This is a genomic window from Nonomuraea sp. NPDC026600 (genome assembly GCF_040638335.1).
Lineage (GTDB): Bacteria > Actinomycetota > Actinomycetes > Streptosporangiales > Streptosporangiaceae > Nonomuraea.
Map to the genome: position 1 here is coordinate 1 of NZ_JBEZYD010000050.1, position 86,390 is coordinate 86,390.

The 86,390-nt window shown below is 68.0% G+C and carries 94 protein-coding genes; 63 read left to right on the plus strand and 31 right to left on the minus strand.

Annotated features, from left to right (window positions below; all coding sequences use genetic code 11):
- The first annotated feature begins 98 nt into the window (after positions 1-98).
- Positions 99-398, plus strand: a complete 300-nt coding sequence (locus AB0F17_RS58315) for a hypothetical protein (protein ID WP_358043494.1) — start codon at positions 99-101, stop codon at positions 396-398.
- A gap of 135 nt (positions 399-533) precedes the next feature.
- On the opposite strand, the gene AB0F17_RS58320 is transcribed toward AB0F17_RS58315, so the two are convergent.
- On the minus strand, positions 534-1,340 hold the full coding sequence (locus tag AB0F17_RS58320; protein WP_358043497.1) for a hypothetical protein: 807 nt from the start codon (positions 1,338-1,340) through the stop codon (positions 534-536).
- 749 nt (positions 1,341-2,089) lie between these two features.
- On the minus strand, positions 2,090-2,779 hold the full coding sequence (locus tag AB0F17_RS58325) for a sulfite exporter TauE/SafE family protein (protein ID WP_358043500.1): 690 nt from the start codon (positions 2,777-2,779) through the stop codon (positions 2,090-2,092).
- Between the two features lie 136 nt (positions 2,780-2,915).
- On the opposite strand from AB0F17_RS58325, the gene AB0F17_RS58330 reads away from it, so the two are divergent.
- Together AB0F17_RS58330 and AB0F17_RS58335 are read left to right on the plus strand one after the other, a co-directional pair.
- Positions 2,916-3,236 (plus strand): hypothetical protein, encoded by a 321-nt coding sequence (locus tag AB0F17_RS58330; protein WP_358043503.1) that lies wholly within the window; start codon positions 2,916-2,918, stop codon positions 3,234-3,236.
- On the plus strand, positions 3,217-3,549 hold the full coding sequence (locus AB0F17_RS58335) for a type II toxin-antitoxin system PemK/MazF family toxin (protein WP_358043506.1): 333 nt from the start codon (positions 3,217-3,219) through the stop codon (positions 3,547-3,549). The genes AB0F17_RS58330 and AB0F17_RS58335 overlap by 20 nt, the downstream gene beginning before the upstream one ends.
- A gap of 87 nt (positions 3,550-3,636) precedes the next feature.
- On the opposite strand, the gene AB0F17_RS58340 is transcribed toward AB0F17_RS58335, so the two are convergent.
- Positions 3,637-4,251, minus strand: a complete 615-nt coding sequence (locus tag AB0F17_RS58340) for a TetR/AcrR family transcriptional regulator C-terminal domain-containing protein (RefSeq protein WP_358043509.1) — start codon at positions 4,249-4,251, stop codon at positions 3,637-3,639.
- Here AB0F17_RS58340 and AB0F17_RS58345 point away from each other — a divergent pair.
- The gene (locus AB0F17_RS58345) at positions 4,199-5,134 is read left to right on the plus strand and encodes an ATP-binding cassette domain-containing protein (RefSeq protein ID WP_358043512.1); all 936 of its coding nucleotides are present in this window, start codon (positions 4,199-4,201) and stop codon (positions 5,132-5,134) included. The genes AB0F17_RS58340 and AB0F17_RS58345 overlap by 53 nt on opposite strands.
- Before the next feature lie 29 nt (positions 5,135-5,163).
- The gene (locus AB0F17_RS58350) at positions 5,164-6,000 is read left to right on the plus strand and encodes an ABC transporter permease (RefSeq protein ID WP_358043515.1); all 837 of its coding nucleotides are present in this window, start codon (positions 5,164-5,166) and stop codon (positions 5,998-6,000) included.
- 216 nt (positions 6,001-6,216) lie between these two features.
- On the opposite strand, the gene acnA is transcribed toward AB0F17_RS58350, so the two are convergent.
- Together acnA and AB0F17_RS58360 are read right to left on the minus strand one after the other, a co-directional pair.
- Positions 6,217-8,961 (minus strand): aconitate hydratase AcnA, encoded by a 2,745-nt coding sequence (gene acnA / locus AB0F17_RS58355; protein WP_358043517.1) that lies wholly within the window; start codon positions 8,959-8,961, stop codon positions 6,217-6,219.
- A gap of 145 nt (positions 8,962-9,106) precedes the next feature.
- Positions 9,107-9,835, minus strand: coding sequence for a metal-dependent hydrolase (locus AB0F17_RS58360; RefSeq protein WP_358043520.1), 729 nt, complete (start codon positions 9,833-9,835; stop codon positions 9,107-9,109).
- Between the two features lie 329 nt (positions 9,836-10,164).
- Here AB0F17_RS58360 and AB0F17_RS58365 point away from each other — a divergent pair, with 329 nt between their 5' ends.
- The 5 genes from AB0F17_RS58365 to AB0F17_RS58385 all read left to right on the plus strand — a co-directional run bounded on the left by AB0F17_RS58365 (position 10,165) and on the right by AB0F17_RS58385 (position 14,990).
- Positions 10,165-10,881: a PadR family transcriptional regulator gene (locus tag AB0F17_RS58365; RefSeq protein WP_358043523.1), complete on the plus strand. Its 717-nt coding sequence runs from the start codon at positions 10,165-10,167 to the stop codon at positions 10,879-10,881.
- A gap of 4 nt (positions 10,882-10,885) precedes the next feature.
- Positions 10,886-11,422: a DUF1707 domain-containing protein gene (locus AB0F17_RS58370; RefSeq protein ID WP_358043526.1), complete on the plus strand. Its 537-nt coding sequence runs from the start codon at positions 10,886-10,888 to the stop codon at positions 11,420-11,422.
- Between the two features lie 81 nt (positions 11,423-11,503).
- Positions 11,504-12,391 (plus strand): alpha/beta hydrolase, encoded by an 888-nt coding sequence (locus AB0F17_RS58375; protein ID WP_358043529.1) that lies wholly within the window; start codon positions 11,504-11,506, stop codon positions 12,389-12,391.
- The gene (locus AB0F17_RS58380) at positions 12,388-13,731 is read left to right on the plus strand and encodes an MFS transporter (protein ID WP_358043532.1); all 1,344 of its coding nucleotides are present in this window, start codon (positions 12,388-12,390) and stop codon (positions 13,729-13,731) included. The genes AB0F17_RS58375 and AB0F17_RS58380 overlap by 4 nt, the downstream gene beginning before the upstream one ends.
- Positions 13,732-13,859: 128 nt before the next feature.
- A complete protein-coding gene (locus tag AB0F17_RS58385; protein ID WP_358043534.1) occupies positions 13,860-14,990 on the plus strand; it encodes a hypothetical protein in 1,131 nt (376 codons plus the stop codon).
- Between the two features lie 16 nt (positions 14,991-15,006).
- On the opposite strand, the gene AB0F17_RS58390 is transcribed toward AB0F17_RS58385, so the two are convergent.
- From AB0F17_RS58390 to AB0F17_RS58410, 5 genes are all read right to left on the minus strand, one after another.
- A complete protein-coding gene (locus tag AB0F17_RS58390) occupies positions 15,007-15,885 on the minus strand; it encodes a hypothetical protein (RefSeq protein ID WP_358043537.1) in 879 nt (292 codons plus the stop codon).
- Between the two features lie 9 nt (positions 15,886-15,894).
- The gene (locus AB0F17_RS58395) at positions 15,895-16,161 is read right to left on the minus strand and encodes a hypothetical protein (protein WP_358043540.1); all 267 of its coding nucleotides are present in this window, start codon (positions 16,159-16,161) and stop codon (positions 15,895-15,897) included.
- A 174-nt stretch (positions 16,162-16,335) separates the two neighbouring features.
- Positions 16,336-16,911 carry a hypothetical protein gene (locus AB0F17_RS58400; protein WP_358043543.1) on the minus strand — a complete coding sequence of 192 codons (576 nt, stop codon included), beginning with the start codon at positions 16,909-16,911 and terminating at the stop codon, positions 16,336-16,338.
- Positions 16,912-18,720: 1,809 nt separating this feature from the next.
- Complete coding sequence (locus tag AB0F17_RS58405; RefSeq protein ID WP_358043545.1) at positions 18,721-24,420, minus strand: LamG-like jellyroll fold domain-containing protein; 5,700 nt, start codon at positions 24,418-24,420, stop codon at positions 18,721-18,723.
- Positions 24,421-25,030: 610 nt separating this feature from the next.
- Complete coding sequence (locus tag AB0F17_RS58410) at positions 25,031-25,495, minus strand: DUF1801 domain-containing protein (protein ID WP_358043548.1); 465 nt, start codon at positions 25,493-25,495, stop codon at positions 25,031-25,033.
- A gap of 163 nt (positions 25,496-25,658) precedes the next feature.
- Here AB0F17_RS58410 and AB0F17_RS58415 point away from each other — a divergent pair, with 163 nt between their 5' ends.
- Positions 25,659-26,270, plus strand: coding sequence for a TetR/AcrR family transcriptional regulator (locus AB0F17_RS58415; protein ID WP_358043551.1), 612 nt, complete (start codon positions 25,659-25,661; stop codon positions 26,268-26,270).
- 65 nt (positions 26,271-26,335) lie between these two features.
- Here the strand turns inward: AB0F17_RS58415 and AB0F17_RS58420 are convergent, their stop codons facing one another.
- The 7 genes from AB0F17_RS58420 to mug all read right to left on the minus strand — a co-directional run bounded on the left by AB0F17_RS58420 (position 26,336) and on the right by mug (position 39,001).
- Complete coding sequence (locus AB0F17_RS58420) at positions 26,336-28,699, minus strand: arylsulfatase (protein ID WP_358043554.1); 2,364 nt, start codon at positions 28,697-28,699, stop codon at positions 26,336-26,338.
- A 135-nt stretch (positions 28,700-28,834) separates the two neighbouring features.
- Positions 28,835-29,683, minus strand: coding sequence for a serine protease (locus AB0F17_RS58425; protein ID WP_358043557.1), 849 nt, complete (start codon positions 29,681-29,683; stop codon positions 28,835-28,837).
- 149 nt (positions 29,684-29,832) lie between these two features.
- Positions 29,833-30,645 (minus strand): SAM-dependent methyltransferase, encoded by an 813-nt coding sequence (locus tag AB0F17_RS58430; protein ID WP_358043560.1) that lies wholly within the window; start codon positions 30,643-30,645, stop codon positions 29,833-29,835.
- Between the two features lie 18 nt (positions 30,646-30,663).
- Positions 30,664-31,107 carry an acyl-CoA thioesterase gene (locus tag AB0F17_RS58435; RefSeq protein WP_358043563.1) on the minus strand — a complete coding sequence of 148 codons (444 nt, stop codon included), beginning with the start codon at positions 31,105-31,107 and terminating at the stop codon, positions 30,664-30,666.
- The gene (locus AB0F17_RS58440) at positions 31,104-37,082 is read right to left on the minus strand and encodes a type I polyketide synthase (protein WP_358043565.1); all 5,979 of its coding nucleotides are present in this window, start codon (positions 37,080-37,082) and stop codon (positions 31,104-31,106) included. Before AB0F17_RS58440 ends, AB0F17_RS58435 begins: the two co-directional genes overlap by 4 nt.
- Before the next feature lie 21 nt (positions 37,083-37,103).
- Entirely contained in the window at positions 37,104-38,348 is a 1,245-nt protein-coding gene (locus AB0F17_RS58445) for an NAD(P)/FAD-dependent oxidoreductase (RefSeq protein WP_358043568.1), read from the minus strand.
- Positions 38,349-38,494: 146 nt separating this feature from the next.
- Positions 38,495-39,001, minus strand: a complete 507-nt coding sequence (mug, locus tag AB0F17_RS58450) for a G/U mismatch-specific DNA glycosylase (protein WP_358043571.1) — start codon at positions 38,999-39,001, stop codon at positions 38,495-38,497.
- A 68-nt stretch (positions 39,002-39,069) separates the two neighbouring features.
- Here mug and AB0F17_RS58455 point away from each other — a divergent pair, with 68 nt between their 5' ends.
- Genes AB0F17_RS58455 through AB0F17_RS58465 form a run of 3 tightly spaced genes read left to right on the plus strand, consistent with a single transcriptional unit; the run spans position 39,070 to position 40,672 of the window.
- Positions 39,070-39,450 carry a YbaB/EbfC family nucleoid-associated protein gene (locus AB0F17_RS58455; RefSeq protein ID WP_358043574.1) on the plus strand — a complete coding sequence of 127 codons (381 nt, stop codon included), beginning with the start codon at positions 39,070-39,072 and terminating at the stop codon, positions 39,448-39,450.
- A gap of 5 nt (positions 39,451-39,455) precedes the next feature.
- Positions 39,456-39,770 carry a hypothetical protein gene (locus AB0F17_RS58460; protein WP_358043577.1) on the plus strand — a complete coding sequence of 105 codons (315 nt, stop codon included), beginning with the start codon at positions 39,456-39,458 and terminating at the stop codon, positions 39,768-39,770.
- Between the two features lie 5 nt (positions 39,771-39,775).
- A complete protein-coding gene (locus tag AB0F17_RS58465; RefSeq protein ID WP_358043580.1) occupies positions 39,776-40,672 on the plus strand; it encodes a hypothetical protein in 897 nt (298 codons plus the stop codon).
- Positions 40,673-40,724: 52 nt separating this feature from the next.
- Here AB0F17_RS58465 and AB0F17_RS58470 read toward each other — a convergent pair whose 3' ends face one another.
- The 4 genes from AB0F17_RS58470 to AB0F17_RS58485 form a co-directional block, all read right to left on the minus strand.
- Positions 40,725-42,113, minus strand: a complete 1,389-nt coding sequence (locus AB0F17_RS58470) for a sugar porter family MFS transporter (protein WP_358043582.1) — start codon at positions 42,111-42,113, stop codon at positions 40,725-40,727.
- Between the two features lie 69 nt (positions 42,114-42,182).
- Positions 42,183-44,672, minus strand: coding sequence for a polynucleotide kinase-phosphatase (locus tag AB0F17_RS58475; RefSeq protein WP_358043585.1), 2,490 nt, complete (start codon positions 44,670-44,672; stop codon positions 42,183-42,185).
- On the minus strand, positions 44,669-46,120 hold the full coding sequence (locus AB0F17_RS58480; protein WP_358043588.1) for a 3' terminal RNA ribose 2'-O-methyltransferase Hen1: 1,452 nt from the start codon (positions 46,118-46,120) through the stop codon (positions 44,669-44,671). The genes AB0F17_RS58475 and AB0F17_RS58480 overlap by 4 nt, the downstream gene beginning before the upstream one ends.
- A 45-nt stretch (positions 46,121-46,165) precedes the next feature.
- On the minus strand, positions 46,166-47,080 hold the full coding sequence (locus tag AB0F17_RS58485; RefSeq protein WP_358043591.1) for an LLM class F420-dependent oxidoreductase: 915 nt from the start codon (positions 47,078-47,080) through the stop codon (positions 46,166-46,168).
- Between the two features lie 135 nt (positions 47,081-47,215).
- On the opposite strand from AB0F17_RS58485, the gene AB0F17_RS58490 reads away from it, so the two are divergent.
- From AB0F17_RS58490 to AB0F17_RS58510, 5 genes are all read left to right on the plus strand, one after another.
- Positions 47,216-48,334: a histidine kinase gene (locus AB0F17_RS58490; protein WP_358043594.1), complete on the plus strand. Its 1,119-nt coding sequence runs from the start codon at positions 47,216-47,218 to the stop codon at positions 48,332-48,334.
- Positions 48,331-49,524 carry a histidine kinase gene (locus AB0F17_RS58495; RefSeq protein WP_358043597.1) on the plus strand — a complete coding sequence of 398 codons (1,194 nt, stop codon included), beginning with the start codon at positions 48,331-48,333 and terminating at the stop codon, positions 49,522-49,524. The genes AB0F17_RS58490 and AB0F17_RS58495 overlap by 4 nt, the downstream gene beginning before the upstream one ends.
- On the plus strand, positions 49,521-50,147 hold the full coding sequence (locus AB0F17_RS58500) for a response regulator transcription factor (protein ID WP_358043600.1): 627 nt from the start codon (positions 49,521-49,523) through the stop codon (positions 50,145-50,147). Before AB0F17_RS58495 ends, AB0F17_RS58500 begins: the two co-directional genes overlap by 4 nt.
- Before the next feature lie 40 nt (positions 50,148-50,187).
- Positions 50,188-50,700, plus strand: coding sequence for a ricin-type beta-trefoil lectin domain protein (locus AB0F17_RS58505; protein WP_358043603.1), 513 nt, complete (start codon positions 50,188-50,190; stop codon positions 50,698-50,700).
- 81 nt (positions 50,701-50,781) lie between these two features.
- Complete coding sequence (locus AB0F17_RS58510) at positions 50,782-51,450, plus strand: hypothetical protein (RefSeq protein WP_358043606.1); 669 nt, start codon at positions 50,782-50,784, stop codon at positions 51,448-51,450.
- Positions 51,451-51,512: 62 nt separating this feature from the next.
- Here AB0F17_RS58510 and AB0F17_RS58515 read toward each other — a convergent pair whose 3' ends face one another.
- The 5 genes from AB0F17_RS58515 to AB0F17_RS58535 form a co-directional block, all read right to left on the minus strand.
- A complete protein-coding gene (locus AB0F17_RS58515; protein WP_358043609.1) occupies positions 51,513-51,749 on the minus strand; it encodes a hypothetical protein in 237 nt (78 codons plus the stop codon).
- 47 nt (positions 51,750-51,796) lie between these two features.
- Positions 51,797-51,988 (minus strand): hypothetical protein, encoded by a 192-nt coding sequence (locus tag AB0F17_RS58520; RefSeq protein ID WP_358043612.1) that lies wholly within the window; start codon positions 51,986-51,988, stop codon positions 51,797-51,799.
- A gap of 250 nt (positions 51,989-52,238) precedes the next feature.
- Positions 52,239-52,895, minus strand: a complete 657-nt coding sequence (locus AB0F17_RS58525) for a transposase (protein ID WP_358043615.1) — start codon at positions 52,893-52,895, stop codon at positions 52,239-52,241.
- A complete protein-coding gene (locus AB0F17_RS58530; protein ID WP_358043618.1) occupies positions 52,883-53,398 on the minus strand; it encodes a hypothetical protein in 516 nt (171 codons plus the stop codon). The genes AB0F17_RS58525 and AB0F17_RS58530 overlap by 13 nt, the downstream gene beginning before the upstream one ends.
- Positions 53,399-53,775: 377 nt before the next feature.
- A complete protein-coding gene (locus tag AB0F17_RS58535) occupies positions 53,776-54,282 on the minus strand; it encodes a hemerythrin domain-containing protein (protein ID WP_358043621.1) in 507 nt (168 codons plus the stop codon).
- A gap of 47 nt (positions 54,283-54,329) precedes the next feature.
- On the opposite strand from AB0F17_RS58535, the gene AB0F17_RS58540 reads away from it, so the two are divergent.
- Positions 54,330-54,851 (plus strand): hypothetical protein, encoded by a 522-nt coding sequence (locus tag AB0F17_RS58540; protein ID WP_358043624.1) that lies wholly within the window; start codon positions 54,330-54,332, stop codon positions 54,849-54,851.
- Positions 54,852-55,058: 207 nt separating this feature from the next.
- On the opposite strand, the gene AB0F17_RS58545 is transcribed toward AB0F17_RS58540, so the two are convergent.
- The 3 genes from AB0F17_RS58545 to AB0F17_RS58555 form a co-directional block, all read right to left on the minus strand.
- Positions 55,059-56,207, minus strand: coding sequence for a tyrosine-type recombinase/integrase (locus AB0F17_RS58545; RefSeq protein WP_358043627.1), 1,149 nt, complete (start codon positions 56,205-56,207; stop codon positions 55,059-55,061).
- A 102-nt stretch (positions 56,208-56,309) separates the two neighbouring features.
- Positions 56,310-56,735: a hypothetical protein gene (locus AB0F17_RS58550; RefSeq protein WP_358043630.1), complete on the minus strand. Its 426-nt coding sequence runs from the start codon at positions 56,733-56,735 to the stop codon at positions 56,310-56,312.
- A 132-nt stretch (positions 56,736-56,867) separates the two neighbouring features.
- Positions 56,868-57,320: a hypothetical protein gene (locus AB0F17_RS58555; protein WP_358043633.1), complete on the minus strand. Its 453-nt coding sequence runs from the start codon at positions 57,318-57,320 to the stop codon at positions 56,868-56,870.
- Positions 57,321-57,576: 256 nt separating this feature from the next.
- Between AB0F17_RS58555 and AB0F17_RS58560 the strand changes: the two genes are divergently transcribed.
- The 28 genes from AB0F17_RS58560 (at position 57,577) to AB0F17_RS58695 (ending at position 72,718) form a co-directional block, all read left to right on the plus strand.
- Positions 57,577-58,017: a helix-turn-helix domain-containing protein gene (locus tag AB0F17_RS58560; RefSeq protein WP_358043636.1), complete on the plus strand. Its 441-nt coding sequence runs from the start codon at positions 57,577-57,579 to the stop codon at positions 58,015-58,017.
- Positions 58,018-58,095: 78 nt separating this feature from the next.
- Positions 58,096-58,563 carry a hypothetical protein gene (locus tag AB0F17_RS58565; protein ID WP_358043639.1) on the plus strand — a complete coding sequence of 156 codons (468 nt, stop codon included), beginning with the start codon at positions 58,096-58,098 and terminating at the stop codon, positions 58,561-58,563.
- On the plus strand, positions 58,560-59,195 hold the full coding sequence (locus AB0F17_RS58570; protein WP_358043642.1) for a phiSA1p31-related protein: 636 nt from the start codon (positions 58,560-58,562) through the stop codon (positions 59,193-59,195). The genes AB0F17_RS58565 and AB0F17_RS58570 overlap by 4 nt, the downstream gene beginning before the upstream one ends.
- Entirely contained in the window at positions 59,195-59,722 is a 528-nt protein-coding gene (locus AB0F17_RS58575; RefSeq protein WP_358043645.1) for a hypothetical protein, read from the plus strand. Before AB0F17_RS58570 ends, AB0F17_RS58575 begins: the two co-directional genes overlap by 1 nt.
- A complete protein-coding gene (locus AB0F17_RS58580) occupies positions 59,719-59,925 on the plus strand; it encodes a hypothetical protein (protein ID WP_358043648.1) in 207 nt (68 codons plus the stop codon). The genes AB0F17_RS58575 and AB0F17_RS58580 overlap by 4 nt, the downstream gene beginning before the upstream one ends.
- Before the next feature lie 2 nt (positions 59,926-59,927).
- Positions 59,928-60,932 carry a YqaJ viral recombinase family protein gene (locus AB0F17_RS58585; RefSeq protein WP_358043764.1) on the plus strand — a complete coding sequence of 335 codons (1,005 nt, stop codon included), beginning with the start codon at positions 59,928-59,930 and terminating at the stop codon, positions 60,930-60,932.
- A complete protein-coding gene (locus AB0F17_RS58590) occupies positions 60,929-61,714 on the plus strand; it encodes an ERF family protein (protein WP_358043651.1) in 786 nt (261 codons plus the stop codon). Before AB0F17_RS58585 ends, AB0F17_RS58590 begins: the two co-directional genes overlap by 4 nt.
- Positions 61,711-62,076 (plus strand): hypothetical protein, encoded by a 366-nt coding sequence (locus AB0F17_RS58595; RefSeq protein ID WP_358043654.1) that lies wholly within the window; start codon positions 61,711-61,713, stop codon positions 62,074-62,076. The genes AB0F17_RS58590 and AB0F17_RS58595 overlap by 4 nt, the downstream gene beginning before the upstream one ends.
- A complete protein-coding gene (locus AB0F17_RS58600; protein WP_358043657.1) occupies positions 62,073-62,807 on the plus strand; it encodes an exonuclease domain-containing protein in 735 nt (244 codons plus the stop codon). Before AB0F17_RS58595 ends, AB0F17_RS58600 begins: the two co-directional genes overlap by 4 nt.
- A complete protein-coding gene (locus AB0F17_RS58605; protein WP_358043660.1) occupies positions 62,804-63,166 on the plus strand; it encodes a hypothetical protein in 363 nt (120 codons plus the stop codon). The genes AB0F17_RS58600 and AB0F17_RS58605 overlap by 4 nt, the downstream gene beginning before the upstream one ends.
- Complete coding sequence (locus AB0F17_RS58610) at positions 63,163-63,303, plus strand: hypothetical protein (RefSeq protein ID WP_358043663.1); 141 nt, start codon at positions 63,163-63,165, stop codon at positions 63,301-63,303. The genes AB0F17_RS58605 and AB0F17_RS58610 overlap by 4 nt, the downstream gene beginning before the upstream one ends.
- Positions 63,303-63,743, plus strand: a complete 441-nt coding sequence (locus AB0F17_RS58615) for a hypothetical protein (RefSeq protein WP_358043666.1) — start codon at positions 63,303-63,305, stop codon at positions 63,741-63,743. Before AB0F17_RS58610 ends, AB0F17_RS58615 begins: the two co-directional genes overlap by 1 nt.
- Positions 63,740-64,024, plus strand: coding sequence for a hypothetical protein (locus tag AB0F17_RS58620; RefSeq protein WP_358043669.1), 285 nt, complete (start codon positions 63,740-63,742; stop codon positions 64,022-64,024). Before AB0F17_RS58615 ends, AB0F17_RS58620 begins: the two co-directional genes overlap by 4 nt.
- A gap of 34 nt (positions 64,025-64,058) precedes the next feature.
- Positions 64,059-64,433, plus strand: a complete 375-nt coding sequence (locus AB0F17_RS58625) for a hypothetical protein (protein WP_358043672.1) — start codon at positions 64,059-64,061, stop codon at positions 64,431-64,433.
- Entirely contained in the window at positions 64,430-65,263 is an 834-nt protein-coding gene (locus AB0F17_RS58630; protein ID WP_358043675.1) for a DUF2303 family protein, read from the plus strand. Before AB0F17_RS58625 ends, AB0F17_RS58630 begins: the two co-directional genes overlap by 4 nt.
- Complete coding sequence (locus AB0F17_RS58635; protein ID WP_358043678.1) at positions 65,260-65,487, plus strand: hypothetical protein; 228 nt, start codon at positions 65,260-65,262, stop codon at positions 65,485-65,487. Before AB0F17_RS58630 ends, AB0F17_RS58635 begins: the two co-directional genes overlap by 4 nt.
- Positions 65,487-65,810: a hypothetical protein gene (locus tag AB0F17_RS58640; protein WP_358043681.1), complete on the plus strand. Its 324-nt coding sequence runs from the start codon at positions 65,487-65,489 to the stop codon at positions 65,808-65,810. The genes AB0F17_RS58635 and AB0F17_RS58640 overlap by 1 nt, the downstream gene beginning before the upstream one ends.
- Positions 65,807-66,145 (plus strand): hypothetical protein, encoded by a 339-nt coding sequence (locus AB0F17_RS58645; protein WP_358043684.1) that lies wholly within the window; start codon positions 65,807-65,809, stop codon positions 66,143-66,145. The genes AB0F17_RS58640 and AB0F17_RS58645 overlap by 4 nt, the downstream gene beginning before the upstream one ends.
- Positions 66,146-66,324: 179 nt before the next feature.
- Positions 66,325-67,725, plus strand: a complete 1,401-nt coding sequence (locus tag AB0F17_RS58650) for an AAA family ATPase (protein ID WP_358043687.1) — start codon at positions 66,325-66,327, stop codon at positions 67,723-67,725.
- Between the two features lie 530 nt (positions 67,726-68,255).
- Positions 68,256-68,474 carry a hypothetical protein gene (locus AB0F17_RS58655; protein WP_358043689.1) on the plus strand — a complete coding sequence of 73 codons (219 nt, stop codon included), beginning with the start codon at positions 68,256-68,258 and terminating at the stop codon, positions 68,472-68,474.
- A complete protein-coding gene (locus AB0F17_RS58660; RefSeq protein WP_358043692.1) occupies positions 68,471-68,821 on the plus strand; it encodes a helix-turn-helix domain-containing protein in 351 nt (116 codons plus the stop codon). The genes AB0F17_RS58655 and AB0F17_RS58660 overlap by 4 nt, the downstream gene beginning before the upstream one ends.
- Positions 68,818-69,030, plus strand: a complete 213-nt coding sequence (locus AB0F17_RS58665; protein WP_358043695.1) for a hypothetical protein — start codon at positions 68,818-68,820, stop codon at positions 69,028-69,030. The genes AB0F17_RS58660 and AB0F17_RS58665 overlap by 4 nt, the downstream gene beginning before the upstream one ends.
- Positions 69,027-69,251 carry a hypothetical protein gene (locus AB0F17_RS58670; protein WP_358043698.1) on the plus strand — a complete coding sequence of 75 codons (225 nt, stop codon included), beginning with the start codon at positions 69,027-69,029 and terminating at the stop codon, positions 69,249-69,251. Before AB0F17_RS58665 ends, AB0F17_RS58670 begins: the two co-directional genes overlap by 4 nt.
- The gene (locus AB0F17_RS58675) at positions 69,248-69,982 is read left to right on the plus strand and encodes a hypothetical protein (RefSeq protein WP_358043701.1); all 735 of its coding nucleotides are present in this window, start codon (positions 69,248-69,250) and stop codon (positions 69,980-69,982) included. The genes AB0F17_RS58670 and AB0F17_RS58675 overlap by 4 nt, the downstream gene beginning before the upstream one ends.
- On the plus strand, positions 69,979-70,638 hold the full coding sequence (locus AB0F17_RS58680) for a hypothetical protein (protein ID WP_358043704.1): 660 nt from the start codon (positions 69,979-69,981) through the stop codon (positions 70,636-70,638). The genes AB0F17_RS58675 and AB0F17_RS58680 overlap by 4 nt, the downstream gene beginning before the upstream one ends.
- A 93-nt stretch (positions 70,639-70,731) precedes the next feature.
- A complete protein-coding gene (locus AB0F17_RS58685; RefSeq protein ID WP_358043707.1) occupies positions 70,732-70,974 on the plus strand; it encodes a hypothetical protein in 243 nt (80 codons plus the stop codon).
- 2 nt (positions 70,975-70,976) lie between these two features.
- Positions 70,977-71,447, plus strand: coding sequence for a helix-turn-helix domain-containing protein (locus AB0F17_RS58690; RefSeq protein ID WP_358043710.1), 471 nt, complete (start codon positions 70,977-70,979; stop codon positions 71,445-71,447).
- Positions 71,444-72,718: a PBSX family phage terminase large subunit gene (locus tag AB0F17_RS58695; protein ID WP_358043713.1), complete on the plus strand. Its 1,275-nt coding sequence runs from the start codon at positions 71,444-71,446 to the stop codon at positions 72,716-72,718. Before AB0F17_RS58690 ends, AB0F17_RS58695 begins: the two co-directional genes overlap by 4 nt.
- 72 nt (positions 72,719-72,790) lie before the next feature.
- On the opposite strand, the gene AB0F17_RS58700 is transcribed toward AB0F17_RS58695, so the two are convergent.
- The gene (locus AB0F17_RS58700) at positions 72,791-73,222 is read right to left on the minus strand and encodes a hypothetical protein (RefSeq protein ID WP_358043716.1); all 432 of its coding nucleotides are present in this window, start codon (positions 73,220-73,222) and stop codon (positions 72,791-72,793) included.
- Positions 73,223-73,373: 151 nt separating this feature from the next.
- On the opposite strand from AB0F17_RS58700, the gene AB0F17_RS58705 reads away from it, so the two are divergent.
- The 3 genes from AB0F17_RS58705 to AB0F17_RS58715 are packed head-to-tail and all read left to right on the plus strand — an operon-like array spanning position 73,374 to position 77,143.
- Positions 73,374-74,981, plus strand: coding sequence for a hypothetical protein (locus tag AB0F17_RS58705; protein WP_358043719.1), 1,608 nt, complete (start codon positions 73,374-73,376; stop codon positions 74,979-74,981).
- Between the two features lie 18 nt (positions 74,982-74,999).
- Entirely contained in the window at positions 75,000-76,952 is a 1,953-nt protein-coding gene (locus AB0F17_RS58710) for a phage minor capsid protein (RefSeq protein WP_358043722.1), read from the plus strand.
- The gene (locus AB0F17_RS58715) at positions 76,949-77,143 is read left to right on the plus strand and encodes a hypothetical protein (RefSeq protein ID WP_358043725.1); all 195 of its coding nucleotides are present in this window, start codon (positions 76,949-76,951) and stop codon (positions 77,141-77,143) included. Before AB0F17_RS58710 ends, AB0F17_RS58715 begins: the two co-directional genes overlap by 4 nt.
- On the opposite strand, the gene AB0F17_RS58720 is transcribed toward AB0F17_RS58715, so the two are convergent.
- Positions 77,140-77,631, minus strand: a complete 492-nt coding sequence (locus tag AB0F17_RS58720; RefSeq protein ID WP_358043728.1) for a DUF732 domain-containing protein — start codon at positions 77,629-77,631, stop codon at positions 77,140-77,142. The two genes, AB0F17_RS58715 and AB0F17_RS58720, sit on opposite strands and share 4 nt — an antisense overlap.
- A 141-nt stretch (positions 77,632-77,772) precedes the next feature.
- Between AB0F17_RS58720 and AB0F17_RS58725 the strand changes: the two genes are divergently transcribed.
- From AB0F17_RS58725 to AB0F17_RS58780, 12 genes are all read left to right on the plus strand, one after another.
- Positions 77,773-78,417 (plus strand): hypothetical protein, encoded by a 645-nt coding sequence (locus AB0F17_RS58725; protein ID WP_358043731.1) that lies wholly within the window; start codon positions 77,773-77,775, stop codon positions 78,415-78,417.
- Between the two features lie 16 nt (positions 78,418-78,433).
- Positions 78,434-79,654 (plus strand): DUF5309 family protein, encoded by a 1,221-nt coding sequence (locus tag AB0F17_RS58730; protein WP_358043734.1) that lies wholly within the window; start codon positions 78,434-78,436, stop codon positions 79,652-79,654.
- Positions 79,654-79,974: a hypothetical protein gene (locus AB0F17_RS58735; RefSeq protein WP_358043736.1), complete on the plus strand. Its 321-nt coding sequence runs from the start codon at positions 79,654-79,656 to the stop codon at positions 79,972-79,974. Before AB0F17_RS58730 ends, AB0F17_RS58735 begins: the two co-directional genes overlap by 1 nt.
- Before the next feature lie 3 nt (positions 79,975-79,977).
- The gene (locus AB0F17_RS58740) at positions 79,978-80,334 is read left to right on the plus strand and encodes a hypothetical protein (RefSeq protein WP_358043738.1); all 357 of its coding nucleotides are present in this window, start codon (positions 79,978-79,980) and stop codon (positions 80,332-80,334) included.
- Positions 80,335-80,415: 81 nt separating this feature from the next.
- The gene (locus AB0F17_RS58745) at positions 80,416-80,817 is read left to right on the plus strand and encodes a hypothetical protein (RefSeq protein ID WP_358043741.1); all 402 of its coding nucleotides are present in this window, start codon (positions 80,416-80,418) and stop codon (positions 80,815-80,817) included.
- Positions 80,808-81,134 (plus strand): hypothetical protein, encoded by a 327-nt coding sequence (locus AB0F17_RS58750; RefSeq protein WP_358043744.1) that lies wholly within the window; start codon positions 80,808-80,810, stop codon positions 81,132-81,134. The genes AB0F17_RS58745 and AB0F17_RS58750 overlap by 10 nt, the downstream gene beginning before the upstream one ends.
- A 13-nt stretch (positions 81,135-81,147) precedes the next feature.
- Positions 81,148-81,522, plus strand: a complete 375-nt coding sequence (locus tag AB0F17_RS58755) for a hypothetical protein (protein ID WP_358043747.1) — start codon at positions 81,148-81,150, stop codon at positions 81,520-81,522.
- Complete coding sequence (locus AB0F17_RS58760; protein ID WP_358043749.1) at positions 81,519-81,953, plus strand: minor capsid protein; 435 nt, start codon at positions 81,519-81,521, stop codon at positions 81,951-81,953. Before AB0F17_RS58755 ends, AB0F17_RS58760 begins: the two co-directional genes overlap by 4 nt.
- A 15-nt stretch (positions 81,954-81,968) precedes the next feature.
- A complete protein-coding gene (locus AB0F17_RS58765; protein WP_358043752.1) occupies positions 81,969-82,439 on the plus strand; it encodes a hypothetical protein in 471 nt (156 codons plus the stop codon).
- Positions 82,440-82,460: 21 nt separating this feature from the next.
- Positions 82,461-82,961 carry a hypothetical protein gene (locus tag AB0F17_RS58770; protein ID WP_358043755.1) on the plus strand — a complete coding sequence of 167 codons (501 nt, stop codon included), beginning with the start codon at positions 82,461-82,463 and terminating at the stop codon, positions 82,959-82,961.
- A 26-nt stretch (positions 82,962-82,987) separates the two neighbouring features.
- A complete protein-coding gene (locus tag AB0F17_RS58775) occupies positions 82,988-83,158 on the plus strand; it encodes a hypothetical protein (protein WP_358043758.1) in 171 nt (56 codons plus the stop codon).
- 23 nt (positions 83,159-83,181) lie between these two features.
- Positions 83,182-86,307 (plus strand): phage tail tape measure protein, encoded by a 3,126-nt coding sequence (locus AB0F17_RS58780; protein WP_358043761.1) that lies wholly within the window; start codon positions 83,182-83,184, stop codon positions 86,305-86,307.
- The last annotated feature ends 83 nt before the right edge of the window (positions 86,308-86,390 follow it).

An 86,390-nucleotide genomic window follows, 5' to 3' on the forward strand; every position in this document is an offset into this window, starting at 1 on the left:
CTCCAAGATCACCACCCTGCAGACACAGCGGACACGCCGTTCAACTCTGCACGTTTACCTGTACCTGGCTCTGCACTGGAACCCGTACGCCGACAGGCGTGCTCATCGACGACCGGCGCCCCTCCTTCGAGGCCTGGCTGGAGCGCAAGCTCGACGGCCTGGCCGACGGCATCCTCGCTGAGACCGAGCACTGGCCACGAACCCCGCACCAGGAAGGCCCGCGCACCGCAGCGCACAAGCCGGACATCGTCTGGTCTCACATGAACAACGACCAGCCCACCCTTCTGGCCTGGTCACAGCGCTATGACCACCTGCGCGAGATCACCCGTGACGACGTTCTGGCCGCCCTCGATGACCTGACCGGCTCTGCAGTTCGGGGCCCCTTGTCCAGGTCGTAGGCGTCCGAGGCCTGCGGGATGAACCTGCCGCACAGGCAACGTTGCCACCTGACACCGAACTGCGGAACCTACAGCACCGGCGGGAGCAGGTGCCGGGAGGGCGTCCGCCGATTTCGGACGCCCTCCCGGTTCGTGTCAGCCGTCGTTGACGATGACCTCGTGGAGGGACCGTGCCGGTCCTGACATGCCGTTTCCGGCCCACCGCGCAACGTAGAAGTAGCGACCGCTGGTGGCCGGCATGTCGGTGAAGGTGAAGGTGCCGTCATCGCTGACGGGGACCGGCGACAGCATGGTGCTCGTGGAGCTGTCGCCGATTTGCACGGTGCGCTGCACCGTGAGGGTGCTGCCCGGCGGGGGCGGATTGCCGCCCGTTTCCACTACGCCGCTGAAGTGCATCTCCGTGCCGGTGGTGCCGAGTGCCGGTCCGGTCATGGTGAGGGAAGAGCGGTGTCTGACCGTCACGACCGCCACCGTGCTGCTTGCGCGAGCGGTGTCGTCACCGGCCCAGGCGACGGTATAGATCACCTCGCCGACACCGGGTGGCTGGTCGCTGATGATGAGGGTGCCGTCGGGCGCCGTGGTCACGCCGTCGAGCGCCTCGTCGGTTCCGCCGGGGAGGCGGCGGGTCACCGTGAGCGGCTGCGCGCCGAGAGCCGAGCCGTCGGCCCGGGTGAGCCGCCCGAAGATGACGACCTCCATGCCCGTCAGCACCCGCGGCGAAGTCGTCAGTGTCAGCACCGACGCCGGGAGCGCGATGTCAGAGGACAGTCCCAGGGTCACGCCGAGGTCGGTCGTGGTTTCCGCGGCCGAGGCCGCGGGGGAGGGCGTGGCGGCTTGGGATGGGGCGGCGAGCAGACCGGTCGTAACGATCACGGCAAGGCCTAGGGCGGCTAATCGGCGGATGAGCAAGGACGAGGCGAGGCGTGGACGCTGCTGCTGCACGTGCATCTCCTTCGAGAGGGAACGGGGTTGCTGTTCTTTCTCCGAGCTGGTGTGGGAACGCTGTTCCGGGTTGCGCGCGCCGACTCAGGTGACGACGCGCCTGACTCCGGCGTCTGGCTGAGGTTGGCGCGCATGGCGTTCGTCTCATCCGGCCCGGCGCGCCAATCCGGGTGGAACGCCGGTCAAGCACCGGTCAAAGCGCTGGTCGAGGGTGGATCATGGCGATCTTATCCGTCGGGCGCGTCCTCGTGATCAATAAGGGGCGCCACCTGTGATGAGGCTCCTGTCCCTACTCCATCGAGGTGGCGTGCCAGCCGTTCGTGGCACCCGATATGGCGCGTGGTCATGCAATGAAAGTCCGCTCCAAGTGCAGGTCACGGGTGGCGGGTGGCGGCGACGAGCAGATTGGGCCGCCGGTGCTCTGGTATGCGACCACCCGGAACGGGAGCAGCACTCTTCATCCGTGGCTTGTGGGATAGGCCTGACAGCTCCTCTTCCGTACAGCTCAAGGTCAGCCCGTACCCCGACCCCACCGCGAACTTCAGGGACTTCGCGGTCAACGCCTTCTGCGGGAACGCACCAACCGACAATTGCCGCCGAGCCTTCCCGGCCGGGAAGGCTCTGGCACCGGCGTTCGGTCAGGCTCTGACGGTCAGCCGATCAGGGCCTGACGCTCGGCTGACCAGGGACGGATGACCGCTCGGCTGATCAGGGACGGATGACATAGAGGCGCGGACGGACCGGGTGGCTCAACCGGCCAGGCTCTGGCCGATGAGGGCGACGGCCGAGACCGCAGCCACCACCAGGACCGCCACCCGCACCTTGCCGCCGTCGAGATAACGCCGCAGCGGCCCCGACACCAGGAATCCGAGCACCATCGGCACGATCAGCACCGCCCCCGTGGCCGCCGCCCGCCCGGAGAACTCCCCCACGAAAGCCAGCAGAGCGATCGACTGAGCGGCACTGAGGAAGAAGAACATCGCCAGCGTCGCCCTGATCTGCGGCCCCTTGGCGTTCTGGTAGACCAGCGCGATCGGCGGCCCGCCGACGCCGGTCGCGGTGCCGGTGATGCCCGAGACGAACCCGGCCGCCGCGACCGTCACGGCGTTACGCGGCACACTGACCGCCCACGCCGTGAGCGCCACCGCGGCGAGCACCATGACCCCCACGAAGACGCCTCGTGTGTAGACAGATATGTAGACCACGATGACTGCACCGATGACCCCGCCAGGCACTCGCCCCAGCACCCCGAAAGCCACCCCGCGCCAGTCCACCTTCCGCCACTCCACGGCCAGCGTGAACAGCGGCAACGTCATGTTGACCACCTGAATGGCGGCGGGCATCAGGGAGTGGTCGAGCATGGTGAGCACGGGCGCGGCCACCAGCCCCAACCCGAACCCCACGCTGCCCTGAACGATCGCCCCAACGAAGACCGCCATACCGCCAACAATCAGGACTAATGCCATCTGAGTCATAGAGAAGAGTCAACCATCATCACTTTTAGTTATCGTTCCAGCCCTTTACGTGACCATGAACATGTAGATTCCTCTTAGACGCCGACGTAGCCTTCGGAGTGTGCGCATGAAGCAAAAAGCAACGACGATGCGCGTCAGCGTCGCAACAAGAGATCGCATCGCCCGAATCGCCCGACAGGAGGGCCGGAGCATGACCGAAGTCCTTGTCGACGCCATCCACGACTACGAGCAGAAAGTGTTCTGGGAGAGGCTCAACGAGCAGATCGAGCGGACCCAGAAGAAAGATCCCGAGTCATGGGCCGACTACCTCGCCGAACGAGAGCTTGTCCTGGGCCCGCCATCACGCTCGCGCCGGATCGCGCCGGAGTGGGAGGGGCTGATCACGTTCCCCGAGGAGACAGATGAAGATAACCCAGGGTGAGATCTGGTTCGCCGACTTCGGCGAACCAGCCGGCCGCGAGCAGGGCTACCCCCGCCCCGCCTTGATTCTCAGCAATGACAGTCTCAACCACTCGCGACTGGGGCTGGTTTTCGCGGTTCCGCTGACGACGCGAGAACGCGGCTATCTCACGCATGTCCGGATCGCCCATAAAGGAACAGGTCTGGCCAAGACCAGTTGGGCGATGGTGGAGCAGCTTCGCGCCATCTCGCCGGAACGGTTCGACTTCTACGTCGGCACAGTGCCGGACGAGGTGCTCGCCGACGCCGTTAACGTGCTCACGCGGATGATCTGACCGGCGCCGCCCGGCGAAGTGAAAGTTCGCCGGGCGGCCGCCATCCACATGGTGTCAGATCCCGCGGTCGACAGTCGCCGACCCGCCTCAATTGGCGGCGTGCCCGCTCGGCAGCCTCAGCCGCATGCCGTCCAAGAGGAGTGCCAGCCCCGCCTCGAACGATTCCTCGCCCTGCGGGTCGCCGGCCGCCGCCAGGGCCGCCATCAGCCGCGGGTAGCGTGCCTGAAACTCCGCCATATCGGGCATCGACTCGTCCACGCCCCTCCGCGTCCGGTCGGCCTGCTCCTCCAGGACGAACCCGGCCACGTACCCGCTCACCGCGAACAGCCCCCGCGCCGCGTCCACCCCCGTGAACCCCGCCCGCTCCAGCGCCTCCACCGCCCGCTCCACCAGGGCGAACATCTCAGGCGACGGCCTCGTCCCCGCCGCCAGCCTGGCCCCGTCTCGGCGGGAGTTGAGCATCGCGCGGTCCCTGCGGGCGTTGTCGGCCACCCACTCCCGCCACAACCCCGGGTCCGTCAGCACGGGCCGCCCCTCGTGCTCCACCGCCATGGCCGCGGCCATCGCGTCGAGCAACTGCTGCTTGTTCTTGAAGTGCCAGTACAGCGCCGGGGCCTGCACGCCGAGCTCCGCCGCCAGCCGCCGCAGCGTGAGGCCGTCGAGCCCCACCTCGTCGAGCAGCCGGAGTGCGCTCGCGGGCATCGACTTATCCGTCCCGGCGGGCACGGTCTGCGGGCTGCTCGGGCCCAACGGAGCAGGCAAGACCACCGCCGTACGCATCCTCACCACCCTGCTCCGCCCCGACTCCGGCCACGCCGAGGTGGCCGGGCTGGACGTGGTACGGGACGCGGAGCGGCTGCGCTTCATGGTCGGGCTCGCCGGGCAGCACGCGGCGGTCGACGAACTGCTCACCGGGCGGCGCAACCTGGAGATGTTCGGCCGCCTGTACCACCTGCCCAAGGCGACGGCCCGGCGCAGGGCGGAGGAACTGCTGGAGCGGTTCGACCTGGCCGAGGCCGCGAACCGGCCGGTCAAGACGTACTCGGGCGGCATGCGGCGGCGTCTCGACGTGGCCGCCAGCCTGATCGTCTCGCCGCCCGTCCTGTTCATGGACGAGCCCACGACCGGGCTCGACCCGCGCAGCCGCCTCGGGCTGTGGGAGCTGCTGCGCGACCTGGTCGGCGAAGGGACCACGCTGCTGCTCACCACCCAGTACCTGGACGAGGCCGATCGTCTCGCCGACCAGATCGTGGTGCTCGACCAGGGGCGGGTCGCCGCCGCCGGCTCGCCCGCCGAGTTGAAGCGGCGGATCGGCGGCGACCGGGTGCAGGTCGTCTTCCGCGAATCCACCGACGTCCCCAAGGGCCTCGACCTGGTACGACGTGCGGGCGGTCGCCGGGTGGCGGGTGGTGATCCGCAGGTGGTGGTCGTGGATGGGCGGCAGGTGACGGTGGCGGTCGAGCATGGGGCTCAGTCGCTCATCCACATAGCCGGCGCGCTGGACGCGGCCATGATCCCGGTCGAAGACCTGTCCCTCCGCCGGCCCACCCTCGACGAGGTGTTCCTCCACCTGACCGCGACCTGACCTGGCCGAATCTTCCGAGGTGACTCCCCATGGCCGTGCTCCACGTACCCGCTCCACCGAAGACGCTCGGCGAGCGCCTCCGCTGGACGATCTCCGACTCCCTGACCATCGCTCGCCGTACCTACTCCAGGATGAGGGCACAACCAGCGGAAATAGCCGGATTCCTGGTGTTCCCCGTGATCATGACCGGCCTGTTCGGCTACGTCTTCGGCAGCGCGATCACCCTCCCCGGCGGGGGCGATTACCGCAGCTACCTGATGCCCGGCATCTTCATGCAGGTCATGGCGATGACCGCGACCGCGGCGGCCACGGCGGTCGGCGAGGACATGGAACGCGGCATCATCGACAGGTTCCGCGCCCAGCCGATCGCCCGCAGCGCCGTGCTCATCGGGCGCAGCGTCGCCGACCTGTCCCTGCACCTGCTGTCGCTGGCCTCGATGGTGACGGCGGCCGTGCTGCTGGCCGGGTGGCGGGCACACGGCACGTTCGGGCAGACGGCGGCGGCGTTCGGCCTGCTGGCCCTGTTCGGCTTCGCCATGATCTGGGTCGGTACGTACATCGGGCTGTTCGTCAAGAGCGGCACTCAGGCGGACGCGGCGACGTTCGGGTGGCTGTTCCCGATGACGTTCCTGGCCAACACGTTCGTGCCGACGGAGGGGCTTCCCGCGTGGCTCAAGCCGATCGCCGACTGGAACCCGATGAGCGCCATGGTCGCCGCCGCGCGCCAGTTGTTCGGCAACCCGACGTCGCACTCCTCCGCCTGGCCGCTCCAGCACCCGATCACGGCCGGCGTCCTCTGGTCGGTGGCGATTCTGGTGATCTTCGTGCCCCTCGCCGTCCAGCGCTACCGCTCCGCCTCCCGCTGACAGCGAAGAGCCGCCCCGCACGTGTGGTGCTGGGCGGCTCTTCAGGGTCGGGTGGTTCACCCCCGATATGGGCGCGTGAGGTCGCGCCCGCCCGGCCGCGGGAAGGGCGGCACGGGATCCCGGCAGCCTCCGCCCGGCTGGTGGCCGAGACGGAAGCGCGGGAGGACTCAGAACCCTCGCGAGAGCACCCTCATGAGAGAACCCTCGCGAGAGAGCTCACGACTTCGCGAGGAGCGAGCGCAGGACGTACTGCATGATGCCCCCGTGCCGGTAGTAGTCGGCCTCGCCAGGCGTGTCGATGCGGACCACCGCGTCGAACTCCACCTCGCCCGCCTTGACGTGCACGGTCCCGGGGATGCCGCCCTTGTTGAGCTCCTCCACCCCGGTGATCTCGAACGTCTCCTCGCCGGTCAGCCCCAGCGAGGCGGCCGAGGCGCCCTCCGGGTACTGCAGCGGCAGCACGCCCATGCCGATCAGGTTGGAGCGGTGGATGCGCTCGTACGACTCCGCGATGACGGCGCGGACGCCGAGGAGCGCGGTGCCCTTGGCCGCCCAGTCGCGCGACGAGCCCGAGCCGTACTCCTTGCCCGCCAGCACCACCAGCGGCGTCCCGGCCGAGGCGTAGTTGACCGAGGCGTCGTAGATGAACGACACCGGCCCGTCGGCCTGGGTGAAGTCGCGGGTGTAGCCGCCCTCGGTGCCGGGTGCGATCTGGTTGCGCAGCCGGATGTTGGCGAACGTACCCCTGATCATCACCTCGTGGTTGCCGCGCCGCGAGCCGTAGGAGTTGAAGTCCTTGACCGCGACCTCGTGAGCCTGCAGGTATTGGGCTGCGGGCGTGCCGGCCTTGATGGAGCCGGCCGGTGAGATGTGGTCGGTGGTGACCGAGTCGCCCACCTTCACCAGCACGCGGGCACCGGAGATGTCGGTGACGGGGTCGGGGGTCGAGGGCATGCCCTCGAAGTAGGGAGCCTTGCGGACGTACGTCGAGGAAGGGTCCCACTCGAAGGTGTCGCCCGTGGGGATCGGCAGCGACGTCCAGTGGTCGTCGCCCTTGAACACGTCGGCGTAGTCCCGCTCGAACATGTCGCGCCCGATCGAGGAGTGGACCACGGCCGCGATCTCCTCGGGCGACGGCCAGATGTCGCGCAGGTAGACCGGCGAACCGTCGGCGCCGAGGCCGAGCGGCTCGGTGTCGAGGTCGAGATCCAGGGTCCCGGCCAGCGCGTACGCCACGACGAGCGGTGGCGAGGCCAGGTAGTTCATCTTGACGTCGGGGTTGATCCGGCCCTCGAAGTTGCGGTTGCCGGACAGCACGGCCGTGACGGCGAGGTCGTTGGCCTGGATCGCGTCGGAGATCTCCGGCTGGAGCGGCCCGGAGTTGCCGATGCAGGTGGTGCAGCCGTAGCCGACGAGGTTGAAGCCGATCTTGTCGAGGTACGGCTGGAGCCCCGAACGCTCGAAGTAGCCGGTGACGACCTGCGAGCCGGGCGCCAGGGAGGTCTTGACCCACGGCTTGCGGGTCAGCCCCTTCTCGACGGCGTTGCGGGCCAGCAGGGCCGCGCCGAGCATGACGTACGGGTTGGAGGTGTTGGTGCACGAGGTGATCGCGGCGATGGAGACGATGCCGTGGTCGATCTCGAACGAGGTGCCGTCCTCCAGCGTCACCGCGACCGTCTTGTGCGGGCGGGTGCCGTTGGCGCGGGAGTTGGAGGCGGGCGCGTCGGAGGCGGGGAAGCTCTCCTCCACGGCCTCGTCGACGCCGTCGCCGTCGAAGTCGGTGACGTAGTTGCGTACGTCGCGGCGCCAGGTGTCCTTGGCGGCCGACAGGGCGATGCGGTCCTGCGGGCGCTTCGGGCCGGCGATGGACGGGACGATGGTGCCGAGGTCGAGCTCGATGTACTCGGAGAACACCGGCTCGGGCGCCGAGGAGTCGAGCCAGAGGCCCTGGGCCTTGGCGTACGCCTCGACGAGCGCGATCTGCTCCTCGGAGCGGCCGGTCAGGCGCAGGTAGTCGACCGTCTGGCCGTCGATCGGGAAGATCGCGCAGGTGGAGCCGAACTCGGGGCTCATGTTGCCGATCGTGGCCCGGTCGGCCAGCGGCACGGAGGAGACGCCGTCGCCGTAGAACTCGACGAACTTGCCGACCACACCGTGCTTGCGCAGGATCTCGGTGACCGTCAGCACCAGGTCGGTGGCCGTGGCGCCGGCGGGCAGCTTGCCGTTGAGCTTGAAGCCGACCACGCGCGGGATCAGCATGGAGATCGGCTGGCCGAGCATCGCGGCCTCCGCCTCGATGCCGCCGACGCCCCAGCCGAGGACGCCGATGCCGTTCTCCATCGTGGTGTGGGAGTCGGTGCCGACGCAGGTGTCGGGGTAGGCCTTGCCGTCGCGGACCATGACCACGCGGGCCAGGTGCTCGATGTTGACCTGGTGGACGATGCCGGTGCCGGGCGGGACGACCTTGAACTCGTCGAAGGCGGTCTGGCCCCAGCGCAGGAACTGGTAGCGCTCGTGGTTGCGCTCGTACTCGCGCTCGACGTTGCGCTGGAAGGCGTCGGGGTGACCGAAGTAGTCGACGATGACCGAGTGGTCGATCACCATCTCGGCGGGGGCCAGCGGGTTGATGCGGGCCGGGTCGCCGCCCAGGTCTCGTACGGCCTCACGCATGGTGGCCAGGTCGACGACACAGGGCACGCCGGTGAAGTCCTGCATGATGACACGCGCCGGAGTGAACTGGATCTCCACACTCGGCGCCGCCTTGGGGTCCCAGGTGCCCAGCGCGCGGATGTGGTCGGCCGTGATGTTCGCGCCGTCCTCGGTGCGGAGGAGGTTCTCCAGCAGGACCTTCAGGCTGAACGGGAGGCGGGCAGCGCCCTCGACGGCGTCCAGCCGGAAAATCTCGTATGACGCGTCGCCGACGCGTAGCGTGTCACGGCTGCCGAAGCTGTTCGCGGACACGGTGATTCGCCTCCTCCATAGACATTTGCTCAGTTGAATCCTGCCGCACCCCGGGAGCAGTAAGAACGTTAGGTGAACCTAACCCGCGGGACGTGCGGCGGATGTCTTGATATCAAGATATCTCGGAAAGTATCTCGACATCAAGTTAAACTGGCGCCAACCGCCAGAACAGCAGGCCGATGATGGCGACGGACAGCACGGGAGCCAGGATCTTCTGCTCGAACGTCTGCCCGGTCTTGATCCCGATCTTCCACGGCAGCACGAACCGGACCGACAACGGCCACAGCACCGGGCAGCCCCGCTCCGTCATGCAGTCACCCGTGACGTGTATGAGGCAGCCGATGGCCACAGCCATGCCCAGCCAGGCGTAGCCGACCCCTTGTGACAGGAAGACGGCGTAGAGCCCGGCGGTCAGGCCGACGTTGATCATCGCCGAGCCGAGCTTGTTGCCCGGGATGCCGATGCCGATCGCCCGCAGCGCCAGCCCGATGAGCAGCACGACCATGATGTCGCGGCCGATCGGATAGGTGTTGGCCAGGAAGTGCGCCCCTAACCCGAGCGCCACCGCGAACACCAGCGAATGCGTCGCCCCCCGGTGCCCGCCGCTCACCCAGTTGACGGCCTTGCTCAGCGCCCAGGTGACCGGCCCGAACGTCTGCGCGATCGTCGCGCTCGGGTGGTCCAGGTCGGGCAGCATGGCCGCGCCCGCACAGACGATGGCTCCGGCGATGAACTCGGCCGGAGTGAGGGCGTTGGCCATGATCCCGGTCTCGATGTACCTGGACGATTCGGTCAACATCGGAAGCGCGGCGAGCCCGGGCGCGAGTCCAAGCCAGGCGATGGCCCCGGTCATCGCATGCGAATGCCCCATCATGATCAAAACTGTACGGCAAAGCCGTTCTTTACGCGCGGGGACCCGCCAGCGCGCTCCTCGGGCCGATCGTCGCCTCGCGACTTTGCCAACCCCATACCGGGCGACTTTCCCGGAAATGCAGACGAGGTCGTCTCCTGCGGCGACAGCACCCCCCAGCCCTGCCGACGCGGAACGACCTCGTCTGCTCTGAACAACGGTGCTCTCCCGTCTCGTGTTCCCGGATTCCGCAACTTTTTCGTGATGTGTCTCACTCTGGGACACCGCTTGCGAACGACATATTGGCGATATATCTTTGAAGCATCGAGAACATTCGTTAGAAGGAGTTTCACATGACTTCCGCACAAGCAGCAGGCAGGTCGTGGCCCGAGCCACGAGAGTTCAGGCGTGCCGCCCGCGAAGCGCTCAAGGCCGTGGCCGAGGCGTGGGAACAGGGCGGACACCATCACCACCACCGCGGCCCGCACGAAGAGCGGCCGCGCGGCCGGGGGCGCAGCTTCCCGCCCGAGTTCGGGCGCGGCCCCTGGGGTCCGTGGGGTCCCGGCGGCTCGTTCGGGCACCGCGGCGGCTGGGGCGGCCGGGGTGGCCGGAAGGCCAAGCGGGGCGACGTACGCGCCGCGATCCTGGCACTTCTGTCCGAGCAGCCGCGCAACGGCTACCAGATCATCCAGGAGATCGCCGAGCGCAGCGAAGGCGGCTGGAAGCCCAGCCCCGGCGCCGTCTACCCGGCGCTCCAGCAGCTCACCGACGAGGGGCTGGTCGTCGCCGAGGAGAACGAGGGCCGCAAGACCTTCCGCCTCACCGAGACCGGCCTCGCCTACATCGAGGCGCACGCCGACGAGGTCCGCGCGCCGTGGGACGAGATGCGTCCCGACATCGACGACAACACGGCGGACCTTTGGGACATCTCACGCCAGTCGACATTCGCGATGATGCAGATTTTGCAGACCGGAAGCGACGCACAAATCCGCGAAGCGCGTAAGACTCTGGTAGAGACCCGGCGCAAGCTCTACCAGATTCTGGCCGACGGCGACCCGGGCGAGGAGTGACGGCATGACCGGCGCCACACTGGAAGGCCGGTTCGGGGAGAGCGAGGAACCGGTCATGGACCCCAACGATCTCCGCATCGGCGACGCCGAGCGCGAACAGACGATGGCCGACCTGCGCGAGCACTTCGCGCAGGGACGCCTTGACCGCGAGGAGCTGGACCAGCGCCTCGACCGGACACTGGGCGCGCGCACCGCGCGCGAACTCGAGCAGGTCACCGCCGACCTCCCCGGGCAGCGGCGGCAGTACGACTACCGCGAGCCGCAGAACGGCTTCCCGCCTGAGGCGTTCGACAAGGACGCCTGGCGGGCGGCGATGAAGGCGCACCGGCACCAGATGCACGCGATGCGTCACGGGCAGCGCGACATGCGCCGGGGGTGGGGACGGCCGCACCGCGGGCCGGGGCCGTTCCTGCCGATTGTGTTCGGGTTGCTGATCGTGGGGCTCATCTTCGGCGGGTTCGGCATCCTGAAGGTGCTGTTCTTCGTGTGGATCGGGGCGATGGTGTTCAGCATGATCCACCGCCGCTCGCACCGCCGCTGACCCCCTTAGGCCGATTTAAGGGCATATATAGGTCCGATCGCCGCCGTCGGTCGGGGGCCGACGGTCGGCAGAATTCGGGCCATGTTTCAGCACCCGAACGGCCGTCATCACGAGATCCGCGGCCACCGCCTCTGGGTGGAGCAGGACGGCGTGGGCGGCGACCCGGTCGTTCTGCTGGCCGGGCTGGGCCCCGCCGGCTCGCACGTGGTCTTCCATCCGCACTTCGACGCGCTGGCCGCCGACCATCGGGTGATCTACGTCGACCTGCACGGCCGTGGCCGTTCCGACCGCCCGGCCGACCTGGGCGAGATCACCTTCGCGGGCGACGTGGCCGACGTGGCCGCCCTGCTCACCGAGCTCGGCCCCGCGCACCTGTACGGCTTCTCCTACGGCGGCCTGATCGCCCAGGCCATCGCCCTGGACCACCCGCATCTCGTCACGACCCTCACCCTGGCCAACACCCTGCACAGCCCGGAGATGTGGCAGCTCAACCACGCCAACATCAACCGTGAGCTGGCCACCCAACTGCCCGAGACGTGGGAGCGCATCCAGGCGCTGCGGCGCTCCGGTCTGCGTTCGACCGATGAGCCCGTGCGGGCGGAGTTCGCCGCGGCGGCACCGCTGATCAGGTTCTACGATCCCGCCAACGCCGCCCTCCTGGCCTCTGAGCCGGGCGCGCGGAACGAAGCGCTTTATCCGCTCTTCTGTGGCGATGACGTCGATTTCGTGATCGGTGGTCAGGTGCCGGTTATTCCGGACTTCCGACCGCGGCTGACGGAGATCGCCGTCCCGCTGATGGTGCTGGCCGGGCGGTATGACCGGGCCCTGTATCCGGCGTTGCAGCTCGACTTCCAGCGGTTCGCCCCGCGGGCGCGCTTCGAGATGCTGGAGCGCAGCGGCTCCTTCGGCCACGTCGAGGAGCCTGGGACCGTACTGGGTCTGCTGCGCGACTTCTGGCGGTCGGTATGAGCGTCGTGACCTCCGGCGCCACGACATCGCCGCCGGAGCGGGCGGCCGGGCGGGACTTCGGGCTGCTGTGGGCGGGGCAGTCGCTGTCGCTGTTCGGGGATCAGTTCATGACGCTGGCGTTGCCGCTGCTGGCGGTGACCGTCCTGGGCGCTTCCCCGGCGCAGGCCGCGTTGCTGCCGTTCGCCCTGTTCGTACCGTTCCTGCCGCTGGGCCTGCCCGCCGGGGCCATCGTCGATCGGCTGCCCCGCCGTACCGTCATGCTGGTCTGTGACGGTGTGCAGGTGCTGGCGTTCGGCGCGATCTGGGTGCTGGCGGTCGCCGGTGGGCTGACGTTCCCGCTGCTGTTCGCGCTGATCTTGGTGAGTGGGTGTGCGGTGGTGTTCTTCCAGGTCGCGTACACCTCCTACCTGCCCAGCCTGTACGACGAGGCGGACGCGCTGCATCGCGGCAACACGCGGCTGGCCTTGTCGGAGTCGGCCGCCAAGGCGCTGGGCCCGATGGCGGCCGGGCCGGTCATCGCGGCGCTGGGGCTGGTCGGCGCGGTCGCGGCCAACATGGCCAGCTTCGCCGCCTCACTCGCTTCCCTGGCGTTGATCCGCCACCGCGAGTCGGGCACCGCTGCCTTGGGCGTCGCACACGAGCCAGACGCCGCGCACACACCGGGCACCGCAACCCCGCGCGTCACCCGCGAGCCAGGCTGGATGCGGCGCGACATCGCCGAGGGCCTGCGGTTCGCGCTCCGGCATCCGATGCTCCGTCCCGTCCTGGCGTGCGGCACGACGTACGTCCTGTTCCTGTCCATGGTCGAGACGAGCCTGGTGCTCTACTGCCGCAACATCCTCGGCCTGTCCCCCGGCTGGATCGGCGTGGTGATCGGCGCCGCTGCAGCGGGCTACCCGATCGGCAACCTCCTGTCGGCCCGGCTGATCCGCCGACTCGGCTCGCCGCGCACGCTCGTACTGGCCGCCTCGGTGTCCGTCCTGGGCATCGTCGCCATGCCCGCGCTCGGCTCCCTCGGCGGCCCGACCGGTGCGATCGGGCTGGTCGCGGGCAGCATCATCCACTGCGTCGGCGAGGGCGCCTTCAGCCCCACCTCCATCACGATGCGCCAGGTCCTCACCCCGGCGGCCCTGCTGGGCCGGGTCGGGTCGGTGCAGCGGTTCCTCCTGTGGGGAGCCATCGCGCTCGGCAGCCTGCTGGCCGCTGGGGCGACCGCTCTGGGCGGGCTCGCCGTGGCGGTGTGGATCGGCGCGCTGGGCACCGTACTGTGCCTGCCTGCCCTGCTCCAGCGCGGCATCCGCGCGGCGATGACGTCTCGCGCGGACCCGGCTCACCCGTGACCGCGTCGCTGAATTCACGGCCTCAGGCGTTCGACAAGACGTCAGCAGAGAGTCAAACAACGGTCGGTAAAGATGTCCCGCGTCCGCTTATGGTGTCGATCATCACTGATCCTCCGGAAAGGTAACGCATGCGGGTCGCTCACGTACTGTTCGCGGCGCTGACGGCGTCGGTCCTGCTCGCCCTCCCAGCCCACGCGGCCGACCGGCCCTCGCGACTACCGACGGAGGTGTACGGCGGAGCCTGGCCGGCCGGTCACGTCCAGGGGATCGCCATCGACCAGAAGAAGGGGTTCATGTACTTCTCCTTCACCAACCTCCTGGTCAAGACCGACCTCGCCGGCAAGCCGGTCGGCTCCGTCACCGGCTTCACCGGCCACCTGGGCGACCTGGACTTCAACAGCCGCGACGGCCGCGTCTACGGCTCGCTGGAGTACAAGGCCGCCAAGTCGTTCTACATCGCCATCTTCGACGTGGACCGCATCACCAGCCTCGACATGAACGCCGAGACCTCCGACGTGGTGACGGCCGTGTACCTCAAGGACGTGGTGGACGACTACAGCGCCGACATGAACGGCGACGGCGTCTTCGACGGCGACACCGCCAAGACCGCAGACCACCGCTACGGCTGCAGCGGCATCGACGGCGTCGCCTTCGGCCCCGCGTTCGGCAAGCGGGGCGGCGCCGACAAGCTGACGGTCGCGTACGGCATCTACGCCAACGTCGACCGCCAGGACAACGACTACCAGGTCATCCTGCAGTACGACATCAAGCAGTGGCGCAAGTACGAGCGCCCGCTCACCCAGACCGCCCCGCACACCTCGGGTCCTGACAAGTCCGACGGCAAGTACTTCGTCCGCACCGGCAACACCACGTACGGCGTGCAGAACCTGGAGTATGACGGCTTCACTGGCAACTGGTTCATGGCCGCCTATAAGGGCATCAAGCCAACCTTCCCGAACTACTCGTTCTTCATGATCGACGGCTCCAAGCGTCCCGTTCAGGGGCCTATTGAGGGCCAGCCGCAGCCGGAGCAGGGGGCGACGCTGTCTCTCGTCCGGCGCGGTCTGCACGATGCCGCTTCGGACGTGTGGGGGTGGGAGTTCGGCGGGCAGTACGGTCTGGCGTCTCTTGACGACGGGCGCTATTACGTGTCCCAGCAGGGGACGGTCGTGGAGGACGGCGTGACCAAGCAGACGGCCCACGCCCAGCTTCACCGCTGGACGGGTCAGGCTCCGGCGCCGTTCGAGCGAGTCCAGTAGTCGCGGGCCGGCCCTGTCACTCTCCGACGGACAACTGATCGTTCTTCGGCCACAGGGCCGGCTTGCACTTACTGAAGTCGGAGTCTTTGCAGTACTTTTGTGAGTTCACCAGGTACATGGTCTTGACGTGGCTTTTCTTCAGCAGTTGGCGGAGAAGGGCGGGGTTCGCATCCGGTACTACATATCCGTGGACGCGTCCCGCCTGGGAAGCCTTGACGAGCCGGTCGCGGCTCAACCCGAACTGCTGCAACGAGGCATCGTCCTCAGGCCCGAGCGAGTCGGCCCAGGATTGGAAATCGTAAGTCACCTGATCGCTGGCGCCCCCGCAGTTCGCGCAGAACCAGGTCTCGAAGTAATCCCAGTAGATGGGCGGGCCACCCTCAGCCGACGAGAAGAGCGCATTGTTGAGGCTCAGATACCCTCGACTTCGGATGCCTTCCGCGGTCAACGGCTTTTCCAATTCGACGACCACCGTCACGGCGCTGCCCCGCCCCGCCTCCTTCAACCGCTCGCCAACAGCCTTCTTCGCCGGCTTGTCCCCATCGGGCGGGCCGACGCGCCGGAGCGCCCTGGTCAAGGCAGGGGCTCCCTGTAGATCGGGGCTCGAATAGGAGATGCGGCCGGATGCCTTGTCCTGACGTATGACGAGCGTCGTCTTGGGGAGCGTGGAATACCAGTTCGGCTCTAGTTCCAACTGGATGGCCATCTCGCCCGCCGACCGGGGCATCACATAATCGCCTCGCCTTATCGTGTACTCAGGGTGAGTCACTCGAAAGGCGTTGGCCGTCACGTACCCGAACCGGTCGATGTCTGTGTACCTATAGGCATGAGGCTGCGCCACACTGCAGCCTGTCAACAGGACCGAACACAACCCCAGAACGGCCACCTTGATCACGGCGCCACCCTACCGGCGATCGATGAGCGCGCATGCCACAGCGGCGATCATCATCCCGATACCCACATAGACCATCATCATGAGGCCATCTGGTCGGAGTTGTTCGAGAGCCTGGAGGGTGCCGCCTGCCCCTAAAAGAGCGAGGCAGAGCAAGATGCCACCGGAAGCGATGAACGCCGCGCTTGCCGCGACCGGCACTGACCGGAATTTCCGCACGCGTAAGAGGGTGACCGCCCACGGAAGCAGGACGAGCAAGATCAGAAGTGGCAACGTCATCACCTGAGCCCAATGAGAAGGTAAGCCGCTGAGCATAGCTTGCAGTAGCCATCATGGACATGTCCTGGTTTTCGGGCACGAGCAGATCTCCGACAACCTCACAGCGCCTACGTTCGCTGACCGATGTGGCGCAAGGCAGCGGAATCTATCTCCAGCTCTCTACTGCCGCGATCCTTATCGTGCGTACCTCAGGATTCTCCAATACTTCGGCCAGCCTGTTTTGGGGTATCCGTAGGTCAGGAATCCGTAGACGCGACCTTCATCGGCCGCCCGGCGCAGTGTATCAATATCAAGGTTGAGACGTTTGAGGTTTGGCGCGTCCAGCCAACGTAAGCGCGACACCCATTGGCGGTAAAGTTGAAGCGGCGGAGTCGCCTCACACTTTTCCGCATAAATGGCGCATGGGCGCCAGTATATGGGCGAGTTCGCCTGAGCTTTCCAACCAGAAAGGAAAGGATACACCGCGTCCGAGCCGATGCTCGAAACCTGGACAACGCTATTTAGCTTACTTTCCACTAGCGGCTCAGAGAGCTCCACCACTGCCGTGACCCACGCATCGTCCGACAGCTTTGCGATCTCACGCCGCGCCTCTGCTTTAGCATGCTTGTCTTCTCCACGTCCACCGCCAAAAGAGGACAGCAGCTCATTTAGTTTTGCCTTTGGCAAAGATGGCGAAGAAACGATGCCGAGTACATTTACCCCTATGGCTCCAAGGACTGTCCGGCCTTTGTCCGAATGGGCGTAACTCAAAAGCCACTATATGCACATCAGTGATGAACGGCCCAACGTCAGTCTCACGATTAAATGCGATTCGATATTCGGGATGTGTCATCTGAAATGCGTTGCCATAAATTTCCCGCAAGCGCTCAGTACGATCGCTGAATAGGTGGATACCTTCAAGCACACCACCCACGACTGCAAGCGAAACTAGAACAGCGAGCCGAAACCGTCGCCGCCGCCATATGGGCTCCATCAAGACTTAACCTCTCACTTGCCTGAAGACAGGATAAATGGTGGGGGTTGAGGCACCCGCCCCAACTCCCAGCAGGGGCAACACGGAGGCGACCATATACGTGTAGGAGAACCGCAAGGCGGTGGACGGCCAGGACGGCCTCTACGGCTGCGTCGGATCGTCAGGACGGCGGGGCGCCGCCGCATGAGGCGCCCCACACGTCAGTCGCACAGTTGCCCGTCGCCGGGCCATGAGTATTCAACGGGTTCGTCGCAATGGCTGGCGACGCGCACGATGTACATGGTCTTGACATAGTCCTGCTTCAGGAGCTGGCGAAGAAGACCGAGATTCTCCGCATGCTGAATGTAGGCATGAATCCTCCCAGCCCGTACCGTGTCTTTCAAGGAGGTATGGCCAGGCATGGCCCCTTAGCTGCTAGCCTCCCCTGGTCCTGGTTGCTCCCATCGGCGACGTTTCGCAGGGGCCCAGGGGGCGCGGCGATGCTGCCGAGCACCAGAATGGCCGGCCTAGCGAAGGCCGGTATCACGAAAGAAACAGGAGCAGCCACTCCTCCCGAACTACAGTACAGGGGAGGAATATTGAAGAGTGTCACATATAAGCCATTTGCCGTAAAGAGGATCCGGCAACCAGGAGCGTAATTCGCGTAGCAACCAGAAAGAATTGAGCAGGCTTCCTCATAGGCGCCATGCACTTTCCCCTTCATTTTCGGGTGGTTGTATATGCGCCTAGTAGGGCCCGGCACCACCTGACATAGGAGGGATGCGCGCTCAGGGGAGCACGGTGAATAGTATTGCCCACTTGGCGCCACGCGGTGCCCGAATCGTGAGTTCCCGAACTTTTGGTGGCTTTCGTGGATAATTATCAATTGTATAAATGGTATGGCCAGCTTTGCATGGACGCACCAGGTGCGGGCCAGCGCCGTTTACTGTCTCGACCACCAACTCCCCTTCTGGCCCTACGCAATCCACAGCGACTGTGTAGTAAGTGCCGAGTTTTACCTTTGTGGGCCAGTAAGCCTGTTCTCCCTTCTCGTCGGTGTGATAGAGAACAACCTTTCCCTTGGCTATTTTTCTCAGGTCCATTAGAGGCCGCATTGCGTGGGGGGAGGGACTGGCCGAAGAAAGCGGAGGAGAGGGTTTCGCGGTGTTGGGCGGATCTTGGTCCGCCCGACCCTGTGCCGAGCAACCCGACAGGAGCGTTATAGCCAAGACAACGATAGCTAGCCTGCGCATCAGTCTCCGTATCTCAATATCAGATGGTAGTTACGTCGATGACCCGCATAGGACGGCCAAAGTCATCTCGGGCATGAAGATCCTATGGCCTGATGCAGAGGACCTCCAGAAGGCGTGGCAAGTGCATCGATAGGACCTTCGTGGTCGCTTGTGAGATCCCTCGGAGCTACCTGGAGCCGCGATCAGGGCCAGACGCGCTTGAAGCACTGTACCGAGCAGCTCGTTAAGCTACAGCCTAAGTGTCTAAATCGAGACAAAGCCATAACATGGGTGCGGCCGGGCCGCGTCATCGCCCGGCCCGGCCGCACCCTACCCAAATGCTCTATTGAGGTTGCCTGTCATCATGGTCGAGCCTCACCGGTTCAACCACTTACTCTTAAGGGTAAAGATGCGCTGGTCATCATCCCCCTTGAAGGCTTTGATGTTGAAGGAGCCGGCGGAGATTAGCCGGAACTTCTCAAGCTCACAAGCCGTTGTCCCTGCACTCAAACACTCTCCCAGCACGGCGTTGCGATAGGAGATTATTCTCGTCCGGAAGGCCCGCTTCCACGGTTCTCCATTGGCAGGAATCGGTGCGACGTTGCCGCCAGGATCGCCTGTATTGCTGCTGGGTGAGGGACAGTCTTTGGTCCTCATCTGAGAGTAGACGGTAGAGAAGGAGCCGCTCATTTCTACGCTGGCCCAGTCTATCGGGAACCCTGCTCCAAGCGACGTACCTAACTCGATGCCGTGCTGCCACTGCGACAGCTTTTGCCTGAAGCATGGCGACGCGGCGACATCAACCGACGAAAGTTGGATGAGCTTGGCATTCCTCTTTCTCTCATCAGTACTGCGTACCTTGACGCCCCGGATCACCTTGCTCGGATCACGGAAGGCATTGCTGGTCCAGACGACAGCGGATACCGCAACTTTGTTGATCGTCCACGTCGCTCCGTCGTTGTCACCACACCGGTTCCATTTGGCCAGTCCGGTGACCTGAAACTTCATCCCGGCCCGTATATCCATCTCGTCTTGAAACGAGACAAGACCAGGAAGCAGTGGCGGCTCCGTCGAGTCGCAGCCGGCAGCCACGGTAGCCGAACGGATTTGGCCCGAGACGGTGTTGTTGTCCCATTGGACTTCTTGCTTGAGCAGCGCGATCTCATCGGTTTCACCCATGAAATCTGACGAGCTTTCTTCCACTTCGATCGGAGCCTGGATGATCGTGAGACCGCCGCACCGGTCGAAGACGAATATGTCGATGATGGGATCGCTGGGCTCGACCACGCCGCTTGTTCTGCGGACCGACTTCGTGGTCCCAGCCGACGCGCCCGGCTCAGAGAGCTCCCAGGTTCGCTTGACGGTCGCGGTCACCCACACCCTGCCGTCGGCTGCCTCTCGAGGGACCACATTCTCCACCATGACTGTGGAGTTACTGCGGGTGGTGCCCTCGGCATCCAGTAGCTTCTTCTCCGCGACCAGCTCGTTGTTCAGCAACGAGATCATCGCTGTGATCGAGGCCTCTGGAGTTACGCCTGGAGCCTGCCACACCGTGGCCGCGCGGCCCTCAAGCACCGCGTCTTGCGCCTGATAGAAGTGCTTGATGCGATCGGCGTAGCTCTGCGTGCTAGCTGTCGCCGCCTTGGCGATGCCGGCCGGTCCCGGCGTTGCCTCCAGGACGCAGGTTGATTCGTCCGAAGGCGGCGGCGCCGCCTTCGGCGTAACCGTTGCCGACTCCCATGCGCTGGTGCCATACGGCGTCTTCGCTCTGACCTTGACAGTGTACGTGGTGCCATTGCTCAGACCGTCGATTGCTACCCACGGTTCGGTAACTGTCAAGGTTCTAACGGTCGCATCACCTCCAGCAACCTCGACGTCGTACCCTGCTATTCCGGCGGTGCTGCCGGTACTCGTAGGAATTCCCCAGCTGGCGATCGCGCCACTGTCGCCAGACTGCGTCGTGAGATTTTCGACGGCGTCAGGGGCCTCCGGCGGGACATAGGTCACGACGATCGAGCTTGACGAAGTCGAGTCCGCTGCACCGAAGGTCACGATCTCCTCGCGGTTGGAGGTGAGCATCAGCCACTGATGTGCGCTATCTGCGACATCCGCTTTGGGAGCGTGCATCGGCAGCGTATAGATAGCCCTGGTGTCGATGTCCCTTGTCAGGTCGGAACTCTTCGTGGCAGAGGTTACTGCGCTCTTGAGTGGCACAGCTGTGACCACTGTGTCGCTGGGGCAGGATCCTGAAGCACATGTGGGTGTGCCCAGATTGAGAAGGGCTTGTGTGATGGCAGAACCACCTGGCAACTCGCCATACTTGACGTTGATCACTAGCGCGGTTTTATCCGCGCCGGTGCCGCCGAATTGCAGGCTAGCTGTGTCCTCTACGGAGCAGGGCCCGCCAGCGCAAGCGGTTGGATCGATCTTGACCGTCTTCAGGACGAAATTGTCCCGCCCCAGCGTGACTTGAGTCTCGCTGCTGGGCGCATCGGTCACCTCGCCCTCTGCCGCTTCAATTGCGAACGAAACTGGCGCTGTCTTGGGCGTGCAGACTTCCTCGATGCCTGAACCGTCTGATGTTGTGGCGCTGGTTGTCATCTTCGGCGCGATGGCCGGGGTTGTGGTGCCACCGAGGGGGGTGTTCATGTCGGTGGCGATTTCGGTGACGGTTTGCGCGCGGTTGTAAACGCGCACTTCGTCGATGACGCCCTTGAAGTAGTCGCCGTAAGCGGTGTTGCCGCCGATGTGGAAGGCGCCGCCGTCGTCGAGCAGATCGCCCGTTACGGGGCTTTGGCCTACCTGGCTGCCGTTGAGGTACAGCCGGGCCGTGCTGCCGTCGTAGGTGACGGCGAGGTGGCTCCAGGTGTTGACCGGCAGCGATCCACTTCCTGAGACCGATCCGAAATTGTCCTCGGTGGCCAGCAGACCCGTAGGCGTGGAACCGCCGTTGGCGGCGTACAGGCCGTAGCCGAGCTCGTCGATCGTCGCATTGTCCTTGCCCATGACAGTGCGATAGCTATCGACGGCGCTGGGCTTTACCCAGGCCGACAGAGTCAGGGCGTTGGTCATCTTCAGCGAGGGCGAGTGGTAGACGGTTACCCAGCTGGAGGTGCCGTTGAAGGACAGCGCCTTGCCGTACTTGCCGGCCACCCAGGAGGTGCTGGCAGCGGTGCCGTTGTTGGTGCCCGTCTTGTCGGCGACGGCGGTTCCGGTGCCTTCCTCCATTCCGTAGGCGGCAACCAAGCCACTCGGCGATGGGGTCGGTGTAGGTGTTGGGGTGGGCGTCGGAGTGGGCGTAGGTGTAGGCGTGGGGTCGGTGCCGGGATCAGTGGACAGCGGACTGGTGGCGCAGGCGTTCATTTGCCATTTGTAGGTGCGGCCAGGCTGGACGGTGTTGGCGGGAACCTGGAAGGAGGCCCGCTCCCCGCCGTTGACCGTACGAGTGCCGATTGGCGCAGATCCCACCGGTGCGCCGGTGTTGTCATACAGGTAGTACTTGGCCATGACCGGTCCGCCAGAGGGCCGGTTGACCATGCCGGACAGGATCGGCTGGGCCGGGTCTGCCATGCCGGTCTCGGTGTCGGAGGGCAGCATGGGTGCGTCGGAGGTGATGCGATAGGCCGGGCTCTCGTTGCATGAGGGCGGAACAACGCCGACGCGGCAGGCCTTGACCACGAACTTGAAGCTAGCAGGGTTATCGAGGGTGAAGACCTTGTCCAGCACCTGGCCGGACAGGATGCCGTTGTGCGTGGTGGTGGTCGGCACGCCGACCATGGTGCGGATATCAGCGGCGCTCAGCACCCGGTGGTAGACGTGGATGTCGTCAAGGGCGCCCTCCAACTTGCCGTCGCCTTCGAGGATCAGGCCGCGACCGATCTGGAATTTGCCCCGGGCGTTCCAGTCGACGGTGTGGTCGCCTTCAGCGGACAGTTCGCCGTCCACGTACATGCGGACCTTGTGTGCGCTGGCGTCGTACTGGACGGCCAGATGCGTCCACTGGCCGATCTTCGCCAGGTTCTTGGACTGGATGACGCGCTCATGGATCACGTTGGGGATGTCCTGGGTGACCATGGACATCAGCCAGCGCTGATCGTATTCGGGAGCGTCGGAGGTGGCGTAGGCCAAGGTGAAGCCGGGCCAGTTGACGCCCATCTGCGACATCACGGCTTGGTCGGCCGTGCTGCTGTCCAGGCGTACCCAGGCTGCGGCGGTGAAGCTCTGGTTGGTGTTGAGCACCGGCGCGGTGGTGCTGGCTTGCGCGCCGCCGGTCAGCTTGACGGCCTGTCCGAGTTGGCCGGGGACTCGGCTGTAGCTGCCACTCAGGGTGGCGTTCAGGTTTGTGCCTGAGGAGTCGGTGGCGGTGGCGCCGGAGGTCTCGTCAAACTTGTAGTAGGCCGCCTCACCTGTGGGCAGCTGCGGGGCCGGCGGAGCCATGGTGGAGTCGTTGACCGTCACCGTGTAGTCGAGGTTCGTCGCCTCGGGCACCCTCGAGTTGTAGGACACCTTGACGTTGGTGCTGCGGGCGATGGCGTCGTTGCCGTTCATCGAGTCGATCGACTCGGCGCTCACCGTGGGGATCTCGGGCGGTAGGACCCAGTCCACGCTCAGTTTCGGAGGCGTGCCGCCGGTGAACAACTGCGGCCAGAACGCGAAGTCCTCACCGAAGTTCTGCGCGACAGGGCTCTCCGAGGTCAGCTTGAGCATCAGACCGTAGTTCGGTGTGCCCGAGGCCCACAATCCGGCCATGGCGGTGAGGTCCCAGCTCCACACCGCTCCGGTCGTGTCCGGCAGCGAACACGGATCGATGGAGGCGCGTCCCTCGCCAGTGCTGGCCGGCTGGTTGCCCCAGAAGGTGTCGTTGGCCACCCATGCCGCGGTGATGCGCTGCGCGGCGATCCCCTGGAACTCGCTGCAATTGATGACGTCCTGACGCAACTGCAGCTGCATCGTGGCCTTGACCACGTGCCGCCCGGCGATCGAGGCCGTGTCGAACGCCATCATCGTCCGGCCGATGCGTTCCTTGAAGACCGGCGTACAGCCGGTGCCTGAGCACTCCTTCCAGTTCGACCGGCTCACAACTCCGGGCGAGCGTTGATCGCTAGGCGATCGGACTCCCACCTCCTGGGTCACGCCCAGCGTTGTTGTGGGATCCACCGTCACTGGGTACTGGGTGGCCGGGTCGGCCAGCCACGCGGTGTCCGGCTTGAGCACCAGTACGGTGGAGCTGTCCTTGCCCTCGACCGTGGTCTCGATCTTCGCCTGACGGCCAGGATGCTCAGCACTTGGCTTGTCCGCCGCCGCGTCCCACATCAGCGGCGCCGGAGCCGACGCCACCTGCTTGCCCTTGGGGGCCGACAGCGAAAGGCCACCGGACTTGGACGTCTTGAGGTCCAGCCCACGCGCCTGCACCGGAATGCGGAACTCCAGCGCTCCGGCCGGCCGTTCGCGTAACACGATGTCGTGCCGGAATCCGGTCGGCAGGGCGGTCACCACCAGGTCAGCCGACGGTCCGGCCGCTCCGACGTACGTGGCCACGTTGCCCTTGATCTGAGGGTGTGGCAACGCCGTCGGCCAGGACAGCTCGAACGAACGGTCCCTGCCCAGCTTCATGGTCGCGAAAGGTCGCGTGCCACCGGCCGAGAGGCGCACGCCGCCCTTGGCCCGCTTGGGCCGCAGCACTCCGTTCTGCTCGACCAGGGAGGTGTCGATCCACGCCCACGAACCGTCACCCTGCTTGAGCTGAGCCGGACCGGAATACGACTCCGTCGCCAGATGCCCGTCCGGGTAGGCCCACGTACGCGATGTCTCGGTGAAGGCGGACTCAACGGGGATCGTCTGGTTGCTCTGCTTCGCCTCCTGGAGCGCGGAGCGCAGAGATGCGTCCGGATCATCCGGGCGAGGGAAAATGGTCTTCGTCGAGCCGGGAGCGCTCCCAACCGGCTCGGGGTCAGCCATGGCCGACGTCACCGTTCCCGCAACCAGCAGCGATGCTGCCACCGTGAGCACCGTCGCCAGAGCGATTTGCCGGGACGGTTTCCCGCTCAACCTCGTTGTACGTCGCAATTCGTTCACTAACACCCTCAATCAGGCGTGAGTTGACATGACACAAGATCAATATCCTCACCTGATCAAGCCGACAAGGGTGAGATAGATCACTCAAAATTCGAACACATTATCTGTAACACCTGGAGCTCCAGCTCGATGGGGTGCGTCCGATAAGAGCAAGATCCAGCCCTGACGAGCGACAACGTCATCAGCCCCCAACGCCCTTGGCACGCCAACAGGATGGTTTCGGCCTCACGCATAGAGCGTCGCCCGCAGGGCCTGATCTTTATATTTGCCTTACAGCACTAACGCCCAACCGATCGTCCGATCCCGGCTATAGCGCGACGCAAGAGTGGCAAGATGATCAGCTATCAGCCGGAGCGGTGGCCCGGAGATGCGACCAGTCCGGCCACGTCGAGGGTGACGGATTCGATGGAAGCCAAAGTGGAAGAGGCGGCCATGGTCACTTCTGCGCTGTAGTCGTGGGTCACGACCGACCCAGTGTGGTGCCGGCCTTGAACGCTGTGATCACAGCCTCTCCCGGCCAGGGCGCGGTCAGCCTCCGTGCTGACCGCGGAAGCCACCACGGATAATCGAGCCGTTAATTAACGCACCAGCCATAAGGCCAGTGGGCGCCTCAGCTCGCCGCCTGCTTCACGAGCTCGCCGATCCGCGCCTCCACCTCGGCCGTCACCTCGGTCAGGGCGAAACCGGCCGCCCACATCGTGCCTTCGTCCAGCTTCGCCTGGTCGCTGAACCCGAGCGTCGCGTAGCGCGCCTTGAACTTCTCCGCGCTCTGGAAGAAGCAGACGATCTTGCCGTCCAGGGCGTAGGAGGGCATCCCATACCAGAGTTTCGGCGTCAGGACCGGGGCGCTGGCCGCGATGACGGCATGGACGCGCTCGGCCATGATCCGGTCCGAGTCCTGCATCTCGGCGATCTTGGTGAGCACCTCCCGCTCCGCCTCCGCCGCCTTCTCCGCCGCCTTCCCGCCGCGCGAGTCGCGACGTGCGGCCGTCTTCAGCTCCTGGGCGTGGTCCTTCATCGCGGCCCGCTCCTCGGCCGTGAATCCCTCGTGCTTGCTGCTTTCGGTGCTGCTCATGGCAGATCTCCCTCTGTGGGTCTGATGTGGCGCAATCTTGGGCGCGTGGGTGGCGACATGCCGTCACACCACCTATCGGCACGCATCGTGCCGATCGAGAGCTAATCCTGCACGTAGCTCCCGCCGCTGTCAACGGCACGCCACGTGCCGATAGAGTGGGATCATGACCGACACGCCTGCCACGCCACGGCGCCGGGGCGCCGCGCGCACGGAAGAACTGCTGCGAGTAACCCTCGATCTGGCCGCGGAGGTCGGTTACGCGGGCCTGAGCATCGAGGCGGTCGCCAGACGGGCCGGGGTCGGGAAGCACACGATCTACCGGCGCTGGCCGTCCATGGCGGCGCTGCTGCTCGACGCGCTCAGCCGCGTCTGGGCCAGCGACCTGGACTACCGCGACACCGGGGACGTCCGCGCGGATCTGCGCGAACAGTTCCTGCGCTCAGGCCTCGCCCTTTCCAGCCCGCCGATCGGCCCCGTCTACCGCGCGGTCATCGCCGAGGCGCAGGCCGATTCCACGCTGCGGACGACCTTGTACGAACGATTCCTGATCACCGTCGAGCAGAGCACCCTCGACCGGATCACCCGCGCCCAGCGCACCGGCGAACTGGTCGCGGAAGCGAACCTGGAATTCCCCGCCGAGGTGCTGTGCGGCGCTCTGTACTACCGCAGCCTGCTGTCAACCCGCCCCATCGACGAGAACGCGGTCGACGGACTGCTGGACATGTTCATGGCCGCCTACGGAACATCAACTCGAACCTCGCAGCACCGCTTGTGAGGCGTGGAACCAGCACCCCGCCCCGCCAAGTCCCAGAAGCGTCCCGGCCGACCGTCCGATCACGGCTATTGCCTTGCCATCATCCGGTGGTGGCGGTGCTCGGGGTTTTCCAGATGGCTCTGGTCATCATCCCCGATGTCAATGCGCACGTAATCGATCGTCCCGGTGAAGGCGCTGTCGGTCTTCCCGTATTCCGCACTCACCGGCGAGGCGGTGTCAACCCCGACATCGAGCGTCTCATCAGCGGAGAAAAGATACGGGATGGTCTCGTCGATGCGTCCCTCGGCGACCCTGACACCGTCCACCGTGAGCAGCCCGTTCCCACCCTTGCCGACGCCACCTCCGTCATAAAGGAAGGCGAAGCAGACAGTGTGCCGTCCCGGGGCGAGCGGCTCGGGTGCCCGGACGTAGGAGGAGTGCCGGCCGAAGTAGTTGTAGCAGTACGCCGGCCGCCCCCGGTTCACATACAGGGCCCAGCCGCCGAACCGGCCGCCCTGCACGACGATCACGCCGTGACAGCCGCCCTCCGGCACGTCGATCTCCGCGGTGATCGAGTGGGATTTGTTCTTCACGTTGGGCACGGTGTTCTCCTGCAACTGCCTCATCCCGGCGTACAACGTCATCGACGTACGGCCGGCGAGCAGGTCCGGGCGGCCGGCGATGTCGGGGTCGGCGCGCTCGACGGCGCGGTCGTCCAGGGGGAACACCTGATACTTGGCGGCCTCGATGAGGAACTGCTCCTTGAGCCGGGCCAGCTTGTCCGGCTGCTGCCGGGCCAGGTCGCGGGCCTGTGTCCAGTCGGTGGAGGTGTCGTAGAGTTCCCAGACGTCCTCGGCGAAGGGCGGCATCTCCTGCGCCCCGGTCTCCCACGGAATGCGGTGGCGGGTCACCGCGGTCCAGCCGAAGTGGTAGATGCCGCGGTTGCCGAACATCTCGAAGTACTGGGTCGTGTGCCGCTCGTCCGCCCGCGGGTCGTCGAAGCTGTATTTCATGCTGACGCCCTCGATCGGCCGCTGCGCGACGCCGTCGACGGAGTACGGCTCGGGCAGCCCGGTGATCTCGAGGACCGTCGGCACGACGTCGATGACATGGTGCCATTGGTGGCGGATCCCGCCCTTTTCCCGGATGCCGCCCGGCCAGTGCGTGATCAGGCCGTTGCGGGTGCCGCCGTAGTGGGAGGCCACCTGCTTGGTCCATTGGTACGGGGTGTCCATGGCCAGCGCCCAGCCGACCGGGTAGTGCGGGTAGGACTCCGTGCCGCCGAGCCCGTCGAGCCCGGCCAGGACGTCCTCGATGGTCTCCTTCATCCCGTTGAGCGCGAACAGCTCGTTGGTCGTGCCGTCGAGCCCGCCCTCGGCGGAGGCGCCGTTGTCGCCGAGCACGTACAGGATGAGCGTGTCCTCAAGCGCGCCCATCTCTTCCAGCGCGTCCACCAGCCTGCCCACCTGGTGGTCGGTGTGGGTGGCGAAGGCGGCGTAGTTCTCCATGAGAGCGGTGGCCACCCGCCGCTGCTGCTCGGTGAGCTGGTTCCAGTGCGGCACTCCGGCCGGCCATGGCGCCAGTTCCGCCTCCGGCGGCACGACGCCGAGCTCCTTCTGCCGGGCGAGCGTCCGCTCCCGCTGAACGTCCCAGCCATGGTCGAACCGGCCCCGGTACGGCTCGCGCCACTCCGGTGCCACGTGATGCGGGGCGTGCGTAGCGCCGAAGGACAGGTAGGCGAAGAACGGCTTGTCCGGGGTCAGCGCCCGCTGGGCCCGTACCCAGGCGATCGTCTGATCGACGAGGTCCTCCGACAGGTGATAGCCCTCCTCGAGGGTACGGGGCGGCCGCACCGGCAGCGTGCCGTCGAACAGGGTCGGCTCCCACTGGTTCGTCTCGCCGCCCAGGAAGCCGTAGAACTTCTCGAAACCGTCGCCGACCGGCCACCGGTCGAACGGCCCCGACGGGCTGGTCTCCCACACGGGCGTCTGGTGCATCTTGCCGAACGCGGCGGTGCCGTACCCGTTGTACTTCAGGATGTGCGCCAGGGTCGCGGCGCTGTTGGGCCGGATGCCGTTGTAGCCCGGTGCGGCGGTCGCGAGTTCGGTGATGGCGCCCATGCCGACCGAGTGGTGGTTACGGCCGGTGAGCAGCGCCTGCCTGGTCGGGGAGCACAGCGCCGTGGTGTGGAAGCGGCTGTACTTCAGCCCTTGGGCGGCCAGCCGCTCGGCCGCGGGCATCCGGCACGGACCGCCGAAGGCCGAGGACGCGCCGAACCCCATGTCATCGATCAGCACGATGAGCACGTTGGGCGGATTGCCCGGCGGGCGCAGCGGCCGCATCTTGTCGAACGCGGGAACCTGGTCGCGGACGTCCTGGGCGGTGAAGGCCGGCTGAGCGACATCAGGGATGGGCAGGTTCCTGCGCCACGCGTCTGTAGTGCCGCTCATCGCGTTCTCCAGTCCGTGCGATCGGCGAAGTTCGCCGCGAACTGTCCCCCTCCCCGACCCGGGAGTCCGCACGCGAGGGGTGGACGAATATTGCCCGTCCCCCGTGACGCTTTTGACCCCGCACGAAGGTGCAGGTCAGACCTGTTCTCCGATGGTGCGGGTGATCCAGGAGCGGTAGTGGGTCACGTCGGTCCAGATGCCGACTCCCGGCCCGCCGCTCGGGTTGGTGGAGCAGCCCGCTCCCCCGCCCATACGGCTGTCCACGTCGTCGCCGTCGCGTGAGGTGGCTCCGATCAGCTCCCAGCGGCCGGCGATGCTGCGGATCTGCGGGCCACCGGAGTCGCCGTGGCAGGCGCTGGCCGCACGCCCGGCGCGGTCACCGGTGCACAGTTCGGTGCCGTGGTCGAGACCCTCGCAACGGCCGGCGGGTACGCGGACGGTGTCGAGCTCCTGCAACTGCCGGGGACCGTTCCCGCATCTGGTCTCGTTCTCGCAGGTCATGCCCCAGCCGATGACGCGGCTCAGGTCGCCGACCCGGCCGGGGGCGTCGGCGATGCGGATGGGCTGGAGGTCTACTCGCCGGTCCAACTGAACCAGCAGAAGGTCGCCCTCGCGCTGCCCGCGCGCGTGGAGCCCGGCCCAGTCGGGATGGGTGATGACCCGCTTGACACTGGCGAGAACTCCGCCCTTGTCGCGGCTGAGGGAGCCGATCCGTACCCGGGTCTTGCCGGGTTTCATGAGCGCCTTGCAGTGGGCGGCGGTGACGACCCAGTCCGCGGCGATGAGGGCGCCGCCGCAGTGGTGGTCGGGCTCTTCCTGCAGCCGGAAGGACACCATGAACGAGTAGGGTGCCGTCGCGTCCCTGCCCCCGATGATGGCGGTGCGGTTCACGCTCGCAGCGGCCGTGGCGGTGGTGATCAGTGCGAGCGCGAAGGCCATGAGGGTGGCCAGCACCGCTGATCGCCTGCCTGTTGCCTTGAACACAGGTCTCCTATGAGCTGAGGGGCGGCTGAGGAGACACCTTGAACGCTGCGAACTCAACGCGATAGCAGCCGCACTGGGGGTGGAAAACGGCTGGTCAGAGGCACCAGCCGCACTCCCAGGCTACCCGCGCGTTTCCGATGGACTCGACGTCAGCCCTTGTCGGCGATGAAGAGGAAGTTCCGGGGGAAGCCCATGACGTCCCGGGGCAACGGCGGGTTCCACGGCCACCGGTCGTAGGAGGCGCCCTCCTCGCCGGGAGTCTTCAGCTCGCTGACCCGCCAGCCGCAGCCGGACAGGAACTCCTCGGGCTCGTCGGTGCCGAACAGCCACGGGCAGCCGTCCTCGGTCAGCCTGCGCAGTCCCTCCCGCGAGAACTCGCTGATCATCGACTGGTGGCTGAGCAGATCCCCGGCGAGCACGCTTCCCGGAGCGGAGATCTCCGCGACCCGTCGCAGCAGCAGGCGGGCGTCGGGCTCCGGGATGTAGAACAGCAGCCCCTCGACCACCCACAGGGTCGGCGCCGACGGATCCCAGCCGGCCTCCCGCAGTGCCTCCGGCCAGGCGCCGGTGAGGTCGGCGCCGACGGGCCGCCGGACGCAGCCGTGCCGGGCGCCGAGTTCGGCGAGCCTCTTGTCCTTGTCGTCCAGCAGGTCGGCCTGGTCGATCTCGTAGAGCACGGTCTCCGGGGGCCAGGCCAGCCGCACCGAGCGCGTGTCCAGGCCTGCCGCCAGCAGGACGACCTGCCTGAGGTCGGAGCGTACGGAGATCACGTCGTCCAGGTATCGGGTCCGGATGGCGATGAACTCGCCCACGCCCGGGTTGTCGTAGCGGGCGAAGAGGGTCGCGCCCTCCTCTCCGGCGAGCTCCTCGGCCAGGTCGTCGGTGAAGATCGCGTCATCGCGCCGCGACTCCTTCGCCCTGGCGGCCGCGGTCCAGCGGGCGGTGTCGGAAACAGCGTGCATGGTCATTCCCTTCGGTGATCAACGGCGAGGACTGCGCACCTGTTCGAGCAGGCGCCGCATCTGTTCCGGGATCCGCGCCGGGACCAGGTGGCCGTTCTCGTCGGGACGTACGCAGGCGATCCGCTGCTCTCCGGTGGCGACCAGCTCCTCTCCGCCGCCCGGGAGCTGACGCCAGTACTCGTACGTCATCACCGACTGGGTCTGGCCCAGCTCTCCCTGACGCATTCTGATGATCACCTCGTCGAAGACCGCCAGTTCCCGCAGGTAGTCGCAGTGGCAGCTCACGGTCAGCAGGCGCACCCCGTCGGCGAAACCGGCCACCACGCCGGGGACGAAGTCGCGCAGGAACATCTCCCGGGCGCGGCCCTGCCAGCGGATGTAGTTGACGTAGTTGACGTTGCCGAGCAGGTCGGTGTCCTCGATGCCCACGACGTGCCGGTATTCGTACGCGTCGCCGGTCACCGGAGCTCACTGGCCTTGCCGGCGTTCGGGTCGGTGGCGGCCAGGATCGCGAGGACGACGGGGGCGGCCACACCACGCAGCCTGGTGGACATCGTCAGGATCCGGTGGTCGCCGGCGACGAGCCCCACCCAGCCGCCTTCCCGCGCCGAGTCGAACGTGACGGCGGCGTCGACGGGCCGGCCCGCCTTCACCAGGCACTCGGCGGCCGTCCAGACCCGGGTGGCCGCGGTGTCGAAGTCCTCCTCCGCCTCGTCCGCGACGGCCTCGGCCAGCGCGAGCCGTTCGGCGCCGAGCAGCGTCGACCAGGTCTGCCTGGTCCTGGGCGTGACCGTCTCCAGATCGCACCCCGCGGTGGTCGTCGCCATGGTTACGCCGGCCGCGTGCGCGATCGACACGGTCTCGCCGCTCACCACCTCCGGCTTGCCGTCCGGGCGCCAGACGACCTCGGCGTCGGCGCCGAACAACCGCTGGACCGCCAGCCTGCTGGCCTGCCGCCGCTCCAGCCCGTCGCCGTCGGCGTCGAACAGGACGCGGCCCGCCAGGTTCTGCTCGATGAGCACATGCTCCAGGTAGGAGCCCAGCAGCATGGGAACCCACTCGCGGGGCACCTCGTACTTGCTGACCAGCTGCGTACGGAAGCCCTGCCAGGTCTCGATGACGCCGCCGTCGCGGTCGGTGACTTCGATGTCCCAGCATTTGTCGTCGAAGCGGTGCCGGATATAGACGTCGGTCGCCTGCTCGCCGGTCGACGGGCCCGGCACGATGCGTTCCACTCCCGAGGGGATGGCCAGCACGGTCGGCCCGCAGGTCTGCATCGGCTGCATGTAGGCGTCCCGGGCGGCCGGGTCGCCGAGCAGCAGCCGGGAGGGGAGATACCGCCCGAACCAGGAGGAGCCCGTGCCGGCCAGGAGCCGGCCCGTGACGTGCTGGGCGCCGGTTCGGTGGATACTCTCGACGAGCTTGAACCTCGGGCCGTGGAAGAGCATCGGCCCGTAGAGGTCCGTCGCGGGGTCGAACGCCAGCGGCGGCAGCGCCACCTCGTCGGGCCGGGTGAGCCCGAGTGTCTCCGGTTTGGCGCCGGAGGAGTAATCGCAGACCGCCCGGAAGTGGTCGATCTGGAATTTGGTCGCACTCGTACGGACCGCGGTGGTGACCCTGCCCGGCCCGGTACGCAGCGCCGCCACGCGCACCGTCACCGGCGCGTCCTCGGGAACGACGATGGCCCGGAGGAACTCCACGTCCTCGAGGACCGGCACGGCCTCGGTGCCGAGCAGCCCGGCCGCGGCCTGAGCCATGATCTCCATGCCCACCGTGCCCGGGAGGACGGCCCCTTCCCCACCGCCGAAGACGTGCTCGGCGAGGTAGGGATCGCTGGCCCAGCTGACCTCGGAGTCGGCGACGAGCTCGATGCCCGGGTACGAGACGCGCGGCTGCTCCAGGAACCGGAGCAGCGGCAGATCGTCACTCCCCTCGCGGCCGGCGCCGAAAGCCACCTCGCGGCCGGCGCGGAAGGTCACCGTCGGCATGTCGCCGAAGCGGCCGGTGACCACGGTGACGACGGGCGCGCCGGGGTCGGCGATCAGCTCGCGGAGCATGGCCACGCCCTGGTCGGGGGTGATGGTGGTGACGCCCACGCGGGCGAGGTTCTCCACCGAGCCGAGCCGCTCGCCCATGCCGACGCCCGACCACAGCGACCATTCCACGGCCCTGCATCGGCAGTGCGGCAGCTCGTGCGCGAGCCGTTCGACGAGGTCGCTCTGCCACTCGTTGGCGATCGCGTAGTGGGCCTCGCCCCGCAGCCCGGCCCGTCCGGTGATGCTGCCGAACGTGACGAGCAGCCGCAGGGCGCCGGTGTCGACGGCGGCAAGTACCGCTTCGAGCCCCGCGACCTTGGGGTCGATCGTGCCGGCGTAGTCGTCGTCGGTGAGCTCCCCGAGCAGCTTGGGCACGTTGCCGCCGGCTCCGTGGAGGACGCCGGTGACCTTGCCGAGGTCCCCTTCGATCGCGGCGACCGCTTCGGCCATCCTCGCCCGGTCGGTGACGTCGGCGCGCAGGTAGCGGGCGGTCACCCCGGCGCTCGCCATCCGTGCCAGGTTGGCGGCCAGTTCGCCGTCCGCCGCCGGATCGGACCGGCCCAGCAGGGCCAGCCGCGTGCCCGTCTCCTTGGCCAGGCTCAACGCGCACTCGGCCGTGATGCCCTTGCCACCGCCCGTGACGAGCAGCACATCGTCCGGACCGAGCGGAAGACCCGAGCCGAGCGAAACGTCCGGGCCGAGCGGGAGCGTGGCGCCGTTGAGTTCCACCGGCACCAGCACGGGCTCTGTCCGGGTGCCGTCGGTGTCGTAGCGGACCTCCTTGAAGCGGTCGGTCGCGGTGACCTCCGCAGTGATCCGCGCGGGCGCCTCGGCCGTGGCGAGCGGGAGGGTCACCACAGTGGTGGCGACCCAGGGCGCTTCCAGGTGCAGGCTCTTGGCGAAGCCGGCCCCGCCGGGATCCTCCTGGACGATCACGCAGCGGGTCACCTCCTTGCCCGCGAGCACCGCGTCGGCGGCGGCGCGCAGCACCGCCAGCCGCTCGGCCCGCGACCCCGACCCCGACCGCAACCGCAACCGCGACCCCGACCCGGACCCGGACCCGGACTCCGACCGCGACCCCGACTCCGACCGCGACTCCGACCCGGACTCCGACCCGGAACCCGACTCCAAAGGGAGGACGACCAGGACGCCGGTGCCGGTTTCCGCCTCGGCGAGCGCGGTGCGCACGGCTTCGGCGGCCGGATGGTCGCCGACGACCTGCCAGGTGCCCGAGCTGCGCGGCGCCGTACGACTCGGCGAGGTGCCCGGCCGCCACTCGACGCCGAAGCCGTGCACCCAGGGCGCGATGCCGGGCGGCACGATGCGGGCCGCCGCCGTCTCGGCGTCCTCGGCCGGCGCCTCGCCCGTCGCGACGAGCTGCTCCAGCGTCTCGGCGACCTGGCCCAGGGTCGCGGTGGCGTACCCGGTGGGCGCGGCGGGCTCGGACAGCCCGAGACGGCGCATGGACTCGCCGACGATCTCGCCCACCACGATCGAGCTGAGGTGCAGGTCGTCCAGGAACTTGCTGTCCGCCTGCACCGCGTCCAACGGGAACTCGGCGTGCTCGGCGACCAGCCGGCGCAGCAGGAGCAGCGGGTCGCCGGCGGGCTCGTCCGCGGACGGGGACCCCTCGGACGAGGATGCGGTCGCGGGGGCGGCGGCGCCGACCAGCAGGGCGGAGTCGATCTCCGGGACGACCTCGCACAGGTTGGTGATGAAGGTCGGGGTGGCGGCCGGGTCGAAGAGGCGGGTGAAGCGATCCTCGAACAGCTCGCCGACCGTGACACCGGCGCCGACGGCGAACGCGGCGCCCAGCGTCTGCAGGATGCCGGTCAGCGAGTCGTCGTCCGTCCGCGTGGCGACGGCGGGGACCTCGACGATGTCGCCCGCCAACTGGGTCAGCACCTGGCCCGGCCCTACCTCGATGAGCAGGTCGGCGTCCTTCGCCGCCGCCGTGAGCGCCTCGATGAAGCGGACCGGTGCGGTGATCTGCTCGCGCAGCAGGTCGAGGGGCTCGCCGACGACCGGTGCGCCGGTCACGGTCGAGATGACGTGCCGACGGACGGGCTCCGGCCGCTCTTCGGCCAGCCTGCTCGCGAAGACGTCGGCGGCCGGAGCGACCAGCCGCGAGTGGAAGGCGTGCGAGACGGGGAGCCTGACCGCCGACAGGCCCTGGCGGGTCGCCCGTTCGACGACCCGGGTCACCGCCTCGGCGGGTCCCGAGACCACGGTTTGGCGCGGTGAGTTCAGGCCGGCGACGACCACCGGATCGTCGTCGCCGAGCAGCGCGGCCACGGTGTCGTGGTCGGCGGTGATGCTCGCCATCGCGCCGCCGCTCTCCGACAGCTCGCTCATCGCCCGTCCCCGGGCGGCGGCGATCCGCAGCGCCGTGGCCTCGTCGAAGGATCCGGCCCAGTGCAGCGCGACGAGTTCGCCGAGGCTGTGGCCGACCGCGGCCCCGGCCTCGACGCCCAGCTCGGAGAGCACCCGCAGCCCGGCCACCGAGGCGGTGACGATGCGTGGCTGGGCGACGGCGGTCTCGACCTGGTCGCCGCCGGTGGGCAGGGCCGCCGTCTCGTACAGTTCGTCGACCGAGTCGAAGCGGCGGCGCAGCGCGCCCCCGTCGGAGCGGGTGCCGGAGCCCTGTCCGGGGAACATCAGCACGATGCGCGGCAGCTCGCCGAGCGCGCCGAGGAAGACCCCGGCCGCGCTGTCGAGGTGGCGTTCCGTGCCCTGTCCGGCCAGCTCGGCGACCTGCCGCAGCCGCTCGGCGAGCGAGGCGGGCGTGCCGGCGACCACCGCGGCGCGTCTCGGCCTGCGGCCGATCTTCCGGGCCAGGTACGCGGCCAGGTCGGGCAGCTCGGACCGGGACATGCCCACCGCGACCCCGGCGAGGCGCTCGGCCTCCTGCCGGAGGTCGTCCAGTGAGTCGGCGTCCAGGCAGAACAGTTCCACGTCCTGGGGGGAGTTCATGAGCGTCCGGGTCCGCCCGTCCAGGCGGGGGCGTCTGCGGCGCGGTGACTCGATCACCACATGCGTGTTGATGCCGCCGAAGCCCATGGCGCTGACGCCCGCGCGGAGCGGTGCGTCCTGCGGCCACGCTTCGGCCTTGCGGAGGGTGCGCAGGGCTGGGGCGTCACCAGAAATGATCTTGTGGGGTCGTTCGCAGCCGGTGGTCGGCGGCAGCACCCCGCTGTTGACCGCCATGACCGCCTTGATCAGGCCGGCCATCCCGGCGGCCGCCTTGGTGTGGCCGATGTTGGCCTTGATCGAGCCGATGACCGCGGGCGGCGCGGCCGGCGCGGCCGCCCTTCGCGCCTCGGAGATCGTCTCCAGCTCCGCGGCGTCGCCCACGGCGGTGCCGGTGCCGTGCCCTTCGAAGTACGGCACCTCCTCGATGCCGAACCCGGCGCGCTCGTAGGCGCGGTCCAGGCAGAGCCGCTGGCCGTCGGACTCCGGCCGGGTGATCCCGCCCGCGCCGTCCGAGGAGACTCCCCAGCCGGCGATGAGGGCGTGGATGCGGTGGCCACGGGAGATGGCGTCCTGCTCGCGCATCAGCACGACCATCCCGGAGCCCTCACCCGGCCAGAACCCGGCGGACCGCTGGTCGTAGACGCGCATCTCGTCGGCGGCGAGCGCGCCGGCCCTGGAGAAGCCGATCAGTTCGTTCGGGTCGATGCTGATGTCCACCCCGCCGGCGACCGCGACGTCGAGGTCGCCGGAGACCAGCGCGTTGCAGGAGGTGGTGAGCGCCAGCAGCGAGGAGGCGCAGGCGCCGTCGACGGCGTAGCCGCCGCCGTTGAGGTCGAAGTGGTTGCAGATGCGCCCGGCGATCGTGTTGGACAGGCCGCCGGCCAGGTAGTCGCCGTCGGGCACGGGGAACGGCGCCTTGTACTCGTGCTCCATCCGGCCGAGCAGCTCGGTGAGCTGCTCGGTGTCCAGCGTGCCCTCCAGGGCGTTGGCGACGATGCGGCGTACGTACGGCCAGCGCAGCCTGATCCCGGCCGCGCGCTGGCCCTCGCCGGTGAGGGAGTTGCCGATGACCACGCCGGTGGTCTCGTGCGGCGCGCCCTTGCCGTCGGGGAAGCCGGCGTCGGCGAGCGCCTCGGCGGCCACCTCCAGCGCGAGCCAGTGCACCATGTCGGTGTTGCGGAAGGTCGTGCCCGCCACCTTGAAGCGCAGCCGGTCGAACGCCCAGTCGCGTAACAGCGCCGCCTCGGTCGTGTAGAAGTGGTCGGGCGCCGAACGGTCCGCGGACCAGTAGTCGGACAGCCGGATGCGCTCGGGCGGCAGCCGGCGGAACGACCTGCGGCCGGCCAGCGCGTTGTCCCACAGCTCACCGGCTGTGGAGGCGTCGGGAAAACGGCATGCCATACCGACCACGGCGATACGAGAAGTCACGGAGTGTCCTTCACATCTGATTTACACGGCCGACCCGTTGCGGAGACGGTGGAATGCGTTGACCCGCGCCGCGCGCAGCAGCGAGCCCGGTGACGCGAACTGCTTGACGTCGATGAGCCGGGAGGCGAAGGAGTAATAATGCCGGGCCGCTTCGGCGTCGCGGGCCGCCGCGGAAAGCAGCAGCCGCTCGAAGCCATTGAACGGCCGTACGGCCGAATAGTCCTCCATCAGCTTGTGATGGCTGTCCAGTGCCGCACGGTGCGCTTTTCCGTATTCCGCCAGACCCGGCAGCACGTCGTGCTGGTTCGCCACGGCGCCGCCGACCGCGTCCACCAGCCACTGCGCCGACTGGAACGCCCAGCCGCAGCCGACTCCCCACAGCGGATCGGTGGCCAGCGCCGCGTCACCGACGAGAGCGAGTCCCGGACCGTACGGCTTGCGGTAGACGTTGGGCAGGTCGAGCGTTCCGATGATCTTGGAGACGCGTTCGCCCTCGTCGATGCGGGGAGCGTCGGGCAGGGCGCGGACGAACCGTTCGAAGCTGCCTTCGAGATCGCCGCGGAAGGCCGACGTGTGCTGTTCCTTGTTCGGCGAGCAGGCGATCACGGTGACGCCGTCGTCGTTGGGGAAGGCGAAGGCGGTGTCGGGGTCGAGGAACCACACCCGGCTCGGCGCGTCTTCCGGCAGGCCACGGTACTGGGCGAAGAAGCCCAGCCGGTTGTTGGCGCTCAGCCTGACGGGAAGCCCGCTGAGGGCGCCCACGGTCGAGTTGCGGCCGTCCGCGCCGACGACCAGTCGCGCCGTCAGCCGGGTCTCCACGCCGTTCGCGGTGACGCGGACTCCGGTGCGGCGGCCGTCCTCCTCCAGGAGGCCGTTGACGTTCTGGCCGAGCCGGAGGTCGACTCCCGGGGTCTCGGCGGCGAGCCGCCTGAGCAAGGGGTCCAGGGTCTGGCGCCGGACATTGACGCCGTGCGGAAGCGGGTCTTCGCCGGGCGCGGACCGCGGCGCGATCCAGCCCCATTTCGTCCACAGGTGGGTGACGTGCCCGTGCGCCCCTGCCTCTTCGAGCAAGGACAGCAGGCCCAGCGTCTTCATGACCGGCAGGCAACTCGGTTGCAGCGTGTGGGTGCACAACACCTTGTACGCGTCCATACCGGAATGCTTTTCCAAGAGGGCGACGCGAGCGCCGATATTCGCGAAGAGTATTGCACTGGCACATCCGGCAATGCTCGCGCCCACTATGACGACGTCATAGTCATCTGTCATTCGACATTTCCCTACGAGGCTACGGCCGAAGGCCACTCCGCAAAACCTGAAGTGGTTGAACCGTAAACGGGGATTGAGTAGATCCTTTAGAGGTTACCCGATAGTAGGGATCGAGATCTGAGCCCGTCAAGAGTCCCGGCGGAGCTTCATTCCGACCGCTCAGTATGCTCGCGCAAGCGCCTCAGCTCACCGGCGATGCCGGCCAGGGTCCAGTGGGCGTTCAGGCCGCTCGGGTTCGGCAGCACCCACACCGGCACCCCGCCCACCGCCTCCCCCTGGAGCCCGACGGCCGCCTTGGGCCGGGCGAAGGCCGTACGGTAGGCCGACACCCCCAGCACGGCCAGCACCCGAGGCCGCACCGAAGCCACCAGCCCGGCCAGCCGAGCCCCACCCTCGACCAGCTCCGCACGCGACAGCTCCGACGCCTTGGCACTGGGCCGGGCCACCACGTTGGTGATGCCCAGCCCGTACGACGGCAAGAGGTGCTGTTCGGCGGGCGCGAGCAGCCGAGGCGTGAACCCGGACAGATGCAGCGCGGGCCAGAACCGGTTCCCCGGCCGGGCGAAGTGGTGGCCGGTGGCCTCCGACATCAACCCGGGATTGATGCCGCAGAGCAACACCCGGAGCGAGGGGCCGAGCACGTCGTCAATCACTCGTCGGACGCTAACCCATCTCCTCAAGCTTGCGCCCTTGGCTCCGGTATCGTCCTAGAAAGTCGATCATGCCCGAATGGATGAGTTCGGAGGTATCACGTGACCGTTTCCAGCGGCGTAACAACGTGAACGTCGTCGGTGAGGCCGCAGGCGGGCAAGTAAGTGCGGATGTCGGCGCTGATGGCCTGCTGACGGCGCTTCGCCTTGACCCCCGGGCGCTGCGATTGGGTTCGCGGGAGCTGGCCGGGCAGATCGTCGTCGCCGTACGGGCGGCGCAGCGGGCCCACCTCGATCGGATGGGCGAGAGCAGCGAGGAGCCGGTCGCGCTGGGAGAGCACGAACAGACCCTTGCTCGGCGGCTGGACGAGCTGGAGGTCCAAGCCTCTCGCGACTTCGACCGGTTGACCTCGGCGCTCGATGAGACGCTTCGCCGGTTAGAAGGAAGGTGAACGGGATGACACCCGATTACGTGAATATCGATGCCGGCGGCCGACACTCTTCCGGGCGCTCCTTCAGAAGACTGGCGGATGAGTACGCGGATTTCGCCACCGGATTGCGCGGCGAATGGGGAGATGAGGCGCCGTTGCCGTATGAGGAGTTCTCTGGCCCCTATCGCGAGTTGAGGCGCACCCTGCTGGACGCATGCGACCGGCTCGACGGGCACCTGCGCCACACCGGCAACGGTCAGGTCACCATGGCCGGGGTCAACGTTGAGGCAGAGCACATCAACACGACGAACGTCACGCCAACGGGCCAGGCTCGAGCATGAGCCTGATGAGCGAGCCGGCGGTGGTCGCCGGTCTCAGCATCCTCGGCATCCCTCCGCTGCCCGACACCGGCCTGCTCGACCAGCACATCAGCGAGATGGACCGGGCCGCCGCCTATCACAGGCGGCTGGTCCAGGACGGCGGGCACGCCTACCGGCTGGCGGGCACGAACGAGGGGCCGGCCACCGACGCGCTGCACGCCTACATGACCAGCCGCGATGGCGCCGGACCCCAGGCGGCTGACCTCGCCGACCGCCTCACCACGGCCGCCGGCAACCTGCGCATCTCCAAAGGCATCATCGAGTGGGCCGAGGGTCTGCTCGCGAGCGTGGCGGTCGCCGCCGGGATCGCCATCGCCTTCGCCCCTCAGCTTCTCCCTCGCCTCGCGGCCATGGGCACGCGGTTCATCGCCATGCTCCGCAACGCCCTGAGCCGCGCCGGACGCATCTTCACGAGCCTGTTAAAGACCCGGCAGGCTCGCAGGATCGACGCTGTGGCCGACCGCCTCCATGACGCCTGGCGCACTCCCCGCCGGTTGCCCGGAGGAGGCTACGAACCGCGGGTCAAGACGACAACAGACCAGGCATGGATCAAAAGGCGCGGCACCGATGAGGTCGACATCGCCAATACCCGATACAAGGACCTGCCGGCCGACTGGCAGAAGGAGAACAAGGAGTCGGCGACCGTGGCGGTCCGATTGGTGGATGACGCGCGCAAGCACGGAGCCGATCTCAAGGGCGAGAAATTCATGGAATCCGCCAGCGAGAGCGTGCACGACGCCTGGCTTCGGCGCAACGGTGAGTGGGCCCCGCCCGAGCAGAAACTGCCGTATCACCAGCTGTCGCAGGCCGAGAAGGAGAAAGACCGGGTGGTGGTGCGCGAAGCGCTCGCGAAGGAGGACTGATCCGACATCAGCCCAGGGTTGCCAGGGGTCGTCGTCAATCACTCATCGGACGCTAACCCATGTCCTCAAGCTTGCGGCCCTTGGTCTCCTTGACGAACTTGGCGACGAACAGGAACGACAGCAGGGCGAAGAAGGCGTACCCGGCGTACGTCAGCGGCAGGTTCCACTTCGACAGGGCCGGGAACGACACCGTGATCGCCCAGTTCGCGATCCACTGCGCCGAGGCGGCCACCCCCAGGGCGGCGGCCCGGATCCGGTTGGGGAACATCTCCCCCAGCAGAACCCAGACCACGACACCCCACGACAGGGCGAAGAACAGTACGAACACGTTGGCCGCGATCAGCGCGATGGGCCCCTGCGGGGGCGGCAGGCTGAGCCCGCGGGCGTAGGAGAACGCCCAGGCGGCCGTGGCCAGCGAGATGGCCATGCCCGCCGAGCCGATGAGCAGCAGCGGCTTGCGCCCGATCTTGTCGACCAGCGAGATCGCGATGAACGTGCCGATGATGTTGATGACCGAGCTGGAGAAGCTGATCAGCAGCGAGTTGCTCTGCGTGATGCCCACCGACTGCCAGAGAACCGACGAGTAGTAGAAGATCACGTTGATGCCGACGAACTGCTGAAAGACCGACAGAGCGATGCCGATCCAGACGATCGGCAGCAGCCCGAAGGCGGGCCCGCGCAGCTCCTTGATCGAGGTCCGTTGCTCGCTCCTGAGGACCTGCTTGATCTCCGCCACCCGGGCGTCCAGGTCCACGTGCTCACCCTCGACCTCGGCCAGCACCGTACGGGCCTGCCTGACCCGGCCGACCGCGATCAGGTATCGGGGCGACTCGGGGATGGTCGAGGCGAACAGCAGATAGAGCAGGGCCGGCACGACGCACGCGCCCAGCATCCACTGCCAGGCCTGCAGTCCCCAGAGCTGGTTGTTGACGTCGCCCCCGGCCAGCCGGACGAAGGCGTAGTTGACCAGTTGCGAGAACGCGATGCCCAGCACGATCGCGAGCTGCTGGAACGAGCCGAGCCGCCCCCGGTAGGCGGGCGGCGACACCTCGGCGATGTAGGCCGGGCCGAGCACCGAGGCCATCCCGATCGCGATGCCCGCCAGCACCCGCCAGAGGGCCAGGTCCCAGAGGGCGAACGGCAGCATCTGCCCGATCGAGCTGGCGGAGAACAGGATGGCCGCCACCTGCATCGTCCTGGTACGTCCCCACCAGTCGGCCAGCCGCCCCGCGATCCAGGCGCCGACGGCGGAGCCGAGCAGCGCGATGGCCACCACGACCCCGATCTCCACCGGGCCGACTCGGAAGTACTTCTGGATCCCGACGACAGCGCCGTTGATCACGGCGCTGTCGTAGCCGAACAGGAACCCGCCGATGGCCGCCGCCGCCGTGATGAAAACGACGTGACCAAGGTTCTCCTGGTGGCCATGCTGAGTAGCCATTGCGGACTCCCTCCCCGGAAAGGGGATTTACCCGCCGTCACTTCACGTACAGCCACGATTACTCAAAAACTACAGGCGCGGGTCCACCGGCTCGGACTCCAGGGCGAGCACCGCGAAGACCGGCTCGTGCACCCGCCAGCCCGCGTCGCCGTCGGCCAGGCGCGACAGGGCCTCCAGGCCGAGCGCGTACTCGCGCAGCGCCATGGACCGCTTCTTGCCGAGGAAGCGCCTGCGCAGCAGGTCGAGCGACTCGGTGTAGTCGGGGCCGTAGATGATCCGCAGGTATTCGCGCCCGCGTACCTTGACCCCAGGCTGGACCCGGCCTGCCACGTACTGGGCGGGTTTGACCACCATGCCCTCGCCACCGGCCGCCGTCAGCGAGGACCACCAGTCCACCGCCCCGGCCCGCGACTCCGGCGAGTCGAGCGAGACGAAGACATGCCTGGTGGGGGCGATCAGCGGCGAGTCGAGCAGGGCGAGCTTCGCCAGGTGCCAGGCGTGCGGCTCCAGCGCCGTGGCCCGGCCTTCGCAGGCCAGGATCTGGAACGGCGCCACGCGTACCCCGTCCAGGCCGTCAACCGGCCAGCAGTAACGCGCATAGGCGTCGCGGAACAGGGCAGCGTTGCCGGTGCGGCGTCGAGTGCGGGCGAGCACCCCGCCCACATCCAGCCCGCGCCCGGCGGCCGCCTCCAGAGCCGACACCGCCTCAGGCAGCGCCGCCCGCGCCGCCGCGCCGACAGAGGCGTACTGGCTCCTGATCAGCTCGCCCGCCTTGGCCGACCAGGGCAGCAGCTCGCAGTCGAGCGCCACCCAGTCGGAGCCGAGCTCGGCCCAGAGCGGCTCGCACGCCTCCCGCAGCCGGTCCACCAGCGGCGCCATGTCGTCGAAGAACGGGCGCCCGGTACGCGTGTAGACCGCGCCCGCGGAGCCGTCGGTGACGCCGAAGCGCGCCGCGGCCACCTCGGGGGTCCTGGCGAGCACGGCGACGGCCCGCGACCCCATGTGCTTCTCCTCGCACACGACCTCACTCACCCCGGCGGCGGCGAACTCCTCGAACGCCTCGTGCGGGTGCTCCAGGTAGCCGTCGAGCTCGGACGTCTCCGGCGGGGCCATGGTCGGCGGGAGGTAGACCAGCCAGCGCGGGTCCACCGCGAACCGGCTCATGATCTCCAGAGCCGCGGCCGCGTTCTCCTCCATCACCTTGACCCGGGTGCCGAACCGGGTCTCGACGTGCCTGGTGCCCTGGACGTCGCCGATGTCGAGCATGCCCGGGTCGCGAGCGAACTCGCCGCCGAGCGGCTTGACCGACGCGTACCAGATCTGCTCGGCGGGGACGGAGACCAGCTCGCGTTCCGGGTAGCGCAGGGCGGTCATCGTGCCGCCGAACACGCAGCCGGTGTCGAGGCAGATCGTGTTGTTGATCCACTCGGGCTTGATCGTGGGCGTGTGGCCGTAGACGACCATGGCCCGGCCGCGGTACTCCTCGGCCCACGGGTAGCGGACCGGCAGGCCGTACTCGTCGGTCTCGCCGGTCGTGTCGCCGTACAGGGCGAAGGCGCGGACCCGGCCCGACGCGCGGCCGTGGTAGGCCTCCTTGAGCCCGGCGTGCGCGACGACGAGCCGGCCGCCGTCGAGCCGGTAGTGGCTGATCAGGCCCTCCATGAACGTCCGGGCCCCCTCGACGAACTCGGGCGGCTCGGCGGCGAACTGGTCGAGCGACTCCTTGAGGCCGTGGGCGACCGTGACCTTGCGGCCGTTCAGCGCGCGCACCAGCTTCGCCTCGTGGTTACCCGAGACGCAGATCGCGGTGCCGGCCGCGACCATGCCCATGACCAGGCGGAGCACGCCGGGCGAGTCGGGGCCGCGGTCGACCAGGTCGCCGACGAACACCGCCGTACGACCGGCGGGGTGCTGGGCCGTCACCGCCTTGCCGTCGGCGCGCTCGATCTCCCAGCCCAGGGTGCCCAGCAGGGTCTCCAGCTCGGAGCGGCAGCCGTGGATGTCGCCGATGACGTCGAACGGGCCGGTCAGCTCGCGCTTGTCGGTCCACGCCTTCTCGTAGGAGAGCTCGGCGTTCTCGATGGCGTCCAGGCCGCGCAGCACGTGCACCTTCCTGAAGCCGTCGCGGGAGATCTTGCCCAGCGAGCGGCGCAGGTCCTTGCGCTGGCGGATGACCACACCGGGCCCGAAGTCGCGATTGGGGCGGCCGGCGTTGCGCTCGATCGCCACCTCCTCGGGGGTGTCGAGCACGATCGCGTCGGCCAGCACGTCGTGCTTCTTGGCCAGCTCGATGAGGCTCCGGCGGGCGGCGTACTGCACGTTCGTGGCGTCGACCACGGTGAACAGCCCTCGGGCCAGGCGTACGCCGACGATGTGGTGGAGCAGGTCGAAGGCGGCGGGGGTGGCCGACTGGTCGTTCTCGTCGTCGGCGACCAGACCGCGGCAGAAGTCGGACGAGATCACCTGGGTCGGCATGAAGTGCTTGGCGGCGAACGTCGACTTCCCGCTGCCCGACACGCCGACGAGCACCACGAGAGACAGCTCGGGGACGCTGATCATCGGGTGAACACTCCCATCTGGGTGGGCGGCCCGACCTCGGGGTCGTCGTCGCCGACCGGCTTGAAGGTGACCTGGTAGCCGTAATTGTCGGCCACCCGCGAGGCCCACGCGCCGAACTCGGCGCGGGTCCACTCGAAGCGGTGGTCACGATGGCGCAGCCCGGTCAGGAACTCGTAGCGGGGGTTGTACTCGATGTTCGGGGTGGTCACGAGCACGTGCTGCGGGCGGGCGTGGCCGAACACGACGCGTTCGAGCGCCGCCAGCCGCGGCGGGTCGACATGCTCGATCACCTCCATGAGCACGGCCGCGTCATAGCCGGACAGCCGCTTGTCGGTGTAGGTCAGCGCGCCCTGGAACAGCGTCAGCCTGGCCCGCTTGCTGTCGGGCATCCGGTCCAGCCTGAGCTTGCGCGCGGCGATGGTGAGCGCCATCGCCGAGACGTCCATCCCGGCGACCCTGGCGAACCTGGGCCTGGCCAGCATCGCGCCGACCAGCTCGCCCTGCCCGCAGCCGAGGTCGATCACGCTCGTCGCGCCGATCTCCTCCAGGGTCTCCAGTACGGCCTCGCGCCGCCTGACGTTCAACGCTTTCGGCTTGACCTCCGGCACGTCGCCCTGGGCCTCGGCCTCGGCGGCGGCCGCCTCGTCGGCCGCCGTCTCCCCCGCCGCCGCGTCCTCGTCGACCGCGGGCTCCAACTGCTCCTCGGTCTCGTCGCCCAGCTCGGCCAGCCTGGCCAGCGCCGTCCGGGCCAGCGCCCAGCGGCGGCCCAGGTAGCGCCGCATGATCAGGCCGCGCTCCGGGTGCCCGTACAGCCAGCCCTCACCGGCTCTGACCAGTTTGTCCACCTCGTCGGGCGCGATCCAGTAGTGCTTGCCGTCGTCGAGCACGGGCAGCAGCACGTACAGGTGGTTGAGCGCGTCGGCCAGCCGTACGGTCCCGGTGAGCGTCAGCCGGACGTAACGCGAGTCACCCCACTCGGGAAACCCCTCGTCCAGGGGTACGGCCAGCGCCTCGACGGCCCAACCGAGCGGCTCGAACAGCCGGGCCGCCAGCTCGGGCCCGCCGCGGCAGGGCAGCGCCGGCAGCCCGATCACCAGCGGCATCGGCCGGCCCGGCAGGTCCGGCCGGGCCTTGCACCGGCCGGCCCGCGCGGTCCGGAAGACGTCGCCCAGGGCCACGGCCAGCAGCGAGGAGGCGGCGTAGGGCCGGTCGTTGACGTACTGGGACAGGCTGAAGTCGGGCGAGTTCTTGCCGCGTGACCGGACCAGCGCGATCGGGTCGACGTCGAGCAGCAGCGCGGCCGTGCAGCGCCCCTCGCCCGACTCCGGGTAGAAGACCGTGGCCGTACCGAACGACTGACCGAACTCCTGCACCCGATCTGGATGCTTGTGCAGGAGAAAGCCCAGATCGGTGGCAGGTGTGGCGGTGGTCGAAATGGTCAGCAGCACTGGGCAAGTGTGCCGCAGTCCGGCTGAGGGGCGCCAACGGATATGTCAGACGTGCGGCAGCACCTCGGCCGCGATCAGCTCCAGGTGTTCGAGGTCGGACAGGTCCATGACCTGGAGGTAGAAGCGCTCGGCACCGAGCTCGCCGAACCGGCCGATCTTGTCGAGCACCTCCGCCGGAGTTCCGGCGAGACCGCCCTCCCGCAGCGTGGTCAGGTCCTGGCCGATGGCGGCCGCGCGCCGTTCGAGCTCGGCCTGGTCACGGCCGACGCAGACGGTCTGCGCCGCCGACAGGATCACGGTACGGCCGGTCTCCGCCGTCGCCTCCCGCACCCGGTCATAGGCCGCGCCCGTCTCGGACAGGGTCCTGAACGGCACGTTGTACTCGTCGGCGAAGGCGGCCACCAGCCGGGGCGTGCGCTTGGCGCCGGTGCCGCCGATGATGATCGGCGGGTGCGGGCGCTGGACCGGCTTGGGCAGTGCGGGCGAGTCGACGAGACGGTAGTAGCTGCCCTCGAACGAGTAGGACTTCTCCGCCGTCCAGAGCCCCTGGATGATCTCCAGCTGCTCCTCGAACCGGCCGAACCGCTCGCTCACCGGCGGGAACGGGATGCCGTACGCGGTGTGCTCCTGGTCGAGCCAGCCGGTGCCGATGCCCAGCTCGACCCGGCCGCCGCTCATCTGGTCCACCTGCGCGACGCTGATGGCCAGCGGCCCCGGCAGCCGGAACGTGGCCGGGCTCACCAGCGTGCCCAGCCTGATCCGGGAGGTCTCCCTGGCCAGCGCGGCCAGCGTGAGCCAGGCGTCGGTCGAACCGGGGCCCGGGTCGCCCGCCCCGATGCGCAGGTAATGGTCGGACCGGAAGAACGCGTCGAAGCCCAGCCGTTCCGTGGCCTGGGCGACGGCGAGCAGGTCATCGTAGGTGGCACCCTGCTGGGGCTCGGTGAAGATCCGCAACTTCATAAGGCCATTATCTGCTCACGTACCACCACACATGGGACAACACCTGGAGAATGCCCCCCGGCCACACCGCGCCGCCCCCACGACGGCCATAGGATTTCGTGAGCGACGTGGCTTTATCGGCGATGGAGGGGTGAGATGGCGACCCGTCCGGAGACGGCGAAGAAGATCCTCCTCTACTGGATGGACGCCTCGGTCGCCCTCATGGCCGTCCTTCTGTCGATGCAGATCATCGCCTCGGTCAACGAGCGGCGGATCTCCGTACCGCACGCGGTGGCCGCCGGGACCTGCCTGCTGGCCTCGCTGGCGTTCGGCCTCCTCGTCCTGCGGGACGCCTTCGACGACCGGCCGCGTCCCGTGGCGAAGCTGGCCGCGGGCGGGCTGTTCGCGGCCGGCGCGCTGGCGCTCATACCGCCCTCCACCACCGACGGGTCGTGGGGCATGGCCGGGATCATCTGGCTCTCGTTCCTCGCCCTCTACCTCCCGCTCCGGGCGACGGCCTGCGTGGGCGCCGCGCTGGTCGCGCTGACCACCGTCCACCTGTCGGCGGTCACCGCCCAGCCGTGGCCGGTCGTCCTGATCACCATGACGCTGTCCGCCGTGCTGCTGCCCGCCACCATGAAGCTCTGGCGCTGGCTCTGGTGGACGATCAGGGAGGCGTACGACGGCCGGGAGGCCAAGGCCACACTGGCCGTGTCGCATGAGCGGCTGCGCTTCGCCCGCGACCTGCACGACCTGCTCGGCCACAGTTTGTCCGTCATCACGCTGAAGAGCGAACTGGCCGCCAAGCTGGCCACTATCGACGAGGGCAAGGCCGCGGCCGAGATGGCCGAGGTACGCCGCCTGGCCGCGGAGTCGCTCGCCGAGGTGCAGGTGGCCGTGGACGGCTACCGGCTGCTCGACCTGGACACGGAGCTCGCCGGGGTTCGCGTGGCGCTGGAGGCGGCGGGCGCTCGGTGCGTCATCGAGGCCAGAGCGGACGACCTGTCCCCCGCCGCCCGTACCCTGCTCGCCTGGGCGGTGCGCGAGGGGGCCACCAACGTGCTCAAGCACAGTACGGCCACGCGCTGCGCGATCGTCATCGACGGTGGCGTCCTGGAGATGCGCAACGACGGCGTGCCCGCGACCGGGGGGATGGACGGGGCCGGGAGTGGCCTGCGCGGGCTGGCCGAGCGCATGGCGGCCGCCGGCGGCTCGTTCTCGGCGGCGCCCACGCCGGCGGGCGAGTTCCTGCTGCGGGCGGCGGTGCCCGCATGAGGACAGCCCAGGTGCGCGGCCTTGCACGCGGCGCCGACCGGCTGCGCGGGCTATCGCGCGGCGCCGGCTGGTTGCGCGGGTTATCGCACGGCCCCGGTCGGCTGCGGCGGGCGAGCCGGCTCGACAAGGTGCGCTGGCTGATCGTCTTCAGCACCGACATCGCCAACCTGCTCGCCCTGCTCGGGCTCTTGGAGCTGGCTGTCCGGTGGCAGGAGGGCTTCCCCGGGGCGTTCGCGATGGCGGCGGCCGTCCTGCTCCTCGTCCTGCTCGGGCTGGCCACCCGCCCGTTCAGGATCGCCGTCAGGGGCGGGCGGCGGCCGACCGGGATCCTGGCGGTCGCCGGGGTGATCACGCTGTTCCTGACCGTCTTGCTGCTGATCTGGGCCATCCCTGTGTGGCTGGGGATGCTCGCCCCGTACGTCCGCAGGCGCACCACGCTCCTCCTGGCCATCGGGTCGATCGTCGTCATCAACGCGTACATCACGCTGGCCACCGGGTTCCTGATCGAGATCTTCCTGCTCCAGACCGTCTTCACCGGCCTCGTGACCGGCGGCATACTGGCGAACCTGTGGCTGTGGCGCGTGGCCAAGGACGCCCACGAGGGCCAGGAGGCCAGGGCCATGCTCGCGGTGTCGGAGGAACGGCTGCGCTTCGCCCGCGACCTGAACGACCTGCTCGGCCAGAGCCTGGCCGACATCTCGGCCGGGGCCGGGGCCGCCTCGCGGACACTGCGCGAGGATCCCCCGGCGGCCGCGGACGCGATGTTCGAGGTACGCGACCTGGCCAGGCAGACGCTGCGCGAGGTGCGCTCCACCGTACAGAGCTATCGGGCCCTGGACCTCGACGAGGTCCTCGCCAGCGTGCGGGCGGTCCTGGAGGCGGCGGACGTACGGTGCGCTGTCCGCGCGGACACCGCCGCGCTGACCGCCGAGACCCGCACGCTGCTGGCCACCGTGGTCCGCGAAGGCGCGACCAACGTGCTCAAGCACAGCAAGGCCGGGCATTGCACGATCACGATCGAGGATGGGGTGCTGGAGATGTCCAACGACGGGGTCGAGGGGCCGGTGAACGATCACGCGCCGGACGGGCTCGGCGGCCTGTCGCAGCGGGTCAGCGCCGCGGGCGGCACGCTGTCCGCGGCCCGCACGGGCGACGGCGCGTACCTGCTGCGGGCGGCGGTGCCGGCATGACGACGCACGTACCTGCTCCTGCGGGGACGACCCGCGTCCTGCTGGCCGATGACGAGCACCTGGTCCGCGGCGCCATCGCGGCCCTGCTCGACCTGGAGGCGGGCATCGAGGTGATCGCCCAGGTCGGCCGCGGCGACGAGGTGCTGGCCGCCGTCGTCGAACACCGCCCCGACGTGGCCGTGCTCGACATCGAGATGCCCGGCATGGACGGGCTGAGCGCGGCGGAGCAGATCAGCTCCCTGTGCAAGATCGTCATCCTGACCAGCCTGGGACGGCCCGGCTACCTGCGCCGGGCGATGGCGGCGGGAGTGAGCGGCTTCCTCGGCAAGGACGCCTCGGCCGAGGAACTGGCCATGGCCATCCGCAAGGTCCAGTCGGGCGGCCGCTACCTGGACGCCGAACTGGCCGCGGCGGCGATGGCCGCCGGAGACAGCCCCTTGACCGGCCGCGAACGGGACGCTCTACGGCTGGCCGGCGACGGCGCGACGATCGCCCGGATCGCGGCCGAGCTCCACCTCACGGAGGGAACCGTGCGCAACTACCTGTCCAGCGCGATGACCAAGCTGAACGCCCAGAACCGGCTCGAAGCCATCCGCACGGCGCAGCGCATGGGGTGGCTCTGAAGATCGTTCGCCGCTCGCGGTCTGGATAGCATGCCGACCCATGACAAGACGGGCAAAGATCGCAAAGGTGGCCCTCGCGGCAACCGTCCTGGCCACCCTGACACCGACCGCGCCCGCGCTGGCGAACAGTGGGTACGTGATCAAGAACGTCTCCACCCTCATGTGCCTCACCATCGGCGGCGACAGCTCACCTCGGCGGATGGGCAACATCGCGCGGACCTGGGAATGCCAGCCCGGCCTCCAGGGCTACTTATGGAATCGCACGGCCCGCTCCCAACTCGCCAGCGCCGACTTTCGGGGCAAGCTGTGCATCGGTGCGCCCAAAGGCCCGCTCGTGCTCGTACGCCGCTGCGGGTCCGATCTCAAGCATCAGCGGTTCACCTTCACCACCATCAAGACCAACTTCGGCGACCGGTTGCTGATCAAGTGGAAGGGCCTGTCACCGGCGACCTGCCTGAACAGCAACGACAAGGGTCAGGTCTTCGGCTCGCGCTGCGATCCGGGCAACACGAACCAGAACTGGACCTGGGGCCCTCGGGCTCGTGTCGGCTAGGCGATCGGTCGTGACGGCTCCCCTGGGCCGGCGCGTACAGGTCTCAGAGACCCGGTAACACCCAGCTCGGAGGATCACATGATGTCGGATGGTGTGCAGGCGGCCGGCGCCTCGCTGGACTACTACCTGATCTTCGCCACGCCGGACGACAGAGACCGTGGGGCGCCGCCTCTGGGGATCCTGGTCGAGGAGTTCGTGCTCTGCGACGACCACACCGCGGCCGGTATCGACAGTGTCGAATGGTCGTCGGCGACCGGTGCCTGGGGTGATTCGTCCGCGACGAGCCGCGACATCCGTACCGACGCCCTGCTGCGTTCGCGGGTCATCGCGGTGAGCCGTCACGACGCGGGCGACGCCTACCAGGCGTGCGGCGGGGGCGAGCCGCCGCCAGAGACGGAGATTCGCACCTTGTTCCGCGAACGCCAGCCGTTGCCGGCCGCCGCCCCACTGGACCTGGGCGCGACGGGATCGCGCTTCTACCGCGTCCTGTTCGCCGGGGAGCTCGGCGGAGGCGGCCTGGCGAACGTGCGGTCGGCCCTGAGGCTGGAGCCGATCGACGACCCCCTGGCTCGCGTGATCGGCGCGGCGACGGCGACCGCTGCGGATCACACCTTCACCTGGGAGTTGCGGCGGATCGGGCCGGGGATCGCCTGGTGCCTCGACATGACGGTACGTCTGGGAACCGGCCCGGAGTCCGCCATCGGGGCGCTGCTTCACCACCACCGGCAGGCGATCCGCGGGAGGGCCTGATTCCCGTCACGATCGAACGCTTCAGATAGAAGCGGCCTACTTGATGGCTGTCAGGTCGATGATCACCTGCTTGCCATCGAGGTGGTAGGCGAGCAGATACCGGGTGTCGAAGTCGATGCGGGGGTGTCATTCATATAGGCGGCGGCATTGTTGTTGCGCCTCTTGAGAAGGATGCCGTGGTCGCCCTTCCGCCCGGTCGGCAGATCATAGAGGACCAGGCGCGCCTCGTCGTCGCCGATCGCCCGTCTCAGGACCACGAGCCGGTCGAGGGCAGGGGCGGGATTGAGGATCCAATCCATGCCGCTGGGCAGGGCGCGAACGCGGGAGCCGTCGCGGTGGCGCACGTTCAGGCCGGACAGGCACCAGGTGCGTAGGACCGCCACAAGGGCATGTCTCTCTCGCCCGTCCTGGCCAGGAGGCTGCCGTCCGGCAGATACAGCTCCGGCTCGAACGCCGGCCCGTTCGGCAGCTTCTCGGGCACCACCCGCACGGCGCGCGGCCACACCTCGGCCACCGGCGGCTCGGGGGCACTGGTCACGGGCTCAGGCTGACGCGAGAACCCGTTCTGGATCACCAGCGTGGCACCCGCCACCAGCACGGTGACCGCGGCCGCCGCAGCCGGCGCCAGTCCGCGCGGTCTCCGACGAGCAGGCAGGAACCGTCGGCGGCGGCACCTCCTCGCACGCCATGTCATCCTCGATGTTCACGTCAACTTGACCCTGCCTTAAGGACCGGGTTTGGAGGTAGGGCACCACTGGCTGTGGTGTGGCCTCCTCCGTCCAGACCACCTACGGGGTGGCTGGGACGCGTGACTCACGCCCCGCAATCCACGCAGCCTCGCCGCGTGCGGCGATGTTGCGGGAGGCATTCCGGTCGGCGTGGGCAACGACCCCGCAGTTCCGGCAGATGAACAGAGCCTGGCTGACCCGATTGTTCTTGTCGATGTGGTGGCACTCAGCGCACTCCTGACTGGTGTACGCCGGATCGACGTACACCAGCGGGACACCGGCCCGCCGCGCCTTGTAAGCGAGAAAGGTCCCGAGCTGGTGGAAAGCCCAGGAATGGAACGTGACCCGTTGGGGCTTGCGGAGCCGTACCCTGTCCCGGATTGCGCCCAGGTCTTCCAGAGCGATACCGGAACAGGTGCGTGCAGCCTCGGTCACGATCTTCTTCGAGATGATGTGGTTGACGTTCGCGGCGTGCCGCGACTCTTTGCGACGGCGATGCTTGAGCCGTTGTCTGGCGGACTGGGTGGCCTTGGCCTGGAGCTTGCGGCGAAGTTCGAGCTGCCGCTTGCGGTGCCGGTTCAGGCCGCGTCCATTGAACGGGGTCATGCCGTCCACGGTGGCGATGTTGACAATGCCCAGGTCCACGCCGAGCCAGCCGCCGGGCTGCTCGTTGAGCGGCGCTTCGGGCACCTCGCACACGGCGATCAAGTAGAACACACCGTCGCGTTCGACCAGATCGACTCGCCCCTGCGGTGTTCACGCAGCGTCTTGAGCGCATCGGCGGAACAGACGAAATGGACGTTCCTGATACGCCCAGCGGTGGTCCAGATACTGACCGTCTGAGCGTCGTACTGCCAGCTCAGACACCGGTCGTCAAACGGGTGCGCCGCCTCGGGGCGGAAGATGACCGGCTTGGACTCCGCCTTGGTCCGGCGCTTGGAGCCCTTCTCGCCCAGGTTGCCGGCACGGATGTTCGCCTGCAACGTGGTGTAGGCGTCGCGGACCTTCTTGATGGTGTGCTGAGCGGCCTGCGCCCCCAGCCCCCGCCCCTTCAACTCGGCGTAGGTGTGCTTACGCAACGCATACTCACGCGGCACGCCATGCTCGAACGCCACGGCCGACACCCAGTTCGCGGCGTCGTTGACCGCCCGCAGCGTCGCCGACAGCGCGGCGGCCTGATCGGCCCGCGGCATCAACTTCACCTGCACGACGATCTTCACAAGGAAGATCGTATCGTTTACTCTCCGTTACCACACTGCGAACCCCAACATTCGCAGAGGCCCCACGTGTACGTGCACACCCTGCACGCACTTGGTGTTCACAGCCAAGTACCGGCACGGACGTTCACCGAGCTCGTGGTACATGCTCCGCCGGACATAGCCCTCAAGCGCCGCCGAGTCCCGTAGGCCGCGCAGCCGCGAAGCGGTCTTGGCCAGGGCCGACTGCACCAGGTCCTCGGCGGCGTACCGCTCCCCGGCTAACAGGTACGCGGTACGGAACAGTGGGGCCGATCGGGTGATGATGAACTCATGGAAGTCCGCCTCACGTCCTGCTTCCTCGCCGTGTCACCAAGCAAGGACGCCGCAGGGCCGCGAAACTATGCCAATGGCGTTCGGCTGAGGAATGCGGGCACCGACGCGCGCCAGCGCGGGGCGTCCAGCGCGTTGAGAGCCGAGACGAGCCGCTTTTCCTCATAGACGAAGTGGGACTCCAGCAGGGCGGCCAGACCGTCCAGCTCGGTCCGCACCCGTTCGGGATCCGCATCCAGGTCGCCAAGCAACTCCTGCAACGCGCGCATGATGTCGGACACCTGCCGATGGTCGCGGGCCAGCTCGTCCAGTACGGGACGCAGCTCCGGGAACTGCTCCGCCAGAGCGGGGAAGGCCCCCTCGTCCTCACCGCTGTGGTGCTTGGTCACAGCCGAGCAGAACGTCAGGCAGTGGGCCCGCAGCTCCCGCACCCGCTCGGGACCGGCCTGCGCGTTGGGACGGGCCTGCACGTCCTCACGCAGCCGGGCCAGCTCCTCGCGGAGCCAGAGGTGCACCTCGATCAACTGGTTGCCGAACGCCGTCAGGCGGCCGTCCGGTTCGGTGGGCGGGTTCATGGTCGTCCCATCCAGCACCCATTTGGGCGAGCCGTCAAACTGGCACCGTGAACAGGATCATCGTCTGCGGCATCTCCGGGTCGGGTAAGACGACGCTCGCCAGAAAGCTGGCCGACCGGCTCGGCCTGCCCCGCCATGAGCTCGACGCCTTGCATCACGGTCCCGGCTGGGTCAAGCGGCCGGAGTTCGAGGCCGAGGTGGACGAGTTCAGCCGGGGCGAGCGGTGGGTGACCGAGGACCAGTACCACCGCTTCCTGGGCGACCTCCTCTGGCAGCGCGCCGACACGGCCATCTGGCTGGACCTGCCGCGCCGCACCGTGATGTGGCGGGTCGTACGCCGCTCACTCGGCCGCGCGATCACCCGGCGCGAACTGTGGAACGGCAACCGGGAGGACTGGAGCGCCTGGCTCGAACCCGACCACCCGATCCGGTGGGCCTGGGCGCACCACCAGCGCCGCAGGACGCAGACCGCCGACCGCATCGCCCGCCACCCGGAGGTGACGGCGATCCGCTTGCGCACGGCCCGCGAAGCGAGACACTGGCTCGCCGACCTGCCCCCGAAGGTGTGAGCCCCGCCTACCCGATCAGGTCGAAGGCCGGCCGGCAAGGTCCTCGCGTCCGGAACGGAACGTCATCGGAGAAGTGAGCAATGGGTGGAACGGCTCGACGACGGCAGCGGGGCGCTGCTACTTCCTGGCCAGCAGTGCCACGCACTCCACGTGGTGCGTCATCGGTAGCACGTCGAATCCACGTTGACGCAGGTCAACGACTCACGATCACGCTCCAGACGCCGCCGTGCGCTGCTGGTGCGCAATAATCTTCGACCACGCGTCCTCAATCGCCTCATGCGCGTTCGGCGCGAGATGTGCATAGCGCTCCGTCGTGTTCATCGACGAGTGCCCCAGAAGCTCCTTCACGTTGTATAGCGGGACGCCCCGCTGCACGAGCCAGCTCGCCGCCGTATGACGGCAGTCGTGCACATCGTTCCGCGGCACGTTCGCGCCATCGGCGTTGGCCGCGTCGATCGCCTGATACCACACCCGCCGGAAGTTCGCCCCCGACAGCGTCGGACGCTCACTGCTGCCCGGCGACCGCCTGCCCGCAACGAACACCCAGGCACCCGCCGTGCGGCCCTCCAAGAGCGGCGCCAGAAGATCGAGCACATGCCGCGGCACCGGCACCTCACGCCGGCTGCTGGAGTTCTTCGGGTACTCCTTCCATCGCCCGTACTGCGTGAGCGACCCGCGAATCAGAATCCGCCCACGCAGCCAGTCAATCGGGTTCCCCGTCTCGTCATCGCGATCGGCGCCGGCCACAGCCGCGGCCTCACCCCACCGCAGGCCCGTGTAACACATCAACTCGACCATCGCCGCGTGCCCGACCGGAAGCCGCCACACGATCTCGTCCACCTGGTCGCGAGTGAACCAGCTCGGTGCCTTCGGGGGGGTCGCGGGAAGGTCCACCTTCTGACATGGGCTCACCTGGATCAGTTCCTCAAGCACCGCATCGCCGAGCATCGTGGCGAACAGGTTGTAGGAGCGCCGGATCGCGTGACGGCCCTTCTTCTTCGACTCCTGCTGCTGCTCCATCGTGCGCACCCACGTCTGCACGTCGATGCGACCGATTTCACCGAGCGGCCACTCTCGCCAGTACGGCAAGATGCGCAGGCGGAGTTGGGCGTCATCACCGCGCCGGGTCTCGTCCTCGACGACCCTCGACGGCCACCACTTCTCGTACCACTCCCCCACCGTGATGCGGCCAGCCCGCGGGTCGATGCGGCGGCCCTTCGCAATGTCGGCTTCCTGCTGCGTGGCCCACTTCTGGACGATGCTCTTCAGCTTGTTCGTGTGCGTGAGGCGCTTGCCGGACGGCAGGCGCACGGTGGCCTGCCATAACCCGGACGGTAGTTTCCTGAAGGACGCCATCAGGACTCCATGCGACGTTGGCCGTCCGCCAGGCGCACGGTGGCCTGCCACTTGCCTGATGCGGTCTTGCGGAGCGATGCCATGCGTTTCTCCTTCTTGGGGTTAGGCCGTATGCGCCGGGGTGCTGCCCTCACCGATTACGGGCATGGTGCGTAGGAGAGTCTGAAGGACGACGGTGGCGTGCAGCCCAACGTGCATGGCCACGTCTCGGGTGACGAGATCTCGCGGCACCATGACGTTGATGACATCGGCGTCGATGTCCGCGATGAAGAGTTCGCTGCCGCCGATCGTGCGGTCGCGGTGCCAGCGAACATGGGTGGGCCGGGTCGTCGGCGGGAGCGTCGGGATGGTTGCGATCATGGCGGTGCTGGCCTCGGCTAGCGCGTTCCCCAGGATGGGGTCTATCTGCGCCTCGTCGACGATCCAGTCGATGGTGCCGTCGCGCCGGACGCGGGCGTGCACGGGACCGTATGGGAGCTTGATGGCTGGGAGCGGGCGATAGCGGACCCTTCCAGTCAGGAGCGCCATGGGATCATCACCGTCGACTTTCCGGGGCAGTTACGGGCATGCCGGAACAGTGTGACGCGCGAGACAACAAAATGGTTGAAAAATCTTACGCCAAGTAAGGGGGAAGTACCGTTTTAGTCACAGCTGATCCGATCAATCCTCTTGATCCAGCTCGCGCGCCATGTCCTCGGCCCACTTGATCAGCCGCTGCCGTCGGCGCTCCGACAGCCCTTCGGGAACGTTGACGGTGATCCATGTGCCGCCACCCGCGTCCACCTTCAATACATCGCCGAGGTCCAGCCACTGGATGGCCGCCAGTCGCTTGATTTCCTCCAGTCGCCGCCGGTACTCCTCCGTCACGTCGGCCTGACTCTCGGTCTTCATTCCGGCTGCTAGGGCGCGTAGTCTCCACATGTCAGGGACTCGGGTGACCTCGTTGGCGGCCAGCGCGCCGATGTAGGTGTGGTTGAGCCCGTGGCCGGTTTCGGGGTCGCGGCATTGCCGCGCCAGTTGCCGGTGGCTCAGCTTTGTGCGGTCCAGGTACGCCTGAACGTAGTCGCTGAGGGGATGATCGCTGGTGGTGCCATTGATGTCTCGCGGCGGCATCTCTGGTCGCCTTCCGTAGCCCTCGCCTTTACTGCACTTCCCCTGCTATCAACATGTCCGTTGGATTTTTCTGTCAACAGGCTGTCCGACCCGTTGTATCCGGAGACATCGCAGACAACAAGATTTAGCTATGAAACCAGATCCCTGGCGCTACATGACGGCACATCCCACCATGCGGTGGACAACATTGCGCGAAGACTCTAGGGTGGCGGAATATTCTTCCAACGTCTCATCGAGTCTCAGGAGGTCTCAGCAAGTGTCACGGCGTCCCGAGATGGTCCTCCGCAGCCGCGAGCTGCTCCGCGAGCTCATGGCCGGCCGCCACGACACCGTCACACTCGCCGCCCAGGCGGGAGTGACAAAGCAGGTCATCGCCTATCTGACGTCTGGCCGCCGCACCTCGTGCAGCACCCGGACGGCCGAGGGCATCGCGACCGCGCTGGGCTGCCAGGTCAGGACCCTTTTTTCACCTCCATTGGATGAAAATTCTTCCACCAGAGAGGAGGAAGAGGTGTTGCTCACCATCCCGGAGGCCGGCGTGGCCATGAAGGTCTCACGGGCTCACGCCTACCGGCTCGTCGCTGACGGCGAGCTGCCCGTGGTCGATGTCGGCCGCAGCAGCTCGAAGAAGCCCAAGTCGCGTGTGGAGATCAAGGCCGTTCAGGCGTGGATCGCCAAGCGCGCCGCTCAGTCCTGAAACGCGGCGAGGCCCAGCCCTGTCCGGCCGGACCTCGCAGACCGCAATCCCGCAGCTAGAGAAAGGGACGCAAGTCTCATGACCATCATCCCAGACCAGCAGCTCGACAGTCGCGCCGAGTACGCCAAGGGCCTGCGCGCGCTGGCCGACATCCTCGACGCCCACCCCGAGCTGCCCCTGCCGTACGACGGCACCGACACAGCGCTCGACTGGATCCAGGTGGGCGACGACGCGCGGCGTCACGCGGCGGTCTTCGCGCGCGTCATGCCGGGCACAGTGGCCAAGTCGGTGAGCGACGCCGCTGGCCAGTTCTACTTGACGTTCAAACTCCACGGCCTGTCCCTGCGGGTGATCTCGACCCGGGCGCAGATGTGCGAGCGGGTCGTCACCGGCACGCGCGAGGTCGTGATCGAGGAGCCCGACCCCGAAGCGCTCGCCGCCCTCCCGAAGATCAAGCGGACCGAGGTCGTCGAGGACGTGGAGTGGCAGTGCCGCCCGGTCCTCGCCGTTGGTGACGCCCGTGATGAGCAGGCGGCGCAGTCATGACCTACCTGCCTGGAGAAACACTCCAGATCACCATCACCGGCCAGGTCGCACGGATCGTAGACGGCAGCCCGTGGTCGGAAATCCGACTCGACGTCGCAGACCAGTCGGGTGGCATCACGCTGCCGATCCCGCTCGGCTGGGCGGCAGCGAAGGTCATCCGAATCAAGCCCGCTGCTGGCGTGCCCAAGCCGGGCGAGCTGTGGCAGAACTGCCAGGGCGCGGAGCTGTTCGTCACCAAGGACCGCTACGGGAACCCGCAGTTCGCGACCGCTGACGGGCGCACGCACTCGATCGAGTGGATGAACAACACGTTCGGCCCGCTCACCCCCATCCGGCAACTGCCGGAACGCGAGCGGGAGCCGGACTGGACCTGGGACGAGAACGACGACAACCCGGGGTCGTGCACGGACCCTTCGGGCCAGGTGTGGGACCTGACTGCGCAGTACCGCGACGGTGAGGGCCACGTCTGGCACTGGGCGGGCGGATTCGGCCGCGATGGCGACGACGGTCCGATCCGGCCGCTGATGTCGCGTCGCGACTGGTCGCGGACCGACGTGCAGATCACCGACATCCCGGGGCCGCTCTCCCAGCTTCCCGCCGACGACGAGGACGCCGGGCCGGTGACCTCCTGATGGCCACCGTCATCACCGCCAACATCACCGCGCCCGTCCTCCGCGCCGCCGCCGACCGGCTGGCCGAGCTGCCGCATCCCCGCGTCATCCGCACCGACGTCCACCACGCGCTCTACAACTCCGCCCCGGCGTACGACGTGGCCCAGGCCGCGCTCGACGCGCTGACCACGTACCTGCAGAAGCTGGGTGGCGCGGACTGGCTGAACCGCTTCGCTTTCCCACGCGGTCGCGACCAGGTCGTGGCCGAGCTCCGCGCCGCAGCCGACGCCACCGAGCACCCGCCGCGCCCGTCGCAGTACCGGATCACGTACGAGCGCATCGGCCGCCACCACAACGTGCCGCCGCTCAGCGTGGCCGCGGCAGGATCCGGCCAGCTGACCACGCTGATCGAGGTCGACGCCCGCAAGTACCTGCTGTCGCCGTGGTTCGAGGTGCACGTCGACCTGGCCGCGATGAACGGCTGGATCATCTCCGGGTTGCACGTCAGCGGCCGGTTCGCCATCGAGGTTCTGGACGGTGGCCAGTGACCGGCCTGCTTACGCGTATCCGCGCGCGCCGCGCCCTCCTCAACGCCGCCGCTCAGGCCGACGCCGACGCGTGGCTCTTCCCCATCCTCACCGACCCCGCCCCCGCCCTGGCGCCCCGCGCGCCACGGGCGGGCGCCCACCCCTACCAGCCGAAGGGCACCCGAACGGGCGAGCTCACGGCCCCAGAAGCGAGGCCCGCGTGACCATGACCACCCCCAGGCGGGTCACCCCGACCGCCTACCTCCTGCTGCCCGCCAGCGCCGACCGCGCCGAATGGCTTGCCACCCGCCGCGGCGGCATCGGATCCAGCGACGTCCCCGACGCCCTCGGCGTCGGCTACAAGACCGACCAGCACGTCTACTACGACAAGCGCGGCGAACTCCCCCACGACGACGACCCCGGCGAGGCCGCCCTGTGGGGCAACCTCCACGAGGAGACCGTCGCCCGCGAGTGGGCTCGCCGCAACCGGTCCGTCGTGCGCCGCGTCGGCATCGTCGCCCACCAGGACCAGCCACACAGGATGTGCACCCTCGACCGGCGCGTCACCGAGTGCCCCCTGTCCAGGGACGTCCGCGAGCGGTGCGCGCTGGAGGTGAAGACCCGCAACGCCTTCGTCGCCGGCAAGTGGCGCCGCGACGTCCCCGACGACGTGCTCGCACAAGTCCTGTGGCAGATCGCCGTCACCGGCTACGACCACATCCACGTCGCCTGCCTCATCGGCGGCAACGACTACCGGCAGTACATCATCCGGCGCGAGGGCGCTGAGCAGCTCATCGCCGACATCGTCGCCGTCTGCGACCAGCTGTGGAAGCAGATCCAGACCGGGTCCGTACCCGCCTCCACCGGCGACCCGGACCGGCTCGTCGAGCTGTACGAGCAGCTGCACCCGGAGCGGGACGGCGTCGCCGCCCTCGACCAGACCGACGCCTACGAGCAGCTGCTCGAGTACGAGTCCGGCCGCCTCGAGGAGAAGGCCGGCAAGAAGCGGAAGAACACCGCGAAGGCCCGCCTCGTCGAGCTGCTCGGCGACGCGGAGATCGGCGCGTTCGGCAACGACTACGCGTACGGCTACAAGCCGACCAGCCGCGCGTCCGCGGACCTCGAGCGGCTGGCCGAGGAGTTCCCGGACGCCTACGCCGCCTGCGTCAGCGAGACCGTCTCGCGGCGCATCGACATCGCCAAGACCCACCGGCTGACGGAGGCCCTGTGACCACCCTGCAAGACCGCGCGGCCAAGCTGGCCCGCCCGGACGAGACCCAGACGGCCGGGGACGGACCTTCGGCCCAGCTCGGGGAGGGCCCCAGCATCCCCGAGCCCAGCGGGCCGTCCCCCGAGGTCCTCGCTTACGAGGCCGAGACCGGCGACGGTGAGCCCGACCAGGTGCCCGTGCACGTCGCGTTCATGCGGGTCATGCGGGACATCCGCGCGGTCGCCAAGCTCGACAAGGTCAAGGAGGGGCCCGCCAGGTTCGACTATCGCGGCGTTGACCTCGCCATGGAGGCATACGCGCCCGTCGTACGCCGCCACGGCGTGATCATCATGCCGACCGAGGTCAGCCCGTCCTATGCGCCCGCGACCACGAGCACGGGCAAGGCCACCCGCGAATGCACGATTGTCGTGACCTACCGCATCTATGGCCCGATGGGCGACTGGATGCCCGCCCAGGCCGCCGGGGAGTCGCTCGACAACGGTGACAAGGGCACGGCTAAGGCTCAGTCGGTCGCCTTGAGAACGCTGCTCTACCACGGCGGCATGGTCCCGCTGCGGGACACCGACCCCGACGCGGTCAACATCGAGCGCGGAGAAGCCCCGCCCCGCCCCGCCACCAGCTACCGGGACGAGGCTCTGACGCCGAGCACGTCCAAGCCGCGGCTCCTCCAGATGCACTACGAGCTCAAGGCGATGAACCGCCTCGGCGAGCTGGTCGAGAACGAGACCGGCGACAGCGAGGCCATCGGCACCCTGATCGCCCGCATTGGGAAGAGCCGATGAGTACCCCCACGCGAGACCCCATGGCCGAGAGCCTTGAGTGGTTCAAGTACCTCCGCCAGAGCACGACCTGGGTCCCCAAGGACCGCCCGCCGCTTCCCATCGCTGAGATGGACGCCCCGTGGCGGTACAACGCCGCGAACTGGCTCCTTCGCCAGGCCAGCGCCCTGGCCCTGTACTACGGGTTCGGCGAGATCCAGCACGTCTTCAGAACCGCTTCGCAGATGAGCGAAACCACTCAGGACTTCCTCGAACGGGCCATGGAAGAGGACCAGCAGAAGCGTGACGCCGATCCCAAGGAATGGCTGAAGGCCACGCCGCTCTACCAGGCGCTCGTGAAGGACATCCCGGAGCGGACCATATGAGCGACTGGCACAAGGGACTGCTTCTCGCTCTGGACACGGAGACGACCGGCGTCGACGTCGAGAACGACCGCATCGTCACCGCCTGCGCGAGCCTGATCAACGGCACCAGTGGCGAGGCCAACACCATCACATGGCTCGCCAATCCCGGAGTCGAGATCCCGAAGGGCGCCACCGACGTGCACGGCATCACCACCGCGTACGCCGTCGAGCACGGCCAGGACCCGGCCGAGGTGGTCCAGGATCTGGCCGACACGCTCATGAGCCAGGTGCACGAGGGCGTGCCGATCGTCGGCTGCAACCTCCAGTACGACCTCACTCTTATGGATCGTGAGACGCGCCGGCACGGCCTGGAGCCGCTCTGGGACCGGTTCTCCAAGTCGATGCCGTGCGTGATCGACGTGCGGCCTCTCGACAAATACTGCGACCGCTACAGGAAAGGCGGGCGCAAGCTCGTCGATCTGTGCGCGCACTACGGGGTGCGCATCGACGGCGCCCATGACGCCTCGCACGACGCCATCGCCGCCGCCCGGGTGGCGTACCGGATCGCGCAGCGGAACCCGAAGCTCGCGGCGATGCCGCTGCATGAGCTGCACGCGCTGCAGGTCAAGGCCGTGGCGGAGCAGCAGCGGTCGTTCCGCGAGTACCGGGCCAGCAAGGGCGATCCGGTGGACGTGCGCGAGGAGTGGCCCATCATCCCGTTCGTCTCAGAGCCTGCGGAGCCTACCCGATGACGAGCATCCGCCGCACGAGCTGGACGCCGCTCGGACGCCCGGTGGCCGGCGACATGATCCGTGGCGAGGAGGGGACGATCGTCCCAATCCGCCTCGGCCCTGGCGAGGACCTGCACGTGTCCGACGCCACCTGGGCGCGCGAGCTGGTGGCCGCCGCGAGCGTGGCCGCCAGCGTGCTGGAGTCCGAGGACGGCCTGCCCACGCCGACCGAGCCGACCGCGGCCGACCCCCTCGCGGAGGAGCGGGACGCCTACCGCGACGTCCTGTCCCGGCTGGTCGGCGCCGAGCGGCCGTCGGACCTGTGGCCCGCGATCCGGGACGCCCGCCTGGCGCTCGACCGCTGGGCAGGCCGCCCGTGAACCTCCGCATCGTCGTCGCGCTGCTGACCGGGCTCATCCTCGCCACGCTGGCCGCCGCTCTGCTCGCCCTGGCGACCCACGCAGCGGCCCCGGCCAGCGTGCCCGGCCCTGCCCATATCGCCCGGTGGGAGGCCTGATGGCCCGGCCGAAGGACATCGGCACCGCAGCCGAGACCGCCGTCGTGAAGGCGCTGCGCCGTCTCGGCTGGCCGCACGCCGAACGCCGCGCCCTGACCGGCGCCCTCGACCAGGGCGACATCACCGGCACACCCGGCGTGGTGTGGGAGGTGAAGGGAGGCAAGCAGACGCGCTCGCCCTCCGACGAGCAGATCGCCGCCTGGATGCAGGAGACCGAAACCGAACGCATCCATGCCCGCGCAAACGTCGGAGTGCTGGTGCTCCAACGGCACGGTGTCGGCCCCGACAACGCTCACCGTTGGTGGGCGTACCTGCAGGCCGACGACTGGATCGCTGGAGCCGGCCACGACATCCCGATGCGGTTCCTACTCAACGACGCCTGCGTGCTACTCCGCTGGGGCGGCTACGGCGAGCCGCTACCCGAGGCGGTGTCCGGGTGAGGAAGCCGAAAGCGTACGTCGAAGTCTCCTGCCTGTGCTGCGGCGAGCTGGGCCCTCACAACGGGCGCGGCCTCCGCAAGACGTGCTACCTGCGCCACTTCCACGCGGGCACCCTCGACGACTTCCCGCCGCTCGGCCAGACCCTCACCTGCCTGTGGCGACGGGAGAACTACGCCGAGCTCCGTGAGCGCAACATCCCGCTGCGGGAGGCCGCCGAGCGGCTCGGCGTGCACCAGCGCACCGCTGAACGGTACGAGGCGCGGCTGAAGGCCGCGGCCTGACCCACCGACCTGATCACCATCTGAAGGGACATCAGTGACCGACCACACCGACGAGCAGCCGGGCCGCGTCCGGCCGTTTGCCGCCATCCTCAACGACATCCGCGGCGGCCAGGTCGCCGAAGACGCCGCCCACGCCATGCAAGAGCTGGTGACCGCCGTCATCGAGCACGGCAAGAAGGGCTCCATCGTCCTGCAGATCGTCGTCGAGCCCATGAAGGGCAACGACGAGGCGCTCGCCGTCAGCGGCGACGTCACCCTCAAGGCCCCCAAGGCCACCCCCAAGGCCGCCGTCTTCTTCACCGACGCCGACGGCAACCTGCTCCGCGACGACCCCCGCCAGGCCGCCCTGCCCGGCCTCAGGGTCCTCGACAAGCCCGCCAACGACACCGCGAAGGACATCGCCAAGTGACCATCCGTACGGAGAACGACGCCCTCATCGAGGCCCTCGAAGGCAGCGAGATTCCCGCCGAGCTCCTCCCCGGCAGCATCTACGCCTTCAAGCTCAAGGACAGCGTCAAGCTCGTCGACTTGCTCGACCGTGACCTGGCCCGACCCCGCCGGAAGCTTGGCCGCGTGGTGGTCGAGGACGCCGCGAGCTTCGCTCTCTACTACAAGAAGCACGCCGACTCCGGCTCCGAGGTGTTCGTCGACGTCGACGCAGGCCGCATCACCGCCGTGCTCGACGCCCACGAGGCCACGCCCGACGAGGACCTCGACCGCGACGAGTCCGCACGGTGGGGCGAACACCAGCTGGTACTCGCCATGCACCAGACGGACGCGTGGAAGCGGTGGATCGGCATCGACCACAAGATGCTCCCCCAGCAGGTGTTCGCCGACTTCATCGACGACAACCGCGCCGACATCCGCGTCCCCACCGCAGCCGACATGCTCGAACTCGTCCAGCACTTCCAGACCCAGACGAGCGTGACGTTCAATTCGGCAACCGTCCTGAACAACGGCAACAAGCGGCTGGTCTTCACTGAGGAGACCACGGCGGGCGCCGGCGCCAAGCAGCAGCTTGAGGTCCCCGGCACGCTGGAGATCGGCATCGCGCCGTTCGAGGACTCGGAGCCGTACGTCGTCCACGCCCGCTTCCGCTACAGGATCTCCGGCGGCGACCTCCTCATGGGCATCTGGCTCGACAACGCCGACGACGTGCGCCGCGACGCCGTCAAGACCGTCGTCACCTCGCTGCAGAAAGAGCTCGGCATCACCGTCATGCGCGGGACGCCAGCGTGACCAACGGCACCACCACGCGGGAGGTCCTCGACGGCACCGCCGTCGGGGGCCTTCCCCCGCTGCTGGCCCGGCCGAAGACAGGCTCGGTCATCACCGTCACCGAGTGGGACGGCAGCCAGGTCACCGCCACGACGTGGAACGCCTGCCTCGGCGTCTCCACGCTCGTGCGCTCCTTCATGGGCGAACCCACCGCCCGCGCCGTCATCGATATCGAGGAGCCGTGATGCTCGCCTGGTTCCGCACCAAGAAGACGCTCATCGCCGTCCTCGACGACAAGCGGCGGCTTCAGCAGCAGATCGAGACGCTCAACGCCGAGAACAACGACCTCGACGAGCGGCTCGTCGCCGCCGCCAAGGACCGCACCGCAGCAGGCCCCACCATCGAGCCTGACCGCAAGCCCACCCGGCAACGCCACGACCCGAGCGGCCCGCCCTCCCCGCCATCACTACACCGCCAGCTCCTGCGAGAGACAGCGCGCGCCAACAAGCTCGCCCACCTCGTCGACCAGCTGCAGGCCGCGAACATGGCCATGGACCAGCCCCGATGAATCCCTGCAGATACTCCAACGGCACCGCCCGCTGCGGCGCCACCCCCACGCGCTTCTACCAGGGCGACCGGTGCGCCTCGCACACCCCAGCAGCTCTCACAGGCCAGCCCGAACCCAGCGGCCAGTACTGCGCCCCCAAACGCTGCTACTGCGGCAACTGCCCCTGGTGGACGCCTTACAACCCGTACCCCGTCACCTCCGACTCGTGGGTCACCGACGCCCGCGCGATCGCCTCCGGCAAGCGCCGCTCCTCACCCGAGATGTACGCCGCCGCCAAGGCCGAAGTCTCCGAGCAGAAGGAACGAAAAGAGCGGCTCCGCGCCCGCGCGCCCTGACTTGACGCCATGCGGGATTACTCCATCACATGCCCGCGACCTGCGGCTACACGTCCACAACGGCCGCCAAACGCCCCCACCGCCAGGGCATCACCGCAGGTCACGCCCATCCTACGAACTAATCCCGCATCCCATCACATCGCCCCATCCCCCACACCAGAACCACCCGGGAGACACGGTTGATCACCGAGCAAGACAGCAAGCTCTGGGACCTGGCCGCAGAGCAGGCAGTGCTCGGCATCTGCATGACCACCCCCTACGTCGTCAACCACATCCGCGCCGCACTCCCCGACCCGCAAGCGTTCTACCGGCCCGCCCACCGCACCATCTACACCGCGATCCTCGAACTCATCGACGCCGACGGCCCCACAGATCCCGTCATCGTCGGCGACAAGCTCACCCGAGAGGGCAATCTCGCCCAGATCGACGGCGGGCTGCTCTACCTGCACGAGGTCATGGCCTCCGCCCCGCTCGCAGGGGATCCCGCCTGGCATGCCGGAATCGTCGCCCGGCACGCCCGCACGCGCCGCGCGCTGAACGCCCTCACCCGCGGCATGCAGTGGGTTACCAACGCAGGCGACGACGTCCACGACGCGCTCGCCGCCGCCCAGGAAGAGCTGTCCAAGGCGCTAGGCGACATCGCCGGATCCAACACCAGCACCAGCAACGCGCTCGCCGGGCTGTACACCCCCATCGACTGGGCGCAGGCGTTCGCCCGCCAGCCAGAGGACATCCCCTGGTTGGTGGAGCCGCTCATCGCGCGTGGCCGCTCCATCGCCATCTACAGCCCGCCCAAGGCTGGCAAGTCCCTCCTCATCCTCGAGCTGGTCGCCGCGCTTGCCACCGGCCGGCCCGTCCTCGGCCAGCCCGCCCGGGAGCCGGTCAAGGTCATGTACGTCGACATCGAAAACACTCTGGAAGACCTCGTCGACCGGCTCACCAGCCTCGGCTACGGCCCCGCCGACCTCCTCGTCCTCCAGGAGAACCTGGTCTACTTCAGTTTCCCGGACCTGCCCGCGCTCGACAGTGCTGCGGGCGGGCAGCACCTCATGGCCCTGGCCCGCCACCACCAGCCCGCTGTGGCCGTCATCGACACCGTCTCCCGCGTGATCGAGGGCAGCGAGAACGACGCCGACACGTTCGCCAACCTGTACCGGTACGCCCTCGCCCCGCTCAAGGGCATGGGCATCTCGGTCATCCGGCTTGACCACTCCGGCAAGGACCTGGAGAAGGGCCAGCGCGGATCCTCGGCCAAGAACGCCGACGTTGACGCCGTCTGGCTCCTGGTGAAGGTCAGCGAGACCTCTCTGTACCTGAAGAGGGAGGTGAGCCGCGCCAACCACGGCGTGCCGCTGATCGAGCTGCGGCGCCGTGCCGACCCGCTGCGCCACGAACTGGCCGTTGGCGGCTCCGGACTGCCGCCGAAGGTGGCACAGCTCGTCGACATGCTCGACGGCCTCCAGATGCCGCTGGACGCCGGGCGCGACGCGATCCGCGACGAGCTCGGCATGGCGGGGTTCAGGGCGTCGAACGAGACCATCTCGGCCGCGATCGCGGCCCGTCGTGCGGGGCTCCGATGAGGGCCCGCCGTCCGGCTGTCCGGGACACCGTCCGGACCTGTCTAAAGATCTTGGAACTGTCCGGGACAGGACCCCACTCAAGATCGCTAAATACCCCCCGGAGGGTGTGTCGCAACTCTGTGACCTGCCGTCCGAGCTGTCCCGGACAGGAGGCAGAACATTTGTCTGTTACGCGTAACCGCAGATCACAGCGTCGCAAGCCCCAGGTACCCCCCGAAGGTGTTCAGGCCCTCTTCGACCTGTCCCCACCCCAAGACGATCAACCCCAAACCCCCACATCGGACCTGTCCCGGACAGGTGCCGGACAGCTAGACGATCTTCAGCCGGGCAGCGTGACCGGGACCTGTCCCCGTCCTCTCCTCTCGATAGAGAGGACGGGGTCCCGGACAGCCCCAGTCCCGGACACCAGAACCCGCCACCGACCGCCCCCACGACGCCCCATCACAGGCGAATGCGAACCCCGCTGCCTCACCTGCGGACGCGAAGAAGGCAACGGCTACTGCAACCCCTGCGCCACCACTTGCCAGCACATGAACCACCGCTACAAAGCCGACATCTGCATCACCCTCACCCGCACAGACGCCCACATCGTCATCAGCCCCAACACCGGCTACATGCACCTACACGTCCGCCACTGCCCCCACTGCGGCAACACCCACTGGCACGCACCCCTCGACCACCCCCACCGAACCGCCCCCTGCACCGGCAAGCCCTACATCCTCAACATCAAGGAGCCCGAGACCCCATGAACGAGCCAACGTTGGACCAGGCCGCCGCGCGCGAAGGCCAGCAGTTCCTCAAGGTCAAGGAAGTCGCCGCACGGCTCCGCGTCACCCCCATGACCATTTACCGCGCCATCGACAACGGCGACTTCCCCGGCACGATCCGCATCCGCGACTCCATCCGCGTGCCCATCGCCGCGTACGACGCGTACCTGAAGGACAGCGAGATCGAGACCCGGGCCGACGAAGCCAAGGCCGCCGTCGAGCGCATGCGCACGCTCATCGACTCCTACCCGCCCGGCTCCGACTTCGTGCGGAGCGGCGCCGCACGCATCTTCCGTAGCACTCTCGACGGCACCCTGGGCCAGTCGTGATCACACCCACTGCGAAGGCCCCTGCGCTCACCGGATGCGGCAGCCTCCTCGCCACCCTCGCCGCTGGCACCTACGCCCTCGCCCAGCTGCTCACCGACAACCTCGGCGTCGGCGGCTGGGCCTTGGCCACCGCGTGGTTCGCCATGCGCCTGTACTGGACCCAGCGCGACCTGGCCGAGCTGCGCAGCACCACCAGGAGCAGCCCATGAGCCTCCGCACCGAGCTCCTGTACTTCATCGCCTGCGACACCCCGGGCTGCTCAAACGTCCACCACGTTCCGACTGACGATTCAGCTCTTGGCGCTCGCATCTCGGCTGGCATGGACGGTTGGCGTCACATCGCCGCCAGGCCCGGCGGCAGGAACGGCAAGGGCAAGCGGCTCGGCGCGGACCACTGCCCCGATTGCGTCGCTGCGAAGGAGAGCCGTTGAGCCGTACCACTGTCGTCGAGACCCTTGACTGGCTGATCGAGTACTGGCCCGACCTGGTCGAGGCGAGACTGCCCATGGCCACCAAGCGGCCATGGCAGACACCCGCGCCGCTCGACGCTGAAGGCCGAGAACTCCGCGACGCCGCCGCCTACCTCGACCGGTACTTCCGCAACCCGCTCGGCGTCCGCGAGTCGCCGGCCCCGCTCGACGTCAACGTGCTCCAGACCATCCTCGACGTCCTCGTCCACGCCGACGACCTGGCGGCCGAGCTCGCCGAGTGGGGCCAGCTGGCGCCGCCCGGCGTGGGCGACCTCGACGCCCGGCCGTACCTACGCTTCGCCCGCGCCCGCCTGGTCGACGAGCACGACGACCTCGGCGAGCCGGGTCCGTGGAGCGAGTGGGCCGAGCCGATCGTGTGGCGCATGTACGAGTCCGTCGCCCGCTCGTTGGCCATGCTGTACACCGGCCAGACCATCCGCCTGCTGTGCCCCTGGTGCGACGGCCGCACCCCCGAAACCCCCGTTGGAGGCGCCTACACCTGGCGCGTGGTCACGCTGCCCGGCAACCAGATCGCCATCGTGTGCCACGGCATCTGCGAGCCGCCGCCGCGCGAGGTCGGCACGTGGTGGGGTGGGCAACCATGCTGGCCCATCTCAGAATGGGAACGGTTGGCGAGGTACGTGCGTGCCGCAGAGACCCGACCCGCAGCGCGCAGGACTATGACGGCATGACGCCCACCCCCGAGCCGTCTCCCGCACCGACTGTCACTGTCACAGTGCCTGTCCCCATTGCGACCCCCCAGGTCACCGTGACCGTGCAGCAACAACCCCCCGACCAACCGCACCTCATCGAGCAAATCGACGGCTGGGGCTCGATGCTCGCTGCCCTGGCTGCAGCCGTTGGACTCGGCATCGCACTGTGGCAGGCAAAGAAGGCACGCAAAGAGGCTGACGGCCAGCTGGGAGCCGAGCGTGAGATCGCTGATGCGCGGCTTCAGGCCCAGTTCAACGAGCAGCGAGAACGGGACTGGCGAGACTTCTTGATCGAACAACTCTTGAGGGTTGGGGATCTTTACGCTGAGAAAGCGTGGGCAAGCAGGGCAAGCAGGCCGGATCTTGAACAGAAAGCGATTCGCAAGCTGGCGATCCACCTGCCCGCCGTTCCCGGAAAGTATGCGTCGCTCCTGAAATGGGACAGCCAGGTCGCCTTCTACGAAGAAGCCAAGGAGGAGGCCCTACGAAGGATGGCCCACGGCCAAGGCCGACTCGAAGACCATCGGATTCACCTCCACGAGTACCTGATCGCGGAGGAACTGGCCGAGAACATCGAGGAGCTGCTCCAGCCGCGAAATTCCGAGGTTGACACCGGCCCTGTGGATAACTCATGATCGAGGCGTCTTCGGCATGCCCAGACACCAGCAGCCCCGCCATCGAGCGGGGCTCTCGCATATCCGAACACGTGTGCGGGTACGCTCGGTTTCATGGCGCTCACCGACGACCCCTTCGTCAAGATCAAAGGTGGCGCTTGGGTCTACCTGCTCGAATGGCAGCACCGTGACGACGGCTGGTGGGCCAAGACCAGCAGCATGCAACTCACCGAGAAGCCGCAGAGCTACAACGAAACGCTCGCCGAAGTCGAAGCCTGGCACCACCAGAGCGAAGTGCTGCAGATCAGCGGTCAGGACTACAGCCGCGTACCCAGGAGCGACATCCGCGGGAGGTGAGTATGGCCGCCCCGCCCCTCACCGACGCCGAGCGCCAGCAGATCCGTGACCTCCACGCCGCCGGCCACGGCTGCAACGCCATCGCCCGCCAGCTCGGCCGCGACCGCGCCACCATCAGCAAGCACGCCAAGGACCTCGACCTCACCTTCGACCGTGCCCAGACCCGGGTCGCAACCCAGGCCCGCGTCGACGACGCCAAGCACAAGCGCGCCCTGCTCGCCGACCAACTGCTCGATGACGCCCTCCGCCTCCGCGGCCAGCTCTGGGAGCCGTGCAAGGTCTACAACTTCGGCGGCCGCGACAACACCTACGCCGAAGCGAACCTCGAACAGCCCGACTTCGCAGGCCAAGAGAAGATCCTTCGCTCCCTCGCCGTTGCTGTCGACAAGCACGCACGCCTCATCGAGCTCGACCGCGACCCTGAGGGCCTGGCCGCCGTCGACGCCTGGCTCCGCGGCATCACCGGCCTGTGAACGTCACCCCTCTGGTTGCCAAGCAGCGCCAGTCCGTCGAGCTGGCCACCGCCCGCCTTAACATCTGGGACGGCTCGGTCCGATCCTCGAAGACCATCTCCAGCCTGCTGAAATGGCTGAAGTTCGTGCGCACCGCCCCGGCAGGTCCCCTCCTCATGGTCGGCAAGACTGAACGCACGCTGAAGCGCAACATCATCGACCCCTTGACGGAGATGCTCGGCGAGAAGCGCTGCAAGTTCGTCGCCGGAGCCGGAGAACTCCACCTCCTGGGCAGGGTCATCTACGTCGCCGGCGCCTACAACGAGGGCAGCGTCGACAAGATCCGGGGCCTGTCCCTGGTGGGCGCGTACGTCGACGAGGTCTCCACGATGCCGGAGAGCTTCTGGACGATGCTGCTCACCCGGCTCTCCATCCCGGGCGCCCAGCTGTTCGGCACCACCAACCCGGACGGGCCGCAGCACTGGCTCTTGGTCAACTACCTGGAGCGGGCCCGCGTCCATTTGGACATCCACGGCGAGCTCCACCACCACGACGACGACACCCTGAATCTGCACCGGTTCTCGTTCCAGCTCCGCGACAACCCGAACCTCACCGACGAGTACATCGACGACGTCTCCTCAGAGTTCACCGGCCTCTGGTACCGCCGCCTGATCCTGGGCGAATGGTGTCTCGCTGAGGGGGTGATCTGGGAGTCGTGGGATCCGGCCCGGCACGTCGTCGACCAGCTGCCCGCCATCTCGCAATGGCTGTGCCTCACCGTCGACTACGGGACGACCAACCCGTTCCATGCGCTCATGCTCGGCCTGGGCGTCGACGGCCGGCTGTACGTTGGGCATGAGTGGCGCTGGGACTCGAAGAAGATGCGCGGCTCGCTGACGGACGCCGAATACTCCGAACGCCTACGTGCGTGGGAGGCCAGTCTCGGGATCACGCCGTCGTATCGCATTGTCGACCCCTCGGCGAAGTCGTTCCGGGTGCAGATGCACCGCGACGGCTGGTCGAGCACGTTGGCCGACAACGAGGTGGTCGACGGCATCCGCGACGTCGCCTCCCTGTTCGCCACCGACCGGCTACTCGTCGCGGCCGAGTGCAAGGAGCTGATCAAGGAGATTCCCGGCTACGCCTGGGATCCGGATGCATCGGAGAAGGGCGAGGACAAGCCGTTGAAGGTGGCTGACCACGGCTGTGACGCGCTGCGGTACGGGATTCGAACGACGCGGAACATCTGGCACGGCCAGCTCGCGCCGCCGGGCCGTGCGGCGCGAGCATAGCTCTACTGTGCGTCAGCTGGGGGAGCCCTGCTCCTCGCAACTCCGAAGATCATCACAATGGTTCAACCGGCCTTAGTTCAACTTGCCCACGGTGCCATTGAGACTGTTGGCGGTCGCCGTCCCGGCGAACACGGCGGTCCACGAGCCAGCAGCAAACGCCACTGCGAGACTCACGACAGGGTTGCCGGGCGCTGCCGCAGCAACCACAAGGCCTGTGGTGATCGCCGCGGAGAAGCCGGCAAGAACACCCACCATCGCCGCGATCAACATGATTACGGCGGCCCTAGGGGAGACGGCACGCCGTTCCCGGTGGGAACCGATGTTGACGTTCCCCAAAGGCGCCGCCGGGGCCAAGGCCACGGCCACGCAACAGCCCGTAGCCACGCTGGCGAGGAAGGCAAGGGGAGCGGGCGTGCCCGCCTGATGGGCGGCCCAACTTACGAACGCGGCCATTGCGACCGCCATACCGGCTGCACCGATACGCGCGAACAAATTCCTGAACATGATCTACCTTTCTTAGTGTTGTCGCTGGTCAGCGGCCCTTACTGACACTGATAGCGGAACATCCGCCATGCGGATTGTCAATTTCTGGTGCACGGTCCGTGAACAATTCGCATGCAATGCAACGTGATGTGATCTCCTTTGAGGAGGACCGATGCCGCTGCCGAGCGGCGGCACCTGGCCGCCCCGCAACCTCCAACCCATCCAGCAGCACTACAACACGCTCGACACCTGGTACGTCGGCGACCGCGAGCGCCTGGCCGCCCTGTACGGCGACGGCCGCGGCACCGCCACCATCCCCGCCAACCGGCCCTCGCAGTACCGCGGCGGCGTCGTCGGCACCGTCGCGAGGATGTTCTGGGGCGCCCCCACCCCGGCCGGCGAGCGCCGCACGAAACTCCACGTCCCCGTCGCGTCCGACATCTGCACCATGAGCTCCGACCTGCTGTTCTCCGAGCCGCCCACCATCACGGTCGAAGACCAAGCGACGCAGGACCGCATCGACGAACTCCTCCCCTCCCTCCAAGCCACCCTCCTGGAAGGCGCCGAGGTGGGCGCGGCCCTGGGCGGCTACTACCTGAGGGCTGTCTGGGACAAGCAGGTCGCCGAGAAGCCATGGTTGAACGCGGTGCACGCCGACGCGGCCGTACCCGAGTGGCGATGGGGCAAGCTGTACGCCGTCACCTTCTGGCGGGTGCTCGAACAGCCCGACGACGACACCTGTCTCTGGCATCTGGAGCGCCACGAGCCCGGCGTCATCCTCAACGGGCTGTACAAGGGCAAGGTGGGCGACCTCGGCGGCCAGCTGCCGCTCACCGCGCACGCCGAGACGAAGAACATGCAGCCCGTCATCACGACCGGCCTCGACCGGTGCACCGCCGTCTACGTCCCCAACATGAGGCCCAACCGGCAGTGGAGAAACTACCCAGCCGGCGCCGCGCTCGGACGCTCCGACTTCGACGGCCCCGTCCTCGGGATGATGGACTCGCTCGACGAGGTGTGGACGTCGTGGATGCGCGACATCCGGCTCGCCAAGGCCCGGCTCATCGTTCCGTCCAGCTATCTGCAGTCGAACGGGAAAGGCCAGGGCGCGTTCTTCGACTTCGACCGCGAGCTCTACGAGTCGTTCGACATGCTGGCCGGCGACCAGCGCATGGAGATCTCGGCGCAGCAGTTCGCCATCCGCGTCGTCGAGCACCGCGACACCGCCGCCGAACTACTCGCCGAAATCTTGCGAGCAACCGGTTACTCCGCCCAGTCGTTCGGCCTGTCGGGCGAGGTGGCTGTCACCGCCACCGAAGTCTCGGCGAAGGAACGCCGCAGCCTGATCACCAAGAATCGGAAAGGGCTCTACACCATCCCCGAGGTGGCCGACGGAGTCGAGATGCTGCTTGAGCTAGAAGCCAAGCTGTTCCCCGACATCGCGGTCACGCCGGAGAAGCCGACCATCACCCTCGCCGACTCCGTGTCGCCGGACATGATGCAGCTCGCCACCACCGTCGAGTTGATGCGCCGGGCCGAGGCCGTATCGGATGAGACCGCGGTCCGCATGCTGCATTCGGACTGGGACGACGACCAGGTCCAGGAGGAAGTACGGCTGATCGGCGACGCTCGGCCGGACCCGATGGCCGACCCGTTCGCGCTCCCGGGCGAGATGGTCGGGCCCGATGGTGAGCCCGTCGACCCCGAAGACCCGCAGAAGCCTCCCGCGAAGGAGGACGGGCCACCCGGCCAGCAGCAACCATTTCCAACTCGGAAATAGTTCGGTGGGGAGGTCCTTGTGGCCGTCGACCAGGACCTCCTCGACCAGATCGCATCCACGGTGGCCGACCTGTACCGCGAGGTTGAGGGCGCCCTGGTCAAGACGATCGCCCAACGGTTGCGCGCCGATCTCCCCCTGCCGTCGCCGTTCCAGGAGACCAAGCTCGACTCGATCCGCAAGCTGCAGGCGTCGGCCCGGCTGATCCTGGCCAGCCTGCAGGCCACCCGGGCGAAGCTGATCCGCGAGGCGATCGCCAAGGCGTACCGGTCGGGCGGGGACGCGGCCGTCGCCGACCTTCCCGAGAAGTGGTTTCCGAAGTCGGGCATCGGCCAGCAGGCGCGCGCGGCCACGCAGGTCGTTCCCAATGCCAGGGTGATGGAGAACATCGCCCAAGCGCTCCACCGCGACGTCGGCCGCCTCGACTCCAACATCCTCCGGGCGCCCGTCGACGCCTACCGCGCCGTGCAGGCCGGGGCCGCCGCCCGCATCAACTCCGGCAGCTACACCCGGCGCGAAGCATCACAAGCCGCCTGGCAGCGCCTGATGGATCGGGGCATCGTCGACTTCACCGACCGGGCCGGCCGCCGCTGGAAGCTCTCCACTTACGTGGAGATGATGGCGCGCACCAACATTCAGCGGGCTGCCGTACAAGGCCAAACCGACCGCCTCGCCGCGATCGGCATCGACCTCGTCTACATCTCCGACAACGTGCAAGAGTGCAAGCGCTGCCGGCCTTTCGAGTCGAAGGTGCTGCGCCGCGACGCAGGACCGACCGGCAAGATCCGGGTCGAGCACGCCACCCGGGACGGCGAGTTCATCACTGTCGACGTCCTCACGACCCTCGACCAGGCTCGCGCCAAGGGCCTGTTCCACCCCAACTGCCGCCACAGCGCATCCGCCTACCTGCCCGGCGTCACCACCCTCAAGAAGGGCACCGAGGATCCGGAAGGCGACAAGGCCCGGCAGAAGCAGCGCGCGCTCGAACGCCGCATCCGTGCCGCGAAGGAGCGGCAGGTGGGCGCCCTCACACCCGAGGCGAAGAAGCAGGCAGGCGCCGACGTGCGCGCCGCCCAGACCGCGCTACGCGGACACCTCGCTGCCCATCCGAAGCTGAAGCGCCTCACCTACCGGGAGCAGATCGGCGCAGGCAACATCCCTAAGACGGGCGGACCGTCCGGCGGGCCAACCACCGACCTCGGCCCGACCGTGCAACCCACCATCGACGGCGAGCCCGGCGCAACGCTCTCCCGGCACCCCACCCCCGAGCCGGAGCAGGCCCGCGCCGAGCAGGCCCGCGTCGACGTGCCCGGACAGCTCTCCCTCGACGACGTCGACACCAGCAAAGCCCAACATAAGGCGATTGGTGCGCTCACCGACAACGAGCTCGCCGACCGGTTCAATCGTGCGCTCGAATCAGGCGATGAGGCCGAGATCGAGCGGGTCGCCGCGGAGATGGCCCGCCGCGACGAGCCCGCCCAGCAGCCGACGGACCACTGGGGCTCGTGGGGCGACGTCGAGATCAGCGACGATGACCGCCGCGTCGATGCCCTGGTCGCCCGCGGCTGGGACTACGTCGACGCATACGCCGAAGTGTTCGGACTCGACCCCGAGCAGCTCCGACGTGAGGAACGCCGGGCCGCGCTCAATAGCGACCGACGGCCGGGCGAAACCCTCGACCAAACCGTCTCGCGGCTCTACCGCGACTGGATTCACACCCAGTGGCTACAAGCCGAGAACGCAACGAACGGCTACCTGTTGAATAAGGCAGGCGAGGCCGAAGGAATTGACCCTATTTCGCTATTCTCTGGCCCATTGAGCAGGTCAAAGAAGTACGCTAGTGAAGAGCTACGCCGCTGGTGGAACACTCACCAGCGAATGACGCTCACCGAATTCCGCGCCCAAATCCTTGGGCGTGAGAGTGACAAGAGATCGGCCCGAACTACCCGGGAAATGGGAGACGCTGGCATATGACCCTCACCGAGCAGCAGACAGCGGCGGCCGTACGGCACGCCCAGTTCTGCGCGCGGAGGGACATGCCGATGACCGGCTGCCCGTATGCCGGCCGCGAGGACGACACCTCGCGCGCGCTGGCCCAGGTGTGGGTGCGCGCCTACCTGCAGGTTCGCCCACCAGCGGCCGATGCCGTCGACTACAGCGGCTAGACAGGCTTACACCACACCTTCACCGCCGCGATGACCTGCTTGGCCTGCGCCTCGCTGATGGTCGCGTTCCCGCCGGACAGCTCGGCCACCGTGTACTTCTCCAACGTCATGGTGCCGCCGTCGGCGCCGTGCAGGATCCGCTCGCACACGCGGCCGGCCCGCCGCATCACCCGCTCCGTGTTCACGGTGAGGCCCGGGTCGATGCTCTTGAGCGTGGCCAGGTAGGCGCGCTGCTCGGCCGCGCTCGGCGACGGCGCAGTAGCCGGCTCCGCGGTACGGTTCGGCGTCGCGCTGGCCGACGGCAGCGAGCCCGCCACCCGGGCCACGACCGTGGCGAAGACCACCAGGCCGGCCACGAGCAGGACGACGACGCCGACGGCGATGAGCGACCACTTCAACGGGCTCATCCGACGGCGCGGCGGCGGTGTGGGCGCCTGCTGGTACGTCTGCTGCCACTGCTGGGGCTGCTGCTGTTGGGGAGAGTGCATGCGCGCACCGTACGCCCCGATACATCGACTTCCGTCCCGTTTCCGCTGGACGGATGCCCGAAACGGGCCGCCTGGCGCGGTCCAAACTTCTGCCCGGCCAGGTGCCGGACATTCACCGCCGCAGATCCCTGGAGGGTCCGCATGACCATGCCCACCCCGCCTGCTGACCCCAATGCCGGACAAGTCCCGGCCGCCCCGGCTCCCGCGCCCCAGGCGCCCGCCGTACCGGCCCCGAACGCCCCGGCACCGCAGGCTCAACCCCCCGCGCCGGCCCCGGTTCCGCAGCCGCCCACCTGGACGCCCCCGACGCCTCCGCCCGTCGACGACGGAGGCATCGACGACATCTCCAAACTGCCGAAGAAGTGGCAGAAGGAGCTGACCGACGCGCGCGGCGACGCGGCCAAGTACCGAGTCCAGGCCCGGACGGAGACCGTCCTGCGGCACGCGTACACGACCGCGACCGAGCACGGCGTCAACCCGGCCGCCCTGCTCGGCTCCACGGTGTTCGCCAACATCGCGAGCCAGCTCGACCCCTCAGCCGAGGACTTCCCCGCGAAGCTGGCCGACGCCATCAAGAATGCGCTGACCGCGAACCCGTGGATGGCCGCGCTGACCGCCGCGGCTGCGGCGCTTCCCCCGGTCCCGCCCGTGTCGGGTGGCGACTTTTCCGGGTCCGGCGGCCAGCCGACCGGCCCCACCCTCGACCAGCAGATCGCCGACGCCGAGAAGGCAGGCAATCACGCCCTCGCGATCAACCTCAAACGGCAGCGTGCTGCGCTGCCCTAGTAACTAGGAGATCATCTTGTCCGGTATCAGCGCGATGGGCACTACGTTCAACCTGCCCAACTACACCGGCCAGCTCTTCGCCCTGACGCCGGCCGACACCCCGCTCCTGTCCGCGATCGGCGGCCTCACCGGTGGCGGTATGGCCAGCTCGACCGAGTTCGAGTGGCAGACCTACGACCTGCGCGACCCGGCCCAGCGTGTCGCGCTCGAAGGAGCCACGGCACCCACGCCGGAGGGCCGGGTCCGGGGCAACGTGAAGAACGTCGTCCAGGTCCACCAGTCCAAGGTCAGCGTGTCGTACACGAAGCAGAGCGCGAATCAGCAGCTCGCCTCGCCGCAGTCGGCGCCGTTCAACCACCCCGGCGGCGGCCCCAACCCCGTCGTCAACGAACTGGACTGGCAGGTCGAGCAGGCGCTCAAGCAGATCGCCTTGGACGTGAACTGGTCATTCATCAACGGGACGTACCAGCTGCCGACCGACAACACCACGACCCGTAAGACGCGCGGCCTCATCCAGGCCATCACCACCAACCGCGTCTCCAAGGCCACCAGCACGGTGACTGGCCTGTCGTCGGCGACGGACACCATCACCGAGACGGCGACCGCGCTCACTGACGGCACGAAGATCGTGTTCACGAAGACCGGCGACGCCACCGGCATCATCGCTGGCCGCGTCTACTTCGTCGTCAACAAGGCCACCAACACGTTCAAGGTGTCGGCCACCTCCGGCGGCTCCGCGATCACGCTCGGCACGTCCACGTCGAACATCGACTACCTGGTGCCGTGGACGACCGCGCTCACCCCGGCCGTCATCGACGACCTGCTCCAGCTGACGTACGACAACGGCGGCATCTCCAACCAGGAGACCGCCACGCTGCTGTGCAACAGCATCCAGAAGCGGGCGATCACCGCCGCGTACGCGGACGCGTACGGCAAGGCCGTCCTCATCTCCACCGAAAGCAGGCGCACCGTCGGCGGCGTCAGCGTGCAGACGCTGGAGACCGACTTCGGGGTGCTGAACATCATGATGGACCGGCACATGCCGCAGGACGCCATCGCCGTCGTTTCCATGGAGCAGCTGCGCCCGGTGTTCCTCAACGTGCCGGGCAAGGGGACCTTCTTCGAAGAGCCCCTCGCGAAGACGGGCTCGTCGGACGACGTACAGCTATACGGCGAGATCGGCTTCGCCTACGGCTCCGAGCGGGCACACGCGCTGCTGCGCGGCCTCGACGTCTGATGAGCCTCTACGAACGGTTCGTCGACGGGGTGAAGGTCGAGAGGGCTTTCACCGTCGACGGATCCGAGGATGACGCACGCCATGCCGCGCTCGCCGACTCCGGCGTCGACGGCTGGCGGGCCCACAACGTGGAGGGGTCCGGGAACCACGGGCCCGGCCCCACCACCCCCGAGCAGGACGGGGCGAAGCAGCCGCCGCAGTCCGCGAACAAAGACGCCTGGGTCGACTGGGCCGTCTCCCACGGCATGGACCGCGACGCCGCAGAAGACCTCACCAAAGCCCAGCTGATCGAGCTGGCCGACCAGCTCGCGAAGGAGTAACCCATGGCGCGTACAGCCATCACCGCGTCGACCACGCTCACCGAGGCCGGCATCGACCCGACCGCCGTCGACGCGGCGATCGACACCGTCGACGGCAACAGCTTCCCGTGGCGGGAGCATCGGCTGCTGTTCGTCCTCAACGGCGACGACGCCTCCGTCACGCCCACCTTCCTCACCCCGGGCACGGTCGGCCGGCAGGCGCTGGCCATCCCCGACTTCGCAGGCAACGCCATCCCGGCCGCCGGGTACAAGATCTTCGGCCCGTTCGGTCCGGAGTTCAGGCAGGCCGACGGCAGCGTGTACGTCAACTGGGCAGGCACCACCCCGGCCAGCATCACCGCCGCGGTGCTCGACGCCTGACGTCCACCCCACGAGCGCGCGGGCGGGCTGGGGCTGTGAGGGTGCGCGCCCGCCCGCGTCCAACCACCCAAGGAGGCGGGCATGGCGTACGCCACCACTGGCGAGCTGACCACATGGCTCAACCCCGACCCTGTACCAACCGGGGCCGCCCGCATGCTGGCCAGGGCGACCCGCTACATGGACAACGTCCTCCTCAAAACCTCCGTCTACCCCGTGGACGCCGACGGCCTGCCCACCGAGGCGGCGCACATCACCGCCATGCGAGACGCCTGCTGCGCCCTCGTGGAGTGGTGGGCCGAGAACGGCGACGACGGACTCGGCGCCGGCTCGGAGTACACCAGCGTCTCGGCCGGAAACATCGCCCTATCCAAGGCGGCCGGCACGGGCGGGGACGACGACCCTCGCCGCGCCCCCGAGGCAGTCGAGATTCTCGACGGCGCCGGGCTGCTCGGCCACGAACCGCGGACATACCCATGCGGATGATCCCCGCCTGGCTGCTGCGTAAAGCAGGCAAGGACGTGCTCGTAGAACCCTTCCAGAGGGAAGGGCCGTACGGCCAGGAGTACGGCCCACAAGCCACCGTGCGCACCCTCGTCGAGGCCAAACGCCGCCTGGTGCGGGACGCCCAAGGCGCCGAGGTCGTCTCAGAAACGACGCTGCGCATGCAGCTCGACGAGATATGCCCGACCGGATCCCGCGTGACCCTCCCAGACGGGGCCGTCAGCTACGCGATCACCTCCGCCCCCGTCGACGGCGGCACGCTTCCCGTCCCGTCGCACCTTCAAGTGTCGCTCCAGTAAGGAGGTGGTCGCGGTGGCGCAGCGTTCCACGCTCCGACTCGACGTCGGCCCCATCGACAAGCGGATGCAGGCAGGCGCCGTCAAGGGGCTGAACGTGGCCCTGGAGCACCTGATCCAGGTGAGCCGGGAGCAGGTGCCGCACGAGGAAGGCACCCTCGAACGGTCGGCCACACCTGGAGGTGAAGGCCGCGGCGGCATCGCCATCGACGAAGAGAACCTGATCGGCGCCGTCTCCTACGACACCCCGTACGCGGTGATCCAACACGAGGACTTGACGCTCAAGCACGACGAGGGGCGTAAGGCGAAGTACCTGGAGGACCCGGCCAACAGCGAGGCGGCCGTGATGCATGAGCTGATCGTCGCCCAGATCCGCCGGAGCCTGCGATGAGCTGGACCACCGACCTGCTCACCACGATCGCCGTCCACCTTGACGCCCAGGGCGTCGGCGACTGGAAGCCCGCCGGCGGCTACATCAGCACGGACACCGCAATCGTGTTCGGCCGGCTCCCCACCACCCCCGACCGGGCCATCGCCCTGGCCGCGTACGGCGTCGATCAGGGCGCCGACGACCCGGTCAACACCGACGGGACGCAGGGCGTGCAGCTGCGCCTACGCGGCACCACGGATCCGCGGGTGGTCGACGACATCGCCGACCGCGCCTTCGACAGTCTGCAGGGCCTCCAGGTCCCGGCCGCCGGGATCCTGCTCGTCACCCGCCGCATCAACGCCCCCATGGGTGTCGACAGCAATCAGCGGTGGGAACGGGCCGACTCCTACAACCTGCTCGTGCACCGCCCGACCACACTCCGCCCCGGATAACCAGGGAGATCACACATGGCCACCCGTTCACTCCTGGCCTCGGCCTGGGCTCTCGACGTCAACACCGGCAGCGCCGCAGTCCCGGTGTGGACGCCGCTCAAGGGCATGAGCAGCTTCAAGGAAACCATCGACACCACGATGGAAGACGACTCCGACTTCGACTCCGAAGGCTGGGGATCCGACGAGACCACGCAGCGCAAGTGGAAGCTCGAGACGGAAGGGAAGAGGAAGCGCGACGCGGACAACGACATCACCTTCATCCCCGACCCCGGCCAGCAGTACGTCCTGGAGGCCGGAAACCTGGTCGGCGTCGGCTCCGACATCCAGATCAGGTACTACCGCCGCGACGGCGCCCCGGACGCGTGGACAGGCCGCGTCAACGTCCAGTACGGAGGCGGAGGCGGAGGCGTCACCGCATTGGAGCCGTTCAACGTCGTCTTCGGCGGCAAGGGCAAGCGGACCGCCATTACCAACCCCGCCGCCTGATCAGAAGGAGCGCGCACCCTCATGCCCAAGTTCCCCGAACTCGACGCCAGCCTCGGCGAAACCCTTGACCTGCCCGTGCCGCTACCGGGAGGGCAGGTCAAGGAGTACAAGGTGCTCCCGCTGGACGCCGAAACGTGGGCGCGCTTCACCGCCCTGTGGACCAACCTCGGCAGCAAAGACGACGACGACGAGGTCGACAAGGCCACCGAAGAGGACTACTACCGCAAAGCCCTCGGCGCCGTCTACGACGAGCTGGTGGCCGACAGGGCGGCGTGGGCGCAGATCCGCCGGTGCGGGGTGACCGCCATCAACTGGCACCTTCACGGCGAAGACCGCGCCCTGGAGGTGTGGGAGGGCGGAGCCCCAAAAACGCCGTCGACCTCGGAGACGGACGAGCTGACGGAGACCCCGGCGGAGGCCCCATCGACCCCGCGACCGGACTCCGCGACTGGTACGACCCCGAGCCCGAGCAGGGCGCGGGCATCACGTGGGCCGACATCTTCGGCCGCTGGCAGCTCGTAGAAGTCGACCTGCACCAGCTGTACGGCGTGGACCTGGCCGGCGGCGTGTGGCGGTCCCGGTCCGGGCCGTGGCTGCGGATCCGCGTCCTCGGGTTGTTGACCGAACCGACCACCCGCCTGTTCCGGGCGCTCCGCGATCGCGAAGAACAGCATCCGGCGCGCGCCCGCGACGCTGACGTGTCGTTCGACGACTACTGACCCGTGAGGGGGTGTCCCTCTTCATGCCTCTCACTGTCGGCGAGCTCGTCGCCTACGCCCAGCTCGACAAGAGTGATTTCACCAGCGGCACCAGGTCGATCACGTCCGACCTGAAGTCCCTGCAGTCCTCCACCTCCTCCTCCATGCAGTCGATGGAGTCGACCGTCACCCGGTCCCTCTCCGACATCGAGAAGGCCATCGCCGACGGCCTCGACCCGGCCGCCGCGATCGCCGACCTCGACCGGCTGGAGGCTGCGCTCGACCAGTCGCTGAAGGACATGCAGGCCGAGGCGGACACCGCCAGCGCCGACATGCTCGGCGACATCGAGAAGGAGTTCTCCGACCTGGCCGGCGAAGCCAAGGCCGACGGCACGCGCGCCGGCAAGGAGTTGGCCGACGGCCTCGACGACGGGTTGAAGGACGCCCCCGACCGGGCGCGCGAGCACGGCCGCAAGTCGGGGGAAGGCTTCGGCGACGGCCTCGAGGGCGCGGGCGGCGGCGGCCGCCTGGCCGCCATCGGCTCCAGCCTGGTCGACTCGCTGAAGATGGGCGCGATGGGCCTCGCGGTCGGCGCCGGTCTGGCAATCGGGCAGGCCATCATGTCGGGCCTGGAGTCCGCGATGGACGCCGAGGTGGCGAAGAAGAAGCTGTTCGCCCAGGTCGGCGCGACCGGCTCGGAGATGAAGAAGTTCGGATCCGTCGCGGGCAAGATCTACGCCGACGCCTACGGCGAGTCCATGGGCGACGTCACCGACGCGATCAAGTCGGTGGTGCAGAACCTGGACGGGATGGGCAAGGCCAGCGAGTCGAGCCTGAAGAAGGTCTCCGAGCAGGCCATGAACGTCGCCACGATCATGGACGAGGACGTCGGCAAGGTCACCGAGGCCGTCGCCCAAATCCTGCGCAACAAGCTCGCCCCCAACGCCAAGGCCGCATTCGACCTGCTGGTGAAGGGCACCCAGGAAGGCGCCAACAAGTCCCAAGACCTACTCGACACTTTCGTCGAGTACCCGACACAGTTCCGCGAGCTCGGCCTGACCGGCAAGGAAGCCATGGGGCTGATCTCCCAGGGGCTGAAGGCCGGCGCCCGCGACGCCGACACCGTCGCGGACGCGCTCAAGGAATTCGCCATCCGCGCCCAGGACGGGTCGACGACCAGCAAGACCGCGTTCCAGCAGATCGGCCTCAACGCGGGCGACATGTTCAAGACCTTCGCCAAGGGCGGCCCCGAGGCCAAGGCAGCGCTCGGCGACGTGCTCGACCGGATCCGCGGCATCGAAGACCCGGTCAAACGCAACGCCGTCGCCGTCGCCCTCTTCGGGACCAAGGCGGAGGACCTGCAGAACGCGCTCCTGGCGCTGAATCCGGACACCGCTGTGCAGGCGCTCGGCACGGTGAAGGGCGCGGCTGAGGAAGCCGGGACAACCCTCAACGACACCGCGTCATCAAAGCTCGAAGGCTTCAAGCGCGGCCTTGAGCAGAACGTCGTCAACTACATCGGCGACACCGCGCTCCCAGCGCTGGAGAAGCTTGGCGAAGGCTTTAACCTGTCGAACCTCGATGAAGGCTTGACGGAAGTCGGCACTAAATTCGATGAGACATTCACGTCGATCACAGATAGCACCACGGAGTGGGCCTCCAGCAACGAGGAAACCTTGTCCTCGGTGCGTGACACTTTCGACCAGTATTTCGGGTCGGTTAAGGATCTTGTAGTCGAGGTTCTCGACGGCATAAAGGTTTTCTGGGATGAGTGGGGCGACGAGATCCTCACGATCGTGTCGGCTGCGCTCAATTTTGTGCTGTCCACCGTCGGAGGCTTCATCGAGACTCTGAAGGGGATCTTCCAGACGATCAAGTCTGCTCTGACGGGCGATTGGCAGGGCATGTGGGACGGCCTTGGCAGCATCGTCGAGGGCGGGACGCGCGGCATCCGTTCCCTCGCCGACTCCGGAATGCGGCTGCTCGGCCAGGCGATGGGCTTCAACTGGGACGACATCAAGGCCCGCGGCCAGAAGGGCATCGACGATCTGGTCGCCAAGGTGAAGGCGCTGCCGTCGAACCTGAAGAGCATCGCGTCCCAGGCGGGGACGTGGCTGCTGCAGGCTGGGCGTGACCTGATCAATGGCATGATCAACGGCGTCCGGGAGAAGGCCGCTGAGCTGGCCAACGCAGCCCGGGGTGTTGTCCAGTCCGCGGTCGACGGAGCCAAGAACCTCCTCGGCATTCACTCGCCGTCGACCGTGTTCGCGGAGATCGGCAAGTGGACGGTCCGAGGGCTGATTCAGGGCCTGGAGGCCGAGAACGGCAACGTCAAGTCGACCGTCGAGAAGATGGTCGACACGGTCAAGAAGGCGTTCAAGTCCAAGCCGGACGTCGCTGACGGGCTGCTGGACTTCATCAAGGGCGGCAACGACTCGCTCGCCGCTCTGGCCAAGCAGCGCGAGGAGCTGGTGGCGAAGCTGGCCGCGGCGAAGGAGTACGCCAAGCAGGTCGCAGGTACGGCCGAAGAATGGGCGAATATCACCGGCCTGAAGGCTGAGGATTTGACCGGCGCCGGGGACATGGCGGCCGAGTTGAGGAATAAGGCTTCCGCGATCAACAATTTCGCCAACAACATCAAGACTCTCGCAGCGCGCGGCCTGAACAAGAAAATCATTCAGGACATCATTGATGCCGGGGTCGAGAAGGGCGCGACGTTCGCTGAAATGCTGGTGGGCAGCGACGGCTCCGAAATCAAGGCGTTGAACAAGGCGCAAGCCGCTGTCGATAAGGCGTCGAAGAAGTTGGGCAAAGCCTCGGCGGACGCCATGTACGACGTCGGGAAAAAGTCTGGCGAGGGCTATTTGAAGGGGCTTGAGGATTCCCTGAAGAAGATCGATAAGGCGATGGAGAAGATCGTCAAAGCTTTGGTGGCGGCGATCAAGAAAGAACTCAAGATCAAATCGCCGTCGCAGGTCATGGCCGACGTCGGCGTCATGACCATGGAAGGTCTCAACGTCGGCATGGAGTCGATGCTGGGCTCCATCATCAGCACAGCGCAGACGATCATCTCCCAGGCGGTCGCCGCCGCGAAAAAGGCCGGCGGCACCGGCGGCAGCATGAGCGGCATGGTCGCCGGATCGCTGCCCGGCGACGGCTACACAGAATGAATTCGTAGAGTCGTAGAGTCGTGACTGCCTGCTGTCTCTGGTGTATGCCGGGGATATGAGGTACGGGCAGAGGGGCGGGTACA

Bases quoted from the DNA above. Each gene is read 5' to 3' on its own strand.
- AB0F17_RS58535 (WP_358043621.1), bottom strand. From the start codon at position 54,282: ATGAACCCGCCCACCGAACCGGACGGCCGCCTGACGGCGTTCGGCAAC.
- AB0F17_RS58445 (WP_358043568.1), bottom strand. From the start codon at position 38,348: ATGACAGATGACTATGACGTCGTCATAGTGGGCGCGAGCATTGCCGGA.
- AB0F17_RS58645 (WP_358043684.1), top strand. From the start codon at position 65,807: ATGAATCCCTGCAGATACTCCAACGGCACCGCCCGCTGCGGCGCCACC.
- AB0F17_RS58750 (WP_358043744.1), top strand. From the start codon at position 80,808: ATGCGGATGATCCCCGCCTGGCTGCTGCGTAAAGCAGGCAAGGACGTG.
- AB0F17_RS58705 (WP_358043719.1), top strand. From the start codon at position 73,374: ATGCCGCTGCCGAGCGGCGGCACCTGGCCGCCCCGCAACCTCCAACCC.
- AB0F17_RS58670 (WP_358043698.1), top strand. From the start codon at position 69,027: ATGAGCCTCCGCACCGAGCTCCTGTACTTCATCGCCTGCGACACCCCG.
- AB0F17_RS58700 (WP_358043716.1), bottom strand. From the start codon at position 73,222: ATGTTCAGGAATTTGTTCGCGCGTATCGGTGCAGCCGGTATGGCGGTC.
- AB0F17_RS58465 (WP_358043580.1), top strand. From the start codon at position 39,776: ATGAGCGAGCCGGCGGTGGTCGCCGGTCTCAGCATCCTCGGCATCCCT.
- AB0F17_RS58585 (WP_358043764.1), top strand. From the start codon at position 59,928: ATGACCACCCCCAGGCGGGTCACCCCGACCGCCTACCTCCTGCTGCCC.
- AB0F17_RS58415 (WP_358043551.1), top strand. From the start codon at position 25,659: ATGACCGACACGCCTGCCACGCCACGGCGCCGGGGCGCCGCGCGCACG.
- AB0F17_RS58780 (WP_358043761.1), top strand. From the start codon at position 83,182: ATGCCTCTCACTGTCGGCGAGCTCGTCGCCTACGCCCAGCTCGACAAG.
- AB0F17_RS58770 (WP_358043755.1), top strand. From the start codon at position 82,461: ATGCCCAAGTTCCCCGAACTCGACGCCAGCCTCGGCGAAACCCTTGAC.
- AB0F17_RS58555 (WP_358043633.1), bottom strand. From the start codon at position 57,320: ATGCCGCCGCGAGACATCAATGGCACCACCAGCGATCATCCCCTCAGC.
- AB0F17_RS58500 (WP_358043600.1), top strand. From the start codon at position 49,521: ATGACGACGCACGTACCTGCTCCTGCGGGGACGACCCGCGTCCTGCTG.
- AB0F17_RS58640 (WP_358043681.1), top strand. From the start codon at position 65,487: ATGCTCGCCTGGTTCCGCACCAAGAAGACGCTCATCGCCGTCCTCGAC.
- AB0F17_RS58595 (WP_358043654.1), top strand. From the start codon at position 61,711: ATGAGTACCCCCACGCGAGACCCCATGGCCGAGAGCCTTGAGTGGTTC.
- AB0F17_RS58740 (WP_358043738.1), top strand. From the start codon at position 79,978: ATGGCGCGTACAGCCATCACCGCGTCGACCACGCTCACCGAGGCCGGC.
- AB0F17_RS58475 (WP_358043585.1), bottom strand. From the start codon at position 44,672: ATGATCAGCGTCCCCGAGCTGTCTCTCGTGGTGCTCGTCGGCGTGTCG.
- AB0F17_RS58605 (WP_358043660.1), top strand. From the start codon at position 62,804: ATGACGAGCATCCGCCGCACGAGCTGGACGCCGCTCGGACGCCCGGTG.
- AB0F17_RS58370 (WP_358043526.1), top strand. From the start codon at position 10,886: ATGACCGGCGCCACACTGGAAGGCCGGTTCGGGGAGAGCGAGGAACCG.
- AB0F17_RS58655 (WP_358043689.1), top strand. From the start codon at position 68,256: ATGAACCACCGCTACAAAGCCGACATCTGCATCACCCTCACCCGCACA.
- AB0F17_RS58720 (WP_358043728.1), bottom strand. From the start codon at position 77,631: ATGCACTCTCCCCAACAGCAGCAGCCCCAGCAGTGGCAGCAGACGTAC.
- AB0F17_RS58570 (WP_358043642.1), top strand. From the start codon at position 58,560: ATGACCTACCTGCCTGGAGAAACACTCCAGATCACCATCACCGGCCAG.
- AB0F17_RS58340 (WP_358043509.1), bottom strand. From the start codon at position 4,251: ATGCCCGCGAGCGCACTCCGGCTGCTCGACGAGGTGGGGCTCGACGGC.
- AB0F17_RS58485 (WP_358043591.1), bottom strand. From the start codon at position 47,080: ATGAAGTTGCGGATCTTCACCGAGCCCCAGCAGGGTGCCACCTACGAT.
- AB0F17_RS58385 (WP_358043534.1), top strand. From the start codon at position 13,860: ATGCGGGTCGCTCACGTACTGTTCGCGGCGCTGACGGCGTCGGTCCTG.
- AB0F17_RS58565 (WP_358043639.1), top strand. From the start codon at position 58,096: ATGACCATCATCCCAGACCAGCAGCTCGACAGTCGCGCCGAGTACGCC.
- AB0F17_RS58575 (WP_358043645.1), top strand. From the start codon at position 59,195: ATGGCCACCGTCATCACCGCCAACATCACCGCGCCCGTCCTCCGCGCC.
- AB0F17_RS58745 (WP_358043741.1), top strand. From the start codon at position 80,416: ATGGCGTACGCCACCACTGGCGAGCTGACCACATGGCTCAACCCCGAC.
- AB0F17_RS58350 (WP_358043515.1), top strand. From the start codon at position 5,164: ATGGCCGTGCTCCACGTACCCGCTCCACCGAAGACGCTCGGCGAGCGC.
- AB0F17_RS58550 (WP_358043630.1), bottom strand. From the start codon at position 56,735: ATGGCGCTCCTGACTGGAAGGGTCCGCTATCGCCCGCTCCCAGCCATC.
- AB0F17_RS58460 (WP_358043577.1), top strand. From the start codon at position 39,456: ATGACACCCGATTACGTGAATATCGATGCCGGCGGCCGACACTCTTCC.
- AB0F17_RS58680 (WP_358043704.1), top strand. From the start codon at position 69,979: ATGACGCCCACCCCCGAGCCGTCTCCCGCACCGACTGTCACTGTCACA.
- AB0F17_RS58375 (WP_358043529.1), top strand. From the start codon at position 11,504: ATGTTTCAGCACCCGAACGGCCGTCATCACGAGATCCGCGGCCACCGC.
- AB0F17_RS58545 (WP_358043627.1), bottom strand. From the start codon at position 56,207: ATGGCGTCCTTCAGGAAACTACCGTCCGGGTTATGGCAGGCCACCGTG.
- AB0F17_RS58615 (WP_358043666.1), top strand. From the start codon at position 63,303: ATGGCCCGGCCGAAGGACATCGGCACCGCAGCCGAGACCGCCGTCGTG.
- AB0F17_RS58395 (WP_358043540.1), bottom strand. From the start codon at position 16,161: ATGACGTTGCCACTTCTGATCTTGCTCGTCCTGCTTCCGTGGGCGGTC.
- AB0F17_RS58505 (WP_358043603.1), top strand. From the start codon at position 50,188: ATGACAAGACGGGCAAAGATCGCAAAGGTGGCCCTCGCGGCAACCGTC.
- AB0F17_RS58715 (WP_358043725.1), top strand. From the start codon at position 76,949: ATGACCCTCACCGAGCAGCAGACAGCGGCGGCCGTACGGCACGCCCAG.
- AB0F17_RS58410 (WP_358043548.1), bottom strand. From the start codon at position 25,495: ATGAGCAGCACCGAAAGCAGCAAGCACGAGGGATTCACGGCCGAGGAG.
- AB0F17_RS58510 (WP_358043606.1), top strand. From the start codon at position 50,782: ATGTCGGATGGTGTGCAGGCGGCCGGCGCCTCGCTGGACTACTACCTG.
- AB0F17_RS58495 (WP_358043597.1), top strand. From the start codon at position 48,331: ATGAGGACAGCCCAGGTGCGCGGCCTTGCACGCGGCGCCGACCGGCTG.
- AB0F17_RS58690 (WP_358043710.1), top strand. From the start codon at position 70,977: ATGGCCGCCCCGCCCCTCACCGACGCCGAGCGCCAGCAGATCCGTGAC.
- AB0F17_RS58660 (WP_358043692.1), top strand. From the start codon at position 68,471: ATGAACGAGCCAACGTTGGACCAGGCCGCCGCGCGCGAAGGCCAGCAG.
- AB0F17_RS58420 (WP_358043554.1), bottom strand. From the start codon at position 28,699: ATGAGCGGCACTACAGACGCGTGGCGCAGGAACCTGCCCATCCCTGAT.
- AB0F17_RS58360 (WP_358043520.1), bottom strand. From the start codon at position 9,835: ATGATGGGGCATTCGCATGCGATGACCGGGGCCATCGCCTGGCTTGGA.
- AB0F17_RS58725 (WP_358043731.1), top strand. From the start codon at position 77,773: ATGACCATGCCCACCCCGCCTGCTGACCCCAATGCCGGACAAGTCCCG.
- AB0F17_RS58325 (WP_358043500.1), bottom strand. From the start codon at position 2,779: ATGGCGGTCTTCGTTGGGGCGATCGTTCAGGGCAGCGTGGGGTTCGGG.
- AB0F17_RS58735 (WP_358043736.1), top strand. From the start codon at position 79,654: ATGAGCCTCTACGAACGGTTCGTCGACGGGGTGAAGGTCGAGAGGGCT.
- AB0F17_RS58685 (WP_358043707.1), top strand. From the start codon at position 70,732: ATGGCGCTCACCGACGACCCCTTCGTCAAGATCAAAGGTGGCGCTTGG.
- AB0F17_RS58515 (WP_358043609.1), bottom strand. From the start codon at position 51,749: ATGGATTGGATCCTCAATCCCGCCCCTGCCCTCGACCGGCTCGTGGTC.
- AB0F17_RS58430 (WP_358043560.1), bottom strand. From the start codon at position 30,645: ATGCACGCTGTTTCCGACACCGCCCGCTGGACCGCGGCCGCCAGGGCG.
- AB0F17_RS58600 (WP_358043657.1), top strand. From the start codon at position 62,073: ATGAGCGACTGGCACAAGGGACTGCTTCTCGCTCTGGACACGGAGACG.
- AB0F17_RS58470 (WP_358043582.1), bottom strand. From the start codon at position 42,113: ATGGCTACTCAGCATGGCCACCAGGAGAACCTTGGTCACGTCGTTTTC.
- AB0F17_RS58765 (WP_358043752.1), top strand. From the start codon at position 81,969: ATGGCCACCCGTTCACTCCTGGCCTCGGCCTGGGCTCTCGACGTCAAC.
- AB0F17_RS58760 (WP_358043749.1), top strand. From the start codon at position 81,519: ATGAGCTGGACCACCGACCTGCTCACCACGATCGCCGTCCACCTTGAC.
- AB0F17_RS58380 (WP_358043532.1), top strand. From the start codon at position 12,388: ATGAGCGTCGTGACCTCCGGCGCCACGACATCGCCGCCGGAGCGGGCG.
- AB0F17_RS58335 (WP_358043506.1), top strand. From the start codon at position 3,217: ATGAAGATAACCCAGGGTGAGATCTGGTTCGCCGACTTCGGCGAACCA.
- AB0F17_RS58455 (WP_358043574.1), top strand. From the start codon at position 39,070: ATGCCCGAATGGATGAGTTCGGAGGTATCACGTGACCGTTTCCAGCGG.
- AB0F17_RS58365 (WP_358043523.1), top strand. From the start codon at position 10,165: ATGACTTCCGCACAAGCAGCAGGCAGGTCGTGGCCCGAGCCACGAGAG.
- AB0F17_RS58490 (WP_358043594.1), top strand. From the start codon at position 47,216: ATGGCGACCCGTCCGGAGACGGCGAAGAAGATCCTCCTCTACTGGATG.